This window comes from Xenorhabdus beddingii (genome assembly GCF_002127545.1).
Lineage (GTDB): Bacteria > Pseudomonadota > Gammaproteobacteria > Enterobacterales > Enterobacteriaceae > Xenorhabdus > Xenorhabdus beddingii.
Genome location: NZ_MUBK01000023.1, coordinates 1 through 83121 on the forward strand (window position 1 = coordinate 1; position 83121 = coordinate 83121).

Consider the following 83121-nt stretch of genomic DNA (forward strand, 5'->3'; position numbering starts at 1 on the left):
AGTCGAGCCAGAAAAGCATTTGGTGGGAAAAATTTTGACCCAACGTATCGAGCGGCATAATCTCAATTTGCGTATCCATATCAAACGGCTGGCAAGAAGGACAATTTGTAACTCACGCTCGATAGAAATTCATGAAAAACTTATTGGGACATATATCGAAAAACATCATTATAACGCTTTGGAGTCATGACCAAAAAATCAAGTATCTTCAATGATGATTGGTATATCTGGTTATCACATTTATTTATTTTCCCACATGGTTAATATGTTATTGATTAACATTTTCGATATTTCATATAAAATATAATGATAATTACATTTAGCAATATTTTCACATTTCTTGTATATTTTTTATTATTAATCCCCATTGACAAAGTTGATTGTTTGGAATAAATTCACGTTAAGCCCTAACATTTATGAACCATATTTAACTTGAGAGTCAGGTGATATTTATCATTCAATAGTTTACCTGAACTATTGTTGTCTTATCTGGGATAAATATAGTTATCTTGTGTGACAGACATTCAATGTGATTATTGCCTTTTCGTAATTGAAGCATCTCAACATCACTACCATGCTCGCTCGATAGGTTTTTATTTTTGAAATTTTGTTACCCACCATTAATATTTCAAGAAATTATAATTTAGGTGAAACATGAAAATACTATCTATTATCGGACATCCTAATTTAAATAATTCCCATTTAAGCATGGAATTTGGGAAACAACTTAAAAAAACTGACACCACAGTTAATTTATTGGAAAAACAACACATAATTTATACTTTCAACGTAAAAGAAGAGCAGAATAAGTTAATTAACCATGATAGAATTGTATTTACTTTCCAATGTTCTGGTGTTCAATTCCAGCATTGATGAAGAAATGGATTGATGATTTTTTTTCTACCCGGATTTGCATACGCTAGGGGTGAAAATAAACTATAAAATAAAGAAGTTCAAATAGTGACTACTATAGGAGCACCGGAAGAAGGCTATCGTTCTGGTGGCTTTAATAACTACACTATAGATGAACTTCTCAAACCCATACAGCAAACTATATTAAAGCAAAATATTTACCACCTATTGTAATATATGTGGCAGTGTTTCTTCCAGAAAAATCTATCCAGAAAATGGTTTCTGATGTATGCTATAAAATTTAAAGTAAACAGGGCAGCCCTGACTCAATATATGAAAAATTACTTTTAAAAGAAGAAAATGAAAAGATAAATCTAATTTCTGACACCAATTAGTTTATTGTTAATTTTCACATAAAATAACATTGTGGCAGAATATGTATTATCGTGACAAATTTGATTTTTTACTCTTAGATAAATTAGATTATTATAGTCAGCAAAAGGATTTTTTTGGAAAAAATAACTGCTCTTGATTTTTATAAAGAAATGACAAAGGAAATGTCATTATGGTTACGCCTTTCTTTTATTGTAAGAGATAAGGTTTCAACTTTTTTCGGTGTAAAAAAATCCATGGTTTTTCTGGTGAAAATTTCAAAGAAACACTTAACTTTGTAAACTATATTGATTTTTTTAAGATTGTATGCATTAGTGATGATGAAATGTGCCTCTTATCGGAGGATATACACCTGACTGTTTTACTATCTCTCAATATTTTTCCAAATGAAAATTATGGAAGAGAAGGGATAACTGTGACAGTATCTGTTATAAATCATAATTTTTTTGGGAAAATGTATATGATACCAGTATTTCTCACTCACGATAGAATCGTAAAAGGTATGCTATCTAGAATGGAATCCCCGTGAAAATGGTAATTATTTATAATCGCTATTTTTTTAATTACTACCGACATTTCTCAGAAATATCTGTAGTGCATTATTCTTTAAGCTAATGATTAAATATGAATATTTTTGAAACCTCTCTACTTTTATGAGTGTCTGATTTAAAATAATCAATGACAATGAGGAACTTTATCAATGAAACAGTTAGCTATCACACCATATATCCTCCACAAGGATCATGAAGATGATGTTTTCTTAATGAGATTTGAGTCTGTTCTGCCCGCTTACATTACGGAGGATGTTATTATTGAGTTTATGAAATTAGCCAATGAAGATGAAGTCAGTGATTTTCTTTCTATTTACAAGAAAAATAATTCATTTTATGTTTTAAAAGATGTCCCTTTTTGTTTACCTAAAAATTCCATTAAATACTCAATGAAAAATACAAAAATCAATTTATCTGATTTTTATATCCTTGAAGATGAAACATGGATTTTAAAACAAAAATATTTACCAAGATTTTTCCGTGAATATCTAAGAGCGTTTATTTGCAATGGAGAATTTTCAATTAATAATGAATTAATCGACAGAGTTAGTTTGTCATTGTCAAGATATGGTAAGATTCCTGTGAGTAGAACTAATAGCTATATCATTAAAAATGACACTGAGCATTATTTTTTTTATCGTAAAGAACATGAACATGTTCCAGGATTAATGCTGATTGAAATGGCCCGCCAAGCGATGTATCACCATTTCTATAGTTATTCAGGATACTCAAGAGGAAGTGTTAGTATTAGTATATCGTCTCTTAGTGTTGATTTTTTCGCCTTTACAGAATCGTCATATGAACTCGAAGTTATTGTTTCTACAGCTTCTGATATTGCATATAACTGTCCACGGCATGTAGATATGATAGCATCATTTTATCAAAATGGGAAATCAGTTGCATGTGTGAATTTAAAAGGTAATGTATTCAAATTAAATGTTTTTAAACGAGTAAGAACTATTAATTTTCCAGAGGGACATTGGTTTAAGTTATTTTCCAGATCTAATAAATTAGTCATGTTAATGGATAATGCAGCAAATATTAATATCGTAATTATTGATGCAATTTCGATTTCAGGTGTTCGGTTAAACAGCCACAACATTATTACTAATAATAAAAAATGGGTTGTTATACAATCAAATGAAAGAGATATTTTAAAATTACCAATCGGTGAAATAAAAATTGACGAATTAAATAACATTATAATTATAAATTTCGCCTCACTAGATCGTCATCAGGAATATGAATTAAGTGAATTTATAAAAATAAATTGTTATTTTTTGTGTGATATACATCCAAGTAAAAAAATATCTTGAAAATAATGCATTCTCATATTTATTATGTTAAAAATTAGGAGGAATAATGGAGCATAACTTAAAAAAAACCTTATCTCCATTTCACTTGAATGAGGAAATAATTCTCAAGAATCGCCTATATTTCTCAGCAATGGGGATAGATATTTCTTATAATGATGGACGGGCTTCACCCGAGTTTATACAATTCTATAAAAATATTATTAATGGCGGATGTGGAATGGTGATTCTAGGTAATGCTTCAATACATCCATCGACACGATTACAACAACGTGGTTTATGTTTGCATAATGATGCTCATGCTGAAGCATTATATCCGCTAATAAGCTATGGACGTAAAAATTGTTGTGAGGTGGTTGTTCAATTACAACACTATGGAACTCAGGGTAGTAGTGAATATACTAATACCCCTCTGCTATCACCCAGCGATTCGATTGACTCACGAAGAAAAGAAAAAAAGGGCGATTATGGAATTAGGGTAATGACTCTTGATGATATTATCAAAGTACGTCACCAATTTGTCGAAGCTGCAAAAAGGGCCCATCTGGCTGGAGCTCGAATAGTTCAACTCCAAGCCTCAAATGGATATCTTCTTAGTAGCTTTTTATCTCCATATACAAACCATCGATTAGACGAATATGGAGGAAATCCTTTCCGTAGAATGAAATTATTAATTGATGTGATTAGTGATATTAAGCAAGCTTTACCAAATTTAAAGGTTTCCATTCGCTTGGGTATTGACGATTGCCTCGGAGAAAGAGGACAAAAACCAGAACTACTTGCTCCTTGTTTGGATATGTTATACTCACTAGGAGTGGCATTCATAGAATGCTCTATGTCAATAAAAGAAACATTTAGTTGGATGCTGAATTCAACATGTGAATCTAAAAGGCTTTTTCATAGAGGGATTAAGACAATTCGTTCTGCGACATGTCTGCCTTTAGGATTTGCGGGATTTATTCCAGATCTCAATGATGCAGAGCAACTCATGTGCGAATTGAACGTTGAATTGGTTGGTATGACTCGTGCAATTTTTGCGGATAATGAGCTAATTTTAAAGTCAATAACAGGAAGAGAGGGTGAAATTTACAAGTGTCACTTCGATGGAAATTGTTTCCGTGACAAGAGTAATCCCAGTATAGATAGGGTGTATTGCTGTGTTAACCCCAGATACCAGCGTCCAAAAAACATAGTTTATCAGAGGTAAATGAAAATGTTTTCTAATAAAAAATGTCTGATTATTGGTGCCTCAAGTGGTTTGGGGATAGAATGTGCCAATCTTTTGGCAGAACTTAACGTAGAACTCATATTGACTGGGCGAGATAAAGACCGAGGAAATGAAGTAGCAAGAAACATTGGTAAATCAGCAAAATTTTATCAATGTGATATAACAAAACCTGAGCAAATTGATTTTTTATTCGAAAATATCAAAAGTAATTACGGATGTTTGCATTATGCTATTAATAATGCGGGAGTAACAGCCCCTCGAAAGCCAATCATAGATATTGATTTTCTATCTTGGTCTCAAGTAATAAATACTAATTTAAATGGTGTTCTTCAATGTATTAAGAATGAGCTCCGTTTAATCCGGACAATACCGGGTGGAGCTATAGTAAATGTATCGTCATGTGCAGGTGTTTTAGCAATACCTGATCAGGCGTCTTATTGTGTTAGTAAATCAGCACTTAATATGCTGACAAAAATAGCAGCTATAGAGAACGCTCAAGATAATAATAACGGCTATGCAGTGCGTATAAATGCTGTTGCCCCTGGGCCTATATTAGGTGGAATGAATAGTATTGAAAGATTAAAGTCTAATCCTGAAAATACCAAGAGAAAAATAGAAGTAACAGCAATGAAGCGTATGGCTAGGCCTAATGAAATAGCAAGAGCGATTATTTTCTTGTTAAGTACTGGTGCTAGTTATATGACAGGTAGCATTGTAGACGTAGATGGAGGATATAGTAGTGGAAAATATTCATGAAAAAGAATGTGTCATCATTACTGGTGTTAGCAGCGGAATAGGAGAAGCATTAGCAAAAATATTTCTTATAAATGGTTTTATAGTTTGTGGCGTCGCAAGAAGAATCCCAGGATTTTGGGTTAATCACCCTAATATGCATTTTTTTCAATTGGATCTTACGAACTTAGATGAGATTCAAAAAATATTCTTGATGTTCAAAAATATTATCCATGGAATGAAATTTAAGTATTTATTCTTAAATGCTGGTAAGTTTGGTTCTTCCCCAAAAAAATCAGTAGATATCTCAGTACACGAACTTATCGATACCTATAAACTCAATGTAGTATCAGTTAAAGCTACGATAGATACATGTATTAAGTTAAGTATGATTCCTGAATATGCTGTAGCATCAGCATCTATCTCTGGTCTAAGGCCACGAGCAGGAATGTTAGCGTATGCATCTTCTAAGGCTGCTCTTAATAATTTGATAAAGATATACCAACTTGAGCATAAAAATATAAAATTCATATCGTTAGGCCTATGCAATGTTCGCTCTGGTATTATGGATGCTATAGATAAATACAACGATGATCCTTATCAATTCCCTGAATTATATGCTCTTTTACAAAGAGCAAAAGATCCAGGCTATGTTGTTTCTCCAGAACAGCGTGCAATGGATATAAAACAACTTTTAGATAGAATTGAATATCTTGGTTTAGAGTTCGGAGAATTTTATGAAATTCGTGATTTAATATTAAAACTTGGAGAAAAACCGGATAAATAAACATTAAAAACGGAAGATTTATACCATCAAATTTGTGATAAAACATTTGGGGCTGTCCTAGATAACCTCAGCTTCGTTTAAGAATAGCGATATCATTATCTCGTAAATTCAAGCTCGGTTTTTTAGGTTGGAATGTATAAGCAATGAGGCCTGCGGCAATTTCCAACAGAAAACCGAGCTGACTGTGATGTCTTGAGTGTTCTATCTGAGATATATTTTTGAGCTGATCAATGACCGTTTCTATCAAAGATCGTCTCCTTAACATCAACCTATCCCAGAGTGATAACGCTTTGGCTTTCATGTTGCTACGGACATTAGTGATTAACGTAACACCTTCTGCTTCCAACTCATCACATAAAGCCTGTGATAAATACCCTTTATCGCCATATAAACATCCCGTTAACCCTTTTGCCAATGCCTTGACAGGGTGACGATCATCCTTGTTTCCTGCAGTTAATTTCACGGCCAAAAGTTCACCACAATCATTGATAACCAGATGAAGTTTAAACCCATAAAACCAGCCCGTACGGGTTTTTCCTCGTTGTGCCATTCCTTCAAATACTCGATGACGGGGAATGCGAAGGTTATGACATACGGAAATTTTGGTGGGATCAATAAAAGCGACCCCTTGGGTTGTCGCCTTACGTGAAGAAAGAAAAGCACATAAAGGAATAAGTGCTCTTTTCTTCAGGGTAAGCATGCGGGTATAGCTGACTAATCCGGGAAAATCGGCGGTAAGATATTGTCTTACATGTTCAATATAAAACGTTTTAAAATCACGATAATGGCTCATATGGAATAAAATAAGGATCATCATAACTTCGCTGAAAGAAAGGGAAGCTTCGCGATTCCGTTGACGTAATCCATTTTCAATGAGCTGTTGATGCCAGAGAGGGATAAATTTTTGGCAAAAGTCATCGACGCAGCAGTAAAGTTCTTCTAAATTAGACATGCCTGAGGATCTCCACGATTTTGTTTTCTTTAGCAAAAACTTTGATCGTGCCTCAGGCACTTTAGTTCTCTTCTTAAGCGAAGCTCAGATTAGATAAGTAATTTGATCTAGGATATCCAAATGAGAAAAAGTCGGATTAGCCAATACAAGCAAAAACATCTTCAGGAACTCTTTGTGGCAGAGGCTACAGCTCGCACTGCCGCAGCAGAGTTAGTGGGTGTCAACAAACGGCGTCAGCTTACTATTTTCACCGCCTCAGAGTCCTTATCGCTGATTACGTCGATGAACACTCCATGTTTGAGGGTGAGGTCGAGATAGACGAAAGTTATTTTGGGGGTAAATGTAAGGGAAAACGCGGGCGAGGTTGAGGTTTAGCCGGAAAAATCCCGGTTTTTTGGCTTCTCAAGCGAGGTGGTAAGGTCTACACTCGCCTAATACCAAACGCTAAATCCGATCCTTAATGCCGATAACCACGGCGAAAATTAAGCCTGACAGCCTGGTCTACACAGACAATTTTGCCAGCTATGATGTGTTGGATGTGTCCAATTTTAAACACTATCGAATCAACCATAGCACAGAGTTGGTAGACGCTAAAAATGGTCAAAATCATATCAATGGGATAGAGAATTTTTGGAACCAAACCAAACGTCATATGCGTCAATTTAATGGCATACCAAAGGAACATTTTGAGCTCTTTCTCAAGGAATGTGAGTGGAGATTTAACACACCGGGTGTAAAAGACCAATTACATATTTAAAACAAATAGTTAATGGAAAAATATAATCATTATCTAGGACAGCCCCAGACATTTTATATGGTTTTGAAAATATTTTTTGAAAACCATTAACTTATCTTAGTACTACAGCCGTAATTGCTCTGTAAGCCGATGATCTCCCCTGCGACGATAGTGACATTGTTGTGCCCGGTATTGATGCCGTCGTCGCCAGTCTGACCAATGTAAAATCTGCTCCAGTGTCTCTCCCGCTTTTTCCATCAGTTTTGACAACAAGTTACGGAGTTCCGCTACACTGAGAGGAACCCGGCCGGCTGGTGTTTTTTTTCTCCTGTACCCGCAGAACAGCCAAGACTGCATGAGCCAACAGTGACAAGGTAATATGCCGATACCAACTTTGCCATCGCCGCACTTCGTCATGATCCAGCCCACATTCCCCTTTCGTTTCCTCAAAACCACTCTCAATTTCCCAACGGCAACCCGCAACCTGAACCAGCGCATTGAGTTCCGCCTGCTCTCTCAGGGCATACACCACATAGTAAACCCGCTCCTGTCTGTTATCCCGGCTGCGCCGAACCAACAGATAATGACCATAACGCCGGTCCTCTTCATTTATCTGTAAACGCCATAACGGCACTAAAGCCCAGTCGTACCAACGCTCACCTTTTGTGCCCACACCCGCTGATCGGGTTTTCCAGTCAACAGCGGTCAGGACATTGGCAATACTGTCGGCACTGACATACTCTTGCCTTTGCCACCATAATGGTGTATTGCAGGGAATGGCTAACACAAAAGGCGGGTATCGGGATTCCAGCCAGACCCTCAAACGATGGTCACGGCCATAAACTTCATACGCCGTCACCCAGCGGCAGGGAACGCCCGCATCCAATGTCCGTTCCAACATCTCTGTCTGGCTAACCGGGGTTTCGTTGCAAAAGTGACGCTGGCGGGGATACCTGCGGCTTCACAGCGGGGAGAGGCATTGGTCCATTGGCGGGGCAGGTATAAGGTCCGGTCAATAAAGGCATGCCCTCCGTGGCTGACGTAACAAAGAAATACGCCTATCTGGCTCTTTTCTATGCGTCCTGCCGTACCACTATATTGGCGCTGTACACCGGCAGAATGGCTTCCCTTTTTGATAAATCCGGTCTCATTAATGATGAGGACACCTTGCTCATCGCCCAAATTCTCAGTCATATAATCCCGCAGGATATCACGGGCTGCATCGATATCCCAATCGGCCTGCTCCAGTAAATACTGAATGCCATCGGGTGTATGTTCCCCCATCCATCCATTCAACCAGTTGCCAGCTATTCTTACGTTCAACATCACTGAGCAAGCCCCGGAGATAGGCGAGACTGCGTTGTTGCGGGCCGGTATGGTGAAACAAGGGAGCCAGACGGGCATGTAATGTCAGCAGTTCTTGTTCCCAAATTTTGGCGGGTGATAGCATGTGGCACCGCCCTTTATTTTGAGAAAGAGAAGAAAGTCATCATGACACAATATGGGCTACGGCTGTAGTATTAGCATCAATATAAAAATAAATCGACGCAATAAGCAGTGGATTCATCTAAATGAACCGCTCAATAGCATTTATTGAATACAGAATAAAATACCGGATGCCATTTATGCCCCGCCTCTTTCTCCGCCATCAATGGTCAGCCCTTGGGCGGTGATCATCGCCGCCTCAGGAGAAATAAAAAACATGACCGTATTAGCAACATCTTCCGGACTGACTAAACGTCCTAACGGAATTCTTTTTTCTGTCCGCCTGAGTAAAGCTAATGCTGAGCATCCAATTAATTTTGCCTGTGGTTCCAATCCCTTAACCAGCATAGGCGTGTTGACCCAGGCCGGTAATACCGCATTGACGGTAATTTGTCTCTCTGCCAGATCCAGCGCCAGTGATTTGGTTAACCCAAGCAACGCATGTTTTGAGGTGCAATAAGCCGTATTCCGTTTTGTTCCCATGCGGCCAAGAATGGATGAAATGATGACGACTCTCCCACCAGAAAGGATATCCGGCACAACATGCGATAATAAGCGCTGGGTGGCAGACAAATTGGTTGCCAATACCGCATCCCAAATCGCGTTCTGGTCAATATCATTATCATCCGCTCGACCATGACTAATCACAATGCCCTGTAATTGGCACTCTTTAACCAAAGGTATTAATGCATTAATCATGGTTTTTTCATCAACCATATCAAGCTGAAATGGCCGAATATATTCCGGTGATTGTTCTGCCAATCTATTTAGCCCATCTTGGTTAATATCAATGGCAATAACATGATATCCTGCCGCAACCAGTTTTTGGCATACAGCAAATCCAATACCACTGGCTGCACCCGTAACAATATAGGTTAACATGACTTTTCCTTAATTAACTTAATGCGATACCACCATTGACGTTAATAATTTCCCCCGTCATATAGTTATTTTCGATTAGAAAACATATCGCACTGGTAATTTCACTGACATGACCCACTCGTTTGAGTAAGACTTTATTATTGATGATATCTTTATTGACCTTTAATAAAGATTCCGTCATTTCAGTCTGAATAATCCCGGGTGCCACAGCATTGACCCGGATCTTTTTCGCTGCTACTTCAACGGCCAGCGCCCGTGTCAATGACTCTATACCGCCCTTAGTGGCGGCATAGATTGACTGGCCTTTATTGGGTCTGCTGGCTGAAATCGACGAGATATTGATAATATGACCACTGCGCTGCGGTATCATCACTTTCAACACTTCACGGCTACACAGGATATAGCTCAATAAATTGTTGTTGATCAGCAGCTCAATATCTTTGGTGTCCATGACGGCCAATAGTCCATCTCTCGTGATCCCCACGTTATTGACCAGAAGATCAATACGGCCAAATGCCTCGCTGACCGTATTCATAAAGGTGCTGACATCATCTGCCTTGGCAAGATCCACCTTGACAGGCAGTATGTCCGGGTAATCATGCGTGACTTGGGCAATAAAATCGGCGGTTTGAGGCGTTTCGTTGCGATAACAAAAAGCGACCCGATACCCCTTCTCCAGCAGTTTCAAAACGATCGCCCGGCCGATCCCTTTGCTTCCCCCCGTCACAATCGCGCATTTTTTTAAGTCGTCTGAGATTGACCCGATATTCTCACTCATAAACTGGCATTCTCTTTGATATCAGACAGGGTGAAGTTGTGTTTTCTGGCGATCGCCATAATGTCGAGCACTTGGTCAGTCGAGATATTTCCGTATGAGAAATTGCCCTTGTATTGTTCCAGTGCCAACAAAATGGTCTCTGCCATGCAGGCATAAACCTGCCCTTCTTTCAGATAGGCCCTGACTCGCGGATCGACACTGTCATTCTGTGGCGTCTGGACAATCCCTCCCCGCAGGATTTTGATATCCGGCCGACTCAGCAAATCTTCATCAGAAAGGTTATGCGGCACGGAAATATCACAGACAACCGCCCTTGGTTTGATTTTTTCGACCGATATAAACGCCTCTGACGCATTCGCGGCACACACAATGGCATCACAGTTTTCAATATCCGCAATATTCTGGGAGGTATGGATAAAGGTTTGGTCAGGATAGTGCTGAGTTAAATAGTGATCTATCGCTTCACCGATATGGGTTTTATCGATCAAACCATCATCCGGGAACGCAGAAAGACAATCCACCACGCTTTTTGCCAGCCCACCCACCACAGGCTGGCGGTTCACGATGAATTGTTCATAGATATTCTGATAAATATGGTATTTCACCGCATTCAGTTTTTTCAGTGAACCGTGGTTACTGCTGCCTATCAGCACCAGTTCCTGAAATTGTGGCCCCAAGATCCCGGCATAAACGCTGCCGATATTTCCGGCTCCACCCACAACCGCAATCCGCATCTTGGTCATATCCTGACCCATCATGCTTCTTTGCAGCGCTTCAATACTAATCCCCACGGTAAACGCATTGCCGGTTGTCACGCTGATCGGACTGTTTTTTAAGGACTTGCCATTATTGGTGATGATTGAGGTAAACATCCCCAGCCCAACCGCGCTATTACCCTCCGCGACCGCCTGAGTGACACGACTATCAATTTCATGCCGCAGGCGCCCCAAATCATTGTTGGCCAATGCCGCTTTGATCATTTTTGAGGTCACGGTAAGCGGATAAAGCGTGAATTCCACTGATTGGCCGTTGCCCGAACGGATCCGTGCTGCCTTGAACGGTTTTGTCGCCAGATTAAAGGTCGAGTTTTCAACAAACAATTCCAGTTCTTCATCGCTAAAGAGACTGAATGAAGGATCAATTTCCCTGAGTCCGCTAGCAGAAATCAGATGGTTGATAAACGCCACCTTATAATCCACCAAGCCCTCATCCGGTAGATATTTTTCCTGACGGCGATAATCCGCAGGAATCGATTGATCCATTCTTCCCAGCATAGGCGCAACAATAAAACCCGCGTTGGCATGACGGATCGCAAGACAAACGTTGGCTAGCGCCTCCACAAACCGGATAATTTGCGGAAGTTCTAAAAATACGGAAGGTTCCACGCGGACCACATTCGCTGCACTGCCTGAAGGTGCAATGCGAATACGGCTGCCACACAACAAATGACCACTGATCACATAGCCCAGGCTGCCTTGTACGGCGATATTCTGCAAAATGTAGGAGTCTGAATGGCTGACATCGTGGAACTCCATCCCCCAAATCAACCCTTTGCCGCGAATATCCCGGATAACATCAGGATAGCGTTCTTTCAATGCATTGAGACGGGTTCTGAACTCTTCTCCCAGTCGGGTCACTTGCTTAAGGAGCTTACGCTGTTCGGCATACAGCAGATTGATATAATCCAATGCCACCCGACAGGAGAAATCATCTTCACCAAATGTTGAACTTTGGATGACATCAAACCCAGGGGTAAAACTTTCCTGACGGATTGCCACCACCCCGATTTTGACGTAACCGCCCCCCAATGCCTTAGAAAGCACAAAATAGTCAGCCTGAATCCCCGCATCACCGGAGGCGACCAGAAATCCGCATCGTCCCGAACCGGCCTGCACTTCATCAGCAATAACCGGGCAACCCACGATCTGTTTTAACTGGTTAATGTCCCTGACCTGCTCTGCACTGAGCGGATACACGCCACCTTCCCCCTGAACCGGCTCTACCATCAATGCCGTCACGATCCTGAACGTTTTTTTCGTCAGGATAAACTGACCCTTTTTTTCCTTCGGTAACCACAGCCAGCTATTGAGGATGTCATTCGCTTTTTCGCCCATCCCAGCAAACTCCGCCAGTTTTTCAGCGGAGAGGAAGAGCGTATTAATTTCCAGTCTTTTCAGATAGTGGCGGTACATGACGCCATGCGTACAGTTCGCGGTAACCATCATCTTGCCGTGGAAAGCATGCTCAAGGGCAAGAAATGTCGGCTTGGTATCCAGCCGGGCTTGATTGAATGCCGCCAGAGCCTCTTTAATCTCTGCAACCGATGCGTCTTTTCCCAGTTGCAATTGTTCATACTGCTCATCGGTCAGGACAATTTCGCTCTCACTCCCGATTTTGGCCGTCGCGGCCACAACCTCTTGCTCTAACGCCGAAAGCTGCGCATGACGGGTGAATTCCGCACTTTTCAGGGCCACTTCCATCGATTCTGCACCCGTGCTGGCAAAACAGAACACAAAATCGCCTTGGGTTCCCGTTTCTTCCTTCAATAACTCATTCAGTCTTTCCGCCAATACTGCCGCCGGCTTTCTAATGGAAAACTGGTTATGAACCGGGGTTTCTTCATCAAGGTAACGTTTAATTTTTTCTCTGATCACGGGCGAATTATGGCCCAGTAATGTCGCACCGTATCCTCCCAGAAGATCCAGAACCGGAATTTCTTCCCCGTTCTCATCCTTATAATAAAGAAAATTACCCGCAGCCCGATGATAAGTTCTGTTTAAACCCAGCGAGATCAATGCACGGGTAAGCTGAGGCTTACAAAATGTAGCGTAACTTTCCATTGTGAACCCTTATTGTTAATGAAAACTTTCAATCAATGCCCGGGAGGTCATACGCTCTGTTATATCCTTGATAAAATGGATAGTTTCAGCAGAGTAATTTCCTTCACGATACAGGCGACACAAAGAAGCAATATCGACACTCGAATCATTTTTCTGTCTCTGTTCTTCATCACTTGTCAGAATGAAAGTGACACCAAACTCGACAAACGTTTTAGCAACGTCGGATTGTTGAGGTTCACGGGCAAGAGTGCCCATACCGGAAGCCACCACCAGCGCATAGTCAATGGCACCGCTACTGAGCGATAATTCAGCTTCATTGAAAGCTGATAACAACCCGATGTTTCCACGGAGAAAAGAAGCGCAATCCCCTTGCAGCCCCAATTCCAGAGAAAGTACACCCAACAGGTTATTACTGAGCGTGAGTGTAATGATGAAAGGATTTATCTGTTCTGATGCCCAGATAGTCTGATACATCTCATTTTCATCCTTAACGCCTTTTTGCCCTGCTTCTGCCAGCAGTTCTGCCGGCATGGGATGCAGATAGCCATATTGAGTGGCATACAAGCCAAATTTTATGGTCGGATCATCCATGTTCAGCCCGGATAACCGTAATGCTCTTCGGGTTGAGATAAGACCTTTTTCAGTTCCCATAGCGTAAAAGCGTCTGAGCTTTTTGTTCTTAATCAGTTCACGGCCATCATTCCCCGGGTTCAGGCGATTAAATTCGGGATGATCACTGATCATGTCATAACCAATGAGCTTAATTTCCTTACTTTTCATCATATCCCCCGATGACCAAACACGAATTAATCCCCCCGAAGCCAAATGAGTTTGTTATCGCGTTTTGTACGGGAACCGCGCGTCCGTGTTGTGGGACATAATCCAGATCACAGAGTGGGTCCGGTGTTTCAAGATTAATGGTGGGAGGAATGAACTGATTTTTCACGGTCAGAACCGTTGCTACTGCCTCAATAGCCCCTGCCGCCGCTATCCAATGACCCAGCATGGATTTGGTGGATGAAACCAGAGGGGGCTGAGAACCAAAAACACGCTTGATGACGGCCGTTTCCAACTCATCATTCAGGGGAGTGGATGTACCGTGGGCATTCACATAATCGATCTGTTCAGGATGTAATCCACTCTCTTTGATCGCCTGCCTGATGGCATTTTCTGCGCCAGCGCCATCGGGATGTGGAGCGGTCAGTTTATAGGCATCGAGGGAAGCGCCGTAGCCTTTAATCTCCGCATAGATTTTGGCTCCCCTGCGCAACGCACTTTCTTCACTTTCAAGCACCAGAAAAGCCCCCCCTTCACCTGCAACCAATCCACTGCGGTTTTTATCAAAGGGGCGGCAAAGCCTGTCACCCCATTTTTCCGTTACAGCCGTAGCCCCCAATAGCTTCAATCCAATCAGGGTATGCAGGCTGATAACGGAATCCGCCCCCCCTGCCAGCATGATAGAAGCCTCTTGCCTTTTGATCGATTGACACGCCAGCCCAATTGCATGGGTTCCCCCCGCACAAGCGGCATTCACATTCATCACGGGGCCTGATAAGGAAAACCGACGGCCAATTTCTGTCACCATGCCATCATTGCCGCACCTTAAGCCAGAATAGGGACTCAGATGATGGCGTAACCCAAACAGGGTTTGCATCGTTTGCTGACTATCGCCATTTCCATCACGCTTACGCCACTGGTGCCGGTCATCTTCAGAGAGTTCAGAAACACCGCTGCATCCATAAATTCCCATGGGATTACCCGCCAATGGCAAGGGATTCAGCCCGGCATCTTCCAGCGCTTTAGCCGCTGCAATCATCCCCATCACGCCACGTTTATCAGTCATACCCGCTTGCGGTAGATAGGCCGCGTTCTCAGCAAGTAGCGCATCAAAATCAATCCGGGCAGCATACTTCACCGGCAGAGTGCCATTATCCTCAAATTCCAGTGGCTTAATGGCTGATTCCCCTGCACAAAGTCTCTGCCAGAAAATGTCAAGATGGGTACCGAAAGCACTGACAATACCCATACCCGTGACAACCACACGACGATGAGAAGTCATCACAATTCCTCCCCCTTGGTCATCCCCATCCGCAGCAAAATAGCAATGCACTGATTTTCCAGACCCTGTACCAGTACCAATACCAAACGGTGCGGTTGCTGACAGGTCAGGTTTAGATTGACGTTATCGATACCTATGCCTTTTTTCTCCATTTCAATAGCCAAATTCACCGCAATGAAAGGTGCCGCAGCCCCGGTATATCCCATGGCTTTATCGAGATTAAACTGCAATGCCCTGGGGAAAGCGTCATAGGCCAGCGTGGTGAAGTTATCTTCCGTTTTCCCGACCTGGATGATTTGATCCGGAGGTAAACCCCATGCGCTGATTTCTGCCATAAAATGGGCATATTGGTGACTATCCCGGCATGTCATGCGATAAACATGAGCTATCTCACTTTCTGCCTGCCGGCTATCACCATGCAAGGCAATAAAAGCAGCCGCTTCTGCAGGTAGCCACGGCATATCTTTCATTAAGCGCTCATAGGCCAGGTAATACCACGGTGAAATTTTTTGGCCATTCCCCCCACAGAGTGCGAACTGACTGCGTTTTTCCCTGAGGCTGTAATACCCCTCCAGCAGGGCTTGGCCTCCCGAATCAACATGAGGAGAAAAAAAGACATTATCGCCACGAATATTCAGATGCTGTGACAATTGGCTGGCAGTAGAGGTATTTAACAGCGCCAGTCCCATCAGTGGAGGGGTTTCTACCAACGCCCTGGAAACATAACTTTCCTCATCCTGCGCATCAGAAGCGATGAGATAAGCGTTATTATCCGCATCACTCGTCCCTAATCCGATAAACAACCCGCGTTGTTCCGGGGAAAAATCCTCCCCGATGCTGTTTTCCCAGGTCTTAATGCCGGTATAGAGTATCCACTGGCTCTGTGCATGTATTGACCGCCGGATCATCTTATCCATGGGGGGCATAACAAAATCCCCCTCTTCAATGAACCGTTCTCCGGTGATATTGGGGAAAAACCGTGCACTATCTGACCGGCGGGCTTTTTTTATCGTGCCATGAATAATGTTATCCATATTCAGGCTATCGGGAAGCAGACTGACTCCCCCGGTAATATAAATCCCCATGATTTACCCCCCACACCGTTTCAGGATCAAACTGCTATTTTCCCCACCAAAGCCAAAGGAATTACTCATAATATGATTGACCCGCATAGCTTTTGCTGAACGGTTGACGTTAATAACGCCATCCATTTTCCCCAGCTCAGAAAAATTCAGACTGGGAAGAATAAGTTCATTTTTCAGTGTCTCAATAGAAAGAATGGCCTCCAACAGACCGCTGACAGCCAACGAATGCCCCGTCGCCGATTTAGTGGATATCACAGGGGGATTGTGGGGAAAAAGCGCATTAATCGCCCGGCTTTCCGCAAGATCATTATTGACCGTGGAAGTCCCGTGGGAATTGATATGATCAATATCATTCGGCGATAAGCCCGCATCGCGTAGTGCCGCAGCCATGCAGCTCAGATAATATTGGCCGGACAAATCCGTCGAGGTCATTTTATACCCCTCAGACTGCCGCGATATGCCTGCAATTTCAGCCAAAATATGGGCTTTTCTGGCAACCGCGTGAGGATAACGTTCTACGACCAAAAACGCAGAAGCATCTGCCAGGACGCAGCCCGACCTGTCTTTATCAAATGCCCGCGAAGATTGACGCAAATCGGCAAATGTTCCCCGATAAAGTGCCCGCACTTTCTTGAACAAAACCTGCATAATCGGATGCGTGGCCTCTTCTGAAGCACCCACCAATGCGATATCAAGCCTGCCGCTCTTGAGATGCTGGCATGCGGAATAAAGCGCTGTCACGCCTGCTGTACAGGCATCACTGTAGACTCTGGGTAATGCGGGAATATGTAAATGATTTGCCAGCGCCTCAACAAGTTCATAAGGGGGCACTAATGCCCCGACACGTTCAATATCAATATAATTTGGCGAATGGGGGGTTTCTTGATTAAGGCGATCAAATAACGCTTTACTATCAAGAAACATCTTATTATTGGCAAAGAATAATTCACAGTTAGCTTGACTCAGCGTTTTATCTGTTAACCCTGCCATGTGCAGACTATTTGATGCTGCACCATAGGCCATCAAAAAAACACGATTATTGGATAATTGTCCTGCAAAGTTGAATTGATTACGTAACCTATCTACATCTTCCGACGCTAACTTGGCACTAGGAATATTTGTTATTCCATATTCCTTTAATAGCTCATCTTCGCAGATAAGCGATCTCCCTTCTGCCAATGAATTAAATAAATCACTTGGGCAATCATGATTACGAACAATCAAACCATAACCAGTTACAGCAATTTTATCTGTAGGTGTACCAGCCATAGTTATTTCTACCTTAATAACATTCAGTCTATTAAATCTGAATGTCATTTTAGTCACATTAAAGTTACACTTTATTAACTTCTATATGCAGGATGAATCCTATCATTGAGATGAGATCTCTGGACAATATCTTCTAATTTCATCAATAATGATTTCATCCGCAGTTTTTCCATTCGATTCACACACTGCCTGACATAATGAAGCCCAATTATGTACATTGGTTTCACCAAACACATCACTCAGAGTATTAATAGAATCCAACTGCTCTTCGGTATAATGATAACAACTGTTAATGAGCAACCCCTTACCTTCTTGCGTCAGAACATCCCCATTCAATAACCTCGACAATACATTCTCAGTGAGGATCTCATCAGCATGAGCAAACACACTTTTTGTCGGCATCGTTATTTTGAATTTTTTACTTAAATTAAATGTCAAATCAATGACATCTAAAGAGTCCGCCCCCAAATCATTAATTAATGAAGAATTTTCTTTAATATCACTTTCTTCCACAAAAAGAATAGAGGATAGCTCCTCGCATACAGCAGAAACATATTTATTCATACAATACCCATACGCAATTAAATATTTAACAATTACCCCAATAGAGAATAATAAGCTCTCATAATTCATTTACTGGTGTCAATTAATAAAAATTCATGGCAATAATAAAAATAATCATACTTATAATTATTTTTTAAATCTTAATTATTGGGTAAGAAAAAACTATTTAAATAACACCCTTCATTCATAACCCACCTATTCAACCATTTGTTTTTAATAAAAAATCCACCTAAAAAAATCACCACAGGAAAAAATCCCTAATAAGAAGTATAAAATCCAATTTATTTATTACCTGTGACAAATATAAACAATCAACCTCATTAATCACACAAAATAAAAATTATTAAATTCATAAAAACACTTATTAACTAAAAAAAATCACCTTAAAGAGACAAACGAACAATTCAATACAATAAGATAAGTCCCATAAAAAACACTGAATTACTATTTATGGATCAAGATCAATATTAAGATAGAAAACGTTATATTTTTTTATTATTGGTTAGATCGGTTAGTGATTTAATCAATAGCGACATTTTTATTAAAAAAGCCCGTTATTAGCGTAATACTCTCGCTTAAGCGCGAGCAGCTCAACATGCTGTTTCCTGCTATGTGTGCCATTTCCGAGCGCACCAGAGTGTACGCAATAATGATCCGCCATAAATGGCGGTCTTTCACCTGCTGAATGTGAAAGACCATGGGAAGAGGCTAAGGAAATGCCCTGAATTTCTTGACCATATTACCTAACTGTCTTCTTACGCATCATCAGTACGATAAATACAGAAGTAATGGCTGAAATGGCCAATAGCACCAGCACAGTATGGCTGAAAGCAAGCTTGTAAATGTCTTCTAGCAATACAGCCTGCTTCTCAGAAGCATTGGCAAAAGCGTTGCCGGACACGACATCGGAAATAAACTGCTGGCTGTTCTGTCCAACCGATGCCGGTTGTGAAGCGAGTGCTTGGTAAATTCCTGTGGACATCAACGAACCGTAAATAGCCACGGCGATAGCCTCACTGCCCAAGCGGAAAGTATTCAGTATGCCTGCCGCACGCCCCACTTCCTTCTGAGTAACGACGCTCAACGCAATACCGTCCACCAACCCTGCCGACAGTCCCATACCAGCACCAACAAGCAGAAGACTGACAATTATTTCAGGTAACGACATACTACCCGTGTTAAACAGCCACAGAAGTAGTAAGCCTGCAATAAACAGCACCAGACTGATAATCAATAATAAGTTGGCTGCAACGCCGCGCGTTACGAGTTTTCCAGCTACAAGTGGTAACACGAGTACAGGAGTCGTCAGTGCTAACATCACTAAACCAGAATCGAGCGGCGACAGGCTTTTCACTGCGATTAACCAAGTCGGGAACCAGGTCAGTAGGGTCACAAAGCAAAAGCTGGCGACCACCGGGATCAAGATCATTGACAGAAAATAGTGATTCCCCAACAGCGAGAAATTTACCACCGGATTGACAGTACGCCTCTCCACCACAACAAAAACAGTCAGAATAATAATTCCTGACACCAATAGGCTAAGAGTCAAGTTATCCAACCAACCGCGCTCCGCACCCTGAGTAATCCCGATCATCAACAGTAACAGGGCGGCGATGAACAGCAATATGCCTAAACTGTCGAATGGCTGTTTTTCAGTTTTATTTATTGCCGCAGGAATTGTGTGGGTCAGTAACAATACGATAAATAAGGCTATCGCATGAACGATGAAAATCGTGCGCCAGCCAGCAATGCTTAACAACCAGCCTGACAGTGTTGGACCGAAAGTAATACCTAATCCGGCTATCGTACCGAATAGTGCGAAAGCGCGAGTCCGCTGAGTTCCACTGAAAGTCTGAATCAGGATGGCACTTCCGCAAGAGAAAATCGCCGCACCACCAATCCCAGCCAGTGCGCGAGCAACATCAAGAAGGTAGATATTGTCAGCAGACCACGACAATACCGAAGCGAGAAAGTAGATTGCCGCCCCGGCTATAAATGAACGTTTGCTACCAAAGACATCTGCCAGACCGCCCCATGCCAGAGTAAAGCAGGCAAACGTTAGATTAAATGCATTTACCACCCACTGCAGAGATGCTGTTTGGCTATGTAGGTCTGCACTGATGGCTGGCAAAGCAATCGCTGTTCCAGAAATTGAAGTCGGTACAACAAACACCGCAATGAGAATGCAGAAGAGAATCATATTATGCGATGATTTTGCTTCGACAATTTGTGTTTCCATATGATTAAAACCTTATTTACGAGTAATTCGAACCGGCAGCGGGGTTGGTCTTCTGAGAATAATTCCTTCATCCCAAGTTAAATTTTCGGGTGATACGCCGTGAAATAACGGCAAATCAGGGGCAAGTCGTACCATTTTTTTGATTGCCGTACAGATTTCCAGCTTTGCCAGTTCCTGTCCCATGCAATGATGCATGCCGTACCTACCCAAATTTAAAATCTAATTCCATTTGTTTAATCATTAATCTCAGTATTATGATTATCTTACTTAAACGAAACAAAGCAAGATTACAATTGAACGTTAGATGACAACCTAACATTGGTTATGTTAAAGATTTTACCGGTTTTGTCAATTACTTATTAATAATATTTATAATTAAGGGAAGTTAATGGAAGAAAAAATTAATGATGAGGTGTTACCTTTTGATATTAAAACAGTACTTAAAGCACTGGCTGATCCGGTGAGATTGAGTATTGTGCGAAATTTGCTGAAAGATAAACCGGGTTCGGAGCGACACTGTTCTACCTTTGGACTCACTGTTACACGCGCAACTCGTTCTCATCATTTCAAGGTGTTGCGAGAAGCGGGTCTTATCCGCGTTATTGATAAAGGTAATATGGCTGTAGCTGTGCTCAGATGGGATGAAATCGAACATGGGCTTCCCGGGCTGATCACGCTGATTCGTCATACAGAAAATAACTCTACGGAGTTGTAGCAGGAACCGCCGAGATTTCCGTTATTCTAATCTCAGGCTTTCGATGAGCTTATCCAGAGCTAATAAGGGGTTCTTTTGGGATTAGGAAAACATTATATGTTTAGAAATGTTCACAGGATTAGTCACTAATTGATGTAGCTTGAAAAGAGAAGGTCGCTCGCGTTTAAGCGAGCGGTATTACGTTTTTAACGGGCTTTTCTCAGCATCACTTCCCAATACAAAAACTGGAAAAAATCCTGCCGAGCAGATCATCAGAAGTAAATTCTCCCGTGATTTCACTCAATGCCTGTTGTGCCAAACGCAGTTCTTCTGCCAGCAATTCTCCTGAACGGGCAAAAACTAACTGTTGATGGCCTTCCTGCAAATGTTCTGCCGCCGTATTCAATGCCTGCAAGTGACGACGGCGGGCAAGGAATCCCCCCTCCGTATTGCTGTTGAAACCCATCGCTTCTTTGAGATGATCTCGCAGCAAATCAATACCGTTTCCGTCACGGGCAGAAAGGCGAATTAATGCATAACCGCTGACTTCGGATATCCCCGTCTCTTCTCCGGTCATATCCGTCTTATTGCGGATAACGGTCAATGGCAGGGATGCCGGCAGTTTAGCCATAAATTCAGGCCAGATTTGCGCAGGTTCAATGGCATCGGTTGTCGTACTGTCCACCATAAACAGCACCCGATCCGCTTGCTCAATTTCCTGCCATGCACGCTCGATGCCAATGCGTTCCACTTCATCATTCGCTTCGCGCAGTCCTGCCGTATCAATCACATGCAACGGCATTCCATCAATATGAATGTGTTCACGCAAAACATCGCGTGTTGTCCCCGCGATATCAGTGACAATCGCCGCTTCACGACCCGCCAGCGCATTGAGCAGGCTGGATTTACCCGCGTTCGGGCGACCGGCAATCACGACTTTCATGCCTTCGCGCAGTAAGCTGCCTTGCCGCGCCTGTAAACGGACGTGACCCAATTCCGCGATCACTTCATCCAATTTGGCTTCTATTTTGCCATCGGAAAGAAAATCAATTTCTTCATCTGGAAAATCAATCGCCGCCTCAACGTAAATCCGCAAGTGAGTCAGCGCTTCCACCATTTGATGGACCTGACGGGAGAATGTACCTTGCAGGGAGTTCATCGCAGAACGCGCGGCCTGTTCAGAACTGGCGTCGATCAGATCCGCAATCGCCTCTGCCTGTGCCAGATCGAGTTTATCATTCAGGAAAGCACGTTCAGAAAATTCTCCCGGGTTGGCGATGCGGACACCGGAAATGGTCAGAATGCGCTTTAACAGCAAATCAAGAATAACCGGCCCGCCGTGGCCCTGAAGTTCCAGTACATCCTCCCCGGTAAAAGAGTTAGGACCGGGAAAGTAAAGTGCAATGCCTTGATCAAGCACAGAACCATCAGCATCACGGAAAGGCAGGTAATCAGCGTAACGGGGTTTTGGGCATTTTCCCAATACCACTTGAGCCACTTCCGCCGCCTTGCGGCCGGAAATACGCAGGATGCCTACACCGCCTCGTCCCGGAGGAGTGGCCTGAGCGACTATCGTATCAGTGGTATTCATGAAATTTTCTCTTTTGGTCTATAAGCTGCAAATAAAACTGCAAATAACACTGTAAATAATAAAGGCGGCCAATGACCGCCTTCCGCATTAAATTTTAAAAAGATCTACTTTTTTTCGCGGGTATGCAAACCGCGTTTTTCCAGACTGCGGAAAATAACCTGCTGCTGGATGATGGTCACCAAGTTACTGACGATGTAGTACAACACCAGACCCGATGGGAACCACAGGAAGAAGACCGTGAACATGACCGGCATGTAGGTCATGATCTTCTGCTGCATTGGGTCAGTGACCGTAGTCGGTGACAGTTTCTGGATAACAAACATGGTCACACCCATCAGCAATGGCAGGATGTAGTAAGGGTCTTGTGCAGACAAGTCCTTAATCCAGCCAATGAATGGCGCATGGCGCAGCTCAACGGAACCCATCAGCATATAATACAATGCAAGGAAGATTGGCATCTGAATCACCAGAGGCAGACAGCCGCCCAGCGGGTTCACTTTCTCTGTTTTGTACAGCGCCATCATTTCCTGGCTCATGCGCTGACGGTCATCACCAAAACGCTCACGCATCGCCGTGATTTTCGGCTGCAACAGACGCATTTTTGCCATTGAGGTGTATTGCGCTTTTGTCAGCGGATACATGATACCGCGCACGATAAAAGTAATCGCAATGATGGAGAAACCCCAGTTACCGATGTATTCGTGCAGGAATTTCAGTAACTTAAACAGAGGTTGGGAAATAAACCACAGCCAACCGTAATCTACGGTCAAATCCAGATGTGGTGCAACTTCCGCCATTTTGTCCTGAATTTCAGGGCCAACCCACAGGGTAGAAGAGATATTCTGCTGGCTGTGAGGAGCGATATTGATGTTCTCACCCTTGTACCCGATGATCGCCATTTTTTGGTTTTTCAGGTCAATGGTATAGAAAGAGCTGGTTTTGCTCTCTCCCGGCACCCAGGCGGTGGCGAAATATTGCTGGAGCATCGCTACCCAGCCACCTTTTGTGGTTACGGAAAGCGCTTTGCTTTCAATATCATCAAATTTGTATTTTTCGTATTTTGCTTCATCAGAAGAGTAAGCCGCACCACGATAAGTATGCAGGGCAAAGTTGCTGCTGCCGGTATCGCGGTGTTTTGGCAGATCAACGCTCTGCTTCAACTGACCGAAGAATGCCATCTGCAAGGGTTTGTCAGTGACGTTGTTGATGCTGTAATCAACGGAAACGGCATAGGCACCGCGTTTCAGAACGAAAGTCTTGACATAAACAACACCGTCCGGCGCGGTATAAGTCATTGGAATACGCAATTCATCCTGACCCTCAGCCAAAACAAAACTGTTCTGAGTGGCATGATAAAATGGACGTTCAGCCTGATTATCCGGACCATTAAGACCCGTTAACCCACTTTGAGCCTGATAAGTGAACCCAGGGGTTGTTTCCAGTAGTTTGAACGGCGTTTGGGAACCGAGGGTATCAGGATAGGCCAGCAGATCAGCCTCCTCGATATCACCGCCACGGGTATTGATATGCAATGAAAGCACATCCGTTTTCACGGTGATCAGTTTACCTTGCCCACTGCTTGCTTCGCTACTCAGCGTATTTGTTTGCTGCGTGATCTGGGCCGTTGGTTGTGGGTTCTTATCATTATCCCACGCTTGCCAGACCAAGAACGAAACAAACAGCAAAGCGATGAGAAGAAGATTGCGTTGCGAATCCATCGTTAATGTTCTCTGTTGTCGTCGTTTTTAGGTGGGACAGGATCATCACCACCTTTGTGTAAAGGGTGGCATTTTAATATGCGTTTCACTGTTAACCAACTACCTTTTATCATTCCAAACCTGCGTAATGCCTCTATGCCATAGTGGGAACAGGTAGGATTGAAACGACAACGAGGCCCCAGTAGTGGACTGATCACTAACTGGTAGCCTCTGATAAAAGCAATCAGGAGGCGCGAGCCAAGCGACAGTGACGACGCCATAATTTGCCCAATGCTTCCGTTAGCTCACGGTTATCGAGCTCAGCGACCCCTTTCCTCACCAAAATCACAAAATCCATTGACGGCAATTTATGTTGGTTTAAACGAAAACTTTCACGAGCCAGTCGTTTGATACGATTACGCTCATGAGCACGTTTTACATTTTTTTTGGCAATGGTTAGACCGATGCGGGGATGCCCCAGCTCATTCAAGCGCCCGAGAACCGTTATCTCTGCGGAGCTTGCCCGTTGTGGCTGCTGGAAAACATATGTGAAATGCTCGGGAGTTAACAAACGTAACTCCCTCGGAAAAGCGAGCTTAACCACTTGGTATGGTTAGCTTTATTACTTAGAAACAGTCAGACGAGCACGGCCTTTCGCACGACGGCGAGCCAGAACCTGACGACCATTTTTAGTGGCCATACGAGAACGGAAGCCGTGGGTACGGTTACGCTTCAGTACGGATGGTTGAAAAGTGCGTTTCATAGCGATTTCTACCTAGCTTAAAATTTGTTACTGATTCAGCAAATGCGTTGGCGACCAGTGAGAAATGAGCAGACACCGATGCCTCAATCGCAACATCAATATAGAGAAAGAGGCAGGATTGTAATAAAATGTACTACCCTTCGTCAATCCAAGATGTTTTGCTACCCGAAAGTGCTTACCCCAAATCCTCACCAGAGATAACCGGAAAAAATCGTTGGCATAACACGCAGGGTGCAAGATTATACGGACTGTGTAATAAAGCGCAAGGATCATACACAGATCGTTGTCATTGAATTCGTGATCATCGTATTGTTTTCACATTGAATTTTAAACAGTAGCTAAATGAAGTTTGCTATCTACCATGATTACACTAAAGTATCTCTTACGGGCCTTTATCTTCTGCAAGTCCCAACGCGTGGTGATCTCCCTGTGGATAAAAAGCGTCAAAGCTGTGTAAAAGAATGAGGATCTATATCGTCTTTTGCGTTATGATCGTCCGTCACGATCCCGACCCATCTATTATATGCGGATCGTTGGGGAGCGATGAAATTAGAAAATCGCCACAAGATACATGCTATCTTCCTCAGCATTGAGGGGTAATGCCTTGTGCCCAGTATAACGTATCTATTTTTCCGGTTTCTTTTATTGGTCTCGTTTTAGGGGAGTTCGCCGTGTCACTTTCGCTTTGGCAGCAATGTCTTGCCCGATTGCAGGATGAGTTACCTGCCACAGAATTCAGCATGTGGATACGACCCCTTCAGGCAGAACTGAGTGATAACACTTTGGCTCTCTACGCCCCCAACCGTTTTGTGCTGGATTGGGTAAGAGAGAAATACATTAATAATATCAATTTGTTATTAAATGATTTCTGTGGTCCTGAAGTACCGTTGCTGCGTTTTGAAGTAGGCAATAAACCTGTTTCACCAAACCAGTCTACCTCTCAGAAAATCATTGCCGATATGCCGGTAACTGCTGCGCCGTCCAGTATATCTGTGCGTCCAAGCTGGGACAACGCGAAAGCCCAGCCAGAGTTATCCTATCGTTCCAATGTCAACCCCAAGCACACATTTGATAACTTTGTTGAGGGTAAATCCAACCAGCTCGCCAGAGCGGCCGCCAGGCAGGTTGCTGATAATCCCGGGGGCGCATACAATCCCCTGTTCCTCTACGGCGGAACCGGTTTGGGTAAAACCCACCTTTTACATGCTGTCGGCAATAGCATCATGGCACGCAAAGCCAATGCAAAAGTGGTGTACATGCATTCTGAACGTTTTGTTCAGGATATGGTTAAAGCCTTGCAGAACAACGCGATAGAAGAGTTTAAACGTTATTATCGCTCAGTGGATGCCTTGCTGATCGATGATATTCAGTTTTTTGCCAATAAAGAGCGATCCCAAGAAGAATTCTTTCACACGTTCAATGCCCTGTTGGAAGGTAATCAGCAGATTATTCTGACATCAGATCGCTATCCGAAAGAGATCAATGGCGTCGAAGATCGGTTAAAATCCCGCTTTGGTTGGGGATTGACCGTTGCCATAGAGCCACCGGAGCTGGAAACCCGCGTTGCCATTCTGATGAAGAAAGCTGACGAGAACCAAATCCAGTTGCCGGGGGAAGTGGCTTTTTTTATTGCCAAACGCCTGCGATCCAATGTTCGTGAACTCGAAGGCGCTTTGAATCGAGTCATCGCCAATGCCAATTTTACCGGCCGGGCGATTACCATTGATTTTGTACGCGAAGCATTACGTGACTTATTGGCCCTACAGGAAAAGCTGGTCACCATTGATAATATTCAGAAAACCGTCGCTGAATATTACAAAATCAAGGTTGCAGACCTGCTTTCCAAGCGCCGCTCACGCTCCGTTGCCCGTCCGAGACAGATGGCAATGGCGCTGGCAAAAGAGCTGACAAATCACAGCTTGCCTGAAATTGGGGATGCCTTTGGTGGACGTGACCATACCACCGTACTTCACGCTTGTCGGAAAATCGAACAACTGCGCGAAGAGAGTCACGATATCAAAGAAGATTTTTCTAACTTAATCAGAACATTATCATCCTAGCGCTATGAAATTTATCATTGAACGTGAGCAATTATTAAAACCTTTGCAGCAGGTTAGCAGCCCCTTGGGCGGCCGCCCTACTCTGCCCATTTTAGGCAACCTATTATTGCAGGTCACTGAAGGCTCCCTGCTGCTGACGGGCACCGACTTAGAAATGGAAATGAAGGCACGGGTGACACTTGCCCAGCCACATGAGCAAGGTGCAACCACCGTCCCTGCGCGTAAATTCTTTGATATCTGGCGCGGGTTACCTGACGGAGCAGAAATCAGCGTAGAGCTGGATGGCGATCGCATTCTCGTCCGTTCCGGGCGCAGCCGTTTTTCGCTTTCTACCCTGCCCGCTTCAGATTTTCCCAATCTTGATGACTGGCAGAGCGAAGTCGAATTTTCCCTGCCACAAGCCACACTGAAACGTCTGATTGAGTCAACTCAATTTTCCATGGCGCATCAGGATGTCCGCTATTACTTGAACGGCATGTTGTTTGAAACCGAAGGGGAAGAACTGCGTACCGTTGCAACAGACGGCCATCGCCTGGCGGTCTGTTCCATGAATATCGGGCAAACGCTGCCGTCCCATTCCGTGATCGTGCCCCGTAAGGGCGTCATTGAATTGATGCGTCTGCTGGATGGCGGTGATAACCCACTGCAATTGCAGATTGGCAGCAATAACATTCGCGCCCACGTCGGTGATTTTATCTTCACCTCAAAACTGGTTGATGGCCGTTTTCCTGATTACCGCCGCGTACTGCCGAAGAATCCAGATAAAACGCTGGAAGCCAATTGCGACACGCTTAAACAGGCGTTTTCGCGGGCCGCGATTTTATCCAATGAAAAATTCCGTGGCGTTCGCATCTATTTAAGCGAAAACCAGCTCAGAATTACCGCCAATAACCCAGAACAGGAAGAAGCGGAAGAGATCGTCGACGTCAGTTATCAAGGTACAGAAATGGAAATTGGCTTCAATGTCAGCTATGTCTTGGATGTTCTGAACGCATTGAAATGCGAGCAGGTGAGCCTCCTGCTGACGGATGCCACATCCAGCGTGAAAATTGAGAACTCAGACAGCCAGGCCGCGACTTATGTCGTGATGCCAATGCGCCTGTAACCACACTCATTCATACGTATGATTCTCTCGCGTTTGCTGATCCGCGATTTTCGTAATATCGCGAATGCTGACTTACCGTTGGCAACCGGTTTTAATTTTCTGGTTGGGCCAAACGGTAGCGGTAAAACAAGTATACTGGAAGCCATTTATACCTTGGGTCATGGTCGTGCCTTTCGCAGCATTCAGGCAGCAAGGGTGATCCGCCATGATTGCGAGGAATTTATTCTTCATGGCCGGCTTGATCAGCAATCCCATGAACGTTCCTTATCGGTGGGCTTAAGCAAAAATCGCCAAGGCGATGGCAAAGTCAGGATCGATGGCAGTGATGGGCATAAAATTGCTGAACTGGCAAAAATGTTGCCCATGCAACTGATCACACCAGAAGGCTTCACCTTACTGAATGGTGGCCCGAAATATCGTCGGGCCTTTATTGACTGGGGCTGCTTCCACAATGAGCCACGCTTTTTTACTGCCTGGGCCAACCTGAAAAGATTGCTCAAACAGCGGAATGCGGCATTGCGGCAAGTCACCCGCTATAACCAGATCCAACATTGGGATCGCGAACTGGCTCCACTGGCGACTGAGATCAGTCAATGGCGAGCTGAATACATTGCAGGCATTTCGGAAGATATCGAAAAAACCTGCCAACTATTTTTACCTGAATTCACCCTCAGTATCAGCTTCCAACAAGGCTGGGACAAAGAGAGTGAATATGCAGAACTGCTCGCGCGGCAGTTTGAGCGCGACAAATCGCTAACCTACACCGCTTCCGGCCCCCATAAAGCCGATCTCCGGATCAGGGTGGACGGCACACCGGTAGAAGATAGGCTTTCCCGTGGTCAGTTGAAGTTACTGATGTGTGCGTTGCGGTTAGCACAGGGTGAATATTTCACCCGACAGAGCGGGCAAAAATGCCTGTATCTGCTTGATGATTTTGCCTCAGAACTGGATGCCGGCCGTCGTCAGCTATTAGCCGAGCGTCTGAAATCTACGCAAGCCCAAGTGTTTGTCAGTGCAATCACAACCGGGCAAGTTACAGACATGATTGATGTAAATAGTAGGATGTTTCGCGTAGAACATGGCAAAATAGAGGTTCAACCACAGGATTAAGATGAGCGAGAAACGTTGATGTCGAATACATATGACTCCTCAAGTATCAAGGTATTAAAAGGGCTGGATGCCGTCCGTAAACGTCCAGGCATGTATATCGGTGATACCGATGATGGTACTGGCCTGCACCACATGGTCTTCGAGGTTGTTGACAACGCTATCGACGAAGCCCTCGCAGGTCATTGTGACAAGATAGTTGTCACCATCCATGCAGATAACTCAGTTTCTGTACAGGACGATGGCCGCGGTATTCCTACCGGCATACACGAAGAAGAAGGTGTTTCAGCAGCAGAAGTCATCATGACCGTGCTGCATGCGGGGGGTAAATTCGATGACAACTCCTATAAAGTTTCCGGCGGTCTGCATGGTGTAGGGGTTTCTGTTGTTAACGCCTTATCGGAAAAACTGGAACTGACTATCCGCCGTGACGGAAAAGTCCACGAACAAACCTACCGTCATGGTGTTCCACAATCTCCGCTGAAAGTGGTCGGTGATACCGAGCATACAGGAACGACTGTCCGTTTCTGGCCAAGTATGGATACGTTCAAAATTAACACTGAATTCGAATACGATATTCTGGCAAAGCGTTTGCGTGAATTATCATTCCTGAACTCCGGTGTTTCCATTCGTTTAGTCGACAAGCGGACAAATGCAGAAGAACACTTCCACTATGAAGGCGGGATCAAAGCATTTGTTGAGTTCCTGAGCCGCAATAAAAACCCGATTCACCCAAATGTCTTCTATTTCTCCACAGAAAAAGACGGCATTGGCGTTGAAATTTCCATGCAATGGAATGATGGTTTTCAGGAAAACATTTACTGCTTTACCAATAATATTCCTCAGCGCGATGGGGGCACCCACTTAGTGGGTTTCCGTACCGCAATGACCCGTACCCTTAATAGCTATATGGATAAAGAGGGTTACAACAAAAAATCCAAAGTCAGCGCCACGGGTGATGATGCCCGTGAAGGTTTAATTGCGGTTATCTCCGTTAAAGTGCCTGATCCTAAATTCTCTTCCCAGACCAAAGACAAGTTGGTTTCTTCCGAAGTGAAGACCGCCGTCGAAACCCTGATGAATGAGAAGCTGGTGGAATACCTGCTGGAACACCCGAACGATGCCAAAACCGTTGTCGGCAAAATCATTGACGCAGCCCGTGCCCGTGAAGCCGCACGTAAAGCCCGTGAAATGACCCGCCGTAAGGGTGCATTGGATCTGGCCGGATTGCCGGGTAAACTGGCTGATTGTCAGGAGCGTGACCCCGCCCTGTCCGAACTCTATCTGGTGGAGGGTGATTCTGCGGGAGGTTCAGCAAAACAAGGGCGTAACCGTAAAAACCAAGCGATCCTGCCCCTGAAAGGTAAGATCCTGAACGTTGAGAAAGCGCGCTTTGACAAAATGCTGTCCTCACAAGAAGTGGCAACCCTGATAACCGCGCTGGGCTGCGGCATTGGCCGTGATGAGTACAACCCGGACAAGCTGCGTTATCACAGCATTATCATCATGACCGATGCTGACGTTGATGGTTCTCACATCCGTACCCTGCTGCTGACGTTCTTCTATCGCCAGATGCCGGAAATCATCGAACGTGGCTATGTCTATATTGCCCAGCCACCACTGTATAAAGTGAAGAAAGGCAAGCAAGAGCAATACATCAAAGATGACGATGCCATGGAAGAATACCAGATGTCCATCGCATTGGATGGCGCTGCTCTGTATACCAACCCACATGCACCGGCACTAAAAGGTGAAGCACTGGAAAAACTGGTTACTGAGTTCAACACCACCCACAAAATCATCCGTCGCATGGAACGCCTGTATCCGCTGGCTCTGCTGAACAACCTGATTTACCATCCAAAACTGACTGAAGATGCCCTGAACGATCAAGCAAAAGTGGAAGAGTGGGCAAGCACCCTGACGACGCGCCTGAATGATAAAGAGCAGCATGGCAGCACTTACGGTTACCACATCCATGAGAACCGTGAACGTCAGGTTTTCGAACCGGTTTTGAGCATCCGTACCCATGGTGTTGATACCAACTACAATTTGGATTTTGATTTCATTCACGGTGGCGAATACCGTCGCATCACCAACTTGGGTGAAATGATCGGAAACCTGATTGAAGAAGACGCCTACATCGAACGGGGTGAACGTCGTCAGGTGGTAAGCAGCTTTGAACAGGCGCTGGAATGGCTGACCAAAGAATCACGCCGTGGGCTTTCCGTCCAACGTTATAAAGGTTTGGGAGAAATGAACCCAGATCAGTTGTGGGAAACCACCATGAACCCGGAAACCCGCCGCATGATGCGTGTCACCGTGAAGGATGCGATTGCAACCGACCAGCTCTTTACGACGCTGATGGGGGATGCGGTTGAACCCCGTCGGGCATTTATTGAAGAAAATGCCCTGAAAGCGGCGAATATCGATATCTAATCCCGCAGCTTCAATCTCATATCCCAGGTAGCCTGACGCGATCTGGGACAAGAAACCTCATATCATCCGTGATATGAGGTTTTATTTTGCCAACTTATTCCATCATGATGATTAGGGCCGAATCAGCGCCAGACGGAGAAATTACTTAGCCAGTAACACATATGAAATAATCACATCGATCTTTTCAGGTTTTTCCAACCACTTATTGAACACATTACCCAGTCCCTGTTTTTTATAGCTGGCATCACAACTGGCCGATGTACCGATAGGTCCCAAACCATAAGTTCCGCCACCTTCTGCTTTAAACTGACACTTATGTACCTCAGTAAAATCATGATACAACCACTTAGGTTCGATGGTACTGAACTCAATGACGACGCCGGGATTACTATTACTCAAATAACCTTTTGAGTAATTAAATTCAGGGGCGATGCCACAAAATTTCTTATCTTCTGTAGTACAAGGAACTTTCCGATATTTATTGGCATTAAATGCCCGATATTCATTGTTCCCCATTCCCCGATACCAGTACATCGCCTTTGCCGCCTCTTTATTGGCTTTAGCCGCTTTTTTATTTATCAAAGTCACCTTATTAGGGGTATTGGCTTCAACAACTAATGTTCCATTTTTGTACAGCGACATCACTTTCGTATCTTTTAAGCCATTTTTTGTGATTAAATCCTCAATCGCTTTATCCGCCATACTAAAATGACTCACACCTAACAAAAGAGGGAGCAGAAAAAGATAACTTTTATTTAATTTCATAAAAAATCCTTGTATAAAACATCAAAGTACGTGATAAATCTTTTATGCGGACCCACAATAAAAATCTAATTCAATTTTTAAGATAAAACAAAAACAAATTAAATCAGACACAATTAAAATAGATAATAAAAACAGGCACCGAAAAGTTGTTAACGAATTGATTTTAAGCACAAAATCCCAAGAGGCAATATTATGCTCAAACGAATAAACTCCTTTAATGGTTATATATCAAAAAGATTATTTCAATCACCATCATTCAACATTCTTCCTCCCGATAATATATTAAATATCAATATCAATCATAACAATCCCAGATTAATCAATGGATATATTCCTGCGGTCAAAGAAGTAGAACTTAACGAAGCGATAAGTTCTGTATCACAACTTCATCATTCAATCCTTAACGATGGATGGTTTAATCATATTCTGGACATTGATAATCAAAAAGAAACCCGACAGGAAATCAGAAATAAAACAGGATTATGGAATATGAGGTGCCATACAACCAATAAAATGCTTGTAACAATGACAGAGAAATTTAACAAAAACCACCTGGATAAAAAAGATCAATATTGTGATACATATGCTTATTTTATTCTTTATATTGACAGAATACCCATCGGTGCGATGTTATTCAAAGGCTATACTGATGAATCAATCGTTTACCCCGAAATTGAACTTCTGGTCACTCATCCGGGAATTCAGAATTGTGCATATTTATTGATGGAAGCGGCGGTCAATAAATCCTATCAGATAGGATGTATAGGAAACGTAAAACTTTTAATGGCTGAAGAAGAGTTATATGGGTATGTTTATGCCAGAATGGGGTTTACGCATTGGACTTGTAATGAACTGATCCTGATCCCCTCCCAGAGCGATGTGTGGATTTTTACTCCCCCTCATGGAGGGTATAGGTTCAAAGGAACTTGCTTAAAAAGCATTGATTAACTGACTCATTCATCACAATAAAAAGAGATTGATACGCTTTACAAGGCACCAAATTGACCTAGACAAAACCATCATCTTAAGAGAATTTTATTATGTTAAAAAGAACACCCTCCTGGAATACGGGTATACAGAGAACCCCATCAGAAACGTTATCTCGTTCACGATCTTTTCATACCTTACCACCCGATAATACAAACAGCTTTAATGATTATATTCCCAAAAGAATAAGTTCACTTAATGTATTCACTCCAAGAAAATTAGTTAAATCAAAATCATTTAATAGCCTCTATCCAGATAACCTTAATTTTCCCCCACACAGATCAATTGATAGATATGTACCTGTAATTAAAAAAGTTGATTTGCAAGAAGCCAGAAAAATCGTTGATAAAATTTATAATTCAATTGAAGAAGATGGCTGGTTTTCCCATATTGAAGATATTGATAATGATAGACAACACCTGGAGAAAAAGGCAAATAAGACACCTCAAGACTTATGGAATTTAAGATGCTGTATTACTAAAAGCATGTTAATCCATACGAAAAATGTTATTAAAGAATCCAATGAAAAATTCGGGGTAAATAAAAATGACGCCTATTTTGTTTTATACATCAATAGAACACCAATAGGGATAATGACTCTTATATATTATGCTGAAACCCCACCGTACTACCCTGAAGTTAGTTTAATCATTACCCACCCAGGGATAAGCAATTGTGCCAGCTTATTAATAGAAAAAGCCGTTAATATATCTTATGAAATGGGTTTTCATGGAAAACTAAAAATCATTACGGAATCCTCTGAATTACCCTCTAAAGTTTATAATAGGCTAGGATTCATCAATGGTAACAATCGTGGAGAAATGCTATTAAACCCCAATGAAAACAAGTTTTGGGCTTTCTATCCAAGCCATGACGGTTATCAGTTTATAAGCCATTATTAAAATAATGCCGCCAACATCCCTCTATTGGCGGCCTACTTTAAATAATCCAATCGTATTGGATTATTCCTACAGCAAAATGCGCAGCATACGGCGTAGAGGCTCTGCCGCTCCCCACAGTAGCTGATCGCCGACAGTAAAGGCAGACAAATATTCCGGCCCCATATTCAGCTTACGCAGACGGCCAACCGGTGTATTTAACGTACCCGTCACCGCCGCCGGGGTTAACTCCCTCATGGTCAATTCACGATCATTCGGTATCACGCGAACCCAATCATTATGGGAAGCCAACAACGTTTCAATTTCATGAATCGGAATGTCTTTTTTCAATTTCAGGGTAAACGCCTGACTGTGGCAACGCAGGGCACCAATGCGAACACACAAGCCATCAATCGGAATGACATTATTGCCCGTATGCAAAATCTTGTTAGCTTCCGCCTGACCTTTCCACTCTTCCCGGCTCTGCCCATTCTCCAACTGCTTATCGATCCACGGGATCAGACTTCCCGCCAAAGGAACACCAAATTGATCCGTCGGCAATGCACCGCTGCGGGTAAAATCCGTGACACGTTTTTCAATATCCAAAATCGCAGAAGCCGGGTTCTGTAACGCCCCGGCCACCTGATTATGCAGCATTCCCATTTGCACCAGCAATTCACGCATATGGCGGGCACCGCCACCAGAAGCCGCCTGATAAGTCGATACCGACGCCCACTCAATCAAATCATGGGCAAACAACCCTCCCAGTGACATCAGCATCAAACTCACGGTACAGTTACCGCCAACAAAGGTTTTGATACCTTGATTCAGGCTATTCTGAATATGTTGATGGTTAACGGGATCAAGAATAATGACAGCATCATCATTCATGCGCAGAGCTGAAGCGGCATCGATCCAATATCCCTGCCAGCCAGTTGCTTTCAGTTTGGGATAGATTTCATGGGTATAATCTCCCCCCTGACAACTAATGATAATATCCAGTGCACGCAGTGCCTCGATATCAAAAGCATCCTGTAAAACACCTGTTTTTGCGCTATTTATTGTAAACTGCGGGGCCGGTAACCCGTGTTGGGAAGTTGTGAAGAAAACCGGATTTATTGCGTCAAAATCCCGTTCTTCCATCATACGTTGCATTAATACTGAGCCGACCATACCGCGCCAGCCGATAAAACCTACACTTTTCATCCTGTTTACCCTGTCTTGAGAGAAGTTAATCAGACACATTGATTCCACTAAAGCTGACAAAATATGACGAAAGGTGCAAGTATATTTATGAACTGTAGCACTAGCATTTCTGCATGGATGCGCTTACCGTTTTTAAACCATATTGTTTTTAAAGCATATTGCTTTTAAAGCATATTGCTTTTAAACCACATTGAGGTATCCCCTTCCATACGGGTATCCGAATTTATATCTTGATTAGCGCCAATACCTTTATGAGCAATACCTTTATGAGGTTGGTAACTTGCAGCCACTTGATTAAAATTAATAGGAATTATTCAATTAATTATCCATTTATTATTAGAACAAAATATCAAAAACAAACAAGCTAAAAAAATGAATGAATCGAGGATTGGATTATTATGTAATTTTTTTATATTAATTAGATAGATCACGATAAAAAAACCTACAGTAAAACTGTAGGCTTTTAATCAGTGTTTCTTTTTCTTCCCCTGAACGGCCTTAAAGCGCGGGTTAGATTTACAGATAACATACACCCGACCACGGCGGCGAACCACCTTACAATCAGGATGTCGTTGCTTTGCGGTTTTCAACGAACTTAATACTTGCATGAACAATCCTTTTTATTTACAGGCCAAAAAGCGACCAAATTTTTTCTGGAAACGAGCGGTGCTCCCTTCTTGCGATAAGACTCTTTGTTTACCCGTATAAAAAGGGTGTGATTCCGATGACACTTCAATCATGACATAAGGGTATTCATTCCCCTCCAGCGTGATGCTTTTTTGGGTGTAAATTGTTGATCCGACTTTAAAATAAGTATCAGTACTGGTGTCGTGGAACACGACAGTCCGATAATTTGGATGAATGCCTGATTTCATACGCTCTTCCGAATAATGTAATAATATAACATTACAATAACTCAGCTTTCGGCTGATGACAACTCCCTTCTGATACTTTCTATACTGCCCGCTACCCCGTAGAGTGATCAGCACTCAAATACTAACAATAGGTAATATTTATAATTAAATAATTTTATTTATAAATAGTTAATTGGCTTGTGATTAATAAATCAGATCCTTCCTCAATCCCTTAAAACAGCCATTATCCATGAGCCACATCCTAAATTAGCATTATCTCATCATTGCGATAAGACGCCCAAAAAGCCCTCTTTTCCCCTATTAAGTTATATTAAAAACTGGTTTAATTAAGTATTATTTAATAATCATAGTCATCTTGAGATAGCATTCTAATGGAGCTTTTCTTACAAAATTGTTTGGCCTTTCCGGTTGTTATTTTCAGTGGCTTATTATTAATTGTTTTATTTTATTGGATATGTGCCGCCTTTGGTTTGCTCGATATTGATATCCTGAATATGGATGTGGATAGTTTCGATGCCTCTTCTCTGGCTGGCTGGTTAACAAAACTCGGCTTAACCGGCATTCCCGTCACTGTCATTATTACGCTGATTACGCTGATAGCCTGGCCTTTAAGCTATTTCAGCATGCATTTACTGCTCCGTTTCATTGAAACCGATGTACTTCGTTATTTACTTGGAACCTTCACTTTCTTTGCCGTGAGTTTCATCGCCTTATTACTGACGGCAATGTTATTGCGTCCATTACAACCGAAACTGGCAAAACTCAAACACACCAACAGCGCCGATAACCTGATTGGCAAAACTGCCGAAGTCCGTTCTCCCAGAGTGACTGAACAACGGGGTGAAGCCCTGATGGAAAACCACGGCGCCAGTTTAATCTTACAAGTGCGGGCACCAGAAAGAGACGGTATTACTCGCGGCGACCATGTGGTGCTGATCAGCTACGACGCAGCAACCTACAGTTATACCGTTGTCAGCGAAGACGAATTTAAGCGGTAACGGCTGATTTGCCGCCGCTTAACGTTAAATCACTATCGTAAACCTTGCTATCTGACATGCCTCACTCAACATTTCAGTCATGGATGAATAGCAGCTTAAATTATGGGTCACTGACGCCTTCCCCGTTAGCCCCAAAATTAAAATGGAGAAATATATGTCAGATATTGCCTTGGCAGATTTCATGCCTTTTTTAATCATCGTGGCGATGATCATTATCGTCATTCTGGGTTTTTTTGGGCTTTTTAAAGCATTTTACATCAAAGTCCCCCAAGGAACGGCGCTGATCGTCAATGATATGTCCGCCCAGCCGAAAGTACATTTCACGGGTGCGCTGGTCTATCCGGTAATTTACAAAAAAGAATTCATGCGCATTTCCCTGCTGACGCTGGAAGTTGATCGCCGGGGTAAAGATGGCCTGATCTGTAAAGACAACCTGCGTGCAGACATTACCGTAGCATTCTACCTGCGGGTGAATGAAACCACCGAAGACGTGCTGAAAGTGGCGAAATCCATTGGGGTAGAACGAGCCTCTGACCATAACTCGGTCAATACTCTGTTCAGTGCCAAATTCTCAGAAGCCCTGAAAACCGTAGGTAAACAGTTCGAACTGTCAAAATTGTTCGAAGACCGCCAAAACTTCCGTGACCGCATTGTTGATGTCATCGGTAAGGATCTGAACGGCTATGCGCTGGAAGATGTCGCTATCGACTATCTGGAACAAACGCCGAAAAACTCGCTGGACCCGAACAATATCTTTGATGCGGAAGGCATCCGTAAAATTACTGAGATCACCGCGATCCACAATATTGAAACCAACCAAAAAGAACGTGATCAGGAACTGGCTATCCAGAAGAAAAATGTGGAAACCCGCGAAGCCAGCCTGGCTTTGGAACGCCAGCAAGCAGACGCGGAAGCCCGCCAGAAACGCGAAATTGAAAGTATCCGCGCCCGTGAATCGGCTGAAACGCTGCGTGTACAGGAAGAAGAGCGCTTGAAAGCGGAACAGGCTCGTATCCAAACCCAGCAGGAAATTGAAATCCGCGAAGAAAACCGTCTGCGTGAAGTTGAAGTCGCACAACAAAATCGCTCCCGTGCCGTCACCATTGAGATGGAAAAAGTCATTCGCGCGCAGGAATTGGAAATTGTTTCCCGGGAACGTGAAGTCGAACTTCAGCGCATTGATAAAGAAAAAGCATTGGAAGAAGAGCGTAAAAATATCTCCAACGTCATCCGTGATCGTGTCGCTGTAGAAAAAACCGTGGCTCAGGAAGAAGAGCGCATCAAAGAAGTACGCATGGTTTCAGAAGCGGATCGCCAGAAACAGATCACCATTATTCATGCACAGGCCAAAGCAGAACAAGAGCTGGTTCGTCAGGTGAAACAGGCCGAAGCGGATGAAAACAGCGCCAAGTTCAAGGCACTGGAAATCAGTACCATGGCACAAGCAGAACTGGAAGCCGCCGCCAAACAGTCAGAAGCGAAAAAACGCATGGCTGAAGGTACTGAAGCAGAAGAGGCCGCATTAGGTCTGGCTGAAGCCCGTATCCGTCAGGCCAAAGCTGAGGCGGAAGAGAAAGAAGGTCTGGTACAGGCAAATATCATTGCGGAAAAACTGCTGGCAGAAGCCCGTGGGACACAAGAAAAAGGGTTGGCGGAAGCACGGGTCATGGAAGCCCGGGCCAATGCATCTGAGAAACAAGGTCTTGCTGAAGCAAAAGTACTGGAAGAGAAATTGACAGCACAGGCGCGTGGTGATGAGCAACAAGCCAACGCCAAAGAAAAATTGGGGCTGGCAGATGCCAAAGTGCTGGAAGAAAAACTGGTGGCACAAGCCCGTGGTGAAGGTCAGTTGGGGACAGCACAAGCCGAAGTTATCCGCCAGCGCCTGAAAGCAGAAGCGGACGGTCTGACCGACAAATTCACGGCGATGGGCAATCTCAACGATACAGCGCGCGATCATGAAGAGTTCCGTATGCAGCTTGAGAAAAACTTCGAACAAGCAATGTCTTCCATTGCCGCCAATAAAGAGATTGCCAAAGAGCAAGCGGAAGTTCTGGCCGCCGCACTTAGCAAAACCAACATTGATATCGTGGGTGGTGACGGCAGTTTCTTTAATACCTTCTCCAAAGCGCTCAGTGTGGGCAAGGCCATTAATGGCGTAGTAGACAAAAGTCCCTTGGTAAAAGAGGCGGTGCAGAAATTACTGGCTGGAAAAGGGGAAAAAGAAGTTGGGGAGCAAAAAATAAATCTCGATTCACTCCTGCAAAACCCGGAAGTGCAGTCTTTGGTCAAGCTGTTTGGTTCAAATAAAAAGCGCCATAACCAAGACAATATCGAAGAGTGATATCCAGAATAACGTCATTAAAACCCATCTTGAGCAAGAGCAAGGAAACGTGATACGCCATGTCAGATAGCCAAGTGAATAATCGTGCACAGGAATTACTGGATAATGCCGTCGCGGAAGGCGGAGCCTACGATATCTTACGCAATCGCCTGTCTGAGCAAGGCCAGCAGTTACATGAAAAAGCCAGCCTGCTTAACACCCGCCGTCTGGACGAGTTTGGCAAAAACCAGACTGACATTATCGGGCGTATCCGCATTCGCACAGAAAACAACTGTGTTGCCCGCGATATCGTCCGCGTTGGCGATTGGCTACTGTTTGGCTATAACGTATTCCTTGGCTTGAAAAAAGAGACGCGGGTTGAAGATGTCTTTTCCCTGTATAAGCTCAAAAAAGACCATGACGAATATGATGTGGAATCGGTCCCACTGACAGGCACATTTCTCAATATCCCCCATTTTGTGCAGGATTTCAGCGAACTTTACACTTACTATAAAAATACCCAATTGCTGGGGCTGGTCGAACGCGACGGAAAACTGCTCGCCAGCTTCCAGATTGGTGAACGAATCACGGATATTCGCGTATTTCGCTGGGCGATTTCCAGCGACAAAACAGAAATAACCTATATTGATAATCGTGGTGAACGCGATATCGCCCTGCCCCCTGCCTATGATTTTGAATGGCAGAAAACCACGCGGGAAAATACCGTGAACGGGCGTTATCCACATATGAACATTCTGGATACGGTGTTTGTGGAAACCATTGGCGGCGATCTGACGATTAAATGTGAAAACAATACCGAAGATGGTCTGGGGATCTACCGAGAAGCGGTGCTGGATAAAACCCAATCACTGGATGATGCTCAAATTGAATATGCCCAGACCGGTAGCCTGATCCTGCTGAAAATCCTGCCTTACCGTGAAGAAAGCTGGCGTTATCTGGTCTATAACACTCTGGCCCAAAGTGTACAGCGCATTGATGCCATCGGGCTGGCCTGCATTCAGTTACCGGAAGATCACGGTATTATTTTTCCCGGCGGTTATTACTTACAAAGCGGGGAATACAAAACGTTTGATCAATCCATGGATGGAATGCGCTTCCGCCGTGTTCGCCGCTCCCCAAACGGGGAAGATGTGATGTACATCTTCTACGAACCCAAATTGGGTCGTCTGGCTCTGTTTAATTACAACCTGATCGAACGCAAGCTACAAAACCCACTGTTTGGTCACGGTTATGCCATGCTGGAAGATGGTCAGATGGTGCTGTTTGAAGGGCAATCAGAAGAGCCGACCCGTATCCACCCGATGCAAATCTGGCAAACCCCCTTCTATTCTGATGAGTATGCCGCCCGCCAACCGGCAAGAAACAGCTTCTTAGGCCGCATCGGTAATGCCGAGCTGGTACGTGGTATTTCTGACCTTTACCATATCGCCAAAGAAATAGAACAACAGCAGGTATCTTCCCTGCTCTACGAAAAACTCTGCCAAGATGCCAGGCGTCTGGTGGACATCTATTATTGGCTTAATGACAAACAGAGCCTGAATATCTCTGGGTTGCTGAAAGAGATCGCCAATACTGGTGAAAAGGTATTGGATGAATACGAAAAAGTAGAAAGCATCCGCCGCCAGTCTGTTCGTGCCATGAATGAAGCAACGTCGAATCAAAAAGCGTTGTTGTCTGCAATGCTGCCGGAGAGCTGGACAGAAACTCAGCAATTTATTGAAGCCTTAAACCGCTTGAGCATCCAGCGTGGTCACTTAATCACGCTGCGCGATCACCGCTATATTGACCTGTCCCATCTTGATGAAATGGAAACGCAACTGGTTGACAGCCAACAGCGTATTTCGCTGGCAACCGCCGAATTTCTTGCCAGCGAAAAAGCCCTACAGCCATTTACCCAGCAATTACAACAACTGGACAAACAGGTTCAGGCGGCGACCAACCGCGCCCAGCTCACCGAACCGCTGGCGGGTATGGAGAAAATGTCCACCGATCTGGATATGCTGTCCAACTTGATGGCTTCGCTGAAATTCGAAGACACCACTCAGCAGACCCACATCATTGAGTCGATTTCCGAGATTTATGCGCTATTGAACCAAGCACGCGCGCGACTGCAACAACGCCGCAAGGAGCAGGGTGCGGTTGAGTCCGTTGCGCAGTTCGGCGCGCAATTTAAATTATTCAGTCAGGGGATCACGAATGCTCTGGCCCTTTCCACCGATCCAGAACGTTGTGACGAACAGCTCTCCCGCCTATTGGTACAACTGGAAGAGCTGGAAACTCAATTCAGCGATCACGATGCGTTCTTGAATGACATTCTGGACAAACGTGAAGAGTTGCTGGAAACCTTTGAAGCTCACAAGCAGTCACTGCTGGATGAACGTCAGCGCAAGGCTCAGAATTTACAGGTGGCAGCAGAACGTCTGTTGGACAGCATCAGTCGCCGGACAGCAAAATTTTCGTCCCTTGATGAACTGAATGCCTTTTTTGCTTCCGATACCCTGTCGCTGAAAACTCGCGAACTCATTGAACGCTTGCGGAAACTGAAAGACAGCGTAAAAGCGGATGATATCGATGCCAAATTCAAGGCAGCACGAGATCAGGCCATTCGTAGCCTGCGGGATAAGACAGAAATCTATGAAGATGGCGGCAACGTTATCAAACTTGGTCCACGCCACCGTTTCAGTGTCAATACCCAAGAACTGGATCTCACCATCCTGCCACGGGGCGATCGCCTCTATCTGCACCTGACAGGCACCGATTATCAGGAACCGATTGATAGTCCAGAACTTGAATCCCTGAAACCTTATTGGTCAATTGCCCTCGAATCGGAATCACCACAGGTCTATCGTGCAGAATACCTTGCTTATTCCCTGATTTACGCAGCAGGCAAAGAGCATGATGGCCTGACACCGGATAGCTTGAACTCCTTGTTAAACCAGCCGGACATGCTGGAAAAAGCCGTGCGTGAATTTGCCGCCCCTCGCTATAAAGAGGGCTATGAAAAAGGCATCCATGACCATGATGCGGTGGCGATCCTGCGTAAATTAATCCCTGTGGGGGAAGGTGCTGACCTTTTACGCTTCAATCCTCATGCCAGAGGGATCGCAGTGCTTTTCTGGGAACACGTTCAACGCGAGGAACAGCCGGCATTGTGGCCTGAACGCGCCCGTACCTGTACCCATATTTACCAACTTTTCCGCAATGATGCCGGTTTACTGGATCTCCAGGCAGAAATAGAAGCGGAGATCAGCCTGTTCCTTGAGCGTCACCCCATCAAGTGTGAACCTTATCAACAAACCCAAGCGGCGGAATACCTGAGCCTGGCACTTAGCCGGCCCCATGTGGAATTCAGTTTCAGCAAATATGCACGTAGCTTATTGGAAGGGCTACAATCTAAACTGGAAAAAGCCCATATGTGGGGAGATTTCAACCACTCCCAGCACAACCTCGGCCAACGTTTCGCCCAGCGTTGGATGCTGGTGGAAAACTGGCTGAAAGGTCTCTGTTCCCTGTCAGAATTTGCCCCTCTGAAAAGCTATATTTCAGAAGCTGTCGCGCTGGTTTTATTGGAAAAAACACTTCATGCCCATTTTAGTGAGGTGGACCTGCACTTTACCGTCACTGATTTGATTGGCGAGCACCCTTCCATCGTCAACCAAACACTGACGCTGAGTATTGATGACTATTTCTGCCGGATGCGTAGACAGCGTAAGGTATTTATTCCTGCTTATCACCATTATCAGGCATTGCGCCAAGACGTTCTGAATCAGCAGAGAAAAACGCTACGCCTACATGAATTCAAGGCACAGCCACTCAGTTCCTTTGTACGCAACAAGTTGATCAACGAGGTTTACCTGCCACTGATTGGCGACAACCTGGCTAAACAGATCGGTGCCATTGGGGAAGGAAAACGAACAGATCTTATGGGGATGTTATTAATGATCTCCCCGCCCGGCTACGGCAAAACAACATTGATGGAATATATCGCCAGCCGCCTTGGGTTAATCTTCATGAAAATCAACGCGCCAGCATTGGGGCACGATGTTTTGTCACTCGACCCTGCCCAAGCGCCAAACGCCACCGCGCGTCAGGAGTTGGAAAAACTGAATCTGGCGCTGGAAATGGGCAATAACGTGATGCTGTATGTCGATGATATCCAGCACACCCATCCTGAATTTTTGCAGAAGTTTATTTCCCTGTGTGATGGTACACGGCGTATTGAAGGGGTTTGGAAAGGGCAAACCAAGACCTACGATATGCGCGGCAAAAAATTCTGCGTTGTGATGTCAGGCAACCCTTATACCGAATCTGGCGAGCTGTTTAAAATCCCCGATATGCTGGCAAACCGTGCTGATATCTATAACCTTGGTGAAGTATTGGGGGGTATGGAAGACACCTTCACGCTGAGTTATATCGAAAACAGCCTGACATCGAATCCGGTGCTGGCACCGCTGGCATTGCGAGACATGAATGATCTGTATCTGTTTATCGATAAAGCGATGGGCAAACCTTTCTCCAGCAATGGCCTGAGCTATCCCTACAGCGAAGCAGAGATCACTGAAATTGTGGCGATCCTAGAACACCTGCTGATGATACGGAATATCGTATTTAAGGTGAACCAGCAATATATTGCCAGCGCCGCGCAATCCGATAAATACCGGTCAGAGCCACCGTTCAAGTTGCAGGGAAGCTACCGCAATATGAATAAACTCAGCGAAAAAGTTTCTGCGGTGATGAATAAAGAAGAAATACGCCGCATTATTGATGATCATTATTTGGGTGAGGCTCAATTACTGACAAGTGGTGCCGAAGAAAACCTGCTCAAACTGGCAGAAATTCGCGGCACAATGACAACAGAAGAGGCGCAACGCTGGCAGCAAATCAAACGTGACTTTATGCGGAATAAAGCATTGGGCGGTGATAATGCTGATGTAGGTGATCGCGTTGTCGCCCAACTCGCAGATTTGGTTGAAAGTGTTCAGGCGTTGAAGAGCTGAAGCCATTGTTTTCTCCCGTTGAGCAGAAACCAATTTCTGGCTGTCAATTGAACGGAATAGAAGGCAAAATATCTTAGCATTCCCAATTGGTTTGATATTTTCAACAGGGGGACAATGATGACAGTATGGTTTAAGCAGCGCCTTTATATCCTAATAGGATTAGCATCAATACTTATCATTATTCAATTAATCAATACGTTAACCGGTTATGCATTAAACAACTTCGGCATTATTCCCCGCTATGCCCAAGGGCTGATCGGTATTCCTCTATCCCCTTTCCTGCATGGCAGTTGGCTGCACTTGTTCAGTAATCTCCCGGTCTTATTGGTACTCAGTGCATTGCTAATGACCCACTCCATTCGTTATTACGTGCTCGCCAGCTTGTTTGTTATCTTTTTGGAAGGCACGCTGGTCTGGTTATTTGGCCGTACCGCCATGCATGTTGGTGCCAGTGGCTGGATTTTTGGCTTGTGGGGGTTATTGCTGGCTAATGCTTACTTCCTGAGGAGAGGCAAAGATCTCTTTTTTGCCATTCTGGTGGTTCTCTATTACGGAGGCGCTGCCCTCGGTTTGTTCCCCTGGCAACAGGGTATCTCAACGGAAGGACACATTTTCGGCGCTATCGCCGGGCTGGTTTTCTCTTGGCTGACCAAGAAGTGGATCATCACGGCTCGTGATTTTTAATCAATAGGACATTTTTAATTTAAAATCAATAATAAATATATTGCAATAAACTCAACGATCTCTAAAATTAGGTCAATTGACCTAATTTTAGAGATCGTTGAGTATTTTAAGGATCGTAAAATGAAGAACATATCTGTATTACTCGTTGGTGGTTATGGGGTTGTTGGTCAGCAAACAGCACAAATTATCAATCAATACCGGCCTGATTTACACTTAATCATTGCCGGCAGAGATATTAATCAGGCAAAAAAAACATCTGAAAATTTAAATAATTCCGAAGGGTTATTTTTTGATGTGGAAAATCCATCGCTACCGGATAAATTAAAAATTGATATTGTGTTGGCGCTGGTTAACGATCCACAAGATAAATTATTGCATTTCGCACATCAGAATAATATTGCGTATGTAGATATTACCCGTTGGACCGATCGTTTACAGATTGCATTAAGTAAAGCCGCTATCATGCAAAATCAAAAACAAAGTACTATGATTTTCTCATCTTCATGGATGTCCGGCATCGTAGCGGCACTGATCCATGATATCAGTAAATCATTTACAACTATTGATAGTATTGATATGAGTGTCCTATATGCATTGAATGACAAAGCAGGTCCTAATTCAATTGAATATATGGATAGGTTAACCACTCCTTTTACTGTAAAGCAGAATGGGAAATACCAAAAAATCCTCCCCTTTTCGGATGAAAAAACCGTTTTATTCAGTGATGGCACTATTCACAAAGTTTTTCGTATTGATATGCCAGAACAATTTATCTTCCCCTTAATTACCAATGCACAAACGGTTTCGACCCGAATTGGTTTTGATGATCCTAAGAGTAATAAATTACTCGCTTTTTTAGTGAGGAAAGGCATTTGGAAGTTATTGTCAGGAAAGAGCACCACCGGACTTCGTAGAAAATTTTTATACAACCCCGGCCAAGGGCATCAACATCAAATTCGTACCGATATAAAAGGCACGGATGAAAAAGGGAACCCTAAATATGTATGCTTGCAACTTAATGATCCAAAAGGACAAACCCATTTAACCGCAATAGGTGCTGCAGCATTGGTGATTCAGTTGGCTGAACATATACAGAATAATCACACAACCATTTTAAATACGGGTGAAAGATTTTTAGACGTTGAAAAACTAAAATCGCTATTATCTTCGGAAAACGTGAGTTTTAATGTTAATAGCGAAATAGACTGAATCCGTTCCTGAAACTCAATCGAATAAGGTGTTTTAAACAGAGTTTCAGTGCTTAAATAATCCGTAAAACGATTTTTACGGATTATTTTATTTTGCTTCGATAATCGCAATGATGGTAGACCGTAAACGCTGACTTAAATCAAAATTGAAACTGTCCTTATTCCGATAGGAATATAGCATGGACAAACCTTCAAATAAGGAAACTAACATTAACGCTTTTTCTTTCCTGATGTCTTCTGACATATCAGCATAAGTATTGCGCAAGATAATAATGACTTGATCAGTATAGCGTTGATAAAACTTGGTTAAGATTTTATGTAATTTTTCTGAGTGGCGGCTCGCCAACCATGTTTCTAACGCCAAAGTACATAACGACATGTCCTGTAAGTTATTGACAATAATATCCAGTAAAACATCAAGTTCATTATGCTCAGCATTAGCAAGTTGTAATCTTGTCGTCGCATCCTCAATAACTTGATTAAATACTCCCTCGAATAGCGATTCGAGATTCGGGAAATAGTACTGTAAATTTCCGAGCGTTATTCCACAATGATTAGCCAGAGATCGCATACTAAAAAGACGACTTCCCCCCTGAATAAGGAGTTTTATCGCATATTTTAAAATAAGCGTTTGTTTTTCTTCGAACTTTTCTTTTTTAGGTTTCATTGTCAGCATATTGAAATTCATTGGGTACAAACCAAGATTTGTATATGCTATTGACCTGTATTGCAAGAGCGTTTTTCTGACAGCATAATCGGCGGTTGGTGACGGTTCCTCGCCCGGTATTGAGCGAGGGTTTACAGTGCCTTTCGCCAAAATTACTTCCATCGTAATGCCGTATCATCCAGTGGTTGCCCTAATACTTCTTTATCCTTTTTATAATCATGTGGAACAGACCAATTTGGGCTGCGTCCCTGACGTGGTAGCCCGGCTCCGCTACGTTTTACATAGCCTGATTGCAGGGCGCCAAAAATGTGTTTATCAGCCAATATTTCTTCCGCCGGGGCATACGGTGTAACAACCATTGCACCACGACGATCCATCTCCTTCAACAAACGACAAATATATTCTGCTGATAGGTCAACTTTCAGTGTCCAGGCATTATTGATATAACCAAACAAATAGGCAAAATTAGGGATATCCTGTAATAATGTTCCCTTATAGAGCATTCGGTTATGACTTTGCTGCTTTTGCCCATCGATAGAAAGCTCAATTCCTCCCATGAGATGTAATTGCAATCCTGTCGCTGTCACAATGATATCCGCAGGTAATTCCTTGCCAGACTGCAGCAAAATTCCGCTTTCAGTAATACGTTCAATCTGGTCGGTAACAATCGAAGCCTTGCCTTCTTTCAGTACCTTAAATAGATTACTGTCTGGCACAAAACACAACCGCTCATCCCACGGCATGTACTTTGGCGTCAGGTTTTTCATGTCAAAATCAGGGCCGACCTTTCTGCTAGCTAATCCCAGCAAAAACGATTTCAGCAGGTTAGGAAAATATCGGCTCGTTTTATACAGCAAACTGAAAAAGAAAATATTGCGACTTCTGCTCCATGCATAAATCCAACGTGGTGGAAGTATGCCTTTGAAAAACTCCGCCATCTTATCCCTCCCCGGTATTGAAAAAATATAACTCGGAGAACGCTGTAACATGGTGATATGTTCAGTGTCATTGGCCATTGCCGGAAGTAAAGTGACGGCCGTTGCGCCACTTCCAATCACAACAACCCGCTTCCCTTTGTAATCCAATGATTCAGGCCAATGTTGTGGATGAACTATTGAGCCTTTGAAATCTTCAAGGCCGGGAAATTGGGGTAAATAAGGTTGATCATAGTTGTAATAACCTGTCGCAGCGACAAGAAAATGGCAGGTAAATTGCCGAATTTCGCCACTGACTCCGTCAATGGCGGTGACAGTCCATTGGCGGGTTTCATTTGACCAATCAGTTTGGGTGATTTTTACTCCGAACTGTATTTTCTTATCAACGGCATACTCTTCCGCCGCTGAATGGAGATAACGCCTAATTGAAGGAGCATCAGCAAAAATACTGGTATCTGTCCAAGGACGAAATTTATAGCCATAGCTCATCATATCCGAATCTGTGCGAATGCCCGGATAGCGAAATAAATCCCAGGTTCCCCCTAGGGCGTTACGGCGCTCTAAGATCCCCACTTTCTTGTCAGGACATTCCCTGGCCAGATGACACGCCATACCAATGCCTGACACTCCCGCTCCGATGATCAAAACATCATAATGGTTATTCATGTTACTTCCCCCCGCAAGAAGACTTGCTTAATCAGATAAGCCGCTTGTTCAATAGGCCATGGTATTTTTTATTTGCAGGGACAACCATTTGCATTTATGTGGGGGGAGTATCAGGATGTTGACGGATGGCATAAATGAGTATGCTTGAAAGTAATTAAACTCAAACAGCTATGGGTTCATGGCTATTATAGGGTGAAGTCATCTCATTTTATCTAACCCGCCAATACCCTCCTTTTTTCGCACCAACCCGAATTAAGTATCCATATTCCTGCAACACTTTGATATTACGCTCTATTGTTCGAGGATTAACGCCCAAATCATCTGCTAATTTGGCTATTGTGATAGAGGGCTGATTGGCAATAAGAGAAAGGATTTTTTTCGCTGTCGCATTCAGAGGTGGTGTGTTTTCTACCGACATTTTTACCGACATTTCTACCGACATTGCGGTAGTATCCGGCTGTTCCGTATCAATACCTTCCTTAAGTGCTGCAACTAAATTTTCCAGCATAAAATCAATAAATGCCGTACAGTCACTGGCCTGATCACATTCTCTAAGCACCTGATAATAGACATGTTGTTGATAATGAATAAGGGTTTCTATGGGTAGCCACGCCAACTCTGGACGCCATTCACTCAAAATCAATGTTTGCCATAAACGTCCCATGCGACCATTACCATCAGCAAATGGATGAATAAATTCAAATTCATAATGAAATACAGAACTGGCAATCAATGGGTGGATATCAGTTTGCTTTAACCATGTAAGTAGATCGCTCACCAAACGTGATATTTGGCTGGCAGGAGGTGCCATATGGATAAGTTGATTTTCACGATAAATTCCAACATCACTACAACGTAATTGCCCCGGTTGATCAATCAACCCCATCATCAGCAACCGATGTGCTGCCAATAAATCAGATAATCGATGGCTACGCCAATCCGGTAATTTCTCATAAGCTAATAGGGCATTGCGTACTTCCTGAATATCCTTTGCCGGCGCCAATACACGTTTACCATCCATAATTGCTGTGACTTGTTCAATCGACAAACTATTATGCTCAATAGCCAATGATGCTTGTATTGTGCGGATCCGGTTTTCTTTACGCAACAAAGGTGAACTTATCTCACTTTGTGTTGACCAGCGCCCCAATAACTCGCCTATTTCTATAACACGGTTAAGTATAGAGGGTGTGATGCGGTAAGGAGGTTGATAAGCTGCCACAATAATTTCCTATTTTAATTGTGGATATAAATTTGCAATGGAACGAACCACGGCGGCTGTCGTCTGACAATCCACCACCGCCGTATGCGCCTTTCCCTTTACCGATACGCCCGCCGCCCGTGCTGCATTAGCCAGTGAAATCGTGCCATATCGGTTTGTCGCGCCATAAAACCAAGCCGCTAACTCCATTGCACATTGGGACTGTACCTGTTTCAACCAGCGTGTATCCATCGCAAATGCCTTTGCGGTCTGGGCTATTATCCTGAGATCAAACTTTGCATTAAAAATAATCAGAGGACGGCGGGTCAGGAGCGGGATAAGTTCATCAGCAATCTGTGGCCACTGTGGTTCATTACGCAGTGCGCTCAGGGTGATACCGTGAACATCTTGCGCGGCGAGATCAATCGGGACAGAAGGGCGGAGACGACGCTGAAAAATCACCTGCCCATCGGTATCTGTGACAGCTATCTCAACAACCTGCGCCTGTTTATCTAACCCCGTGGTTTCAGTATCCAGAATATATGCCCGTTCCGTGACCCATTGGTGAGCCTGTGTAATCATTTTTTCCCGGATGAGTGTATGGATAACCACTTTCTCAGGGAATTGTTCTGCATCGATCATTGTTTTTATCCTTGGTGACTGGTTACATTTTTATCGGGCTATAAAAGTACCCGATATAATGTAGAACCCAGCGATAAATAAAACTACTTTATGGCTGCCAATAAGTCCTGAATCTTTAAAAACATGGGCGTTGTTCCATTAGGTGCGGGAACTCCCAGCTCAACAAATCCAAGGAGTGTGTAAAACGTAACAGCATCAGGATCAGCATCCAAAAAAATTCCCTTAATCGGCATCACACGATGAACTTTAATGGCATGCTCTAAAAATTCCCTCATTAAAAGATGACCATATCCTTTCTTTTGATGCTTAACCGAAACCCCCAGCATCACCAAACGGACGACGGAAAGTTCACTTGGCATTGACCCCGTTAATACACCACTCAGCCTAGATTTTGCCAATGAATAACCAGTAAAATTGCATACACCAAACAACTCTCCTGTTTTAGCGCCAATTAAGGCTTTCGCGACACAATTTCCGTTGGCAACATTGTTCTTAAGACTGCTGCGAACATAACGATTAATAACATGATTGCCACAATCAAAGGCTTTTTGACCCGGGTATATCATATCGCTTTGATAGTTCAAACAAAGGTATTCAACCGTCATTTCATTGAGTGGCTTTTCCATCTTTGTTCTTCCTCATCAAAGCACGTAAAGCAAAGGTTGGAGATGCAGGTTCAGCAATCAGCCCATTCAAAGAACGCCAGTTTTCTTCATCTAATTCACGACGTTTTTGATTTTCCAGAATCTCTTCCGCCCTCTCAAAAGCCGCATTCAGGATAAAAGCACTTAAATCAACACCAGCAACCTGTGCTGCCTGACGCAATGTTTCTTTTAGCTCGGTGCTGGTTTTTAACTCTACACGGGCATTTTTAGCCTCTTTGTAAGTTTTTTTTACCGATATTGTTGTCATTTCTTGTACTCCAGTTTACTCGTTGCATGGGTTTTATTGTGGGATTATTCGCCTACTGTTGTTTTATTGTACTGCCGGAGAATAGCACTTAGTGAAGGGTTAGGCAAACATGTACGGCCAATAGCCGTACATATAAGATAAAGAATTAATCATTGAGAGGAGTCTATTTGCTGAAAGAATGATATCGCTATCTGTATTTAGCTTTGCCGATATCCAGCAGGCACTATTGCTAATGCCTTGATGTCATTAAAATTAAAAATTCGTACTGAACGTATCAAAGTTATCAACTTTGACAAATTTGGCCGCGTTGGGCACCTCTTTGCCATCCTTGTCTTTACTTAACGCATTGAAATGCTCAACGCCACACTTGATCTTTGCCTTTTCAGCCTCACGCAGATCATCTGAGAATAGGCTTGATTTGGTTTCAACCACAAAGTAAAGCTGCTCCCCCATTCCATCATCTTTGTCAATTAACACCGCCCAGTCAGGATTGTAATTGCCCAGCGGGGTATCAATCTTGAACCAAAATGGCAGTTTGGAATAAATTTTCACCTCTTCAGCGCTTTCTAGTTTTTTGGCGAAGTTAAGCTCGGTATCTGAATCGCAAATGATGTAGTCATATACCGACTTTTCAGCTTTCACCATATCTTTGAGGTAACCTGTCAGCTCTTCTTCCTGAAAAAGCGCTTGAGCATAGTATGCTTGGTCACCAATACGATGGTATTTAACACCATCTACAATAACAATGCGCATTTGCTTACGGATAACTTCACCCGCTAACTCGATAAAGCGCTGAGGATTATTTTTGAATGCTTCCAGCTTATCCCCCAAACCCAGCAGAATATCGATAATTGTCTGACGGGTCAGATTGGTCTGATCGGTCAGATAAGTCACGATATCTGGCAATCGGAAGTTGCGATTGTGGTAATTCTGGATCTTGGTTTTCTCATCGTAGGTTTTCAGTTCAGCGCCAGTAACCGCCACCTTAACCTTGGTGTACTGAAACTTAGCGCTGGCTACCGCCACGTTCGCGCTAATTTCCTTGATACAGCGTTCAACCAGTTCGTTGATATTAAAGTTAACGCGATAAGTCGTTTTGTATTTAATGCGCCCCCAAAGAGCCTTGAAGGCTTCACCCAGTACAACCTGCTTACCATTTGTATCTTCACACAGGGTTACAGAGCGCTTCTCTTCATGTTTTTTCACGTTCAAACCTTTTACCAACTTCTTCAACGTGGCAACGATGGAATCAGTATGCTCGACGACACTGGAAGGTAGATTCACCTCATTGTTATTGATGGCAATTTTCAGAACATCCTGAATCTTGCCTTTGCCATCAATATAATCTTGAGACAAAAGATGCTGAAAGATCTCTTCTGACTTCTTCGCCCCCAAGAAGGCTTTCTGATCCAACTCGCCAGAAACAACGATGTTGGCAAATTGGTGAGACTCAACCACACCAAATTTAATGCCTTCTTCTGCTTCTATCTCTTTTTGCAGTTCAGAAACAAAACTTTCATAAGATTCATTTGCCATAACGGTCAGGGTATTTACCTCAAAACCGTAGGGCACACGCTCACCCGATTGATCAACGGCTAAACGTAGACCACGACCGATTTCCTGTCGTTTTTTCGTGATTGAGCTGGTTTCATTCAACGTACAGATCTGAAAAACATTCGGGTTATCCCAGCCTTCTTTCAGTGCTGAGTGTGAAAAGATAAAGCGCAGCTCCTCGTCCATAGATAGCAGCTTTTCTTTGTCTTTCATGATCAGGTTATAGACCGACTCATCGGCCGCAGTTTTCCCCCCTTCACCTTTAGCCGAAAGCCTTGAGTCAACGAACTGAGGGTTTCCAGAAGCATCTTTTTTCTTGTCCTGAGCAAAATAGCCACCATGCACGGTTTGAGTGAGTTCTTGCAACGCAGCGTCGTTGATGGTGTCTTTATTACCATCGTTATCCCAGATTCTCGGGTACAACACGCGATATTTGGACTTTCTCACCTGCTTGGCAAACTCTTCTTCAAACCATTTGGCAAACTTACCTTGTACAGGAACGCCATCTTTAGCGTAGCCACGGTAGTTGGCCACCTTATCGATAAAGAACAGACTCAGCACCTTAATCCCTTTCTGGCTTAGAATTTTCGAGGGGTCAAGATTGTCATCGCCGGTTGTGACTTTGTGGTAAAACTTTAGCTCTTTTTCCAAGTGCTCTTCGATAGTTTTGGCTATTTGAATGCGCTTGAAAGCCTCCGGATCCACTTCACCAATAGCTTGCCCAAGACGCACAATTTCATCGCGACGGGTAAAATCAATGTATTCATTACCTTCTTCACAATAAATATCGTTAACGATATAACCGTCGTAAACACTACGCCCACCCGAAAGCTCGAATAAGTCATTGACCTGTCGATCTTTGATGGTGATTACCTTACGCGGTTGCAGCTTACCGGTGCGCGTTTGGGCATCAATTTCAATCTTGGCAGAAATCGGGGATGTCTTATTATCAACACTCACTAACTTGATGTAGGCTTGGTTGTGTCCGTCCTTAACATCCAGAGAAGCAACCTCAATTTGCTTAACCAGTTTACGCTCATAGGCATCAATAGCGTCAAGTTTATACAGCAGGTGCGGCGCTTCCTTCAACGTGGCGGAATAACGGAATGTACACAGCGGTTTTAAGCTGTTAATCGCTTCTTTTCGGTTTTCCGTTGATACGACTGATTGTGGTTCATCAATGATGACCACCGGGCAAGTAGCCTGAATAAATTCAATCGGCTTCATTCCATTCAATCTGTCATCGGTACGGTGGATCAGATTCGCCGTCGTTTCTTTCGTAGGATCGGTGAATGACTTACTGAACGCATCAATATTGATCACCATGATTTGGATATAATCATTGGTCGCAAAGTTACGGATCTGTTCACGCTTTGATGAGTCATAGACAAAATAGTCATACTGGACGTTTCTATACTGCTCACGGAAATGCAGCTCAGTGATTTGCAGTGATTTATAAACGCCTTCTTTAATCGCAATGGACGGCACCACGATGATGAACTTTGTCAGCCCATGACGCTGATTTAGCTCAAAGATAGAACGCAGGTAGACATAGGTTTTACCTGTCCCTGTTTCCATCTCAACGCTGAAATCCAGACTTGGCAGTTCTTGTTTTGCGTTTTCAACCTGCGGCAAGCCATTCTTTAATTGCACATTACGTGTGTTGGCATAAATTTCATCGGGTAATAAGGTGAGAATATTACCAACACCGATGTCGTTGTTTGTACCAAAAATATCTAGCTGCTGATTCTTCAACATATTATCAGCTACCGTGAAATGGCCCTGAAATGTTTCCTGCCCTTCAAACACACCTAAAACCGCCTCAACCGCATTTATTTGGTGTGATAAGTCCGATCTAAATTTAATCTTCATCAATCACGACCTTAAATGCTCTTCACATTGTCGATACCATACTGCTTCAGGATCTGAATCGTATTGGTCTTCACTACGCTGTCGGCAAAGCCCTGGTCTTTAAAAACGATTTGCGTACTTTCCGGATTGAGTTTTTCTTTCAGTTTAGCGATCCCCTCAACCACCTGTTCGGTTATATCGTCATCAAGGCAAACCATTAAGGTTCCGGTGCCAACTACAAATATTTTTTTGCCTGCAACTGTAGTTTCTTCCACTTGTTCAGTCAGCTCTAAACCATATTTCAACAAAATCTCGTAAAGCACATCTTCAGGTATACGGTCATCTTTGATAGATTTAGCAGCCAGTTGCAGAGCAGGTTCCAAGTTTTCAAAATCAGCATTCCAAGAATGAATATTTGTTTGATCTAATTTGAAAAACTTAACACCTTGAGTTTTATCTTCTTCTAAAATGGCTTTTTTTATTCTTTTTAGGGAAATTCTGGAAATCAATTCGGGTATTGACTCTCTGGCACAATACTCTGCTACACCCGTATTTTTTGAGACAGGTTCAGGCAATTGAACCAGTATAAACTTTCTTCTACCGCCATCTTTCTTATTTTGTTTTAGCACCGCATGGCCTGTCGAACCGCTTCCGGCAAAAAAATCAAGAATGACATCTTCGCTATCCGTGATCTTCATTAAGTGTTCAATTAATCCTGTCGGCTTTGGATAATCAAAAACAGATGAACAGAGAAGAGCTTCAACCTCTTTACTTCCTTGCTTCGTTGTAAAATCGGTTATTATTGTTTTTGGGTGTTCGGTACCTCGCTTTTTAACATACTGAAGAATACCATTAGGTTTGAAAAAGAACTCAACAACCTGCTGTCCTTTAGAGTCAAAAGTATCCTTTCCTGATAGCCAATTTTCGACTTGGCTCTTCATTGTCCAGCCCGCTTTTAGCGTGACTTCGCTAGATAAGTATCCATTCTTACATTCAAATACACCTGAAGTCACTTCAACGACTTCTTTATCTCCAAATACTGATGAAAATGTTTTATTTTCACCTAAGAACCTGATCCCAGCAGGGAATGTTATTTCTGACGCAGGGTTTTTAACGCTAACCTTTTTTATTGCACGGTCAGAAATTAAGCTATCATCACCCTTATAAACAATATGAGATAATTGGGATATATTTTTTGCATATGCCAAGATATATTCATGTTCTCGGGTAAAAGTTGATGCTGAAGTTCTTCCACTCTTCCAAATAAATCTTTCAATAAAATTATCTTCACCAAATATCTCATTGCATAAATTGGACAAATTAACTACTTCATGTTCATCTATAGATATAAATATAACTCCACCATCGGATAATAAATTTCTGGCCAATTTCAATCTTGGATAAAGCATATTTAGCCAATTTGTATGATACCGACCCGATGTATCAGAGTTGGTGCTAAAAGGCTTACCTTGATTATTTACTTGTCCCGTTAATACCTGATAATTTTTTATGTTGTCATGGAAATTATCTTTATAAATAAAGTCATTACCCGTGTTATATGGTGGATCGATATAGATCATCTTTACCTTTTTGTGATAAGACTTTTGCAACAACTTTAAAACTTCAAGATTATCTCCTTCAATAAATAGATTTTTTGTCGTATCCCAATTAACGCTTTCTTCTTTACAAGGACGCAGTGTCCCTGTTGATGGTGTTTGGGCAAGTTGACGTGCACGGGTCTTACCATTCCAAGTGAAGTTATAGCGCTCATCTGAATCATCGACAGCTTCACCAAGCATAGCTTTTAAGGCGTCAAAGTCGATTTTTCCTTCAGAAAATGCGTCGGGAAAGAGTTGCTTGAGTTGATAGATGTTTTCTTGAGTGATATCCGTACTTTTGGATTCAGGGGAGTTCAGGGTGATTTTTTCAATTGTCATCAGAGGAATTCCATTTATTATCCACGGAGCAAAACGACTCATGCTCATGGTTCATATTCTTCGTTAAACAGTTAACTTATTGCCTTAATTGCAGCAATTTTCTGTTTAAGTGTAGTAAAGAATTTCTGATTAACCTGAAAAGAAAGTTTCGTAATAAAACTATATAAACGCGGATATTTTGCTGAATTGAAGTTTGAAATAGTTCAGCAAATCATTATTCATTAGCAACGGATTGTGGATGTGGCCTATTTTCATAGGGTAATTATCTTAGGCCGTTACCACGATGCAACTCGAATTATTTGGGATATAGATAACATCACACAGTATTCGGGCGAACTAATAAAAAATCCGGTCAGCTTACGCATAACCGGATTTATTCAGTTTTCAATTTTAATCTACGCAACAACTAATCGCGTACTAAAACACATCACTCCACTGTCACCGACTTAGCTAAATTCCTCGGCTGATCCACATCCGTACCTTTGATCAAGGCAACGTGGTAAGACAGCAATTGCAGTGGCACGGTGTAGAAGATCGGGGCGATCAACTCTTCTACGTGGGGCAGGGAGATGATCTTCATGTTTTCGCTGTTGGTGAAACCCGCATCCTGATCGGCGAAGACGTACAGCAGACCGCCACGGGCGCGGACTTCTTCGATATTGGATTTCAGTTTTTCCAGCAGTTCGTTGTTCGGTGCGACGATGATCACTGGCATATCCGCATCGATCAATGCCAATGGGCCATGTTTCAGTTCACCGGCAGCGTAGGCTTCTGCGTGGATGTAGGAGATCTCTTTCAGTTTCAGCGCACCTTCAACGGCGATCGGGTATTGATCTCCACGACCCAGGAACAGCGCATGATGTTTCTCAGAGAAATCTTCCGCCAATGCTTCGATCAGTTTGTCTTTCGACAACATGCTTTCGATGCGGCTTGGCAATGCGTGCAGAGCATGAACAATGTCTTGTTCCAACGCTGTATCAGCACCTTTCAGGCGTCCCATGTAGGCCACCAGCATCAGCAATACAGTGAGCTGAGTGGTAAAGGCTTTGGTGGATGCCACACCAATTTCAGCACCTGCTTTGGTCATCAGGGCAAATTCAGATTCACGTACCAGAGAGGAACCCGCTACGTTACAGATGGTCAGTGATGTCAGGTAACCCAGTTCTTTGGATAAACGCAAAGCCGCCTGGGTATCAGCCGTTTCACCCGATTGGGACAGGGTGATCAGCAGGCTGCCTTTACGGCGCGCTGGCTTGCGGTAGCGGAATTCAGAGGCAATTTCTACATCACAGGGAATGCCTGCCAAAGATTCGAACCAGTAACGCGAAACCATGCCCGCATTGTAAGACGTTCCGCAGGCAACAATTTGGATATGCTCAACTTGAGACAGTAATTCCTCCGCATTAGCGCCCAGTTCTGACAGATTGACCTGACCATTGCTCAAACGCCCTTCCAATGTGCTCTTAATCGCCATTGGCTGTTCGTAAATCTCTTTCTGCATGTAGTGACGGTATACCCCTTTGTCACCGGCATCGTACTGGACGTTGGATTCAATTTGCTCACGCTCAATCGCTTCGCCCTGTACATCAAAGATGCGAACGCTACGGCGGGTAATTTCAGCAATATCACCTTCTTCCAGATAGATAAAACGGCGGGTCACCGGCAGTAACGCCAGTTGGTCAGAAGCAAGGAAGTTTTCACCCACTCCCAAACCAATCACCAATGGACTGCCGGAACGAGCGGCGACCAGTACGTCAGGATGGCGGCTGTCCATAATCACCGTGCCATAAGCACCACGCAATTGTGGGATCACTCGCTGCACAACTTCCAGCAAAGAGCCGCCTTGTTGCTGTTCCCAGTGAACCAGATGAGCGATAGTTTCGGTATCGGTATCAGAAGAGAAGAGGTAACCACGCGCTTTTAATTCTTCGCGCAGTTCTTCGTGGTTTTCAATAATGCCGTTATGCACAACCGCAATATGCTCAGAAACATGAGGGTGGGCATTGCGTTCGTTCGGTTCACCATGAGTCGCCCAACGAGTATGGGCAATCCCTGTGCCACCAACGACGGGTTGTTTATCTGCTTCATCAGCCAGCATCTGCACTTTGCCGGCTTCACGCAGACGGGTCATGCGGTTTTCACTGTCAACGACAGCCATACCCGCAGAGTCATAACCCCGGTACTCCAGGCGACGAAGTCCTTCGATCAGTATTTCTGCAATATCTCGTTGTGCTACTGCACCAACAATTCCACACATTTTGTTTTATTCCTAAAAGCAGGGCTGATAAAGCCCTTTTTATGTCGCCAACCTGATTGTGTTCCGGCTATTGCCGTCCCCGAGCTTTGTAGAGATGGGGATTTTTATTATGGGTATATCTTATTTTTTATTTTTTCTTAACCGGGCGTTGCCAGTTCTGAATATGGGTTTGTTTCACCCGGCTGATAACCAATTCATTTTCAGCCACGTTTTTGGTTACTGTGGTTCCTGCACCAATTGTCGCCCCTTTCGCTATCGCAACCGGCGCAACAAGCTGGGTATCAGAACCGACAAAAACGTCATCACCAATGAGGGTCTTAAATTTATTGGCACCATCATAGTTGCAGGTAATGGTTCCTGCACCGATATTCACATTATTGCCAATTTCAGCGTCACCAAGATAAGTCAGGTGACCCGCCTTGGAGCCTTTGCCAAGGAAGGATTTTTTCATTTCAACGAAATTGCCGACGTGGGCTTTTTCCGCCAGTTTAGAACCAGGGCGTAAACGGGCAAAAGGCCCGACGGTACACTCAGCAGCAAGTTCAGCGTCTTCGATGACGGTATAAGGGCTAATGACCGCACCATCACCAATAACGCAATTTTTCAGGATACAACCAGAGCCGATCTGTACATTATTTCCCAATGTGACATGGCCCTTGATAATGACATTGGTATCAATCACGACATCACGGCCATGTTCTAAGGTTCCACGCAAATCAAAACGTGCCGGATCTAATAACATAACACCCGCCAACAATAATTTTTCGGCCTGCTCAGATTGGTAAATACGCTCCAGCGCAGAAAGTTGAAGGCGATTGTTGACCCCTTCCATTTCACTTAAACGGCTTGGATGCACGGCCTTGATCTGGCGGCCTTCTTGATGTGCAAGAGCAATCACATCGGTCAGGTAATATTCGCCCTGTGCGTTGTTGTTTTCCAACTTGGATAGCCAACGTTTTAAATCACCGCCATTTGCCACCAAAATACCGGTGTTGATCTCGTTGATTTTACGCTGTTCTTCCGTCGCATCTTTCTGTTCGATAATGCCCGTCACCTCGCCATTGTGACGGATGATCCGGCCATATCCGGTTGGGTTATCCAAAATAGCCGTCAATAAACCAATTCCCCCTTCTGGTTTAGCCTCGATCAAACGCGCTAAGGTATCTTTGGCGATCAAAGGCACATCACCATAAAGGATCAGAATATCTTCATCATCCGAAAAATGGGGGGCAGCCTGCTGCATTGCATGACCGGTACCAAGCTGTTCAGCTTGCAGTACCCAGTTCAGATTCTGGTTGGAAAGTGTTTGTTTCATCAGGTCACCGCCATGCCCATAAACCAGATGAACATTTTGGGTACCCAATTCCATTGCGGTATCAATGACATGCTGAACCATCGGTTTACCCGCCAGCAAGTGCAGAACTTTAGGAAGATCAGAATACATGCGTGTTCCCTTACCGGCGGCAAGGATCACGACACTTTTTGCACTGACACGGTTTTCACTGATCCGGTTTTCACTAATAGACATAAGAAACCTAACAATTCCAATTTTAAGTGTGAAAGTAAACCTGTTTGCGAAATAAATTGCCACATATTTCGCAATGCAAAAAAGCCAGTTAGCTTTCACCAACTGGCCTTTTATCTCACTGCCTATACCCTTCGTTTTTCAAGTTGCAGTTCAATGGGATGCAATTCGAAATCTACCGGGTATTTATTACATCATTTGCTTTGTCAATTCGATAACGCGAAGTTTCGCGATCGCTTTCGACAACTCAGCAGATGCCTGAGCATAATCAACATCGCCGTGAGAATTACGGATATGTTCTTCCGCTTTGCGCTTGGCTTCAAGCACCTTAGCCTCGTCCAAATCCTTACCACGGATCGCTGTATCGGCCAGTACGATAACGCCGTTTGGCTGAACTTCAAGAATACCACCTGACAGGTAGATAAATTCTTCTTCACCAAACTGTTTAACAATACGTATCATGCCCGGTTTTATGGCAGTAAGCAGTGGCGTGTGTTGAGGATAAATCCCCAATTCACCTTCACTGCCTGTCACCTGAATTTTCTGTACCAGTCCTTTAAACAAGTGTTTTTCAGCACTGACTACGTTCAGGGAGAACGTCATTGCAGCCATATCAACCTCCCGTCAGCCGTATTAAAGCGACTTCGCTTTTTCCACAGCTTCGTCGATGGTACCCACCATGTAGAACGCCTGTTCTGGCAGGTGGTCATAATCACCGTTCAGGATGCCCTTAAAGCCACGGATGGTGTCTTTCAGAGAAACGAATTTACCTGGTGAGCCGGTGAAGACTTCTGCAACGAAGAAGGGTTGAGACAAGAAGCGCTGGATCTTACGAGCGCGGGCCACAACCAGTTTGTCGTCTTCAGACAGTTCGTCCATACCCAGAATGGCGATGATGTCTTTCAGTTCCTGATAACGTTGCAGGATAGACTGAACGCCACGAGCGACATCATAATGCTCCTGACCAACAACCAGTGGGTCAAGCTGACGGCTGGTTGAATCCAGTGGGTCAACCGCAGGGTAAATCCCCAGAGATGCGATCTGACGGCTCAATACGACAGTTGCATCCAAGTGAGCAAAGGTTGTCGCTGGTGATGGGTCAGTCAAGTCATCCGCAGGAACGTAAACTGCCTGTACGGAGGTGATGGAGCCAGTTTTGGTTGAGGTGATGCGCTCTTGCAGAGCACCCATCTCTTCCGCCAGTGTTGGCTGATAACCTACCGCAGATGGCATACGGCCCAACAATGCTGATACTTCTGTCCCTGCCAGGGTATAACGGTAAATGTTATCCACGAACAGCAGAACGTCACGGCCTTCATCACGGAATTTTTCCGCCATGGTCAAACCGGTCAGTGCAACACGCAGACGGTTTCCTGGTGGCTCATTCATCTGACCGTATACCAGAGATACTTTATCCAGTACGTTTGAATCGGTCATTTCATGATAGAAGTCGTTACCTTCACGGGTACGCTCACCCACACCGGCAAATACGGAGTAACCTGAGTGCTCGATCGCGATGTTACGGATCAGCTCCATCATGTTAACGGTTTTCCCTACACCCGCACCACCAAACAGACCGACTTTACCACCCTTAGCGAATGGACAGATCAAGTCCATGACTTTGATACCGGTTTCCAGCAGTTCCTGAGAGTTGGACAGCTCTTCATAGGTTGGTGCTGTGCGGTGAATTGACCAGCGTTCTTCTTCGCCGATCTCACCTTTCATATCAATCGGATCGCCCAATACGTTCATGATACGGCCCAGTGTTGCTTTACCCACTGGGACTTCGATTGGGTGCCCTAAATCAGTCACGTCCAAATTACGGCGCAAACCATCGGAGGTACCCATTGCGATACAACGAACGATACCACCACCTAATTGCTGCTGAACTTCCAGCACCAATTTTTCTTCACCGTTTTTAACCTCAAGGGCACCGTATACTTTCGGTACGCTGTCCTGAGGGAATTCGACGTCCACTACGGCGCCGATTACCTGGATAATCTTTCCAGTAGCCATCTTGAATCCTCTACGTAATTCGTAAACCTAGCTGTTAAACCGCAGAAGCACCCGAAACGATTTCGGTGAGTTCCTGAGTGATGCTGGCCTGACGAGCCTTGTTGTAAACCAACTGTAACTCTTTGATCAGGTTGCCACCGTTATCGGTCGCGGCTTTCATCGCCACCATTCGTGCGGCCTGTTCACTAGCCAGGTTTTCAACGACGCCCTGATAAACTTGCGATTCGATATAACGGCGCAGCAGGGTATCCAACAGCGCCCTTGGATCAGGTTCATACAGATAATCCCAGGACTTCTTCTTCAGTGTTTCATCGTCTCCGGCAGGCAGAGGCAATAACTGAGTGATCGTCGGAACCTGAGACATTGTATTCATGAACTTGTTAGTCACTATATACAGCTTATCCAGACGCCCTTCGTCATATGCTTGCATCATGACGTGGACTGGCCCGATCAATTCGGACAATGATGGGTTATCTCCCATCCCTGTTACTTGGGCAACAATGTTGCCTCCAACAGAAGAAAAGAAAGAAACCGCCTTCGATCCAACAAGCGCCAAGTCAACTTGGACGTTTTTATCAGACCAGTCTTTCATTTCTATCAGCAATTTTTTGAACAAGTTAATGTTCAAACCGCCACATAAACCACGGTCAGTCGAAACAACCACATACCCAACACGCTTTACTTCGCGCTCGTCAAGGTACGGATGTTTGTACTCCAGATTACCTAACGCAAGGTGTCCAATCACACTGCGAATGGTTTCTGCGTAAGGACGGCTGGCCGCCATGCGATCCTGCGTTTTACGCATTTTGGACGCGGCGACCATTTCCATCGCTTTAGTGATTTTTTGCGTGTTTTGCACACTGGCGATCTTGGTACGTATCTCTTTTGCGCCGGCCATTTCTGCTTCTCCGAATTCAACCAGACGGCCCATGTTTTTTATTCATCAACAGAATCAAACTGGGCCGAATAGTGTTACCAGGACTGAGTCGCCTTGAAGGATTCCAACAGAGCTTTCAGCTTCGCTTCAATCTCTCCATTGTAATCACCAGACTGGTCAATCTCGTTCAGAAGATCAGCATGTTCACGGCTGGCATACGATAACAACGCAGCTTCGAAACTGACCACTTTCGCGATTTCGACATCTTCCAGATAGCCACGCTCAGCAGCAAACAGAGACAGAGCCTGTTGTGCAATGGACATCGGCAGATACTGTTTCTGTTTCAACAGTTCAGTCACTTTCTGACCATGATCCAACTGCTTACGGGTTGCATCATCCAAATCAGAAGCAAACTGGGAGAATGCAGCCAGTTCACGATACTGGGCCAGAGCGGTACGAATACCACCAGACAGTTTCTTGATGATCTTAGTCTGAGCAGCACCACCAACACGGGATACGGAGATCCCCGGGTTAACCGCCGGACGGATACCTGCATTGAACAGGGAAGATTCAAGGAAGATCTGACCATCAGTAATGGAGATAACGTTTGTAGGTACGAATGCTGAAACGTCACCCGCCTGAGTTTCAATGATTGGCAGTGCCGTCAGAGAACCTGTTTGGCCTTTCACTTCACCGTTGGTGAATTTTTCAACATACTCTGCGTTAACACGCGCCGCACGCTCCAACAGACGGGAGTGCAGATAGAAAACGTCACCAGGGAATGCTTCACGTCCAGGTGGACGACGCAGCAACAGGGAAATCTGACGGTACGCAACAGCCTGTTTAGACAGGTCATCGTAAACAATCAGTGCATCTTCACCGCGATCACGGAAGTATTCACCCATCGCACAACCAGAATAAGGTGCCAGATATTGCAGGGCCGCTGATTCTGAAGCAGATGCAACAACAACAATGGTGTTTTCCAGTGCGCCGTGCTCTTCCAGTTTACGAACGACGTTAGCAATGGTAGAGGCTTTCTGACCAATCGCAACATAGATACATTTGATACCAGAATTACGCTGGTTGATGATCGCATCGATAGCCAGGGCAGTTTTACCTGTCTGACGGTCACCGATGACCAGCTCACGCTGGCCACGGCCAATTGGGATCATGGCATCAACGGATTTGTAACCTGTCTGGACAGGCTGGTCAACGGATTGACGATCGATAACACCTGGCGCAATCACTTCAACAGGTGAGAAGCCATCGTGCTCAACAGCGCCTTTACCATCGATGGGTTCACCCAATGTGTTAACCACACGGCCAAGCAAACCACGACCAACAGGTACTTCCAAAATACGGCCAGTACATTTGACTTTCATGCCTTCGGCTAAGTCAGCGTATGGGCCCATCACAACCGCACCTACAGAGTCGCGCTCCAGGTTCAGTGCAATTGCGTAACGGTTGCCAGGCAGAGAAATCATTTCCCCCTGCATGACATCGGCTAAACCGTGGATACGAATGATACCGTCGTTAACGGAAACAATCGTACCTTCATTGTGAGCTTCGCTCACGACATTGAACTGAGCAATACGCTGTTTGATCAGTTCGCTGATTTCGGTGGAATTCAGTTGCATATGCTCCAGTCCCCTTAAGACTGCAAGACGTCTGTTAAACGATCCAGACGGCCACGAATACTGCCATCAATCACCATGTCACCTGCGCGGATAATTACACCGGCAATAACAGACTTATCAATTTTGCAATTCAGCTTCACTTTGCGTGACAGACGTTTTTCCATCGCCGCAGAAATTTTAGCCTGCTGCTGCTCATTCAGTTCGGACGCAGAAGTCACTTCAACATCAATGGTTGATTCAAGTGACGCACGCAATTGAATAAATTGCTGGAAGACTTCTGGCAGTACCAGCAAGCGACCATTTTCTGCCATTACACGAATAAAGTTCTGAGCATGCGCATCAACCTCCTCACCACAAAGGGTGATAAAGGTTTTGGCTAACGTTTCCGGTGCCAATGAACCGGAAAGCAGCTCACCAACCTGTTCATTGCAAGTTACTTCAGCAATGAACGCCAGCATGTTCTGCCAGTGTTCAAGAGATTGGTGTTCTACAGCAAAGTCAAAAGCTGCTTTGGCGTAGGGGCGAGCTACCGTAGCAAATTCAGACATGCCCCTCCCTCCTTACAGTTCAGCGACCAGTTTATTAACGATGTCGCTGTTAGCAGCTTCATCCACGGAACGTTCGATGATTTTCTCGGCACCTGCGATAGCCAGCATCGCAACTTGTTTACGTAACTCTTCACGAGCGCGTTTGCGTTCTGCTTCAACTTCAGCATGGGCCTGCGCGATAATTTTGTTACGTTCCAGCTCGGCTTCTACTTTAGCATCATCAATAAGTTGGGCTTTTTGTTTATTAGCCTGCTCAATGATAACTTGCGCATCAGCTTTCGCTTTTTTCAGTTGGTCGGACGCATTGGCTTGCGCTAAGTCCAGGTTCTTTTTGGCACGCTCTGCTGAAGCCAAACCGTCAGCAATCTCTTTCTGACGTTTTTCAATGGCCGCCATGATTGGTGGCCATACATACTTCATGCAGAACAAAACAAACAGGACAAACGCTAAGGCCTGGCCGAGGATTGTTGCGTTAATATTCACGGCACAATACCTCTATTTCAATTAATGAATTGGCGTAATTTTCAGTTCTGCTATTTTACTTACCGCCAACAGCGAACATCATAAACAAGCCCAGGCCCACAGCAATCATAGGGATGGCGTCAACCAGACCCATGACGATAAAGAACTGCGTACGCAGCAGAGGAATCAAATCAGGCTGGCGAGCAGCGCCTTCCAAGAATTTACCCCCGAGGATGCCGATACCGATCGCAGCACCGATAGCCGCCAGCCCCATCAGAATAGCGGCAGCTATGTACAGCAGATCCATATTCAGGTTTTCCATGACAGTCTCCAGTTTGTTTCAAGTTAAAACACGATTATTGATTGATAAAAATTAATGCTCTTCAGATGCCATCGACAGATAAACAATCGTCAGAACCATGAAAATAAAGGCTTGTAACGTAATAATCAGTATGTGGAAAATCGCCCATGGCAGGGCAAGTAACCACTGTGCTCCCCACGGTAAAAGAGCAGCAATAAGAATAAAGATCAATTCGCCGGCATACATATTACCAAACAGTCGCAGACCGAGTGATATAGGTTTAGACAGCAAACTAACCCCTTCCAAAATTAAGTTAATCGGAATAAACAGTGGGTGATTGAAAGGCTGTAATGTCAGCTCCTTCGCAAAACCACGAATTCCTTTCATCTTAATGCTGTAGAACAGAATGAGGACAAAGACACCGAGAGCCATCGACAAAGTGACACTGACATCTGCGGTCGGAACAATACGCAGAGCAGGCAAGCCGAAGTAATGTTCACCGATTAAAGGAATCAAATCGATTGGCAGTAAGTCCAATGCGTTCATCAGCAACACCCAAACGAACACCGTTAAAGCCAGAGGGGCTATCACTTTGCTCTTGCCGTGATACATGTCACGAACAGTGTTATCAACGAAACCGATTACCATTTCTACTGCAGTCTGGAATTTCCCCGGAACGCCATCAGTAGCGCGAACCGCGACTCTTCTGAATACAAATAGAAACAACATCCCTAATACGATGGAGAAAAAAAGCGAGTCAATGTTCAACGTCCAGAACGTCGCCTCATAACCACTGGCGTGGGGATTGACCAACTCAAAGGTACGCAAGTCCAACTGAAGGTGCTTCAGGTGGTGACTTATGTACTCCGAAGTTGAAATTTCTCCTGATGCAGACATGATGCTTTTTACCCTTTTGTTGTTAAAAACGCTGACTAAAAACGCTAACCGTTCATTACGGCAGGTGCGATGATCTGCACAATCAGCACCGCTAAATAGGCTACACCAAGTGGTGCAAATGCCGCTTTGAACACTCCTAAAGCGACTATCAGCACAGTTATCGTAATGATAACTTTAACCCCTTCGCTAATCGCGAAAAACCATGCAATCCGTACTGGAACACCTTCTTCTTTCACTTTCTGGAAGCGGCTAAGCAGCATGAAAATGGCATTTGGCAGCCAACATGCTAATCCTCCGGCAAAAGCAGAAGCGCCCCACTCTATACTTTTGGTACAAAAAGCGACACTGAGAATAACAAAAGTCATTAACTGCAAAAGTAACAGTTTCAGTGCCATTCTACCGCTGTAAAGGGATACAGACATGACTTTTGTTTTCTCCCTGAGGTACACCATCACATATCAGGTCTTGCTGAACGTTGTATAAAACTGACTTTGCTTAAGAGTGTCAAGTGACAAAAACGTGCAAATTATACGGGCAGCCAAAATGAATTCAATCCATAAGTAGCGAAAAAGTGAATAATTATTTAAATTTCTAACTTTGGTGCCAGATTGCTCACAAATACCATTTAATATTTTGCAACGATTAATGAGATAACCTCGAAATTAAACGTGATGTGCATCACATCGGACAAAAATCATCAATTCTGTTTATCATTAATTATAAGGTGAAAGCATTTTGTTTTTCTTGCTAAAAATCAATCAATTAATATTACACCTGGAAAGTTTTATCTGATATATCGATAAAAGAGGTTAAATGTTTATTTTGCCCACTTTCTCTGAAATTTATTTATAAATAAAATCGATAGCTACCATGAAAAAGAAAAATGATATCAATATAAAAATAACGTTGGTTTTCTGTGAACTATCAGTAAATAAATTTGAAACAATGAAAAGGAATAATGAGTGACGTCCGCAACGTTTTAAATGTGGCTGGCGTCACTAATTATTTATATTTTTATTGACAAAGAGCAAAGTTAGTTTGACTTAAGTATCACCAGATGACGCTGTTCACCTAACTCTGCAACTTGAAGAGGAACGGCTTTATCAAGGACGATCCCTGTAGGCAATTGAGCCAGTTCATCTTCCGGTAACACGCCTTTCAGAGCATAAAAACGCCCTTCATTTGGTTTGGGGAGATGGTTGCACCATGAAAGCATATCTTGCAGAGAGGCAAATGCACGGCTAATCACCCCATCAAAAGGCGGTTGAGGGATAAATTCCTCAACCCGGCTTTGTACAGGTTCTATATTGACCAAACCGAGTTCATGCTGAACCTGGCGTAAAAAACGAACCCGTTTTCCCAAACTGTCCAATAAGGTGAAATGGGAGTCTGGACGCACAATCGCCAACGGGATGCCCGGCAAGCCAGGCCCTGTTCCTACATCAATAAATCGCGTTCCCTGGAGAAAGGGATTAACCACAATGCTATCCATGATATGCCGAACCAACATCTGTTCTGGATCACGCACAGATGTCAGATTATAGGCTTTATTCCACTTATTGAGCATATCAACATAGTCAACAAGCAACTGTTTCTGTTCCTGAGATAACTCAATGTGGGTTGTTGCCAACAGCGATTCCAATTTGTTAAGCAAAGTCTGTCCCCTTAGGCGCTACGACGCAATAAACCTTGTTTTTTCAACCATACCAGCAAAATAGAAATAGCGGCCGGTGTGATGCCTGAAATACGTGAAGCCTGACCGATTGAACTTGGTTTATGGTCATTCAGTTTTGCGATAACTTCATTGGAAAGCCCGCTGACTTGCTGGTAATCCAGATCAACTGGCAATGTGGTATTTTCATTACGCAGTTGTTTTTCGATCTCTTCTTGCTGGCGGGCAATATAACCCTCGTACTTCACTTGAATTTCAACCTGATCTGCCGCCTGTGGTTCTGTAATCGCTGGAGCAAAACGCGGCAGGGATGTCAGCCGCTGATAATTCATTTCAGGACGACGCAGTAAATCTTCACCATTGGCTTCTTTTGACAACGGTGCTCTCAGCATCTGATTGATATCTTCCAAACTATCAGAATGAGGATGTACCCAGATATTGCGCAGGCGCTGGCGTTCTTGTTCGATCATTTCCACTTTGCGGCAATAATGTTCCCAACGGAAATCATCAATCAATCCCAGTTTACGACCTTGTTCAGTCAGACGGAGATCCGCGTTGTCTTCACGCAGCATCAAGCGATATTCTGCGCGGGATGTAAACATACGGTAAGGTTCTTTCGTGCCCAGTGTGCATAAATCATCAACCAGAACACCGAGATAGGCTTGATCACGGCGCGGGAACCATCCCTCTTCACCTGCGGCATAGCGTGCAGCATTAAGACCTGCCAGCAACCCTTGTGCGGCCGCTTCTTCATATCCGGTGGTTCCGTTGATCTGACCCGCAAAGAACAGGCCATGGATAAACTTGCTTTCCAGCGTCTGTTTTAAATCTCGTGGATCGAAGAAGTCATATTCGATCGCATAACCCGGACGAATAATACGAGCATTTTCCATCCCTTTCATGGAGTGGACAATCTGCATCTGTACATCAAATGGCAGGCTGGTTGAAATGCCATTTGGATAGATTTCGTTACTGGTGAGCCCTTCTGGCTCCAGGAAGATCTGGTGAGCGTTTCGATCTGCAAAACGCATGACTTTGTCTTCAATGGAGGGACAGTAACGAGGACCGATCCCTTCGATGATCCCGGCATACATTGGACTGCGATCCAAGTTGTTGCGGATCACTTCATGCGTTTTTTCATTGGTATGAGTAATATAGCACGGGATCTGCCGTGGGTGTTGATCTACATTGCCCATGAATGAAAATACAGGTGTCGGATCATCCCCAAGTTGTTGTTCAAGCTGGCTAAAATCAATGGATCTCGCATCAATGCGAGGTGGCGTACCTGTTTTCAGACGAGCTACACGCAGGGGCAGCTCGCGCAAACGATGGGACAGGGAGATCGCAGGAGGATCACCCGCACGTCCGCCACTGTAATTCTCTAATCCGATATGAATTTTTCCGTCAAGGAAAGTCCCAACCGTCAGAACGACTGATTTAGCTTTGAATTTCAATCCCATACGAGTAACAACACCTGTAACAGTGTCGTTTTCAACGATGAGATCTTCAACTGGCTGTTGGAAGATCATTAAATTAGGCTGATTTTCCAATGCGGTTCTTACGGCTTGTCGGTAAAGCACGCGATCCGCTTGCGCTCGTGTTGCCCGAACAGCAGGGCCTTTACTGGCATTGAGTGTTCTGAATTGAATGCCTGCCTGATCCGTGGCTTTTGCCATCAGACCGCCAAGTGCATCGATCTCTTTTACCAGATGCCCTTTACCGATCCCACCAATGGCTGGATTACATGACATCTGGCCCAAAGTATCAATATTGTGAGTCAGTAGTAAGGTTTGACGTCCCATTCGTGCGGCAGCCATCGCTGCTTCTGTACCGGCATGACCCCCGCCGATAATGATGACGTCAAAGTGCTCTGGATAAAACATGTGCGAACCTTCAATTGTGAGAATGCTTCATGTGCATTGGGTAGAGGATTGTACTCAAGTTTCGACCTCAGACCAAGTGGGAGAGATCATCATTAATTAAAAGAAGATCTTTTTATTTAAAGATCTCTTTATTAGATCTTTTATTAGGATCGCGATCATCTGTGGATAAGTGGATTTTCCATATAAAGATCATGGCGCTGTAAAGGATCATTTGCTGTGAATGATCCGTGATCCAACTCAGTATAAGCTGGGATCTAAAAGCCGAGTTATACACAGGCGCTGGATTGAAACAAGGTTATTAAATGGATAACTACGGGTTAACCCCTGCTTTTCAGATGAGTTATCCACAGTTGATCGTTATATTTTTAATCAGATCAGAGTAACTTTGCCCACTCTTTGACCCATTCTTCGGCTGGATCTTCGGGAATTTCATGTTGCAGGATGTCTATTTCCAATCGATCCCCGATCCGTTTTGCTCCGTGATCCTCCAATAATCGCTCAAGTGATCTTATGGCACCACAGAATGTGTCATATTCAGAACTGCCAATCCCAACCGCCCCAAAGATCACATTACTGAGATCAGGCTGGTGCTGTGTGATCGTATCTGCCAAAGGCTGGAGGTTTTCCGGTAAGTCTCCTGCCCCGTGTGTTGAAGTCACCACAAGCCACAGCCCTTCAAGAGGAAGATCATCCAATGAAGGACCATGCAGCATTTCTGTTGAAAACCCGTTATTTTCTAAGATCTCAGCCATGTGTTCGGCGACGTATTCGGCGCTACCCATTGTGCTGCCGCTGATTAAGGTTATTGTGCTCATCATGATCCTTGATAAATAAAAGAGCAACTATTGTACGCTGTGAATCTATTGGGATCTACCTGTGGATAATGTGGTTAAACATTTTTCTGTTTTAAGGCTTTATTGTCCTTGTTATAGGGTTTTGCAGTGAGATCAATGTTTCTGTTGACTGGATTTCATCAATCGTCTGGATCTTGTTGATAAGTACGTCCTGAAGCGTTTCGATGGATCGGCACATGACCTTAATGAAAATGCTGTAATGACCGGTGGTGTAATAAACCTCAACGACTTCATCAAGCATATCGAGTTTTTTCAATGCCGCCGGGTAATCTTTGGCACTTTTTAAGATAATACCAATGAAGCAGCACACATCGAATCCTAGCTGTTTAGCACTGATATCAACCCGGGTACCCGTGATGATCCCGGATTGTTTCATTTTTTCTACACGCACATGGATGGTTCCAGGGCTAACTGCGAATTTTTTTGCTAATTCTGCATAAGGTGTACGTGCGTTTTCCATTAAAGCGTGAAGTATGTCACGGTCCAAATTATCGATTTGATAAATTTCTGCCATTTTTAGTCCCCATTTTTGAATGATATTTATTTTTATAGCGTAAAAATTATCGTTTATTAATCTTATACACTATTTTTACTATCAGATATTGAATTTGTACCTCATTTTGTTGCTTAATCTATATCAACAGGACACAGGGTCACTAAAAAATTTTGAGAGCAGAATTATGAAAACATCCTTCATTGAAAAACAGCAGCAGATTAGTTTTGTGAAATCATACTTTTCCCGTCTGCTAGAGAAACAACTTGGTTTAATCGAAGTTCAGGCACCTATCTTGAGCCGCCTTGGTGACGGTACTCAGGACAACCTGTCTGGCCATGAAAAAGCCGTGCAGGTGAAAGTGAAAACTTTGCCGGATGCAACGTTTGAAGTGGTTCATTCTCTGGCTAAATGGAAACGCAAGACATTAGGTCGCTTTGGTTTTCAGGCTGAACAAGGGTTATATACCCATATGAAGGCGCTGCGTCCTGATGAAGATCGCTTGACTCCTATCCATTCTGTTTTTGTTGATCAGTGGGATTGGGAGAAAACGATGGGTGAAGATCAACGTTCACTCAGCTATTTAAAACAGACAGTAGGTAAAATCTACGAAGCAATAAAAGAAACACAACAAGCGGTAAGTAAGGAATTTGGTCTGGCACCGTTCCTGCCAGATCAAATTCACTTTATCCACAGCGAAGAGCTTCTGAAACGTTACCCTGATCTGGATGCTAAAGGTCGCGAGCGTGAGGCGGCTAAAGAGTTTGGTGCGATTTTCCTGATGGGGATTGGCGGCAAGCTGTCTGATGGTCAGGCACATGATGTCCGTGCGCCGGATTATGACGACTGGACAACACCGAACAGTGATGGTTTTCTGGGTCTGAACGGCGATATTATTGTCTGGAACCCCATGTTGCAGGATGCTTTTGAAATTTCTTCAATGGGTATCCGCGTTGATGCACAAGCGCTGCAACGTCAGCTTGCTCTGACCAGCGATGAAGATCGCTTGCAGTATGATTGGCATCAGGCACTGCTCAAAGGCGATATGCCACAGTCCATCGGTGGTGGTATTGGGCAATCCCGTTTGGTGATGCTGTTGCTGCAAATGGCGCACATCGGTCAGGTTCAGTGTGGGGTTTGGTCACCAGAAATTATCGAATCAGTTGAAGGTGTGCTCTAAGGTTTAATTCCGCCATCTTCTCCGTAAACGGCTGGTAATTCCGGTATCAAAATGCCAGATATGATCAAATATCCGCATGATACCGGGTTTGCCGTAGTGGGAAAGGGAGATGGCATGGAAACGGTGTTGTTGATGCTGTTGTAGATTTTTTATCTGATGGATTAGAGTGTCCGGCAAACGTTGGGCTATGAAATCTGAAATAACAACAGCATCAGCATCTTTCCAGATATTTTCTTTCATTTTTTCAACCGTTGCATTCAAACAGGATGCCAAATCGGTTCCTCCCTTGAATGTTTGCCCCAGAAAATGTACTGCCTGAGTCAGGCCATCCGGTGATGTCAAATCATAGTGAACGAGTTCAGTCGAGAACAGCATGATGTGGCAGTGGCGGTTATCCTCCAATGCAATGCGCATTAAAGCCAGACACAATGCTTTTGCACACTGTTCATTAAATCCACCCATTGAACCGGATGTATCAACACAAACAATAAAAGGTCCCCGTGGTTGTGTTTCATTGTGATGATGGGTTACGGGTTTGAATGAGGTTTTTGGTTGCCAGTTATCCCCTTGCAAGCGATAGGACAATAGTTTCTTTTCCACCAGCCGCCGGTAAAATTCGTATTCCAGCTCTTCAATGCCCAGCATGGCCATCTCAGTAGGTAACAGCCTTAAGATATCATCACTTTGCCGGAGTCCACTGACTTGCTCTGGTACGGTATCCGGCATTCGCTCAATCCGGGTGAATGGCTCAAGAACAGGACTGTCTTCAGGAATTGATTTCGCGGTTTGACTGCGGCCAAGACATTGCGCCAGTTTTTCCAGTTCAGGCTGTTGTCTGAGAAAGTCAGCGTAGAGAGTGAATAGTGATATATTGTTCGAATCCAGATGAATCTGGCTTTTACTCATATCCCACAATCGACCTGCGGCGCGATCATTGTGATCAAATATCGGATCAAGATTACCGCTGAGGGTTAATCGCTTCTGGATCTCCGCCAGTAACTGCTCTTTTTCTTGTTCCAATAATGCCTTGTTAAAGGTTGTTACTTGCAGGATCAGGCTGAGACGCCAACGCTGAATAAACAGAATTTGCCCTGAATGGGTATGTCCAGATAGTGTCTTGAACAGTGTGTCGGCTTCATTGGCAAAGGGAGAGGAAAGTTGCCGAAGTTTTTCTATGACCTCAGGTAGCTGTTGGTAAAATTCTGTTGTGTTGGCTGTCAGTCGCTGTTGGTATAACTGAAATTCTTCAGCCAGTGGAGCGGGAATATGCGCTTCTTTTACTCTTTGCTGCAATGTTTGCTTCCATGCAGGAAGATCTTTCAGCAATGCGCGTTTAAGTCTTGGATACTTTTCAAAGAAGATCACCAATTGAGGCGTGCTCAACAGCATCAGAATGATCTCTTCGATCAGTTCGCCTTCATTGATGGAAAGCAGCAGATCGAGCGTGGTCAGCGTTAACATGCAGCTCTCCCATTTTTGATCTCAATAAGTTCTGTTTTTAAGATGGATGGGTTCTCATCATGGAGAATGCACTAATGTCGAAGAAATAGCCATGTTCTTTGTGACTAAAACCCCTAACATCCCGTAAAATTCAGGATATTATTTCCATTTATCATCTTTTTTGGCGAATATCATGGCTCGTATAAATTATGGCAATACTTGGTGGGGCAAGCAGTGGCTGAATTCACTCACTGATATTGATTATGACAACCGGCTGCCGCGTGGGAAAACCTACGCCAATAAAGGTGCAGTCAAGGGGCTGATATTGCAAGAGGGGTTCTTGCAGGCCAAAGTTCAAGGTTCTTACCCAAAGCCCTATAAGGTATCGATTAATGTCCCTACACTGACCCAGCAGCAGATCGATCGTCTGCTTGATGCGTTGGTGGACGATCCTGGTGTGATTGCTCGTCTGCTCAATCGAGAATTAGATCCTTCGGTGTTAGAGTTGGCTGAGCGTTTGGGTATTGCCATCTTTCCGTCCCAATGGAAAGATTTGGGTATGATGTGCTCCTGCCCCGACTGGGCGGTGCCTTGTAAGCACTTGGCGGCAACGATTTATCTGGTCAGCCGCGAAATTGACAGTAACCCTTTTCTGGTGTTCTCCCTGCGTGGCGTGGATCTTATCCAGCAGCTAAAAGCGCGGGGCATCCATATTGAGAGTGAGGTAGTGGTTAATGTGCCGCGCCTGTCGACCTTGTTAATTGCAGATGAGGCGTCAGAAGAGGTCATGTTCTCGGACCCGGCAGCACTGGAAACGCTGGCTTATGCCGATTTGCCGTTGCTGTCTGAGGCGCTGTTGGCGGTACTGCCACCTCAACCCGCATTTTTTTCTGGCAGCGATCTGTGTCATGTGATGCAACGGATATTGACGCGGGTGGCTAAATTTGCCCGCAAGACGCTGGATGGTAAGTTCCCGATAGATACGCCCTCACTCACCTTGTTGGCCTCCCACCGTCCTCGTCTCACGCTGAGTCGTGAGGGGCACGCCATCATCAGCGGCGTCAACGGCTTGTATTCCATTGAAGAACTGGATACCGCGCTGGAACAACTCACGCCAGCAGACTTGCCGAACAGGCAACCAGAGGTGGCGGCACTGTTCCACTTGCGTATGATGTCCTTGCATCTTTTGGCTAACGGAGCAGTGGTGCCACAGGTGTTTGCGGTGGAGCCAGATGTCCTGGGTGTGCGTTGGCTGCCAGCCATGCTCGATGATCGGGTCGCTGAACAGATGCAGCGTCTGGCGCGTGGCCTGCCGTCACAACTGGCGGTATTGAGTCCGAACCAGCCTATCTCACCGATGATGCAGGCTTGTTCGCTATGTGCGGTATTCCTCGGTTATTACCTACGAATGGAGTCGGAGTACATCAGAGAGAAACCGCGCGACAATAAAATATTGTCCTTGTTATTCAGTGCCGAACCGAAAAGTTTCGATAGTGCAGGAGAAAGTGCCATTGGCCCGGCCTTACAGACTTGGCTTGCCCGCTATCACCTTGCTGAGCGGGACTATGCGCCAGTGTTGATCTTGAATGAGGGCGAGTTTGGTGATTTCGAAGTGGGGCTGGCTATTCAGCCTAAATCCGCCTTGTTGATGCCTCCGGTTCCGCTGCACAGTGTGCTGACTGAAGCAGAGTGGAGCCAGACACGTTTCGGCGTCTTGCAGACGGTTGTTCTGCTGGCCGAATTTTTCCCACCCCTTAACGACTATTTGCGACAAGGTGCGCGTTCTCCCATCGTTCTGACGGCTGAACAACTGCCCGCGCTATTGTTCGATACACTGCCTGCCATTCACCTGCTCGGTATTCGCACCTTGTTACCCAAGGAGTTGGAGCGATTATTACGTCCCCGGTTGTCGATGAAAGTATCCAGTCAGGACAAGGGGTTGGGAGGCGGTCAACTGAGCACCGACGATATCCTGACTTTCGACTGGCAGGTGGCATTGGGCGAGCATCATCTGACTCGCGCTGAATTCGAGCAATTGGTTCACGGTGCAACGGGTGTGGTGCGTTTCAAAGGCGAATACATCTACCTTGATCCGAAAGAAATCGCGAGCTTGCAAGCCCAGTTGGAGCGCGCTTCTAAATGGTCGGGCTCTGAACTGATGCGCATGGCATTGGCTGGCGAATATGCCGGTACACCCATACAGCTCGATGACAACATGCTACAACTGCTGGCAGAGTTGAGAGAAGTGGGCGAGGTGCCCTTACCGTGCGACCTTAACGCCACTTTGCGCCCGTATCAGCAACGTGGCTACGCTTGGCTGCTGCGTAACCTTCAGGCCGGATTCGGCAGCATTATTGCCGATGATATGGGCCTCGGCAAAACGCTGCAAGTCATCACCACCCTGCTCAAGCTCAAGCAAGATGGCACTTTGGAGCAGTCTAAGGCGCTGGTCGTCGTTCCCACTAGCTTGCTGACCAACTGGCAGAAAGAAATAGTCCGTTTTGCACCGACACTCAGTATCGGTGTATTTCATGGTAGTAAACGTGAATTGTCCAGCAAACGGCCGGATATCTTGCTGACGACCTACGGTGTCGCTCGTAGAGCGGCGGCGGCGCTCAAGGCGTTGTCCTGGCAGGTGCTGGTGGTGGATGAGGCGCAGAATATCAAGAATCCGTCAACCGTACAGACCAAGGCGATTAAGTCGATCCCCGCCGCTGGCTACATCGCCATGAGCGGTACGCCTGTTGAAAACCGTCTGTCTGAGTACTGGAGCTTAATGGACTTCGTTAATCGTGGTTATCTGGGCACACTCAAACGTTTCGAGCAAGAATACACCACGCCGATCCAAATCAACCGTGACCGGCAGGTAGCGGAACGTTTTCAGCGTGTTACGGCTCCCTTCCTCCTGCGTCGCCTTAAGTCCGATCGCAATGTGATCAGTGACTTGCCTGACAAAGTTGAGCTTGATCAATACTGCACGTTGACGTCAACCCAAACCGCGCTGTACGAATCGGTGGTGCGTGAAGGCATGCAGGCTCTTGAGGGCGAAGAAGATCAGTTCAAACGTCAGGGCTTGGTACTACAAATGATTCTGGCGCTGAAGCAGATCTGCAACCATCCGGATCAATATCTGAAACAGCCCGCCAGCGATGCGATGGCCTCCGGCAAACTCGAACGCTTATTCGATCTGCTTGACGATTTACACGCCAGCCACGAGAAGACGCTCATTTTCACCCAGTTCCGCGAGATGGGGGAATTACTTGCCCACTGGTTGCAGAAGCGCTACGGGCAGACACCGATGTTCCTGCATGGCGGCTTGTCCCGTACCAAACGCGACGAAATGGTGGAGCGATTTCAGACCGACCGCACCGAGCGGGTGTTCCTGCTGTCCCTCAAGGCTGGAGGCACGGGTCTTAACCTCACCGCCGCTTCAAACGTGATTCACTTCGACTTATGGTGGAACCCCGCAGTGGAAGCACAAGCCACCGACCGTGCGTATCGTATTGGTCAAAAGAGCAATGTGCAGGTGCACCGCTTTATTACCAGTGCCACCTTTGAAGAGCGCATCAACGAAATGATCCAGCGTAAGCGCGAGCTGTCAGATATGGTGGTGGGTAGCGGAGAGCAATGGATAGGTAATCTGGATACGCAAGCGCTTAGAGAACTGTTTACGCTCGCGTAATGCAGGGCTTCATCATGCTCCTTTCATTATGAGGGCAAAATAGGGGGAGGCAGCGTTAACCTGTCACTCTCCCATTTTTGCCCTCAACAGTTTCATTTTTTCCGTTAATGGCAGAAAACTTTGTTCGGTGCTGGCAAGCCAGTGTTCTTCGATAAATAAACAGGGTTGATGTTGATTAAATAAATTGTGTTGCCGTTGAATCTCATCATTGATGGACATCAGTTTTTCATTCCATTCGTTATTGGTGTTTTCTACGGCGACTGATTTTTTATCCGATAGGCAGAGGACGGCACTATTACGGCTAATATCCAGTACGGTAAGCTGATGCTTTTCGTCGATTTCGGCTGTGATGGCTTGCGGGAAACCAATGCCATTTAAGCAGACGGACAATTCCCCGGTGTGATTTTTTAGGCTGTTTTCCAGCGATTTTTGCTCTATTTCGATGAAATTAACCTCAATGTCATGCAGATGTAATGAAGGATGTAAAAACAGTATCAGTTTTTCATCCTTGATATGTTCGGGGAGTGAATAAAGGGTTCTACGGCCAAAAAGGGAGGTTTTGGGGATTAATTGCACGGGAGAGTGGTTATTTTTATCCTGGTTGGCCTGCACCCACTGCTGATATAACTTGTCCATTTTCTGTGCCAGCCGATTTTGCTGATAGGCTTGCTCTGTCAGCAATGTATTCAAAAGTTGTGACAGAAGTTTTAAGGCATTCAAGTCATGCCATAGGCAATCTTTTAATAACACCATATCTGGTGGTGAGATTTCGTTTCGTCCATTGAAAAAGGCACTGGCCTGTAATAAGCGGATGGCTTTTTTCCAGCGGCGATCAGAAACATCAGGAATATTTCCGCTGACATTGACCTGCTGACGGAGTTGATAAATCAGTTCGAAAATAGGCTCTGGTAAGGAGACATGGCGGATCTTGCCCTGCCATTGAAGAAACTCATCCTCAGTGATCTGAATATAGGTGGGAACCGGATTGCTATTTTCATTGTTCCGGTCAGTCAGCAAAGCCCGAAAATTTTTCTTTTCCTGAATTTTGTCTAGCCAGAGTCTAATCAACATACGATCGTAGAGTGCTTCCAGACCGCTATCTGTATCAGGAAGTTCATTGGATGCGGTAACCAGTAAGCGCATTGGCAGTTGCTCTTCTTGAGTTCCATTTCTGAATTTCTTTTCATTGATGGCTGTCAGTAGGGTATTCAGAATCGCTGGCCCTGCTTTCCAAATTTCATCCAGAAAGACAATTTCGGCTTCAGGTAAATAGCCTTCGGTGAGGCGTTGGTAACGTCCTTCGTCCTTGAGTGCTTGGATGGAGAGGGGGCCGAAAATCTCTTCCGGGGTGGAAAAGCGGGTCATGAGATACTCAAAAGCCCGCGCATTTTTAAAAGCAAACTTGAGCCGCCGGGCAATCAGGCTCTTGGCTATGCCGGGTGGACCCAGAAGGAAAACGCTCTCTCCACATAAAGCGGCCAGTAGACAAAGACGAATGGCTTGTCGTCTTTCATATAGGCCACTTTCCAGATACTGGCTTAACTGGGATATTTTCTCGACCAATTGCATATTATTTACACCTCGGTTCGGATAGTTACCTTCCTTTATTTATAGGTAAAATTCAATCTATGCAAAGATTTTGATGATGATCCATTGATTTGGACGTGCTGATGATTGGGATATTGATGCGGCTCGTGATGTCCTGCGTCAACGCTGTGAGTGACTGCACATTTGGGTGATAAAAGGGATCTTCATTACAGTTAACATCTTCATCACAGTTGAGAAAATGTTATTCTTATTCAAATAAAAGAAAGGGGGATTTTTATGAATACTCAAACCATAACACTCTACAATGGTGTAAGAATTCCGAATATTGGTTTAGGGGTATATAAGACAAAAGAGGGAACGGAAGTTAAACAGGCTATCAAAAAATCTTTAGAAACAGGCTATAGAATGATTGATACGGCTTCGATCTATAAAAATGAAATTGGGGTTGGGGAAGCTATTGGAGAATCTGATATTGCTCGTGAAGATCTATTTATTACGACAAAATTATGGAACGATGATCAAGGATATGAAACAACCCTTAAAGCCTTTGATTTAAGTTTAAAAAAATTAAAATTAGATTATATAGATTTATATTTAATTCATTGGCCGGTATATGGAAAATACGTGGAAACATATCGCGCTTTTGAAAAATTATACCAAGAAGGAAGAGCCCGTGTCATCGGTGTTTGTAATTTTCACATCCATCACTTAGAACATTTAATGGACAATTCAGACATCAAACCGATGGTCAATCAAGTCGAACTACACCCTATGCTTGCGCAAATTGAGCTACGTAATTTTTGTCAAAAAGAGCAAATTCAAATAGAAGCCTGGAGTCCTTTAATGCAAGGGGGAGAAATACTAGAAAACCCTATCATTAAAGATATCGCGAAGAAATATGACAAAACACCGGCACAGGTTATTTTGCGCTGGGATATTCAAAATAACATTATAACCATTCCGAAATCGATTACCTCATCACGTATTGTTGAAAATTTTAACCTATTTGATTTTTCATTGACGGAAGAAGAATTGCAAAAAATTAATACACTTGATTGTCATAAACGGGTAGGAACCAATCCCGATAAGTATGATTTTGTATGAAGGTAAAATATTTTTAATTTATTGAAATGGATAAGAGTAAATTACTTTTATTTTTTTATACTGCAAAGTTGTGTAATATCCGGATCAAATCAGTACTCCCTTAGAATGGGTGATAAGTATGGCAAAACTTGTAGTCATGGGCAGCATCAATGCAGATCACATCTTGAACCTCGAATCTTTTCCCCTGCCAGGGGAAACAGTGAAAGGGAAACAGTATAGGGTTGCATTTGGCGGAAAGGGAGCAAATCAGGCCGTTGCTGCTGGCCGTTGCGGCGCTGATATTACATTTATTGCTTGCGTTGGTCAGGATGATATTGGAGAGCGCATCCGCCAACAGTTGGTGAAAGATAATGTCAAAACCTCGTCAATTGAGATTATTGAAGGGGAAACAACAGGCGTCGCCCTGATTTTTGTCAACCAGCAAGGTGAGAATGTTATTGCCATTAGCGCAGGAGCGAATGGGGTGCTAACTCCGGACTATTTCCTGCGTTATGAGCAGGTTGTCAAAGAGGCTGATGCGTTGCTGTTACAGCTTGAAACACCGTTGGAAACGGTGCAACTTGCTGCTGAAACGGCGAAGCAGCATCATGCCAAAGTGATCCTTAATCCGGCACCAGCGCAGAAAATCTCAGAACAACTGCTCTCGCTTGTGGATATCATCACACCTAACGAAACTGAAGCCGAATGTTTGACCGGTATCGCCGTGAAAGATGCTGCAGGAGCAGAGAAAGCATCCCAAGCCCTACATAATAAAGGCATAGAAACTGTCATTATCACACTGGGTGGCCGGGGTGTATGGCTGAGTGAAAAAGGCAAGAAAGGAAAAATTGTGCCTGGGTTTAAAGTGGAAGCGATTGATACGATTGCTGCGGGGGATACGTTTAATGGTGCCCTGATAACCGGATTGCTGGAAGGAAAAGAGATGTTGACTGCGATCCGCTTTGCTCATGCTGCGGCGGCCATTGCCGTGACGCGGGAGGGAGCACAACCGGCAATTCCGTGGCGAAATGAAATTGATGCGTTTCTATCTGAACAAGATTAACCGTGGCTACAATGAAGGATGTTGCCCGCCTTACGGGGGTTCTTATTTTGACACCCGAATTGATTCCGTTGTCTGCTGTAAGAGCCTCATTTCTTAATTAACCCGAATACCGCTTAAGCCGTTGCTGGAAAATCTTCGTCTGAGTAGAAAATTTTCAGTGACGGCTTTTTCCATTTAAGGCAGTAAGCAATCAGTCCA

General features: G+C 44.4%; 70 protein-coding genes and 2 pseudogenes. 25 read left to right on the plus strand and 47 right to left on the minus strand.

Annotated elements, in window-relative coordinates:
* The 8 genes from Xbed_RS13400 to Xbed_RS13435 all read left to right on the plus strand — a co-directional run.
* Positions 1-190, plus strand: a 190-nt coding sequence (locus tag Xbed_RS13400) for an IS1 family transposase (RefSeq protein WP_244182494.1), incomplete at its 5' end; no start/stop codon positions are given.
* A 655-nt stretch (positions 191-845) separates the two neighbouring features.
* The gene (locus Xbed_RS20715) at positions 846-923 is read left to right on the plus strand and encodes an NAD(P)H-dependent oxidoreductase (RefSeq protein WP_086113474.1); all 78 of its coding nucleotides are present in this window, start codon (positions 846-848) and stop codon (positions 921-923) included.
* A gap of 438 nt (positions 924-1361) precedes the next feature.
* Positions 1362-1526, plus strand: coding sequence for a hypothetical protein (locus Xbed_RS19745; protein WP_167371911.1), 165 nt, complete (start codon positions 1362-1364; stop codon positions 1524-1526).
* Between the two features lie 29 nt (positions 1527-1555).
* Positions 1556-1774: a DUF2867 domain-containing protein gene (locus Xbed_RS20720; RefSeq protein ID WP_422641361.1), complete on the plus strand. Its 219-nt coding sequence runs from the start codon at positions 1556-1558 to the stop codon at positions 1772-1774.
* 171 nt (positions 1775-1945) lie between these two features.
* On the plus strand, positions 1946-3112 hold the full coding sequence (locus tag Xbed_RS13420; protein ID WP_086113418.1) for an AfsA-related hotdog domain-containing protein: 1167 nt from the start codon (positions 1946-1948) through the stop codon (positions 3110-3112).
* Between the two features lie 46 nt (positions 3113-3158).
* Positions 3159-4316 (plus strand): oxidoreductase, encoded by a 1158-nt coding sequence (locus Xbed_RS13425; protein WP_086113419.1) that lies wholly within the window; start codon positions 3159-3161, stop codon positions 4314-4316.
* Positions 4317-4322: 6 nt separating this feature from the next.
* Positions 4323-5093, plus strand: coding sequence for an SDR family NAD(P)-dependent oxidoreductase (locus Xbed_RS13430; RefSeq protein WP_086113420.1), 771 nt, complete (start codon positions 4323-4325; stop codon positions 5091-5093).
* Positions 5077-5856, plus strand: coding sequence for an SDR family oxidoreductase (locus tag Xbed_RS13435; RefSeq protein WP_167371912.1), 780 nt, complete (start codon positions 5077-5079; stop codon positions 5854-5856). Before Xbed_RS13430 ends, Xbed_RS13435 begins: the two co-directional genes overlap by 17 nt.
* Positions 5857-5923: 67 nt before the next feature.
* On the opposite strand, the gene Xbed_RS13440 is transcribed toward Xbed_RS13435, so the two are convergent.
* A complete protein-coding gene (locus Xbed_RS13440) occupies positions 5924-6808 on the minus strand; it encodes an IS982 family transposase (protein WP_086113422.1) in 885 nt (294 codons plus the stop codon).
* 120 nt (positions 6809-6928) lie between these two features.
* Here Xbed_RS13440 and Xbed_RS13445 point away from each other — a divergent pair.
* Positions 6929-7591, plus strand: a pseudogene (locus tag Xbed_RS13445) (IS1595 family transposase).
* Between the two features lie 76 nt (positions 7592-7667).
* Here the strand turns inward: Xbed_RS13445 and Xbed_RS19750 are convergent.
* The 12 genes and pseudogenes from Xbed_RS19750 to Xbed_RS13500 form a co-directional block, all read right to left on the minus strand.
* Complete coding sequence (locus tag Xbed_RS19750; RefSeq protein WP_208612246.1) at positions 7668-7817, minus strand: hypothetical protein; 150 nt, start codon at positions 7815-7817, stop codon at positions 7668-7670.
* A gap of 1 nt (position 7818) precedes the next feature.
* Positions 7819-8994, minus strand: a pseudogene (locus Xbed_RS13450) (IS701 family transposase).
* A gap of 173 nt (positions 8995-9167) precedes the next feature.
* Complete coding sequence (locus Xbed_RS13455) at positions 9168-9911, minus strand: SDR family NAD(P)-dependent oxidoreductase (protein WP_086113423.1); 744 nt, start codon at positions 9909-9911, stop codon at positions 9168-9170.
* A gap of 13 nt (positions 9912-9924) precedes the next feature.
* The gene (locus Xbed_RS13460; protein ID WP_086113424.1) at positions 9925-10689 is read right to left on the minus strand and encodes an SDR family NAD(P)-dependent oxidoreductase; all 765 of its coding nucleotides are present in this window, start codon (positions 10687-10689) and stop codon (positions 9925-9927) included.
* Positions 10686-13529, minus strand: a complete 2844-nt coding sequence (locus Xbed_RS13465) for an aminotransferase class III-fold pyridoxal phosphate-dependent enzyme (protein ID WP_086113425.1) — start codon at positions 13527-13529, stop codon at positions 10686-10688. The genes Xbed_RS13460 and Xbed_RS13465 overlap by 4 nt, the downstream gene beginning before the upstream one ends.
* A gap of 15 nt (positions 13530-13544) precedes the next feature.
* Positions 13545-14309, minus strand: a complete 765-nt coding sequence (locus Xbed_RS13470) for a hypothetical protein (protein ID WP_086113426.1) — start codon at positions 14307-14309, stop codon at positions 13545-13547.
* Positions 14299-15588: a beta-ketoacyl-[acyl-carrier-protein] synthase family protein gene (locus Xbed_RS13475; protein ID WP_086113427.1), complete on the minus strand. Its 1290-nt coding sequence runs from the start codon at positions 15586-15588 to the stop codon at positions 14299-14301. The genes Xbed_RS13470 and Xbed_RS13475 overlap by 11 nt, the downstream gene beginning before the upstream one ends.
* Complete coding sequence (locus Xbed_RS13480; RefSeq protein ID WP_086113428.1) at positions 15588-16673, minus strand: beta-ketoacyl synthase N-terminal-like domain-containing protein; 1086 nt, start codon at positions 16671-16673, stop codon at positions 15588-15590. Before Xbed_RS13480 ends, Xbed_RS13475 begins: the two co-directional genes overlap by 1 nt.
* A gap of 3 nt (positions 16674-16676) precedes the next feature.
* Entirely contained in the window at positions 16677-17942 is a 1266-nt protein-coding gene (locus Xbed_RS13485; RefSeq protein WP_167371915.1) for a beta-ketoacyl-[acyl-carrier-protein] synthase family protein, read from the minus strand.
* A 102-nt stretch (positions 17943-18044) separates the two neighbouring features.
* Positions 18045-18506 carry an acyl carrier protein gene (locus Xbed_RS13490; RefSeq protein ID WP_167371916.1) on the minus strand — a complete coding sequence of 154 codons (462 nt, stop codon included), beginning with the start codon at positions 18504-18506 and terminating at the stop codon, positions 18045-18047.
* A gap of 739 nt (positions 18507-19245) precedes the next feature.
* Positions 19246-20706 carry an MFS transporter gene (locus tag Xbed_RS13495; protein WP_167371917.1) on the minus strand — a complete coding sequence of 487 codons (1461 nt, stop codon included), beginning with the start codon at positions 20704-20706 and terminating at the stop codon, positions 19246-19248.
* Positions 20707-20757: 51 nt separating this feature from the next.
* Positions 20758-20940 (minus strand): hypothetical protein, encoded by a 183-nt coding sequence (locus Xbed_RS13500; RefSeq protein ID WP_086113432.1) that lies wholly within the window; start codon positions 20938-20940, stop codon positions 20758-20760.
* Positions 20941-21133: 193 nt separating this feature from the next.
* Here Xbed_RS13500 and Xbed_RS13505 point away from each other — a divergent pair, with 193 nt between their 5' ends.
* A complete protein-coding gene (locus tag Xbed_RS13505) occupies positions 21134-21460 on the plus strand; it encodes a winged helix-turn-helix domain-containing protein (RefSeq protein WP_086113433.1) in 327 nt (108 codons plus the stop codon).
* A 205-nt stretch (positions 21461-21665) separates the two neighbouring features.
* Here Xbed_RS13505 and mnmE read toward each other — a convergent pair whose 3' ends face one another.
* The 5 genes from mnmE to rpmH form a co-directional block, all read right to left on the minus strand.
* Positions 21666-23030, minus strand: coding sequence for a tRNA uridine-5-carboxymethylaminomethyl(34) synthesis GTPase MnmE (gene mnmE / locus Xbed_RS13510; protein ID WP_086113434.1), 1365 nt, complete (start codon positions 23028-23030; stop codon positions 21666-21668).
* A gap of 104 nt (positions 23031-23134) precedes the next feature.
* Complete coding sequence (gene yidC, locus Xbed_RS13515) at positions 23135-24748, minus strand: membrane protein insertase YidC (RefSeq protein ID WP_086113435.1); 1614 nt, start codon at positions 24746-24748, stop codon at positions 23135-23137.
* Positions 24749-24750: 2 nt separating this feature from the next.
* Positions 24751-25008, minus strand: coding sequence for a membrane protein insertion efficiency factor YidD (yidD, locus tag Xbed_RS13520; RefSeq protein WP_086113436.1), 258 nt, complete (start codon positions 25006-25008; stop codon positions 24751-24753).
* A complete protein-coding gene (gene rnpA / locus Xbed_RS13525; protein ID WP_086113437.1) occupies positions 24972-25331 on the minus strand; it encodes a ribonuclease P protein component in 360 nt (119 codons plus the stop codon). Before rnpA ends, yidD begins: the two co-directional genes overlap by 37 nt.
* Before the next feature lie 18 nt (positions 25332-25349).
* Positions 25350-25490 carry a 50S ribosomal protein L34 gene (rpmH, locus tag Xbed_RS13530; protein WP_015836465.1) on the minus strand — a complete coding sequence of 47 codons (141 nt, stop codon included), beginning with the start codon at positions 25488-25490 and terminating at the stop codon, positions 25350-25352.
* 671 nt (positions 25491-26161) lie between these two features.
* Here rpmH and dnaA point away from each other — a divergent pair.
* From dnaA to gyrB, 4 genes are read left to right on the plus strand one after another with little or no spacing between them, the layout of a single operon-like run.
* Positions 26162-27550, plus strand: a complete 1389-nt coding sequence (dnaA, locus tag Xbed_RS13535; protein ID WP_086113475.1) for a chromosomal replication initiator protein DnaA — start codon at positions 26162-26164, stop codon at positions 27548-27550.
* Between the two features lie 4 nt (positions 27551-27554).
* On the plus strand, positions 27555-28655 hold the full coding sequence (gene dnaN / locus Xbed_RS13540; RefSeq protein WP_086113438.1) for a DNA polymerase III subunit beta: 1101 nt from the start codon (positions 27555-27557) through the stop codon (positions 28653-28655).
* 18 nt (positions 28656-28673) lie between these two features.
* Entirely contained in the window at positions 28674-29765 is a 1092-nt protein-coding gene (recF, locus tag Xbed_RS13545) for a DNA replication/repair protein RecF (RefSeq protein ID WP_086113439.1), read from the plus strand.
* An 18-nt stretch (positions 29766-29783) separates the two neighbouring features.
* The gene (gene gyrB / locus Xbed_RS13550) at positions 29784-32198 is read left to right on the plus strand and encodes a DNA topoisomerase (ATP-hydrolyzing) subunit B (RefSeq protein WP_086113440.1); all 2415 of its coding nucleotides are present in this window, start codon (positions 29784-29786) and stop codon (positions 32196-32198) included.
* Positions 32199-32339: 141 nt separating this feature from the next.
* Here gyrB and Xbed_RS13555 read toward each other — a convergent pair whose 3' ends face one another.
* The gene (locus Xbed_RS13555; RefSeq protein ID WP_086113441.1) at positions 32340-32963 is read right to left on the minus strand and encodes a hypothetical protein; all 624 of its coding nucleotides are present in this window, start codon (positions 32961-32963) and stop codon (positions 32340-32342) included.
* A 192-nt stretch (positions 32964-33155) separates the two neighbouring features.
* Between Xbed_RS13555 and Xbed_RS13560 the strand changes: the two genes are divergently transcribed.
* Both Xbed_RS13560 and Xbed_RS13565 read left to right on the plus strand, forming a co-directional pair.
* Positions 33156-33911, plus strand: coding sequence for an N-acetyltransferase (locus tag Xbed_RS13560; RefSeq protein ID WP_086113442.1), 756 nt, complete (start codon positions 33156-33158; stop codon positions 33909-33911).
* A gap of 92 nt (positions 33912-34003) precedes the next feature.
* Positions 34004-34852, plus strand: a complete 849-nt coding sequence (locus Xbed_RS13565; RefSeq protein WP_086113443.1) for a GNAT family N-acetyltransferase — start codon at positions 34004-34006, stop codon at positions 34850-34852.
* Positions 34853-34918: 66 nt separating this feature from the next.
* Here Xbed_RS13565 and asd read toward each other — a convergent pair whose 3' ends face one another.
* The 3 genes from asd to Xbed_RS13580 form a co-directional block, all read right to left on the minus strand.
* Entirely contained in the window at positions 34919-36034 is a 1116-nt protein-coding gene (asd, locus tag Xbed_RS13570) for an aspartate-semialdehyde dehydrogenase (protein WP_086113444.1), read from the minus strand.
* A 467-nt stretch (positions 36035-36501) separates the two neighbouring features.
* Positions 36502-36642: a type B 50S ribosomal protein L36 gene (gene ykgO / locus Xbed_RS13575; RefSeq protein ID WP_086113445.1), complete on the minus strand. Its 141-nt coding sequence runs from the start codon at positions 36640-36642 to the stop codon at positions 36502-36504.
* Between the two features lie 12 nt (positions 36643-36654).
* The gene (locus tag Xbed_RS13580; protein ID WP_086113446.1) at positions 36655-36909 is read right to left on the minus strand and encodes a type B 50S ribosomal protein L31; all 255 of its coding nucleotides are present in this window, start codon (positions 36907-36909) and stop codon (positions 36655-36657) included.
* A gap of 371 nt (positions 36910-37280) precedes the next feature.
* On the opposite strand from Xbed_RS13580, the gene Xbed_RS13585 reads away from it, so the two are divergent.
* The 5 genes from Xbed_RS13585 to Xbed_RS13605 all read left to right on the plus strand — a co-directional run bounded on the left by Xbed_RS13585 (position 37281) and on the right by Xbed_RS13605 (position 47141).
* Positions 37281-37907: an NfeD family protein gene (locus Xbed_RS13585; protein ID WP_086113447.1), complete on the plus strand. Its 627-nt coding sequence runs from the start codon at positions 37281-37283 to the stop codon at positions 37905-37907.
* 154 nt (positions 37908-38061) lie between these two features.
* A complete protein-coding gene (locus Xbed_RS13590) occupies positions 38062-40251 on the plus strand; it encodes a flotillin family protein (protein ID WP_244182495.1) in 2190 nt (729 codons plus the stop codon).
* Between the two features lie 59 nt (positions 40252-40310).
* Positions 40311-45248, plus strand: a complete 4938-nt coding sequence (locus Xbed_RS13595; protein ID WP_086113448.1) for a DNA repair ATPase — start codon at positions 40311-40313, stop codon at positions 45246-45248.
* Positions 45249-45365: 117 nt separating this feature from the next.
* On the plus strand, positions 45366-45932 hold the full coding sequence (locus Xbed_RS13600; protein WP_422641362.1) for a rhomboid family intramembrane serine protease: 567 nt from the start codon (positions 45366-45368) through the stop codon (positions 45930-45932).
* 120 nt (positions 45933-46052) lie between these two features.
* Positions 46053-47141, plus strand: coding sequence for a saccharopine dehydrogenase family protein (locus Xbed_RS13605; RefSeq protein ID WP_086113450.1), 1089 nt, complete (start codon positions 46053-46055; stop codon positions 47139-47141).
* A gap of 87 nt (positions 47142-47228) precedes the next feature.
* Here the strand turns inward: Xbed_RS13605 and Xbed_RS13610 are convergent, their stop codons facing one another.
* The 23 genes from Xbed_RS13610 to asnC all read right to left on the minus strand — a co-directional run bounded on the left by Xbed_RS13610 (position 47229) and on the right by asnC (position 72948).
* Positions 47229-47969, minus strand: coding sequence for a TetR/AcrR family transcriptional regulator (locus Xbed_RS13610; RefSeq protein WP_086113451.1), 741 nt, complete (start codon positions 47967-47969; stop codon positions 47229-47231).
* Positions 47960-49408, minus strand: coding sequence for a flavin-containing monooxygenase (locus tag Xbed_RS13615; RefSeq protein WP_086113452.1), 1449 nt, complete (start codon positions 49406-49408; stop codon positions 47960-47962). The genes Xbed_RS13610 and Xbed_RS13615 overlap by 10 nt, the downstream gene beginning before the upstream one ends.
* Positions 49409-49616: 208 nt before the next feature.
* Complete coding sequence (locus Xbed_RS13620; RefSeq protein ID WP_086113453.1) at positions 49617-50630, minus strand: Fic family protein; 1014 nt, start codon at positions 50628-50630, stop codon at positions 49617-49619.
* 9 nt (positions 50631-50639) lie between these two features.
* Positions 50640-51251 carry a 3'-5' exonuclease gene (locus Xbed_RS13625; RefSeq protein ID WP_139837492.1) on the minus strand — a complete coding sequence of 204 codons (612 nt, stop codon included), beginning with the start codon at positions 51249-51251 and terminating at the stop codon, positions 50640-50642.
* Positions 51252-51334: 83 nt separating this feature from the next.
* The gene (locus Xbed_RS13630) at positions 51335-51877 is read right to left on the minus strand and encodes a GNAT family N-acetyltransferase (RefSeq protein ID WP_086113454.1); all 543 of its coding nucleotides are present in this window, start codon (positions 51875-51877) and stop codon (positions 51335-51337) included.
* Positions 51858-52163, minus strand: a complete 306-nt coding sequence (locus Xbed_RS13635; protein WP_086113455.1) for a type II toxin-antitoxin system TacA family antitoxin — start codon at positions 52161-52163, stop codon at positions 51858-51860. Before Xbed_RS13635 ends, Xbed_RS13630 begins: the two co-directional genes overlap by 20 nt.
* 252 nt (positions 52164-52415) lie before the next feature.
* On the minus strand, positions 52416-55589 hold the full coding sequence (locus tag Xbed_RS13640) for a type III restriction-modification system endonuclease (protein ID WP_086113456.1): 3174 nt from the start codon (positions 55587-55589) through the stop codon (positions 52416-52418).
* 11 nt (positions 55590-55600) lie between these two features.
* The gene (locus Xbed_RS13645; RefSeq protein ID WP_244182496.1) at positions 55601-57553 is read right to left on the minus strand and encodes a site-specific DNA-methyltransferase; all 1953 of its coding nucleotides are present in this window, start codon (positions 57551-57553) and stop codon (positions 55601-55603) included.
* Between the two features lie 379 nt (positions 57554-57932).
* Complete coding sequence (glmS, locus tag Xbed_RS13650; protein WP_086113457.1) at positions 57933-59762, minus strand: glutamine--fructose-6-phosphate transaminase (isomerizing); 1830 nt, start codon at positions 59760-59762, stop codon at positions 57933-57935.
* 127 nt (positions 59763-59889) lie between these two features.
* Entirely contained in the window at positions 59890-61290 is a 1401-nt protein-coding gene (gene glmU, locus Xbed_RS13655) for a bifunctional UDP-N-acetylglucosamine diphosphorylase/glucosamine-1-phosphate N-acetyltransferase GlmU (protein WP_086113458.1), read from the minus strand.
* Between the two features lie 186 nt (positions 61291-61476).
* The gene (locus Xbed_RS13660; RefSeq protein WP_086113459.1) at positions 61477-61899 is read right to left on the minus strand and encodes a F0F1 ATP synthase subunit epsilon; all 423 of its coding nucleotides are present in this window, start codon (positions 61897-61899) and stop codon (positions 61477-61479) included.
* Between the two features lie 21 nt (positions 61900-61920).
* Positions 61921-63303: a F0F1 ATP synthase subunit beta gene (gene atpD / locus Xbed_RS13665; RefSeq protein WP_086113460.1), complete on the minus strand. Its 1383-nt coding sequence runs from the start codon at positions 63301-63303 to the stop codon at positions 61921-61923.
* Positions 63304-63337: 34 nt separating this feature from the next.
* Complete coding sequence (gene atpG / locus Xbed_RS13670; protein ID WP_086113479.1) at positions 63338-64201, minus strand: F0F1 ATP synthase subunit gamma; 864 nt, start codon at positions 64199-64201, stop codon at positions 63338-63340.
* Between the two features lie 74 nt (positions 64202-64275).
* On the minus strand, positions 64276-65817 hold the full coding sequence (gene atpA, locus Xbed_RS13675) for a F0F1 ATP synthase subunit alpha (protein WP_086113461.1): 1542 nt from the start codon (positions 65815-65817) through the stop codon (positions 64276-64278).
* Between the two features lie 14 nt (positions 65818-65831).
* Positions 65832-66365: a F0F1 ATP synthase subunit delta gene (gene atpH / locus Xbed_RS13680; protein ID WP_086113462.1), complete on the minus strand. Its 534-nt coding sequence runs from the start codon at positions 66363-66365 to the stop codon at positions 65832-65834.
* Between the two features lie 12 nt (positions 66366-66377).
* Positions 66378-66848, minus strand: coding sequence for a F0F1 ATP synthase subunit B (gene atpF / locus Xbed_RS13685; protein WP_086113463.1), 471 nt, complete (start codon positions 66846-66848; stop codon positions 66378-66380).
* Between the two features lie 55 nt (positions 66849-66903).
* Positions 66904-67149, minus strand: coding sequence for a F0F1 ATP synthase subunit C (gene atpE, locus Xbed_RS13690; RefSeq protein WP_047962570.1), 246 nt, complete (start codon positions 67147-67149; stop codon positions 66904-66906).
* Positions 67150-67200: 51 nt separating this feature from the next.
* Positions 67201-68025 (minus strand): F0F1 ATP synthase subunit A, encoded by an 825-nt coding sequence (gene atpB, locus Xbed_RS13695; RefSeq protein ID WP_086113464.1) that lies wholly within the window; start codon positions 68023-68025, stop codon positions 67201-67203.
* Between the two features lie 44 nt (positions 68026-68069).
* Positions 68070-68447, minus strand: coding sequence for a F0F1 ATP synthase subunit I (gene atpI / locus Xbed_RS13700; RefSeq protein ID WP_045957277.1), 378 nt, complete (start codon positions 68445-68447; stop codon positions 68070-68072).
* A 611-nt stretch (positions 68448-69058) separates the two neighbouring features.
* Entirely contained in the window at positions 69059-69679 is a 621-nt protein-coding gene (gene rsmG / locus Xbed_RS13705; RefSeq protein WP_086113465.1) for a 16S rRNA (guanine(527)-N(7))-methyltransferase RsmG, read from the minus strand.
* A gap of 11 nt (positions 69680-69690) precedes the next feature.
* The gene (gene mnmG / locus Xbed_RS13710) at positions 69691-71580 is read right to left on the minus strand and encodes a tRNA uridine-5-carboxymethylaminomethyl(34) synthesis enzyme MnmG (RefSeq protein ID WP_086113466.1); all 1890 of its coding nucleotides are present in this window, start codon (positions 71578-71580) and stop codon (positions 69691-69693) included.
* A gap of 374 nt (positions 71581-71954) precedes the next feature.
* Positions 71955-72395 (minus strand): FMN-binding protein MioC, encoded by a 441-nt coding sequence (gene mioC, locus Xbed_RS13715; protein ID WP_086113467.1) that lies wholly within the window; start codon positions 72393-72395, stop codon positions 71955-71957.
* Between the two features lie 91 nt (positions 72396-72486).
* Complete coding sequence (asnC, locus tag Xbed_RS13720) at positions 72487-72948, minus strand: transcriptional regulator AsnC (protein ID WP_086113468.1); 462 nt, start codon at positions 72946-72948, stop codon at positions 72487-72489.
* A 166-nt stretch (positions 72949-73114) separates the two neighbouring features.
* Here asnC and asnA point away from each other — a divergent pair, with 166 nt between their 5' ends.
* On the plus strand, positions 73115-74107 hold the full coding sequence (gene asnA / locus Xbed_RS13725; protein ID WP_086113469.1) for an aspartate--ammonia ligase: 993 nt from the start codon (positions 73115-73117) through the stop codon (positions 74105-74107).
* A 3-nt stretch (positions 74108-74110) separates the two neighbouring features.
* Here the strand turns inward: asnA and viaA are convergent, their stop codons facing one another.
* A complete protein-coding gene (viaA, locus tag Xbed_RS13730; RefSeq protein ID WP_086113470.1) occupies positions 74111-75568 on the minus strand; it encodes an ATPase RavA stimulator ViaA in 1458 nt (485 codons plus the stop codon).
* Positions 75569-75740: 172 nt separating this feature from the next.
* Here viaA and Xbed_RS13735 point away from each other — a divergent pair, with 172 nt between their 5' ends.
* Positions 75741-79229 (plus strand): DEAD/DEAH box helicase, encoded by a 3489-nt coding sequence (locus Xbed_RS13735; RefSeq protein WP_086113471.1) that lies wholly within the window; start codon positions 75741-75743, stop codon positions 79227-79229.
* A gap of 63 nt (positions 79230-79292) precedes the next feature.
* Here the strand turns inward: Xbed_RS13735 and ravA are convergent, their stop codons facing one another.
* Positions 79293-80798 carry an ATPase RavA gene (gene ravA, locus Xbed_RS13740; RefSeq protein WP_086113472.1) on the minus strand — a complete coding sequence of 502 codons (1506 nt, stop codon included), beginning with the start codon at positions 80796-80798 and terminating at the stop codon, positions 79293-79295.
* Positions 80799-81053: 255 nt separating this feature from the next.
* Here ravA and Xbed_RS13745 point away from each other — a divergent pair, with 255 nt between their 5' ends.
* Entirely contained in the window at positions 81054-81881 is an 828-nt protein-coding gene (locus Xbed_RS13745; RefSeq protein WP_086113473.1) for an aldo/keto reductase, read from the plus strand.
* A gap of 112 nt (positions 81882-81993) precedes the next feature.
* Positions 81994-82923, plus strand: a complete 930-nt coding sequence (gene rbsK, locus Xbed_RS13750; RefSeq protein ID WP_086113480.1) for a ribokinase — start codon at positions 81994-81996, stop codon at positions 82921-82923.
* Positions 82924-83121 lie beyond the last annotated feature (198 nt).

Excerpts from the sequence above, each read along its gene's own strand:
- Xbed_RS20715 (WP_086113474.1), top strand. The coding sequence starts at position 846 with ATGTTCTGGTGTTCAATTCCAGCATTGATGAAGAAATGGATTGATGAT.
- Xbed_RS13420 (WP_086113418.1), top strand. The coding sequence starts at position 1,946 with ATGAAACAGTTAGCTATCACACCATATATCCTCCACAAGGATCATGAA.
- Xbed_RS13425 (WP_086113419.1), top strand. The coding sequence starts at position 3,159 with ATGGAGCATAACTTAAAAAAAACCTTATCTCCATTTCACTTGAATGAG.
- Xbed_RS13430 (WP_086113420.1), top strand. The coding sequence starts at position 4,323 with ATGTTTTCTAATAAAAAATGTCTGATTATTGGTGCCTCAAGTGGTTTG.
- Xbed_RS13440 (WP_086113422.1), bottom strand. The coding sequence starts at position 6,808 with ATGTCTAATTTAGAAGAACTTTACTGCTGCGTCGATGACTTTTGCCAA.
- Xbed_RS13455 (WP_086113423.1), bottom strand. The coding sequence starts at position 9,911 with ATGTTAACCTATATTGTTACGGGTGCAGCCAGTGGTATTGGATTTGCT.
- Xbed_RS13460 (WP_086113424.1), bottom strand. The coding sequence starts at position 10,689 with ATGAGTGAGAATATCGGGTCAATCTCAGACGACTTAAAAAAATGCGCG.
- Xbed_RS13465 (WP_086113425.1), bottom strand. The coding sequence starts at position 13,529 with ATGGAAAGTTACGCTACATTTTGTAAGCCTCAGCTTACCCGTGCATTG.
- Xbed_RS13470 (WP_086113426.1), bottom strand. The coding sequence starts at position 14,309 with ATGAAAAGTAAGGAAATTAAGCTCATTGGTTATGACATGATCAGTGAT.
- Xbed_RS13475 (WP_086113427.1), bottom strand. The coding sequence starts at position 15,588 with ATGACTTCTCATCGTCGTGTGGTTGTCACGGGTATGGGTATTGTCAGT.
- Xbed_RS13480 (WP_086113428.1), bottom strand. The coding sequence starts at position 16,673 with ATGGGGATTTATATTACCGGGGGAGTCAGTCTGCTTCCCGATAGCCTG.
- Xbed_RS13485 (WP_167371915.1), bottom strand. The coding sequence starts at position 17,942 with ATGGCTGGTACACCTACAGATAAAATTGCTGTAACTGGTTATGGTTTG.
- Xbed_RS13490 (WP_167371916.1), bottom strand. The coding sequence starts at position 18,506 with ATGAATAAATATGTTTCTGCTGTATGCGAGGAGCTATCCTCTATTCTT.
- Xbed_RS13495 (WP_167371917.1), bottom strand. The coding sequence starts at position 20,706 with ATGATTCTCTTCTGCATTCTCATTGCGGTGTTTGTTGTACCGACTTCA.
- Xbed_RS13500 (WP_086113432.1), bottom strand. The coding sequence starts at position 20,940 with ATGCATCATTGCATGGGACAGGAACTGGCAAAGCTGGAAATCTGTACG.
- Xbed_RS13505 (WP_086113433.1), top strand. The coding sequence starts at position 21,134 with ATGGAAGAAAAAATTAATGATGAGGTGTTACCTTTTGATATTAAAACA.
- mnmE (WP_086113434.1), bottom strand. The coding sequence starts at position 23,030 with ATGAATACCACTGATACGATAGTCGCTCAGGCCACTCCTCCGGGACGA.
- yidC (WP_086113435.1), bottom strand. The coding sequence starts at position 24,748 with ATGGATTCGCAACGCAATCTTCTTCTCATCGCTTTGCTGTTTGTTTCG.
- yidD (WP_086113436.1), bottom strand. The coding sequence starts at position 25,008 with ATGGCGTCGTCACTGTCGCTTGGCTCGCGCCTCCTGATTGCTTTTATC.
- rpmH (WP_015836465.1), bottom strand. The coding sequence starts at position 25,490 with ATGAAACGCACTTTTCAACCATCCGTACTGAAGCGTAACCGTACCCAC.
- dnaN (WP_086113438.1), top strand. The coding sequence starts at position 27,555 with ATGAAATTTATCATTGAACGTGAGCAATTATTAAAACCTTTGCAGCAG.
- recF (WP_086113439.1), top strand. The coding sequence starts at position 28,674 with ATGATTCTCTCGCGTTTGCTGATCCGCGATTTTCGTAATATCGCGAAT.
- gyrB (WP_086113440.1), top strand. The coding sequence starts at position 29,784 with ATGTCGAATACATATGACTCCTCAAGTATCAAGGTATTAAAAGGGCTG.
- Xbed_RS13555 (WP_086113441.1), bottom strand. The coding sequence starts at position 32,963 with ATGAAATTAAATAAAAGTTATCTTTTTCTGCTCCCTCTTTTGTTAGGT.
- Xbed_RS13560 (WP_086113442.1), top strand. The coding sequence starts at position 33,156 with ATGCTCAAACGAATAAACTCCTTTAATGGTTATATATCAAAAAGATTA.
- Xbed_RS13565 (WP_086113443.1), top strand. The coding sequence starts at position 34,004 with ATGTTAAAAAGAACACCCTCCTGGAATACGGGTATACAGAGAACCCCA.
- asd (WP_086113444.1), bottom strand. The coding sequence starts at position 36,034 with ATGAAAAGTGTAGGTTTTATCGGCTGGCGCGGTATGGTCGGCTCAGTA.
- ykgO (WP_086113445.1), bottom strand. The coding sequence starts at position 36,642 with ATGCAAGTATTAAGTTCGTTGAAAACCGCAAAGCAACGACATCCTGAT.
- Xbed_RS13580 (WP_086113446.1), bottom strand. The coding sequence starts at position 36,909 with ATGAAATCAGGCATTCATCCAAATTATCGGACTGTCGTGTTCCACGAC.
- Xbed_RS13585 (WP_086113447.1), top strand. The coding sequence starts at position 37,281 with ATGGAGCTTTTCTTACAAAATTGTTTGGCCTTTCCGGTTGTTATTTTC.
- Xbed_RS13590 (WP_244182495.1), top strand. The coding sequence starts at position 38,062 with ATGTCAGATATTGCCTTGGCAGATTTCATGCCTTTTTTAATCATCGTG.
- Xbed_RS13595 (WP_086113448.1), top strand. The coding sequence starts at position 40,311 with ATGTCAGATAGCCAAGTGAATAATCGTGCACAGGAATTACTGGATAAT.
- Xbed_RS13600 (WP_422641362.1), top strand. The coding sequence starts at position 45,366 with ATGACAGTATGGTTTAAGCAGCGCCTTTATATCCTAATAGGATTAGCA.
- Xbed_RS13605 (WP_086113450.1), top strand. The coding sequence starts at position 46,053 with ATGAAGAACATATCTGTATTACTCGTTGGTGGTTATGGGGTTGTTGGT.
- Xbed_RS13610 (WP_086113451.1), bottom strand. The coding sequence starts at position 47,969 with ATGGAAGTAATTTTGGCGAAAGGCACTGTAAACCCTCGCTCAATACCG.
- Xbed_RS13615 (WP_086113452.1), bottom strand. The coding sequence starts at position 49,408 with ATGAATAACCATTATGATGTTTTGATCATCGGAGCGGGAGTGTCAGGC.
- Xbed_RS13625 (WP_139837492.1), bottom strand. The coding sequence starts at position 51,251 with ATGATCGATGCAGAACAATTCCCTGAGAAAGTGGTTATCCATACACTC.
- Xbed_RS13630 (WP_086113454.1), bottom strand. The coding sequence starts at position 51,877 with ATGGAAAAGCCACTCAATGAAATGACGGTTGAATACCTTTGTTTGAAC.
- Xbed_RS13635 (WP_086113455.1), bottom strand. The coding sequence starts at position 52,163 with ATGACAACAATATCGGTAAAAAAAACTTACAAAGAGGCTAAAAATGCC.
- Xbed_RS13640 (WP_086113456.1), bottom strand. The coding sequence starts at position 55,589 with ATGAAGATTAAATTTAGATCGGACTTATCACACCAAATAAATGCGGTT.
- Xbed_RS13645 (WP_244182496.1), bottom strand. The coding sequence starts at position 57,553 with ATGAGCATGAGTCGTTTTGCTCCGTGGATAATAAATGGAATTCCTCTG.
- glmS (WP_086113457.1), bottom strand. The coding sequence starts at position 59,762 with ATGTGTGGAATTGTTGGTGCAGTAGCACAACGAGATATTGCAGAAATA.
- glmU (WP_086113458.1), bottom strand. The coding sequence starts at position 61,290 with ATGTCTATTAGTGAAAACCGGATCAGTGAAAACCGTGTCAGTGCAAAA.
- Xbed_RS13660 (WP_086113459.1), bottom strand. The coding sequence starts at position 61,899 with ATGGCTGCAATGACGTTCTCCCTGAACGTAGTCAGTGCTGAAAAACAC.
- atpD (WP_086113460.1), bottom strand. The coding sequence starts at position 63,303 with ATGGCTACTGGAAAGATTATCCAGGTAATCGGCGCCGTAGTGGACGTC.
- atpG (WP_086113479.1), bottom strand. The coding sequence starts at position 64,201 with ATGGCCGGCGCAAAAGAGATACGTACCAAGATCGCCAGTGTGCAAAAC.
- atpA (WP_086113461.1), bottom strand. The coding sequence starts at position 65,817 with ATGCAACTGAATTCCACCGAAATCAGCGAACTGATCAAACAGCGTATT.
- atpH (WP_086113462.1), bottom strand. The coding sequence starts at position 66,365 with ATGTCTGAATTTGCTACGGTAGCTCGCCCCTACGCCAAAGCAGCTTTT.
- atpE (WP_047962570.1), bottom strand. The coding sequence starts at position 67,149 with ATGGAAAACCTGAATATGGATCTGCTGTACATAGCTGCCGCTATTCTG.
- atpB (WP_086113464.1), bottom strand. The coding sequence starts at position 68,025 with ATGTCTGCATCAGGAGAAATTTCAACTTCGGAGTACATAAGTCACCAC.
- atpI (WP_045957277.1), bottom strand. The coding sequence starts at position 68,447 with ATGTCTGTATCCCTTTACAGCGGTAGAATGGCACTGAAACTGTTACTT.
- mnmG (WP_086113466.1), bottom strand. The coding sequence starts at position 71,580 with ATGTTTTATCCAGAGCACTTTGACGTCATCATTATCGGCGGGGGTCAT.
- mioC (WP_086113467.1), bottom strand. The coding sequence starts at position 72,395 with ATGAGCACAATAACCTTAATCAGCGGCAGCACAATGGGTAGCGCCGAA.
- asnC (WP_086113468.1), bottom strand. The coding sequence starts at position 72,948 with ATGGCAGAAATTTATCAAATCGATAATTTGGACCGTGACATACTTCAC.
- asnA (WP_086113469.1), top strand. The coding sequence starts at position 73,115 with ATGAAAACATCCTTCATTGAAAAACAGCAGCAGATTAGTTTTGTGAAA.
- viaA (WP_086113470.1), bottom strand. The coding sequence starts at position 75,568 with ATGTTAACGCTGACCACGCTCGATCTGCTGCTTTCCATCAATGAAGGC.
- Xbed_RS13735 (WP_086113471.1), top strand. The coding sequence starts at position 75,741 with ATGGCTCGTATAAATTATGGCAATACTTGGTGGGGCAAGCAGTGGCTG.
- ravA (WP_086113472.1), bottom strand. The coding sequence starts at position 80,798 with ATGCAATTGGTCGAGAAAATATCCCAGTTAAGCCAGTATCTGGAAAGT.
- Xbed_RS13745 (WP_086113473.1), top strand. The coding sequence starts at position 81,054 with ATGAATACTCAAACCATAACACTCTACAATGGTGTAAGAATTCCGAAT.